The following is a 115,343-nucleotide window of genomic DNA, read 5'->3' on the forward strand; positions in this document are numbered from 1 at the left end:
TTTTGCTTTTCTAGAAGTCTTACTTTGGCTTCTAGTTCCATTATTTTCTGCTCTGGAGATTTTGGCATATTGGATGGTGTTTGATTTTCCCAATCAAAGTTACCAAATTTTCGAAGCCAACCCACAACAGTAGAACGGGATTGAATGCCATACTTACGACAAACTTCATAAGTTGAAACGCTACCTTGCTCTATTTCTTGAACAACTTGTAGTTTAAAAGACATCGTATAGTCTTTTTGTGTGCGCTTTACGTAGCGGATTGCTTCTTGATTTTCCATAAGGATACTTTTTGTGTATCGCTATTTTAGGACGGGACAATCCAATGCAATAAAAAAAACGCTCCATTTTGTAGCGTTTTTTTATTGCATTGGATTAGTTTTCTTTTTTTCTAAAGGACTAGTAGTAGGTCGTACTAAAACTTCACCTTTAATGCTTAACGATACCCTGCCCTCTTCTACATTTACGGCATTAGTTTCTACCGTAATGGTTTTGCGTATTGGTCCTGGGTTCATGTTATACTTAACCTCTATCTTATCTGATTTACCTGGTAAAATTGGATTTGAAGGTTTACTAGGCACAGTACAACCACAAGTAGAACGAACATCTTTTATAATGAGTGGAGCATCTCCTGTATTGGTAAACTCAAAAACTCTTATTCCAGAATCTTCATCTTTATATACATTGCCATAATCTATAGTATTATCTTTGGCTTTAAATTCAATTTTTGGGCTATTTTGAGCAAAAGCAACACCAGATAATAAAATACAAAAAAGAATTATTTTTTTCATTTTGTTAAGTTTTGGTTTCGTAAAAATAATTAGTTTAAAAATATAAACAAAAATTTACTCTTAATTTTTTATAAAAGCACCAATTAAGTACTTTTGCAAATCAATTTACAAAAAATGTACCAAAGATATTTACAACAAAAAATGATTTTTTCTAATTATCTAGCAGATCGAGTCTGTCCTGTATATTCTTTGCTATTTTAACATAAATCTACTTTTGCTTGTAGATTTTACTTTTCAATTTTAAAACTTATATTTTATATGATACCCGCACAATACGATGCCAAATTAGTAGAAAAAAAATGGTATGATTACTGGATGAAAAATAATTATTTTCATTCTACTCCAGACCATAGAACTCCATATACTATTGTAATCCCTCCACCAAATGTTACAGGTGTATTACACATGGGGCATATGCTTAACAATACCATTCAAGATGTATTGATAAGACGTGCTAGACTTAAAGGTTTTAATGCCTGTTGGGTTCCTGGTACCGACCATGCCTCTATTGCTACCGAAGCAAAAGTAGTAGCTAAGCTTAAATCGGAAGGCATAGAAAAATCTGATTTATCGCGAGAAGAATTTTTAAAACACGCTTTTGATTGGACCGAAAAATATGGCGGAACCATACTAGAGCAACTTAAACAATTAGGTTGTTCATGCGATTGGAACAGAACCAAATTTACCATGGACGAAGATATGTCGGCTTCTGTAATTCGCTCTTTTGTAGATTTATACAATAAAGAATATATATACAGAGGTTACCGCATGGTAAATTGGGATCCAGAAGCAAAAACAACACTTTCGGACGAAGAAGTAATTTATGAAGAAAGACAAGGTAAACTTTATTTTTTAAAATATTTTATCGCAGATTTACAAGGTAATGCAACTTCAGAATACGTTGTAGTTGCTACAACACGCCCCGAAACTATTTTTGGAGATACTGCTGTATGTTTTCATCCAGAAGATGAACGTTATGCACATTTGCAAGGAAAAAAATTAATTGTGCCTATTGCAAATAGATTAGTACCCGCAGTATTTGATGATTATATTGATATTGAATTTGGTACAGGTAGTTTAAAAGTTACGCCTGCACACGATATTAATGATAAAAACATTGGCGACAAATTTGACCTAGAAGTAATCGATATTTTTAATGAAGATGCTACTTTAAATAGCTATGGATTACATTATCAAGGTAAAGACCGATTTGTAGTAAGAAAAGAAATAGAAGTTGAGCTTCAAGAAAAAGGACTTTTAGAAAAAGTAGAAAATTACACCAACAATGTAGGTACTTCCGAAAGAACCAAAGCTGTAATAGAACCTAGACTTTCAGACCAATGGTTTTTAAAAATGGATGAGTTGGTAAAACCAGCGATAAAAGCGGTTTTGGAAACCGAAGAAATAAAATTGTACCCATCTCGTTTTAATAATACCTATCGCCATTGGTTGGAAAATATTCGCGATTGGAATATTTCTCGTCAGCTTTGGTGGGGGCAACAAATACCTGCTTATTATTATGGCGATGGAAAAGAAGATTTTGTTGTAGCAGAAACACCCGAACAAGCATTAAAATTAGCCAAACAAAGAACACAAAATGAACAACTTACTATTGAGCATTTAAAGCAAGATCCAGATGCTCTAGATACTTGGTTCTCATCTTGGTTGTGGCCTATATCTGTTTTTGGTGGCATTATGAATCCAGAAAATGAAGAATATAAATACTACTATCCAACCAATGATTTGGTTACAGGGCCAGATATTTTGTTCTTTTGGGTAGCTCGAATGATATTTGCAGGCTATGAATATGCAAATCAAAAACCATTTACCAATGTTTATTTAACAGGTTTGGTACGCGATAAACAAGGTAGAAAAATGTCTAAATCTTTGGGCAATTCTCCAGAACCACTAGGCTTAATAGAAAAATATGGAGCAGATGGAGTGCGTGTTGGTTTGTTGTTAAGCTCTTCGGCCGGAAATGATATATTGTTTGATGAAGAACTATGCAATCAAGGAAAAAGTTTTGCCAATAAAATATGGAATGCTTTCCGTTTGATAAAAGGTTGGGAAGTAGCAAATAGTGCGCAACCCGAATCAGCAAAAGTTGCTATTGAATGGTATGAAGCAAAATTGCAAAAAACATTAGTAGAAATTGAAGATAATTTTAGTAAATATCGCATTTCTGATGCTTTAATGGCTATATACAAATTGGTTTGGGACGATTTCTGTTCATGGTTTTTAGAGATGATAAAACCTGCTTACCAGCAACCTATAGACAAAGCTACCTTTGACAAAGCTATAGAAATGCTCGAAGCGAATTTGAAATTATTGCATCCATTTATGCCTTTTTTAACCGAAGAAATTTGGCACCATATTGCACAACGAACTTCAGAAGACGCTTTAATTATTGCTTCTTGGCCAGAAATTAAAACATTTGATGAATCACTGATAACAGATTTTGATTTTGTAACCGAAATAATTTCTGGTATTCGTACTATTCGTAAAGAAAAAAATATTTCTTTTAAAGAAACTATTACATTAAAAGTAATAAACCACGAAAAAACTTCTACCTATTTTGATAGTGTTCTTATGAAGTTTGGTAACATTGTTGATTTAGAATATGTGTCAGAAAAAGTAAATGGAGCTTTATCTTTTAGAGTAAAATCGAATGAGTATTTCATTCCCATTTCGGGTTCTATCGATCTTGATGCCGAAATAGCAAAACTTACTGAAGAACTAAAGTATACGCAAGGGTTTTTAAAATCTGTACAAAGTAAACTTCAAAATGAAAAGTTTGTAAATGGTGCTCCGCAACAAGTTATTGATAACGAGCGTAAAAAAGAAGCCGATGCTTTGGCAAAAATTACTACACTTGAACAAAGTTTAGCTAGTTTACAATAAAAACGAAAAAATCCCGAGCTTAGCTCGGGATTTTTTAATCTAACAATTTAAATAGAAATTTATTTCGATTATTTTTTCTTTTTACTAGAACCCATCATTAAAAAAATAGCTCCCACAAGACCTAAGCAAACTAGAGAGAAAACTCCAATCATTATAAAAGAACCTTGTTCCCAAGAATAAAGCGGTAAAATAGATAATTGTGTCATAATATTTTGTTTTGATTATCACAAAATTAAGATTTGTTTAATGTACTAAAAATGATAATTATCATTCTAGAAATTTACTTTTTGTATCAGTACTTGGAATCATACATGTTTCTTTTTTACCAAACCATTTGTACCTATTTTTAGCAATACTATTGTAAATACCATTTTTTATAAAAGTAGGAAAAAAACTGCCTAGCCATAACAAATAATAAAAAGAACGTAATTCTTTGGCTATAAATAACACCGCATCGTATTGAATATAGTATGCTTTTTTAGGAATATACAATATTATAGAATCTGTGTTTTTTGAATTTATTCCTAAATATTTTATCAATTCTTGTCCTAAATGAGATTGTTGTGCTACAAAACGAAACACATTTTTTTTATCATTTTTAATAATATACTGTACAGATTTGTCGCATAAATTACAAACACCATCAAAAAGAATTATTTGTTTCGAAGTATCAAAATCTATCATCTGTATATATAAAAATTATCGAGAATAATTTGGAGCTTCTTTTGTAATAGTAACGTTATGCGGATGGCTCTCTCCTATTCCACTTGCTGTAATACGCACAAATTTACTATGGGTTTGTAGAGTGTTAATATCTTTAGCCCCACAATACCCCATACCTGCACGAAGTCCGCCAATAAACTGTTGCATACTTTCGTTAAGTTCTCCTTTATACGGTACACGGCCAACAATACCTTCGGGAACTAGTTTTTTTACGTCGTCTTCAACATCTTGAAAATAACGATCTTTAGAACCTTCTTGCATAGCTTCTACAGACCCCATACCTCTATACGATTTGAATTTTCGTCCTTCAAAAATAATAGTTTCGCCTGGCGATTCTTTTGTACCTGCCAAAAGTGAACCAAGCATAACACAATCGGCACCTGCTGCAATAGCCTTTGGAATATCGCCTGTATAGCGTATACCTCCGTCAGCTATAACAGGAACACCCGTATTTTGCAAAGCCGAAGCCACTTCCAAAACAGCCGAAAATTGTGGAAAACCTACACCCGCAACTACTCTTGTTGTACAAATAGAACCTGGGCCTATACCTACTTTTACTGCATCGGCTCCATTATTAACCAAATAAAGTGCTGCTTCTGGTGTAGCAATATTACCTACTACTACATCAAGTTTTGGAAATTGCGATTTAATATCTTTTAAAACATTAACAACGCCTTGTGTATGCCCATGAGCTGTATCAATAACAATAGCATCTACACCTGCATTTACAAGCGCTTGTGCTCTACTTACTGCATCTGCGGTAACTCCTATTGCGGCAGCTACACGAAGTCTACCATAACTATCTTTATTAGCAATAGGCTTTTGTGTAAGTTTTGTAATATCTCTAAAAGTTATTAATCCTATTAATTCATAATCTGAATTTACAACGGGTAATTTTTCAATTTTGTTTTCTTGAAGTATTCCTTCGGCTTGTTGAAGCGTAGTGCCTTGTGGTGCTGTAATAAGTCCTTCGGAAGTCATTACCTCTACTATATTTCTTGAATTATCTTTTTCGAAACGTAAATCTCTATTGGTTATTATTCCTTTTAATATGTTATTGCTATCTACAACAGGAATACCTCCTATACTAAACTCTTTCATAGCCTGTTTAGCATCACCTACTGTGGCTGTAAGCATAAGTGTTACAGGATCTAGAATCATACCGCTCTCTGCACGTTTTACTTTTCGTACTTCGGCAGCTTGCTTTTCTATAGACATATTTTTATGCAATACTCCTATTCCGCCTTCTTGAGCCATAGCAATTGCCATAGAACTCTCGGTAACAGTATCCATAGCTGCAGAAACTATAGGTACATTTAGTGTAATGTTTCTAGAAAATCGAGATTGAATGTTTACTTCTCTAGGTAAAACTTCAGAATAATTGGGAATTAATAGTACGTCATCGTATGTGAGACCTTCTCCAATAATTTTTGATTGGTGTGCTTTCATGTTGCAATTTAGTTGTAGTTGTTAAATTGCACGCAAATATACTAAAAGTAATTACTAAATTCTAATGCCTTTTTAAAATTAAAAAACATCAATGTTTTAAATTTATTAATGAAACTCGCCAAACAAACGTGATGCTACATTATAGGCACTTTCAAAACTCATTGGGCTAGTATTTGTACTGGCTTTTTGTTGTGTAAAGTACGACAACATTTTTTCGGTAGGCATATTACCTGTTAAATCATCTTTTGCCATAGGGCAGCCTCCAAAACCTTGAATAGCTCCATCAAATCTTCTACATCCTGCTTTGTAGGCAGCGTCTACTTTTTCATGCCATTTATCGGGAGTCGTATGCAAATGAGCTCCAAACTCTACAGTTGGGTATTTCGGAATTAAATGCGAAAATAAATAATCTATTACTTTTGGTGTAGAACTACCTATGGTATCGGAAAGTGAAAGTATTTTTACCCCTTTTTGTGCCAATTTTTCTGTCCATTCGCCTACAATATCTACATTCCAAGGGTCGCCGTAAGGGTTACCAAATCCCATAGAAATATAAGTAACTACTTCTTTATTTGTTTGATAAGCTATTTCTAAAATTTCTTCCAATGTAACCATGCTTTCGGCAATAGTTTTGTGTGTGTTTCTCATTTGAAAATTTTCAGAAATAGAAAAAGGGAAACCTAAATAACGTATTTCATTGTGTGTAGATGCCAATTGTGCTCCTTGTGTATTGGCAATTATAGCTAAAAGTTTGCTTTGCGTTTTGGACAAATCAAGTTTAGATAATACTTCTGCAGTGTCTTGCATTTGTGGTATAGCCTTAGGCGAAACAAAACTTCCAAAATCAATAGTATCAAAACCAACTCTTAGTAAAGCTTGTATATAATCTACCTTGCGCTCTGTAGGTATAAATGCTTTGATACCTTGCATAGCATCTCTCGGACATTCGATAATTTTGACCGTAGTATTCACTAAAAAATGAGTTTGTTTGTGTGGCTAATATACTAAGATTTTTTAAGAATAGCTTTATTTATTTCCTTAATCAATTTTGGGCCTTCGTAAATAAAACCTGTATAAAGTTGTACTAAAGAAGCTCCTGCTTGCAGTTTTTCTAAAGCATCTTGTGGTGAATGTATACCTCCAACACCAATAATTGGAAATGATTTATTACTGTTTTCTACTAAAAATCGAATTACTTCTGTTGAACGTTGTGTTAATGGTTTTCCAGACAATCCGCCTTGTTCTACTTTGTTTTTAGATTGTAAATCGGTTCTAGAAAGTGTTGTATTGGTCGCAATTACGCCTGCAATTTTTGTATCGTTTACAATTTCTATAATATCTAACAATTGTGTATTTGTTAAATCGGGAGCTATTTTAAGCAGTATAGGTTTTGGGCGTTGTTTTTTTATGTTCTCAATTTGCAATTTATTTAAGAGCTTTGTAAGTGGTTCTTTTTCTTGAAGTTCTCTAAGATTTGGAGTATTTGGAGAACTCACATTCACTACAAAATAATCTACTACATCATACAATTTTTCAAAACAGTACAAATAGTCGTGTACGGCATTTTCATTTGTAGTAATTTTATTTTTACCAATGTTACCGCCTATTATTATATTTTTATTTTTTTTTAATCGATTTACAGCTTGTTCAACACCTTCGTTATTAAAACCCATTCTATTTATAATGGCTTTATCTTGTTTTAATCTAAAAAGTCTTTTTTTAGGATTACCTTCTTGAGGTTTTGGCGTTAATGTTCCTATTTCTATAAACCCAAAACCAAAGTGTGAGAGTTCGTTATACAATTTTGCGTCTTTATCAAAACCTGCTGCTAGCCCTACTCTATTGGGAAACTTTATTCCGAAAACTTCTGTTTCGAGTTTTTTGTTTTTTATACCATAAAAAGAGCTAATACTAGTGGCAACGAATGGAATTTTGAAGATTTTTTTTAAAAATGAAAAAGTAAAATGATGCACTTTTTCTGGATCAAACCCAAACAGTAAGGGTCTAATAATAAATTTATACATGAGTTGAGTGTTGTGTTGTGCATACAAAAGTAATAAAATGCGTTTGTTTTGAGAATCATTAAATAAAATAGATTTGTACTTTTGCCTAAAAAATAGCATGAATATCAAACTACTCGCTATAGGAAAAACAGATAATAAATGTTTGCAAGAACTTATAGACGATTATAAAAAACGATTATCGCATTACATAAAATTTGATTTCGAAATTATTGCCGATATTAAAAATGCTAAAAACTTATCAGAGCTACAGCAAAAAGAAAAAGAAGGAGAACTTATTTTATCAAAAATTACAAATACCGATTTCGTAATACTATTAGATGAAAACGGAAAATCGTTTTCAAGCATAGACTTTGCAGATTTTTTACAAAAAAAAATGAATACTGGAATTAAGACTCTTGTATTTGTAATTGGTGGACCTTATGGATTTAGTAAATCGGTTTACGAAAAAGCTCAAGGTAAAATTTCGTTGTCTGCCATGACTTTTTCTCACCAAATGATACGTCTATTTATAACCGAACAAATTTATAGGGCATTCACAATTATAAAAAATGAGCCTTATCATCACCAATAATATATTTTAGAATACAAAAAAATAGTACTTTAGCAACTCAAACAAATTTAGTTAATGAAAAATATTACTTTACATTCTGTACATGAAAAATTAGGAGCAAAAATGGTTCCTTTTGCAGGATACAATATGCCTGTACAATATGAAGGTGTTACAATAGAACATGAAACTGTGCGCAATGGTGTAGGTGTTTTTGATGTTTCTCATATGGGCGAATTTTTACTAACTGGTGATCATGCGCTTGCACTTATACAAAAAGTTACTTCCAATGATGCTTCTACCTTAGAGATCGGAAAAGCACAATATTCGTGTTTACCTAACAACGAAGGCGGTATTGTAGATGATTTAATTGTATACAGAATCAAAGAAAATCAATATTTGTTGGTGGTAAATGCGTCTAATATTGAAAAAGATTGGAATTGGATTTCATCGCATAATGAATTTGGGGTAGAAATGAAAAACCTTTCAGACGATTATTCACTACTTGCTATTCAAGGTCCAAAAGCAATAGAAGCTATGCAAAGTTTAACAACAGTAGACTTAGCTGGCATAAAATATTATCATTTTGTAGTAGGTCCATTTGCAGGTATAGAACACGTTATTATCTCTGCAACTGGTTACACAGGTAGTGGCGGATTTGAAATTTATTGTAAAAACACCGAAGTAGAACAACTTTGGAACAAAGTATTTGAAGCTGGCGCACCTTTTGGTATAAAACCTATTGGTCTTGCTGCTCGTGATACACTACGTTTAGAAATGGGCTTTTGCCTTTATGGTAATGATATAAACGACATCACATCGCCTATTGAAGCAGGTTTAGGCTGGATTACTAAATTTTCTAAAGACTTTATCAATGCTGAAAACCTGAAAAAACAAAAAGAAGAAGGTGTTTCTAGAAAACTAGTAGGATTTGAACTTACCGAAAGAGGAATTCCTAGACACGACTATGAAATTGTAGATGAAAACGGAAACGCTATAGGCATAGTTACATCGGGTACTATGGCGCCATCTTTGGGTAAAGGAATTGGAATGGGGTATGTAAAAACAGAATTTGCAGCAATAGATACTCCTATTTATATCAAAATTAGAAATAATAATGTGGCTGCCAAGGTAGTAAAAATGCCATTTTACAAAAAAGCATAAACTATTGAAAAAATATCTGTTTCTTTTTTGTTTTATAAGTTACTTTTCAAAGGCTCAAAGCCACGTTGAAACCTGCCAACTTTTACAAAAAGTAAATATAATTATTCAAAACAATCATTATAAACCTAAGCCGGTAGACGATAGTTTATCGGTTTATGTTTTTGAAACCTTTTTGGATAAACTAGACGAAGACCATCGTATTTTTTTAAAGCCTGAAATAGACTTTTTAGAAAAATATAAGTTTGAACTAGACAACGCTATTGTAAAACAAGATTGTAACTTTTTGGATTCTTTTTATAATTATTACACAACAGCAATTGCCCGTAAAAAAGAAATTATTACCAACTTAAAGTACGAACAATTTAATTGGAAAGGTACTGATACTATTTATTTTTCAAAAAAATCTTTTCCTTTTTTACAAAGTCAAGATAAACTATACAACGCTACAAAAAAGGTAATTTCGTACGAAATTCTTCAAGAAATTGCCGAAACGAGTACCAATAAAGATTCTATCATACAAAATTTTGAAAGTTTATCTAAAAAAGCAATTGAAAAAATATTTGACGCTTACGAATGCCAATACGCAAATATTAAACTAGATTATTCATCGTTTGAACAACTTTTTGTATCTACGTTTTGTAGTTATTTTGATCCGCATACAGATTTTTTTACACAAACTTCAAAATCTGATTTTTTATCGAGTGTTAGTTCAGACAATCTTTCTTTTGGAATTATAGTATCTATTGATGAAAAAAATGAGATTATAGTAGATGAAGTAATAACAGGTAGTAATGCCTACAATACCAAAAAAATTACATCAGGTGATTTATTGGTAAAAATTAACGTAAAAGATAAAGAATACAATTCAACATGTTCCAACAGAACAATTATTGAAGAAATACTGCTCTCGTTTGAATACAAAAACGCAGATTTTACTTTCAGAAAAAAATCAGGAGAAAGCTATACCGTTACTTTACAAAAAGAAATTTTACGAGATTACAACAATGCTGTATATAGCCTAATTCTACCCTACAATGCTAAAAAGTACGGCTATATAAAAATTCCGAGTTTTTATTCTGCTCAAGAAAACGGAACAACAAATACATCTGATGATGTGTTATCTGAATTAGTAAAACTAGAAAAAGAAAATATTGCAGGGCTCGTTATTGATTTGCAAGACAACGGTGGTGGTGCGATGAATGAAACCCTACATTTGGTAGAAATATTTATAGATAAAGGAGCAATAGCTGCTGTACAAAATAGAAATAAAGATGTTGAAATTGTAAAAGATGAATATCCTGGTATGGGCTATACAGGAAATTTAGTGGTACTTATTAATGGTTTTACGGCTTCTGCTAGCGAATTTTTTGTAAATGCGATACAAGACTATAAACGAGGCATTGTATTAGGGTGTAATTCTTATGGAAAAGCTACTATGCAAAGCATTTTACCTATTGATGAAGAATCTCAAAACTTTGTTAAGATAACAGGAGATGAGTTTTATAGAGTAACCAAAAAAACAAATCAATATACAGGTATTCAACCCGATATAAACCTACCGTATTTATTTGATAGCCAAATACCTCGAGAAAAATCGAATAAAACAGCTATTCTAAATGATGAAATTTCAAAAAAAATAAAATACACGCCATATACCATAAATAATTACAATACTATACTTGAAAAAAGTCAATATAGAATAGCCAACAACCCTGCTATAAAAGAGATTACCGATATTGCTCAACAACTAGAAGCATTGTACAACAACTCATTTCCACCTGTAGCTGTAGAAATAAACAACGTAATGCAACAAACGCATGACACAAATTTACTTTGGAAAAAAATAGAAAATCTAACTAAAAAAGAATACCTAGTTGAAGTTGCTTACACACAAAAAGATAAAACCAAAATCAAGAAAAATCCTTTTTTAAAAAGCGTTTTTGAAGATAACTCAAAAGCAGCAAAACAATCTATTTACTTGCAAGAAGCCCTTGAAGTTTTACAAAGTATGCAAGAATAAAATGAAAATAATTGTCAAAAAAAAATAAAGCATTATTTTTGCCAACTAAAACAACAAATTAACACAAAAACCATATAGAAATGGGAAGAGCGTTTGAATTTAGAAAAGCACGAAAAATGAAGCGTTGGTCTGCTATGGCCAAAACATTTACCCGAATAGGAAAAGATATTGTAATAGCTGTAAAAGAAGGCGGGCCAAGTCCAGAAACAAACGCCCGACTAAGAGCCGTAATACAAAATGCCAAAGCAGCCAATATGCCTAAGGAAAATGTAGAACGTGCCATTAAAAAAGCATCAGACAAAGATACTGCAAATTACAAAGAAGTTCTTTTTGAAGGCTATGCTCCACACGGAATAGCTATTCTTATTGAAACGGCTACAGATAATAATAATAGAACCGTTGCAAACATTCGAAGTTATTTTAATAAGTGTAATGGAACACTAGGTACTCAAGGCTCGGTAGAATTTATGTTCGATCATACTTGTAATTTTAGAATTCCAAACACAGGGCAAGATATAGAAGAACTAGAATTGGAAATGATTGACTTTGGTGTTGAAGAAATTTTTGCAGACGAAGACGGCATTGTAATGTATGCCCCTTTTGAAAGTTTTGGAGCCATTCAAAAACAATTGGAAAACCAAAATATAGAAATTCTTTCGTCTGGCTTTGATAGAATTCCGCAAGTAACCAAAGAGCTTGCTCCAGAACAAGTAGCCGATGTAGAAAAACTATTAGAAAAAATAGAAGAAGATGACGACGTAATGAACGTTTATCATACAATGCAAGAGTAAGTCTACTTTATTTACATTCAAAAATTACTAATCCGTTTTGCAATTCAAAACGGATTTTTTAGTTAAAAAAACCAATATAAAACTTTATTGTATCTTTGTATTTCTCGTAATGAAATTTTAAAAAATGATAAAAACTACCAAATTATTTACCGATTTTTTTGAAAGTGAAAAAGCTGGTGGCATAGTCTTGGTTTTTGTTACCCTATTATCTCTTGTTTTAGCCAATTCATCATTTGGAACAAATTACATTGCTATATGGGATACTTCTATAAATCATCATTCTTTAACCCATTGGATTAATGATGGTTTAATGACAATATTTTTCTTACTAATTGGGTTAGAACTCGAACGTGAAATTTATATAGGCGAACTATCCAACATAAAAAATGCTGCCTTACCAGCCTTTGCTGCCCTTGGAGGAATGATTGTGCCAGCAAGTATATTTTTATTTTTTAATATCGGTACAAATACTCAAAATGGAGCAGGAATACCCATGGCTACCGATATTGCTTTTGCTATAGGCATACTATCGCTATTAGGAAACAAAGTACCAATATCATTAAAAATTTTTCTAACGGCATTAGCTGTTATAGACGATTTGGGAGCTATTTTAATTATTGCCCTATTCTACACCAAAACTATCTCTATACTCCATTTATTTATTGCTTTGGGTATATTTATTTTAATGCTTATCATGAATAGGTTAAAAATTTATAAGCTACTACCCTATTTAATATTAGGATGTTTTATGTGGTACTTTATGCTTTATTCTGGAGTTCATGCAACAATAACAGGCGTTTTAGTAGCATTTGCCATTCCTTTTGAAAACGGAAGTGAAAACTCTATTTCTTATAAGTTACAACACGCATTACACAAACCTGTAGCTTTTGTGATTTTGCCTCTTTTTGCATTGGCAAATACTGCAATTATACTTTCTACTAATATTAGTATGCCATTTGTAAACCATAATAGTTTGGGTATTATTCTAGGTTTGGTACTTGGGAAACCTCTAGGCGTTTTTGTATTTAGTAAATTGGGCGTTTTGTTAAAATTTGCTCAAATTCCCGAAGATATTTGTTGGAAACATATTATATCTGTAGGTTTTTTGGCTGGTATAGGTTTCACCATGTCTATATTTGTAACCTTACTTGCTTTTTCAGAAGAACAATGGATTAACAATTCGAAAATTGCTATTCTATTGGCTAGTGCAATTGCAGGAGTTTTAGGCTATATTTTTTGTACGATATCTTTATCTAAAAAGTAAAAAAACTTTAAAAAAGTTTACCAAACTTGAGCAACCATTTGAATTTTAGTAAAGAAAATTCTCCTTTTACATCTATTCTTTGCCATTCATACTGACTTGTATTTTTCGGAGTTTCATTCAGTCTATTTCCTATTCTAAAAGCAATCTTTATACCTTGTTTTTCGAGTGTTTTAAAAAATATTGATTTGGCATGAGTATCTTTTTTTGGATAATTACCGTAAGGATAAGCCAATGCTGGAAAAATGTTTATATTATGATGTAGAATTACTTTACTAGCATTTTCAAAATCATCATGTATTTCTTGTTCACTCATTTCCGAGTATTTACAATGTTGGTACGAATGATGCGCTAACTGAATAAGATTTGCATCTAGTGATTGTAATTGCTCGGCTGTCATTATTTTTTGATTCTGATAATCTTTACCTTTATTCCATAAATCTGTTGCTCCTAAATAGGCAAATGGAACAAAAAATGTTGCTTTTGCTTGGTATTTTTTCAACAAAGGCAAAGCAATATCCATTTGATTTTGAGTAACATCATCAAAGGTAATTACCACACTTTTTCTACATATTTTTTGGAGTGATTCTAAATCTGAACTCCATAAAAATTGATAGTTGTTTTTTGTTAAATAGTTTAATTGTCGCTCAAATTTTTCGGCAGAAATAGTCAATCCATTACTTTTAGTAACATCTAAAGTAAAGTTGTGATACATTAAAACAGGTAATTTTGCCATTTCTGAAATATTAACAAATAATAAGTGTAAAATTATTATTTTTGCTGATATATATACTAATTAAGACTGCTTATTTTGAGTTTAAAAATTACCGCTCTTGCCATAACTTACAATGAAGAAGCACATGTAAAGCGATATGTTGAAAATTTATCATTTGCAGACGAAATTATATTTGTAGACTCCTATAGCTCTGATAATACTGTGGCTTTGGCAGAATCTTTGGGCGTAAAAGTGTATCAAAATGAGTTTCAAGATTTTTCTTCACAACGTAATTTTGCTATAACTAAAGCTTCAAATGACTGGGTGTTATTCTTTGATTTAGATGAAATTATAAATTCTAATCTTAAAAAAGAAATAGTACAAAGAATTAATGAAACTACAAACAATAAGGCTGCCTTTCTTATTAAAAGACATTATTATTTTATGGGTAAAATAATAAAATTTGGAGGTTGGCAAAGCGATAAAGCGATACGTGTTTTTAATAAAAATTTTTGTCACTATCAAGGGCTTGTACACGAATCTGTGGTAACAACTGGTAGTGTTGGCGAACTAAAAAATGCGTTAGATCATTTTAGTTACAAAAGTTTTGATAATTATAATGATAAATTAAATTTATACAGCAAACTACAAGCAGAGCATTTGTATGAAAAAGGCATAAAGCCCAATTTTTATCATTTTTTTATTAGACCATCTTATCGTTTTTTATGGCAGTATTTTTTTAGATTAGGAATTTTAGATGGCAAAGAAGGTTTTATCTTAGCTTATATACACTCGTTTTCGGTGTTTAAACGCTATTTACAACTTTGGATGCGATATAGAAAAATAGATTAAATATGAGAGTTTTACATATAACGGCCTCAAATGTTTGGAGAGGTCATGAGCAACAAATTGTTTACTACATTAATGAGTTTTCCAAACAAGATAATCCTCAAGTACTACTTTGTGTACCCGATACAAAATTATTTGAAATAGCAAAAACAAATAAAAACTGTTCTGTTTATAGTTTACCCTTTAAATCCGTTTATAGCATTAAATGGTTAAAACTAATTTATACAATTATCAAAAAAGAAAATATCGATATTATTTTAATACACAATAGTAAAGCTCAAACTATGTGTGTATTATCTTCTTTACTGTTTGGATGGAAAACACCTATGGTATACTTTAGAACTTTAATAAAAAAAGTTGATACAAGTTATTTTAGAAAATGGAAATATAATTACAAAGGAATCAAAAAAATTGTATGCGTTTCTCAAGCTGTAATCGATAAACTCCAAAGTGCAATAAATGATAAAAACCGACTGAGTATAGTAGGTAGTGCAACTGATTTGGAAGAGTTTCATAAAAAAGAAAAAACAGGAATATTACATAGAGAATTAAATCTGCCAGAAGACACACTCTTAATAGGTAATATTGCTGCTTTTGTTCCTTTTAAAGACCATAAAACATTAGTAAATGCAGCAGAGCTTATTGTAAAAGAAATTACAAACGTACGATTTATACTTATTGGTATAGGCGAATTGGAAAATGAAATAAAAGCTATGGTAACGAAGAAAAACTTAGATCCCTATTTTATATTTCTTGGTTTTAGAAATGATGTCCCTAACATTTTTCCAGAATTTGATGTTTTTTTATTTCCTTCAAAATTAGAGCCTACAGGAGGTGTGTTACTTGAAGCTTATGCATCTCATGTTCCGGTAGTGGCTTGTCGAGCAGGTGGTGTTCCAGAAGTAATTGTAGAAAATGAAACAGGCTTATTGTGTGAACCCGAAAATTTTAATGAATTTTCAATGAAAACCTTACAACTGTTAAAGGATAAAACATTGCGTGATAAACTAGTAACAAATGGCTACCAACATTTATTACAAAATTTCACAAAGGAAATAATTGCAAATGCCATGTTACATGAACTTGAAGAAGTATTAAACAATTAGACATGAAAATTACAGTTATAAGTTTTGATTATTTTGGATTTGATAATTATATAGTACAAGATCTTCAAAAAAAAGGATTTGAATGTAATCATATTGATTTTTCTAAATATTATTATAAATATTCATCATTTTTTGAAAAAGTTTACAATTTCTTTTTAAAAACAATTACACAAAAAAATTTAAAAAAAATAAAAACTGAACAATATATTCTTAATCAGTTAAAAAATATAGGTAAGCAAGACGCCATTTTAGTAATTAGACCCGATAGAATTAGTAAAAATACTCATTTACATATAAAACAATATACTAATAGATATATTGCCTATTTGTACGATAGTTCAAATAGATTTCCTATCAAAAACTTACTTAATGGGTTATTTGATGATATTTTTACTTTTGATCGAGATGATGCTGCAAAATATAACATCAATTTTTTGAGCAATTATATTTATATGAATAAAAAACCATTTGCTGAAAATATAATTACAAAAAATAAAATATTCATGATAGCTTCTATTGATGAGAGAATAGAACTATGGAATTTAATAGCTGATTATTGTTTTAAAGAGAAAATAGATACAGAATTTATCGGTGTAGGAAATCCTAAAAGTAAAAAAGTTCATCATAAAATTGAGTGTACAAACGAGAATTTATATTTTGATGGAATAATTTCAAAACTAGAAGATGCAAATGTATTTCTAGATCTAATTAGAGATAATCAAAATGGATTAAGTTTCAGAATTTTTGAAGCTATTGCTATGAATAAAAAAGTAATAACTTCCAATAAATCTGTTGTCAAATACCCTTTTTATAATGCTAACAATTTTTTGGTTATTGATAAAAACAATATAAATAGTATCAAATCCTTTCTAGAAAAACCATACATTCCACTAGACGATAAAGTTTACCATGAATTTACTATATCAAATTGGAATAGTAAAGTTTTTAAGCTTTAGAAACTATTTTATAAATTGTATTTGAAGTTGCCTCATAAGAAAAAGGCGACAAAACTTGCTCGGAGTAACTCGTTAAATTATTCCAGAGATTTTCATCTTGATACAATTTTACTATTTTTTCTGAAAAATCTTTTGGATCATTTGCAATACAATTATCATAAAAAACGCCAAAATCGTATCCTTCAGCACCAATATCAGTTGTTACAATCGGAAGTCCGTACTCTAAACTTTGACCTATTTTACCTTTTACTCCTGCACCAAATCTTAAAGGTGCAATAAACAATCTATGAGAATTATAATATTCTGATAAATCTTTTACATAGCCTATTATATTAAATCTATCCGATTGTAAACTTAATATTTCATCTGTAGCATTACTACCAACAATATTTACCTCTAGATTAGGTATTGATTGCCATACTAAAGGCATAATTTCCGATTTTAAAAAAACAACGGCATCTCTATTTGGTAAATGATCAAAACCGCCTACAAATAACAAATTCTTTCGATCTTGAAATTTCAAGTAATTTGTATTTTGGTTAATAAATTGATGGATATTCCCTACGATTTCAATTTTAGAATCATTTGGATAATAGCTTAATAAATTTGACTTGTCTTCTTTTGATATGGCTAAAATTACATCTGCATTCGAACAATTTTCTAATTCTATTTTTAAAAAATTTTGAGCTAATGTATCTAATTTAGAGTCGTTTTTGAGTTGAGCTTCTCGTTTCATTCTCAAATAATGAAAATCTACCATATCATAGATAAGTAAAGCTTTGCTATTAATTTTTCTTATAGTTGAATAATTTTTGTGAAATATTAAAGGTCTATGTAACCAAACTGTTTTGCATTTGGATAATACTACAGACAAAAACATCTCTCTAGTTAATAACTTAGATTGATAAATACTTGGATAATATACTTGAACACCTTTAGACCTGTAATACTCACAATATTCTGTATTGTATTTATATTCTTTTTTGTCTGCCATTAAAAACACCTGAATTCCTTTTTCTAAAAGAATATCAATTATGATGTCTAATCTTCTAGAACCTGAGTCTTTATCGTACTCTGGTAACTTATCGTCTATAATTAATAGACTATTTTCTTGAATATTTTCAAAGGTATAATCTACCTTTCGCTTTTTTAATTTTAGATATAAAAAATAATTTTTTATTTTTTGTTTTATTTTTTTCATGAGCAATCAAATAATAATTTACAATTCTTATTGTAAGATTATTTTTAAGTTATTGTAAACAGTATCTAATGAATAGTTTTTATTGAAAAATTCTATACTCTCTAACTGATATTTTCTATATATATCTTCATTTGTAATCAACTGAGTTATACTTTTTGCAAAAGTATCTGAATCATTTGTAACCAAACATCCATTGTTGGATTTATTTATTAATCCGTCTACTCCTTTTTCTGTACATACAATGGGTAAACCAAAAGATAATGATTCTATAACTTTAATTTTTAAACCTGTTCCAGAAAACATTGGACATATTGTAATTTTTGAGTTTTGATAATATTGAGATAAATCTTCTACTCTTTCAATTTTGGTAATATTGGAAGCTTCTACTTCTAGATGATTTACAATTTTACCGATAACTAAAATTTTTATATTTTGATTAATCTTTGGAAATACATTTGTAAAAAACCAATGCGCACCTTGCACATTATGCGAATTATTACTTGCAACATAAAGAATATCAAAATCACAGTGTTTATTAACGTCTGTATTATGTTGTGCTGGTAATCCATGCGGAACTAATTTTACATTATTCTCTGGAATAAATTGAGAAAACAAGTATTTTTCTTCAACGGAAATGGTTAAAATGTAATCGAAGTATTTTAAGTTTTTTATCTCATTTCTAAAATAATTACCAAGTTCAAAATCTTTATAATTTTGATATTGAGATGTTAAAAAATCATGTGTATCATTAATTAAGATTGTTTGTGAACGATTAATGTATTTATTATCAATTACTAAACTAGCCCAAGATGCATACGAAATTAAAATAATATCGTACTTATTTTTTGAAACTATAGCGTTAAAAAAAGATTGAACTCCAGGTTTTACTTCATTAAGTTTTTCAGGTTTATTAAAAATTTTATTAGGCAAATAATACTTAAAAAAATAACTCAATTGGTTTTTGCTTTTTTTAAATCGAGGGAAAAGATATCCTTTATTTACAAGTCCTTTTTGTATAAGTAATTCAATATCTTTTTGCTGGAAATTTTCTGTGCTTTCTCCAATAAAATCTAAAGAGTAACCTTTATTCTTAAAAAATTTTAATAAACTTAAAGCTCTAGAATTATTACCTTGGTTGTTTCCTAACGGATTTTCAGGGTAAAAGTACAATATCCTTTTCATTGGGTTTGTTTTGGCAGAAAAAACAATAATTTCTACTCTCTTATAATTAGAATTATGTGTAAATCATTTGTTATTATTTATTTTATATCAATCTAATTAATTTTCGCAAACCAACCATTGTATACTGCTTTTAATATATTAAATTGAAATTTTTTAATAGATTTTCTAATAATTTTCCAGTTATACCTAATAAGAAATAGACTGTTTCCATTATATAATCTTGTCATCCATATTTGATTTCTAGTCATATAATACTGATAAAATTTCCCTTTATCACTCATTTCATGATAAGCAACTACATCAGTATTTATAGCTAACTTAAACTGTGATTTAAGTTTTAAACGATAACACCATTCTGATTCTTCATAATACATAAAAAAGTCTTCTCTCATAAATCCATTAAACTGTAATGCAGGTAAAGAAAATAAAATAGCACTTCCATTTACATAATCAATATTGAAATTTATACCAAATGAAGGGATTTCTTCTGTTTTTTTATAGCAATGAACATGATCTCCTTCAAATCCTTTTTCTGGAAATAACAACCCTCCATCGGAATAAATGATATTACTTTCAAACTTATCAAGTATTCTTGGACCAATAACACCTATATTTGGATTATTGCATATTGTTTCTAATAATACAGATATAGTGTACTTTGATATTTCTATATCAGGATTTAAAAGTAAAAAATAACTTTTATTGTCATCTATTGCTTTCTTGATTGCTAAATTATTTCCATTAGCATAACCCCCATTAATTTTATTTTGAATAAAGCAAAAATTATTAGTATTACAAAAGTTAATTAAAATTTTATTATCAATAGATTGATTATCTACAACATAGAAACAATCTTTAGAAACACCTTCGGAAGATAAACTATTTAATTGATTAATTACATAATTACTAGAATTATAATTTAATATAATAATTGCTAATTTACTGTAAAAGCTATCTATTTCCAAAATTTTAGAAGACATAATAAATACTTAAAATAATATTTTGAAGGAAGCTTAGTTTGGTTTAATAGTTTTTCACTGTATTTTTTTTTGTACTTTACTTCAAATTCATCAATTGAGTTACACTCTATAAATTCTAACTTTTCCCATTCTTGAGGATAAACAGGATGAAAATTTTTAAAATTCATATAGTTTGATGAATTAACATTTTTCCAAAAATTAAAAAAAGACTCTGTGTCGAAATCATTCTTATGTCCCCAATTGGAAATTTTAAGAGCAACTTCTGATTCTTCTCTAGCCCATGACTGATGGATAGCATAGAAATTGGTTTGAAACTGTTTTCCATCAATGTTTCTTGCATAATTGTATTCTCGTGCATTATTTACAAAACTAAAACTTTCGTCATTATCAATAAATAAGTAACCATTTTCTAATTTTTTAAATAATGTAACCCATTTACCTCTAATATTAATCTTTTTGTCTGTATATTTAATCAAAAAACTATTCTTTAATAAAAAATCTCTAACGAGAGAAAAATTTATGAAATACTCATCTACATCAATTTGAATACACCAATCAGTATACCCCATTTCTTTTTTTAATAAATTTCTTTGTATGGTATCATTAATGATAGGATTTTCAACATCAATATAAAAATTATCGATATGATATTTAATTTTTTTTAATCTATCATATTCCTTTATTTTACCAAAAAAATCTTCAGGAATTGATATTTTTTTGCCAGACCATGTTAGAAAATTTTTATCATAAGACAAATAAATCTCATCTACATAATCATATATACGAGGAAGAGCATTAAAAATTAAATTGAAGTCATAAGATATTAACAATCCTACCTTGATTTTTGGAATCATATACTTTTAAATTATTTTTTTCAAAAATATAAAAAAGAGCGAATATTATTTAGAATAATATTATGAAATATAACAAATATACTTCTAATATAAATCTTAATTCTACTTATTAAAATAGAAAAAGTAAGTTATAATTATATTTTAAACCAAATCTAAATTTTGTTTTCTAAGTATTTTGCCGTTTTCTGATTCTACAAATTTTTCTATAAAATAAATTTCTTTAGGCTTTTCATATTTATCTAAAAGTTCAAACGTAGTATCGGCTACTTCAAATGGCTCGCCTTCTACAACCAAAATTATTTTTTCGCCCAAATCATGATCTTCTTGAGATGCAATAAAAAACCTTCTGTCTAATTTTCCATCAAGTTTTTTTTCGACCTGCTCTGGCATAATTTTTACGCCGCCACTATTAATAATATTATCCAATCTTCCTAAAAACAAGAAACTGTTTTCATTAACAATTTCAACCAAATCGTTGGTTATTATTTCATTTTCTTGAATAATTTTTGGAGCATGAATAACCAAACAGCCTCTATCATCTTGTTTTATACTAATGTGAGGGAGTATTGTAAAAGCCTTCTCTCCTATTCTTTTTGCGGCGATATGGGTAATGGTTTCGGTCATTCCGTAGGTTTCATAGACTTGTGTAGGAACTTTTAAAAGTTCCAATTCTAAATCTTTGCTTATACGCGCCCCACCTACTATAAGTTTTTTAATTCTTGTCATTTCGACAATAGAATTTTGTGCTTGCAACGGAACCATCGCAACAAAATCGTAGGTTGCATCTGTATGTTGCATGGGGTGTGAACTTGGCTCTACGTAGTCCAAATCCAATCCTAAAATAATAGAACGTATTAACATCATTTTTCCTGCAACATATTTTACAGGTAAACATTGTAAAGCTTTCATTCCAGGTTTTAAATCAAAATAATCTCCTGTAGCTAAAGCCGAATGTACCATGGCTTGTTTATCTACTTTAATAGTTTTGGGCGTACCTGTAGAACCCGAAGTTTGCATCTCGATGTAATCTTTATCGTCAAACCAATCCAATAAAAAATCTCCGATTGGTTTTTCAAAATCTTCTCCTTCTTTAATAAAGCTATAGGCTACACGACATAAATCGTCTTTATTCAAATTAAAACCATTCAATTGAAACTGGTTATGAACATTTTTAAAAGTGGGAATTGTTATCATTATTTAAACTTATTTCTAATTTTCCGAATAATTTTTCTTTCCAATTGTTCCATTTATATACTTTGCTAAATAGTATTAATAATATTGGAAAAATAATAAAAACAGGAATTAATACATCTGTAGATGCCGAAGGAAGTGCTTTGCTTATAAATACCGATTCTGTTTGTAAAGCAGACCAATTTGTTGTAACAAGTAAAGCGCCAACCAAATTATTAGCTGCATGAAAACCAAGCGCCAATTCCAATCCTTCGTCCATGAGTGTTAATATACCTAAAAAAAAGCCTGTTCCTATATAATAAATGAGTACAAAATATCCCATTTCTCCTACTTCTGGGTTGGCAATATGCATCAAACCAAATAATACAGATGATACAACAAAAGGTACCCAACGTGTTTTGCTTAAAATACCTAAACCTTGCATAATTTGTGAGCGAAATAAATATTCTTCAAAACTAGTTTGCATAGGTACTAACACTAATGCTATTAGTGCAAAAGGCAAAAATTTATTCCAACTAAAATTTAATATAAATTCTTTAGGTTCAGAATAATAAGCCAATACAGTAGTTACTATTGTAAAACTACTCCATAAAAAAAACGAAAAAAATATTCGCTTCCAATCTATTTTATCGCGCGAAGTAGTAGCTCGGGTTATACCTAGTTGTTGCAAAAACTGAATGTATACTATCATAAATACAAAACCTACACACAACGGAAACATAAGCATAACAAAAGTAGGCGTTTTACCAAATTGTGTAATATAAGTTTGTATCATTGCATTTGTATCTACTCCTGCCGAAAATACATAATTAATAAGTACAAATACTAAAAATAAAATTGGAAGAATGATGTAGGGTAAAAAATTTGGTTTTTTAAGTCGGGCTTTTTCAATAAACATAGGTATTTTCTTTTCGTCTAAATTAATACTTTTGCTTTAATTAGAAAAATAAAATAGCATGATACAAGTATTTCATAACAATAGATGTGGTAAATCAAGAGATTGTATTGCTTATCTTACAGAACACAATGTTTTATTTGAAACCGTTTATTATTTAGAAAATCCGCCAAGTGTAAATGAATTAAAATCTATACTAAAAAAATTAAACTACAAACCTATTGACTTAGTGCGTGTTAAAGAAAAAGTATGGATTGATAATTATAAAGATAAAGTACTAACAGACGATGAAATCATTGAAGCGATGACACAAAACCCTATACTTATAGAACGACCGATTGTAATTACAAATACTAAAGCTGTAGTAGCCAGACCTTTGGATAAAATAAAGGAATTAAATTTATAAACCTAATTAAAAATTTGAGCCAACAGTTCTTTCAATAAATCTGCTTGGCTTAAATTATTTGCCCCAACCCCTTTACTTTTTACATCGAGTTGTCTTAAAGAAGCTATAATTTGGCTTACCTTTTTCATCGGATAATTTTTTACAGCCAATTCATATTCTTTAACAAAATAGGGATTTATTTTGAGAACTTTAGCCACGTTTGCGCTAGATTTATCTTTAAGTCCATGAAATTGCAATAACTGTGAAAAAAAACTGTACAAAGTAGCTGTGGTTACTACCAATGGATTGTCTTTTGGATTTTGAGCAAAGTGCATTGCAATTTTATAAGCACGAGCTACATTTCGCTCTCCAATAGCTTTTCGAAGTTCAAAATTATTGTAATCTTTGCTAAAACCAATATTAACTTCAATGTCTTTGGGAGTTATAGTGCTTCCTTTGGGTAAAATAATTTGTAATTTTTCTATTTCTTTACTTATTCTTGTTAAATCGTTACCTAAAAATTCTACAAACATAGCAATCGCTTTGGGTTCTATAGTATAACCTTTACCTTGCAATACCCTTTGGAGCCAAGTGCCTACTTGATTTTCATACATTTTTTTGCTTTCAAAAACAACTCCATTTTTTTCTAAAACTTTGGTGATTTTTTTGCGTTTATCTAGGGTTTTGTATTTGTATGCAAATACCAAAACAGTTGTAGGTTGTGGGCTTTCGGCATATAGTTCCAGTTTATCAATAGTACGCGAAAGTTCTTGAGCTTCCTTCACAATTACTACTTGTCTCTCTGCCATCATGGGGAAACGTTTGGCTGCACCTACTACTTCTTCTATTGTAGTATCTCTACCATACATAACCATTTGATTGAAGCCTTTTTCTTCCTCCAAAAGGATATTGTTTTCTATATATTCTGTAAGTTTATCTATATAATAAGGCTCATCTCCCATTAAAAAATAAATAGGTTTAATAATTCCTGCTTTTATATCGTTAATTATTTTTAATACTTCATCCATATCATTAGGCTTTCAAAATATAAATCTTTTATTTTTGTTGTATGCAAAAATTAAATTTTCCCGATTATACTTTCCGCTTCAAAAATAGTGAAAATAAAATCGCTATTTTCGACCTAATACGAAAAAAGTATATTCTATTAACCCCCGAAGAATGGGTTAGACAACATACTATACATTGGCTTACAGAAGATAAAAAAATATCAAAAAATTTAATTAATGTAGAAAAAATCATTAAAATAAACGATTTAATTAAACGTTACGATATTGTTGTTTTTCAAAACAATGGAGGAATAAAATTACTTGTAGAATGCAAAGCTCCTACTGTAAAAATAACCCAAGAAACTTTTCATCAAATAGCTCGATACAATTTACTACTCAAAGCCGATTTTCTAATGGTAACCAACGGTATAAATCATTATTTTTGCAAAATGGATTTTGAGAACCAACAATATATTTTTTTAAACGATTTACCTATTTAAACTTATGAAATTTTATTTCAAACAAAATATTTTTATTTCTGCATTAGTTCTTTTACTAACCTTATTTGTATCATGTAAAAAAGAACATAATGTAGAGGGCAATATTCCCACAACTACTACAGATAGTATTATGATAAGCGAAGCCAAAGTACTTTTGGACACAGCATACAGTAGCACAGCAACCTTAGAAAATTATGTTGAAACTTTACAGTATAATGAAGATGCTAGTAAAGAGACTTGCAAAAATCAGTCTCCAGAAAAAAACAATGAAACGTATGAAAACTATTTTGCGGTTAGAGAAGCATTAATAAAAAACTTAAATCAAACGTACAGCGATGTTCTCGAAAAATATGCTTCTTACTACAATTTTGATACAGGAAAGACAAATTTGCCTACAGAAGTTCAAAATATCGCCAATAGTTTACAAACCGTTGATGTTGAATTTTGGGATGTTGGCGAAGGTTACACCGAAATAAGAAGCAAAGCAAATCATTATTACAACATCTTTAAAAATAAACTTACACCAGATTATGAAGCTTATTTAAAACAAACTTCCAAAGAAAAAGAAGTTTTGTATGCTGCTGATGCAGGTTTGAATGTTTCTTTTGACGAAGTGGGTTCTAGGGCTATTTTTTGGGAGAACTTTATAAAAAAATACCCAAATTCTAAATTGATTGCTCAGGCAGAAGAAGATTTTAATTGGTATTTGAACGATTTTTTATTCGGTCTAGATAATACGCCTACTTTTGAAGACGGAAAGATATACGATGATGTACAAAAAGTATATCAAAATTTTATGAAAAAATATCCAAACAGCACTGTATCAGAAAAAATAAAATTGTTATACCACGAGCTAGAGAGCAATGCGTTTAATGACACAGAAAATATAAGAGAAAATCTTGGTATAGAATACCCTACTTATGACTAATCTCAACAAAATTGCAGTAGTAATACTTAATTGGAATGGTGCCGAATTATTAAAAAAATTTCTACCAAAAGTTATTCAATATTCTGAGCAAGCTACTATATATGTGGCCGACAATGCCTCTACTGATGATTCTATACAGGTAATTACAGAGCTTTTTCCTTCGGTAAAAATTATAATCAACAATCAAAATTATGGTTTTGCAAAAGGATATAATGAAGCATTAAAAGATGTACAAGAACCTTATTATTGCCTTTTAAACTCTGATGTAGAAGTAACCGAAAATTGGCTAAGCCCGATACTAACTATATTTGAGAATGAATCACAAACGAGTATTATTCAACCTAAAATACTCGATTATAAAAATAAATCTTATTTTGAATATGCTGGTGCTGCTGGTGGATTTATAGATAAGTTTGGGTATCCATATTGCAGAGGTCGTATTTTTGATACTGTAGAAAAAGATACAAATCAATACAACGATGAAGCAGAAATATTTTGGGCAAGTGGTGCTTGCTTTTTTATTAGAAAAGAAACTTACCAACAACTTAAAGGTTTTGATGACGACTTTTTTGCGCACCAAGAAGAAATAGATTTGTGTTGGAGAGCCTTTAATAACGAAAAAAAAATAAAATATACTTCAAAATCTATTGTATTTCATGTAGGTGGTGCTACGCTTGATAAAGCAAATCCAAAAAAAACATACTTAAATTTTAGAAATTCATTGTTGATGCTTACCAAAAATTTGCCTACTCATCAATTAATCCCTATCATTTTTACACGATTAATACTAGATGGAATTGCAGGCGTACAATTTATTGCCCAAGGAAAACTGCGTCATTGTTTGGCTATTATTAAAGCTCATTTTGTATTCTATAGTAAACTATTTAGTTTTTTAGAAAAAAGAAGTCGAGTGCAAAATTCAAACTACTACCAATCAAAAAGTATACTTTATCAATATTTTATTAAAAAAGGCAAAGTTTTTGTAAGATAATTAACATATATTAACGTAATCCCGATTCATTTAGTTGCAATCAAATTGTAACTTTGTAACCTATTTTAGAGATTTACTAAACTTATAAAATTTAGAAGAATGAAAAGAGTTGTAGCCATAATAGCAGTATCTGCTTTAGCATTAACCTCTTGCGGTACAAAAAAGAAAATTGCCGATTTAGAAACAAAAAACAAAGAGTGTCAAGATTTATTGAATACCGCCACGATGAAGCTTAATTTATGTCTTTCTGAAAAAGAGAAGATGAATGAGCAAAACGATTATTTAAAGAAAATAAATGAAGATTTAAAGAAAAATAATGCTGACTTGATTAATAATGTAGGAAACATGACTACATTAACCCAACAAGGTGCTGCCAATGTAGAAAAAGCATTAGAAAGCATTAAAGAAAAAGATTTAAAAATTTCTCGTTTGCAAGATGCACTCACCAAAAAAGACTCTGTAACCTTAGCTTTGGTTACTAGCTTAAAAAAATCGGTAGGCTTAGATGACCCAGATATTAATGTAAATGTAGAAAAAGGAGTTGTTTTTATTAATATTTCAGACAAAATGCTTTTTAAAAGCGGTAGCTATGTAGTAACCAACAAAGCTAAAGAAGTATTGGGCAAAGTGGCAAAAGTAATTAATGACAAACCCGATTTTGAATGTATGGTAGAAGGGCATACAGATAATGTACCTTTTACAGGAAATGCTATTTTAATAGACAATTGGGATTTAAGTGTGAAAAGAGCTACTGCCATTACTCGTGTACTTACACAAGAGTTGGGTGTAAACCCTAAACAACTTATTGCCGCTGGTAGAAGCGAATATATACCACTGGTTGAAAATAATTCTGCTGAAAATCGTGCTACAAACAGACGTACTCGCATTGTTATTATGCCAAAAATAGACCAGTTTTATGATATGATTGAAAAAGAAATGAAAAATTTGAGTAAAAAGTAATAGCTAAAACCTATTAGTAAAAAAACGGTCTAATTTAAAAATTAGACCGTTTTTTTATTCTTCATCTACCGTTATGTTTTTAGCATAATTACGCCATTTATCGATACATTCGAGCATATCATTTGGAATATCACACTCAAATTTCAAAAAAGCACCTGTTGTAGGATGCAAAAAGCCCAACGTTCGCGCGTGTAAGGCTTGTCTTGGTAAAATTTTAAAACAGTTTTCAACAAATTGTTTGTACTTGGTGAATGTTGTTCCTTTCAAAATTAAATTTCCTCCATAGCGCTCATCGTTAAATAAAGTATGTCCTATATATTTCATGTGAACCCTTATTTGATGCGTTCTACCTGTTTCTAGTTTGCACGAAACCAAGGTTACATAACCCAATCGTTCTAGCACTTTATAATGGGTTACAGCATGTTTACCTACATCACCATCTGGAAAAACCGCCATTTGCATTCTATCTTTTACATGGCGGGCAATGTTTCCGGTAATAGTACCCGAATCTTCTTTTACATTACCCCAAACTAAAGCAATATACTCTCTTTCTGTTGTTTTTTCTTCAAATTGTTTTGCTAAAAAAGACATGGCATATTCTGTTTTAGCAACAACCAAAAGTCCTGATGTATTTTTATCAATTCTATGCACCAAACCTGGTCGATTAGAACTATTCATTGGTAGGTTTTGAAAATGAAATGCCAATCCATTTACCAAAGTTCCTGTATAATTACCATGCCCTGGATGCACCACCAAACCTGCAGGTTTGTTAAGAACTATAAGTTCATCATCTTCATAAACAATTTCCAATGGAATATTCTCTGGATCTATTCTATTCTCGTAAGGCGGATGTGCTAGTAAAATTTTTACAATATCAAAAGGTTTTACCTTATAGTTTGATTTAACAGGTGTATCATTTACATAAACATCACCATTAGAAGCCGCATTTTGAATTTTGTTTCGAGTAGTATTGGGCAATACCTGCATTAAATATTTATCAATACGCAACATGGCTTGCCCTTTGGGTACCTCAAAACGGTGGTGTTCAAAAAGTTCTTCTTCTAAATCTTGAGTATCAATGAAACTATTCATTGCCAATGGAGTCTAATTCTTTGTCTGAAGGTTGTTGATCTATAATAGAGTCTATTTCTTTTTCGTTAAATACTAAAGATCCGTCACCTAAAACCAAATCTATTTTTGATGACTTTAGTACGCGTTCGCCCGCTTTAATTCTTTTGCCTTTATACCACATTTCTAATACTAAATCTTTGGCAATACTTGGTACATATCGTTTTTCTCCCTCTACTAATCCTACCGCTTTTAAACTAGGTAAAGCTTGTCTGTATGTTTTTTCTATCAAATCGGGCACGGCTACCATTTTGTAAGTATCCGCATTTATTTTAACATATATGGTTCTTCCTCCTTTTACTTTAGATCCTGCTGTAGGTTCTTGCTGTACAATACTCAATTTTGGAAAATCGGGCATATAATCTACTGTATCTACCACAACATAGTCCAAATCAAGTTCATCAAGTTTTGCTTCTGCTTGTTCGGGTGTTAATTTACTCAAATTTGGAACTGTAATTTCATCGCCATGATGTGTAATAAAAGTAATCCAATGAAAAAATAAATAACCCAAAACTGCCACAATAGCCAAAGCAGCAACTACTTGTGCAACAAAAACTTTACTGGTAAGGTATTTTCGTAAACTCATTATAGAAAAAATTTAAGCAAATATATAAAATTCCGTTGCGTAAATGGTTTGAAAAAAGTTGTATTTTTGTTTAAATTTAAAATTATTTCCAAATGAACGTAGCCATAGTAATGGGCGGTTATTCTGAAGAATCGGTTATCTCTTTAAGAAGCGGGCAACTTTTATTAAACCACATCAATAAAAATAAATACACTCCATTTGAAGTTCATATCTTAAAAAATGAATGGTATGTAAAGCAAGAGAATGAAAAATTCTATATTGATAAATCTGACTTTTCGTGTACAATTAACAATCAGAAAATAACTTTTGATGTTATTGTAAATACCATACATGGTACTCCAGGCGAAGACGGCCATATGCAAGCTTATTGGGAATTATTGGAAATTCCGTATACAGGCTGTAATTTTTACCAATCGGCTTTAACATTCAATAAAAGAGATACACTCTCTGTGCTTTCAAAATTTGATATTCCAAAAGCAAAATCAATTTATGTAAGTAAAGGTCAAAATATAGATTTGGAAGTCATTGCAACAACGCTTGAATATCCTTTTTTTGTAAAACCTAATCAATCTGGTAGCTCGTTAGGAGTTTCAAAGGTAAATGAAGCGAATGAATTTGAGAAAGCATTAGCTTTTGCTTTTGCAGAAGATCATGACATTTTAATCGAATCGTTTTTAAAAGGGACAGAAATTTCGGTAGGTGTTTTAAAATATCACGAAAAAACTACAGTTTTAGGCATTACAGAAATTGTTCCTGAAAATGATTTTTTTGATTATGAAGCGAAATATTTAGGTAAATCCAATGAAATAACACCTGCTAGAATATCGAAAGAAGTACAAGAAAAAGTAAATCAAACTGCCAAAAAAATCTATGAATCGTTGGGCATGACAGGGTTTTCTCGTATAGATTTTATTATCATGAACGATATTCCACATTTTATTGAAATAAATACCAACCCAGGATTAAGTCCGCAAAGTATATTTCCGCAACAAGCTGCTTTTTCTAATCTAAATTTTACCGATTTAATAGACAACGAAATTGAAATTGCTCGAAACAGAAAACTAATATGGCAAGGTTTTAAATCATCTTAACATTCATGAAAAAACTTATTCTACTTTTATGCTTATTTATGGTTGGAGTCACTTTTTCTCAGCAAAAGAAAAAAAAGACAATCTATAAGCATAAAACTACAATAACCCTAAAAAAAACAAATCATTCAATACCAAAAGTTACTTTAGAAGAAAAAAAAGAAACCAATATTTCCAAAGATGTAGTTGTTTCAAATAACAGTAATACTTCTACACCTGTTGAATATCCAGATGGCATTGTAAAATTTAGACAGCAATTGTTAAACGATGTCACTTTCCCTGATAATTTAACCACTGCATTAAAAATGCAACTGAAATTTATTGTCGAAAAAGACGGCTCGGTGAGTAACATTTCCTTTATTTATTTTAATGATTTAGCAGAAAAATCGAAACAAAAATTAGAGGCAGAACTTAAATCTGCATTGTTAAAAACAAAAAAATGGAATCCTGCAACAGAAAACGGTTTACCTGTAAAACATTTATTTGTTTTACCTCTAACGTTTTTATTGGAATAAACAAATTTTAAAAAATGAGAAAAGCTATATTTCCTGGTTCTTTCGATCCAATTACCAACGGGCACTACGATATTATTAAAAGAGGCATTTCGCTTTTTGACGAAGTTATTGTTGCTATTGGTATTAATGCAGAAAAAAAATATATGTTTTCGCTAGACGACAGAAAACGATTTATTGAAGAAGCTTTTAAAAACGAACCTAAAGTAAAAGTGATTACCTACGAAGGTCTTACTATAGATTTATGTAGAAAAGAAAATGCCGATTTTATTTTGCGTGGTTTAAGAAATCCAGCCGATTTTGAATTTGAAAAAGCCATTGCGCATACCAATAGAAGACTTTCAAAAATAGAAACTGTATTTTTGCTCACAGCCGCAAAAACCTCGTATATATCTTCAAGTATTGTGCGAGATGTTTTGCGTAATGGTGGCGACTATACAGTGTTGGTTCCAGAATCTGTAAAAATTAAATAGAAAAATAGCGTGAGTAATTTATTAGAAACTATCCTTATCTACACTTGTATTCCTGTAGTTACTTTTATTCTTGGCGGATTAATAACTGCCATAAGAAAACCTTCTCCTGTATTTAGAAGTATCGTATTGCACTTTGCTGCTGGTGTGGTTTTCTCGGTAGTGGCTGTAGAAATTTTACCTGATATAGTAGAACGCAACAAACCTATTTCTGTAATTATTGGTTTTGTTTTGGGAACTTTATTAATGCTTTATATAAAAGACTTTACAGAAGAGAAAGAAAATCAAACCAAAACGATTGATATTATTCCTAAAATACCTGTTTCGTTTTTGGTAGCTATTGGCGTTGATGTTCTTATTGACGGTTTTTTACTAGGCATCGGGTTTGCCTCTGGTAGCAAGGCAGGATTGTTGCTTACCTTGGCTTTGGCATTAGAAATGTTTTCTATGGGAATGGCCGTTTCTATGGAATTAAAAAACGAAAAAATACCGACCAAAAAAGCCATTATTCATGTTGTTTTACTTTCGTCGTTATTTTTTGTGAGTGCAACACTTGGCGGGACTTTACTACAAAATTTATCCGATAATGTAATGGAAATTGTGCTTTCATTTGGTTTGTCTGCATTACTTTTTCTTGTTACAGAAGAACTACTCGTTGAAGCTCATACAGAAGAAGATAAACCCTTATATACAGCAACCTTTTTTGTAGGATTTTTACTCTTTTTAGTACTCGGAATGATTGTCTAAATTGGGTTCAAAAAGTAGTTTTATATTTTCATAAGAGTTTTTTAATGCTTCTTGTATTTCTTGTTTGTCAAGCCAAGCTACTTTTTCTATGCCTTCATTTTCTTGCGGAATAGGTGTGCCTACAAAATTTGTCGTCATTTTATACCAATGTGTTATCTTTAATCGGTATTTACCATTTCTGTAAAATACATGGTAGGTTTTTTGTAGTTTTTCTTTTAACATCAAATTGGTAACACCTGTTTCTTCTTCTACCTCACGCAATGCTGCTGCTTCATTTTCCTCTCCTTTTTCTACACCGCCTTTAGGCAAATCCCATTTTCCGTTTCTAAAAATAAATAAAACTTTCCCTTCTGCGTTGTAAACCAATCCACCGCCTGCTTTTTTAACAGGAATTTTTTCTTTTACCTTTTTTAATATCTCTTTTTCATCTGGATAATATAAAAACGCTTTCTTTATTTTATTGTTAAACATTTTTACAATAAGTTGTTCTATATCAACAGTTTCAAGTAAAAACAACTGAAAATCTGTTTCTTTAGACACTTTATTGGTAAGAAAAAGTGGCTTATCGTTTACAAAAACTTTATACATTTGTAGTATGATTTTGAATAATATAACAGCCGAAAAAACAGCCGAATTGCTTTTACAAATAAATGCAATTAAATTGAATCCGTCAAATCCTTTTACATGGGCTTCGGGTTGGAAATCGCCAATTTATTGCGATAATAGACTAACGCTTTCATTTCCAGCAATTAGAAATTTTTTAAAAGAAGAATTTTGTAAGCAAATAGAAGATCTTTATGGCAAACCCGATGTTATTGCTGGTGTTGCTACAGGTGCCATTGGTATTGGTATTCTAGTTGCAGAAGCTATGGGGCTTCCTTTTGTATATGTAAGGCCCGAACCTAAAAAACACGGCAGAAAAAATCAAGTTGAAGGTTTTCTACAAAAAGGACAATCTGTAGTGGTAATTGAAGATTTAATCAGTACGGGGTCTAGTAGCCTTATGGCTGTTGAAGCGCTTAAAGAAGCTGGAGCAAATGTAAAAGGTATGATTGCTATTTTTTCGTATGGTTTTGATATTGCTTCAGAAAATTTTGAAAAAGCCAATGTTACTTTACATATATTGAGTAATTATGAGTATTTACTGCAATTGGCATTAGAAAAAAATTACATTAATGAAAAAGAATGGCTCACGCTAAAAGAATGGAGAAAAGACCCAGAGCATTGGAATACTTTATAAGAAATTTAAAACTATAATTTATAAAAAAATCATATATGAAACTTGAAAGTCCTGTAGTTACTGTAGACAAATCATCTCAATATTTATTTGAATCACTTACTGATGTGAAAAATTTTGAAAAATTAATGCCCGAAAATATAGCAAAATTTGAAGTTTTAGGTGATGATATATTTAATTTTGGTTTAAAAGGTATGCCTGAAATTAAATTAAGATTGAAAGACAAAACACCTTACGAGCAAGTTATTTTGTCTGCTGCTAGCGATAAACTACCATTTTCATTAATAGCAAACATTAAAGAAAATAATGCGCAATCTAGTACTGTAAAACTAGATTTTGAAGGCGAATTCAATCCTATGATGGCAATGATGATAAAAGGTCCTATTTCTAAATTTTTAGAGTCATTGGCTCAAAATATGCAAAAATTATAAGAATTAACTTTTGCTAAAAGTAAAAAGCACTTGATAGCTTTATCAAGTGCTTTTTACTTTTTTATTAAAACTGATGAATAATTAATTATTCATCATCTTCATCATCAAAATCGTCTGATGCTTCTTCATTATAGTCATCATCTTCATCGTCGTCATCTGCATCATCTTTTTCTTTTAGCAAATCTTCATCGTCGTCGTCACTCGGTAAATCATCATCGTCTAAATCAATACCTTTTACTGGTGCAATAGGCTCGATAACAGCAGCTAGATCATCTTCTTCGTCAAATTTTTCCATTCTAGTAGCCAATTTTTTACTCACTTTAACTAAGTAAATAGTGTCTTCTGTTCGAACTTCAACGGCTTCAATCAATTCGTTTTGAGCATTTTTGAAACGGATAATATCTGTATCATCATATCCGTCTGGAAATTTTTCTACCAAGAGGTTTAGAATATCACTTGTAAGTTTGGCGTAATCTACAATAATTCTTCTCATAAAATTTTAATAATCTAATAAATAAGCAAAAATAAGTGGTGCTACAATGGTAGCATCCGATTCTATAATAAATTTAGGGGTATGTATATCTAGTTTTCCCCAAGTTATTTTCTCATTTGGAACTGCTCCCGAATAAGAACCATAACTTGTGGTTGAATCTGATATTTGACAAAAATAACTCCAAAATGGAACATCGTGCATTTCCATATCTTGATAAAGCATTGGTACTACACATATTGGAAAATCACCTGCAATACCACCTCCTATTTGAAAAAATCCTATTCCTTTTCCTTGTGAGTTGTTGGTATACCAATCGGCAAGCCACATCATGTATTCGATACCGCTTTTCATGGTGGTTGGTTTAAATTCTCCTTTTATACAATACGAAGCAAAAATATTTCCCATTGTACTGTCTTCCCAACCTGGTACTACTATAGGTAGATTTTTTTCGGCAGCAGCTACCATCCAAGAATCTTTTGGGTCTATTTCGTAGTATTGTTTTAATACGCCTGAATTAATCATTTGATACATAAACTCATGAGGGAAATATCTTTCATTATTTTTATCAGCATTATTCCAAATATCGAATAGATGCGATTGTAATCTTCTAAAAGCTTCTTCTTCTGGAATACAAGTATCTGTAACTCTATTGTAATGATTTTCTAGTAAATCCCACTCTTCTTGTGGAGATAAATCTCTATAGTTAGGAACTCTTTTGTACGAATTGTGCGCCACCAAATTCATGATATCTTCTTCTAGGTTAGCTCCTGTACAAGAAATAATGTGTACTTTGTCTTGACGTATCATTTCTGCTAATGATTTTCCTAACTCGGCAGTACTCATAGCGCCTGCCAAAGTAATCATCATTTTTCCATTGTCTAGCAAATGTTCTTCATATCCTTTGGCAGCATCTACTAAAGCAGCGGCATTAAAGTGAAGGTAATTTTTTTCAATAAATTGACTTATAGGTCCTTTACTCATTTTGTTTTGGGTTTGTTTTGAAATTAGTTTCAGTTTTCAAAGAAAAAACTTTTTTGGGGAATTACAAATAGAATTTTATTTTTTGTAACCTAGTATTTTTAACACGTCTTCTGAGGTTTGTTGTTCAGAAAACACTTCGGTTGCCAAGATTCCATTTTCATCTCGATCTATCAAAATATGTTTAGGTTGTGGAATTAAACAATGGTGCAATCCGCCAAAACCACCTATCGTTTCTTGATAAGCTCCTGTATTGAAAAAACCAATATACAAAGGCTTATCTTTATTATACTTTGGTAAATATACGGCGTTCATGTGTTGCTCAGAATTGTAATAATCATCACTATCGCAAGTCATTCCGCCAAGTAAAACTCTTTCATAAGTATCGTTCCATCTGTTTACAGCGAGCATAACAAATCGTTTATTTATAGCCCAAGTATCTGGCAAAGTGGTTATAAATGAAGAGTCTATCATGTTCCAATTTTCTCTATCATTTTGTTTTTTCTGATATAAAACTTGGTAAATTGCTCCTCCACTCTCACCTACAGTAAACGAACCAAATTCTGTAAATATATTAGGAACAGGTACTTCGGCATCGTCGCAAGCTATTTTAATTTGATTTAAAATTTCTTCAACCATATATTGGTAGTCGTAGTCGAATGCTAATGAATTTTTAATTGGAAAACCGCCTCCTATATTTAAACTATCCAAAGTAGGACATTCGCGTTTAAGAGCGATATAAACTTTCATACATTTTAAAAGTTCATTCCAATAATAAGCTGTATCACGGATACCTGTATTGATAAAAAAGTGAAGCATTTTTAGCTCTACTTTTTTATTGTCTTGTATTTGTTTTCGGTAAAACGAAACAATATCTTTATAACCTATTCCTAATCGAGATGTATAGAACTCAAATTTTGGTTCTTCTTCTGCGGCAATACGAATTCCTATTTTAAATTTTCCTTTTATTTCTTCTTGCAAAAGGTCTAACTCTTCATAATTATCAATAACGGGAATTGTATTTTTATGCCCATTATTCATCAGTCGAGCAATGTTGGTTATGTATTCGTCTCTTTTAAAGCCGTTGCATATTACATAAGTACTTTTATTTATTTTTCCGTTTTCAAGAAGATTTTCAACTATATTAATGTCAAAAGCCGATGAAGTTTCTATATGAATATTGTTTTTAAAAGCTTCGTTCATTATAAATTCAAAGTGAGAACTTTTGGTACAATAACAATAATAGTATTTTGCATCGTATTTAAGCTTTTCCATTGATTTTCTAAACCAACCTTTTGCTTTATTAATATTACTAGAAATTTGAGGAAGATAAGTAAATTTTAATGGTGTGCCATATTGCTCTACCAATTTCATTAAATCGATATGATGAAATTCAAGATTATCTTTGTTTAACGTAAATTCTTCTTGAGGAAAATAAAATGTTTGATTAATTAAGTCGTAGTATTTTGTGTTCATTTCTAATATTTAAAGTATTAATTTAATTCACTTATATTTGGTAAGCTACTAAAAATCAAACTCTAAGATTAGCGTATTTGATAGATAAATCAAAAATAGAAAATTGAAAAACAATTCTATTATACAACCCTACCATTGCTTTGCAAATAGCATCTTTTTCAAGAGTTACAAGGGCAAACAGCGGCGTTTGTTGTAAAGATATATCTTTTTTAAAAATCATTGCACAAATTTAAAAAAATAATAGAAGTCAAAAACAAATTTTACAGCAAAAAATTTACGAATTATAATCAAAAAAAGCATCTTGTATCAGTTTGTCATCAACTATTTGATTTATAATACATTCTCCAATATTTTTAAGTAACGAAAATTGTATTTTACCGTATTCATTTTTTTTGTCGTGCTTCAATAAATCTATTATTGCATCAACATCGCTAGTAGAAATGGCTATTTTATCAAAAATAGAAAGCATATATTCTTTAATTTCTAAGTATTCTTCAAGGTTTATATATTCCTTTTTGTACGATAGATAAGCTTCCAAAATCATACCAACAGCAACCGCTTCTCCATGCAGTAATTTGTTTTGAGAACCTAAATAAAAACTTTCTATACCATGCCCTAATGTATGCCCAAAGTTTAAAGATTTTCTGATGCCTTTTTCATGAGGATCTTGCATTACAATAGTATTTTTTATCACGATAGATTCATAAATAAGTTCGTCTAGCATACTGGTATCTAGAGTTTCTAATTTTTTAAACTTATTCCAATAATTTCTATCAAAAATTAAACCATGTTTTAGCATTTCCGCCAGTCCAGATCGCATTTCTCTTGCAGACAATGTTTCTAAATAATGAGTATCTATAAGCAAGGTTGTTGGAGTATTTATGGTGCCAATTTGATTTTTTAGATTGTTTAAATCTATGCCGTTTTTACCTCCAACAGATGCATCAACCATACCAAGTAATGTAGTAGGAATATTTATAAAATCTATTCCTCTTTTAAAAGTTGAAGCTACAAAACCTCCCATATCTGTAACAACACCGCCTCCCAAATTAAGAATACAACTTTTTCTATCTGCACCAAAATCTGAAAGTATAGACCATAACGCTACACATGTATCAATATTTTTCTGCGCCTCGCCTGCTTCAATTTCTATAATTTCAATGGCACAATCTACTGCCAAATAGGGCAATAACCTATGCAAACAAAAAGTATTCGTATTAGAATCGACTATAATATATAATGAAGAATAATTTTTTTCTGCTAGTAACTTATTTACAGCTTCATATCCTTCCAAACCAAAATATATAGGATATCCAGATGCTTGTATTGTTTGCATTTTTATTAAATTTGAGGTCAAAATTACAGTATTTTCTAACAATAAAAAGATTTAGAGTTTCTATATTTGTATAATTTTTATAAAAATGGAAAAAATATTCAATAATACCGAAGTTGCTTTTAGTTTAAAATCTGACACAGAACTAGATAGAGCCTATTTTTTATTTAAAATGATTGCCAGCGAACCTTTGGTAAAAATAGGTACTGCTGTAACCAATTTTGCAATCAAAGCACATTTACCCGTAGAAGGTTTAATAAGAGCTACTGTATTTGATCATTTTTGCGGTGGTACTACCGAAAATGATTGTTTAACTGTAGTAGATAAAATGTTTATAAAAGGAGTTTCATCTGTACTCGATTATTCTGTTGAAGGCAAAGAAGAAGAAGCTCAGTTTGATGCAGCTTTACAAATGACATTAAAAACGATTGACTTTGCCAAAGAACGCCTCGCCATACCTTTTGCTGTATTTAAACCTACTGGAATAGGAAGACTAGACTTGTATGAAAAAGTAGGTGCAAAAAAAGAACTTTCAGAAACTGAAAAAACCGAGTGGGAAAAAGTTTTAGATAGATTTGATAGTATTTGTAAAACGGCTTACGAAAAAGATGTAGCATTGTTAATAGATGCCGAAGAAAGTTGGATGCAAGATGCCGCAGATGCTATTGTAGAAGACATGATGAAAAAATACAATAAGCACAAAGTAATTGTATATAACACGCTACAAATGTATCGTTGGGACAGAATGGATTACCTAAAAAAATTACATGAGCAGTCTCAAAAAGATGATTTTCATATAGGTATGAAACTTGTACGAGGCGCTTATATGGAAAAAGAAAATTTAAGAGCCAAAGAAATGGGCTATCCTACTCCAATTTGTGCATCTAAACAAGCTACCGATGATAATTATAATGCGGCTGTAAGCTACATGCTACAAAACATAGATACAATGGCCATATTTGCAGGTACACACAACGAAGAAAGTTCGTATTTATTAATGCAAATGATGAATGGGAAAATTGCAAAAAATGACGCTCGTATCTTTTTCGGACAATTGTATGGCATGAGCGATAATATAAGTTACAATCTTGCTGCGCATGGTTACAATGTAGCAAAATACTTACCTTTTGGGCCTGTTCGAGATGTAATGCCTTACCTTATTCGTAGAGCAGAAGAAAACACATCGGTTGCAGGGCAAACAAGTAGAGAATTAAACTTATTAAAAACAGAACGCGAACGAAGAAAAACAAATTCATAATGAATGTAAACGAAGAGGTTCACAAAGCTTTTGAAGTTATTTCGCAAGGAGGAATTATTTTATATCCTACAGATACTGTTTGGGGAATAGGTTGCGATGCTACAAATGAAGATGCTATAAAAAAGATTTATCAACTTAAAAAGCGTGTTGAAACAAAAAGCATGATTGTTTTGATGAATGGCGATAGAATGCTCTATAATATATTTAAAGAAATTCCAGAAACGGCTTTTCAAATTTGGGATTTGTCAGACAAACCCACAACAATCATATTAGACAAGCCGCGAAATGTAGCACCCAATCTAATTGCAAATGATAACACACTAGGAGTACGTCTTGTAAAAGAACCATTTTGTTACAAATTACTTGAACGTTTAAAAAAACCATTGGTTTCTACTTCGGCAAATATTTCGGGAACTGAAACGCCAAAGTGTTTTAAAGAAATTAGCCCCGAAATACGAGCAGGCGTTGATTATGTTGTAAATCTGCATCAAGATAAAACAAATTCAAAACCGTCTACAATTATTAAATTATCTTTAGATAATCAAGTAAAAATTATTAGAAAATAACCTTTTTAAGTTTTAACTAATAAGCTTAAAATTTTGCTAACCAATGAATTTTAAACAACATTTAGATAACGATATTTTTAAAATTATAACACAAGCTGCCCAACAACTAAATTTAGAATGTTATGTAATTGGTGGTTTTGTTCGTGATATTTTATTACATCGAAATCAAAAAAAAGACATCGATATTGTGGCTGTTGGTAGCGGTATAGAATTGGCTTTACAAGTATCTCAATTATTGCCCCATAAGCCCAAAGTTCAAGTTTTTAAAAATTACGGCACAGCCATGTTGCGCTATAAAGATATTGATATAGAATTTGTTGGCGCTCGCAAAGAAAGTTATACCGAACAAAGCAGAAACCCTTTAGTAGTCTCTGGCACATTACAAGACGATCAAAACCGTAGAGACTTTACGATAAATGCTTTAGCTTTTTCATTAAATCATGATAATTTGGGCGATTTAATTGACCCTTTCAACGGATTAAAAGATTTAGATGCCAAAATCATTAAAACCCCGCTTAATCCAGATATTACTTACAGCGATGATCCATTACGAATGTTAAGAGCTATACGCTTTGCTGCACAATTAAACTTTGAAATCGAAGAAAATTCGTTTCAAGCTATTACGCATAATGCGCAGCGTATTGCTATTATTTCTGGCGAACGTATTGTAGAAGAACTTCACAAAATTTTGGAGACTCCAAAACCATCTATTGGATTTTTGTTGTTGTACAAATCAGGGCTTTTAGAACTTATTCTACCCGAGCTTACTGCCTTAAATTTTGTAGAAGAAATAGAAGGGCAAACACATAAAAATAATTTTTATCATACACTCGAAGTAGTCGATAATATAAGTAAAAACACCACCGATGTTTGGTTGCGTTGGGCAGCACTACTCCATGATATTGGTAAAGCTCCTACCAAAAAATTTACCAAAAAAAGTGGGTGGACTTTTCACGGACATGAATTTTTGGGCAGTAAAATGGTGAAAAAAATATTTGAACGCTTGCATATGCCTTTAAATCATAAAATGAAGTTTGTACAAAAAATGGTTATGATGAGCTCCCGCCCTATTGTGCTTTCTGAAGATATGGTTACAGATAGCGCTGTGCGAAGATTGGTTTTTGATGCTGGCGAAGATGTAGAAAATTTGATGACGCTTTGTGAGGCAGACATTACTACCAAAAACCCGAAAAAGTTTGAAAAATACCACAAAAACTTCGAGATTGTACGCAAAAAAATTATAGAAGTTGAAGAGCGTGATCATATTCGAAATTTTCAACCACCTATTTCGGGAGAAGAAATAATGGCATTGTTTAATTTAAAACCATCTCGTGAAATTGGCATACTTAAAGAAGCTGTAAAAGAAGCCATTTTGGAAGGAGAGATTACAAATGATTATGAATCGGCTTTAAAATTTGTACTCAACAAAGCTGAAAAAATTGGACTGAAAAAAGTGAGTTGATAAATTCTATAAATTATGAAGAAAATTTTTACTCTTATTGCATTATTAACTGTAACTATATTTTTTGGTCAAGAAATAAAGACTGAAGATTGGACTACTGACTTAAATTTTTTGAAAACAGAATTGCCCAAAAAGCACAAAAATTTGTTTTTTAAGGTTTCTAAACAAGACTTTGAAGCAGAACTAAATAAAATAATATTAAATTTAGATAAAGACTCTGATGTTGAAACCTCCATAAAATTAACCCAATTGATAGCCAAAATTGGAGACACACACACCATGGCAAATATTAGTTCTTTTTTTAAATCAAGATACACTATCCCACTTAACTTGAATTGGTTTAAAGAAGGCTTGTTTGTTACAGGAACTTCAAAAAATAATTATGAAATACTAGACAAAAAAATTGTAGCCATTAATAATTTTAAAGTTGAACAAATTGTAGATAGTTTAAAAACACTTTTTGTAGATGAGAATTTAGGTATGGTAAAAACAAATACTGATAACTTAATTAGAGTTAATGCATTACTAAAATATTTTGGGTTTTCAAAAAATAATGAAAATAGTTATAGTATAGAGGTAGAAGATTTAGAAGGGAAAAAATATTATCATACACTAAATGAAATTGAAACAGATAATGTAAAAAAAGACTTTATATCAACTAAACTAAACACTGAAAAACCATTCTATTTAAACGGAAGTGGAAAATTCTTTAAAGATGAATATTTCGCTCAAGATAAAATCTACTATATTCAATATAACAAGTGTATTAGCAAAGAAACTGTAGAAAAATATGGTGATAAAGATGAAGCTTACAAATACCCTTCTTTTGATGAATTTTCAGAAAAAATAATAAAAACTATAAACGAAAAAGATATAGATAAATTAATTTTTGATATTCGATTTAACAAAGGAGGAAGTTCTTATTTAGCAGAAAATCTTATTAATAAAATAGCAGAAAATAAAAAACTAAACAAAAAAGGAAAGTTATTTTTAGTAGTAGGAAGTGATACTTTTTCTTCAGCAATTTTTAATGCTGTATACTTTAAAGAAAAAACCAACGTAATTACAATAGGAGAAGAAACAAGTGGAAAACCAAATCATTATGGTTTTGTAGGTTCTTTTGTATTACCTTATTCTCAAATAAAAATAAATTATTCTAAAGAATATTGGAAATTAACAGATGATAATGTAAATACTTTACCTATAGATTACAAAATAGAAACTAGCTTTCAAGACTACAAGAATGGTTTGGACAAGGCTTATGAGTTTGTGAAAAATTTTAAAAATTAAAGAGTGGATCAAGATTTAATTGAAAAACAAATCCTTTTACTCAAAAAAAGATTTGAAAATAATAAAATAGTTCGAGAAACTGTTCAATGGAACAATATAGAAGCAAAATTAAAAGCAAACCCAAAAAAATGTAAAGCTTTAAGTGCTATGGAATCCTCAGGAGGTGAGCCTAATGTGGTTTTTTATGATTTAGAAAACGACGAATATTGGTTTTTTGATTGCGCTATAGAAAGTCCGTTGGGAAGAAGAAGCCTTTGTTATGATGATGAAGCTCTTGAAAATAGAAAACAAAACAAACCCCAAAATAGTGCTTTGAATTTGGCAACACAAATGGAAGTAGAAATACTAAACGAAGAGCAATATACTTTTCTTCAAAATCTTGGTAATTTCGACATAAAAACTTCTAGTTGGTTAAAAACAAACGATAGTGTAAGAAAACTTGGTGGTGCAATTTTTGGAGATAAGCGATATAATAGAATGTTTATTTACCATAATGGTGCAGAATCTTATTATGCTTCTAGAGGATTTAGAGCATGCTTAAAAGTTTAAATATATGACAAAAAATAAATCTATTATTTATTGGTTACTTACAGGTTGTATACTTGTATTTATTATGGTGGTTGTAGGCGGTATTACTCGTTTAACAGGTTCTGGGCTTTCTATGACCGATTGGCATTTGGTTACCGATACTTTTCCGCCTATGAGTGAAACTGCTTGGCAACACGCTTTTGAAGAGTATAAAAAATTTCCAGAATACCAACGTATCAATAGCCATTTCACCATAGATGATTATAAATTTATTTATTTTTGGGAATGGTTTCATCGATTTATTGCACGCATTTTAGGTGTAGTATTTATTGTTCCGTTTTTATATTTTTTGTTAAAAAATAAACTAGACAAGAGTACATTAACAAAATGCTTGTTCTTACTTTTTATGGGTGCTTTTCAAGGTTTTTTAGGATGGTTTATGGTAAAAAGTGGTTTGGTAGACTTTAACCGTCCAGATGTAAGCCATTTTCGCCTCTCTATGCATTTAACCTTTGCTTTTTTAACCTTTGCTTACACGCTATGGGTTGCTTTAGACCTTATTTATCCTGAAAAACAATCTGTTAATTTCAACTTACGCAAATGGGCAAGAATAACTTGGTTTGTATTACTTATTCAAATTATATACGGTGGCTTTGTTGCTGGGCTAGATGCTGGTTTTGTACACAACCATTGGCCACTTATGAGTGATGGGCAATTTTTTCACGAAAGTATTAGCCTAGAAAAACCAACATGGTTATTACGTTTTACCGAAGGAAAAAGTGGTGTTCAATTCGTACATAGAACCCTAGCTTATGTAGTTGTATGTTTAATAATAATTTTATTTTATAAAGCAAGTAAACAAAATCCTACTGCAACTCAAAAAAAAGGACTTTATATGTTGCTTTTCATTGTATTTATACAATTTTCATTGGGTGTATTTACACTTTTGTACGCTGTACCGTTATGGTTAGGAGTAACTCATCAAGCAGTCGCATTCTTTTTACTAGCCGCTATGACATTTACCTTACATAGAATGTCGAAATAATACGTTATATTTGAAATTTATTAAAATAAAATGAATAAAATAACATTAATTTTAGGATTATTTCTAGTTTTTATCTCGTGTGAAAAAGACGATATTTGCGACGAAAGTACTACGAAAACGCCTTTGTTGGTTGTTGAATTTTTTCAGTATGGAGTTCCTCTAGACCAAGCGAAAAATGTAACCAATTTAAAAATTAAAGCAAGTACTGCAACTGATTTTTATGTATTTAATTCTACCGCAACAGACAACACAAAATACCTAGCCAATAACACCAATAAAATACAAATTCCATTGCAAGTAGATGCAAATTTTACGCACTATACATTCACACTAAATAGTACCGATACTACCTCAATTACAGACGATATTCAATTTAATTACATCACACAAGATTTATTTGTTTCTAGAGCTTGTGGTTATAAATCGGTATTTAATTTAAACACAACCAATCCTATTACTACCTCAAACAACTGGATTGAATCGGCTGTTGTAAACCAATATTTTATTGAAAATCAAAAAGTTACACATGTTAAAATTTATTTTTAAAATTTATATTTTCCTTTTTACTTTTTTGGTATTTGCTCAAGAAAAACCTAAAGACTCTTTACCTGTTAAAACCGATAAGTACGGATTAAGGTTGGGTGTAGATTTATATAAATTATCACGAAGTTTTTACGATAAAGAATATAAAGGTTTAGAATTGGTAGGCGATTTCCGTTTAACCAAAAAACATTATGTAGCTGCCGAAATTGGTAATGAAAATAAAACAACTTCAGAAACGTATCTTAATTTTACTACCAAAGGAAGTTATATAAAAGCAGGTTTTGACTACAATACTTACGAAAACTGGACAGGAATGAACAATTTAATTCATTTGGGATTCCGCTATGGTTTTAGTAGTTTTAATCAAACGCTAAACTCTTACTCCATTTACAATACCAATCATTATTTTAACACAGTAACCAATTATCCTACTACAAAGTACGATGGGTTAACTGCAAGCTGGATTGAAATAGCATCTGGAATTAAAGTAGAAATTTTTAATAATTTGTTTATAGGAACTAGCGTAAGACTTAATTATTTATTATCGAATAAAAAACCTGAAACTTTCGACAATTTATACATTCCGGGGTACAACAAAACATACAACGGAAAATTTGGTGTAGGTTTTAACTATACCATATCTTATTTTTTGCCAATATTTAAGAAAAAAGTTGTGGCAAAAACACAAAAAAAATAATTACTTAATTTCTTTAATCTCTTTAGAAAAAATTGATTTCATAAACAATTTTTCTCCTTCTTTGGTTTGTGTAGCTTGAAATTTTGGAGCTAAAAATGATGCCGATACAGCAGATACAACTGGTAACCAAAACCCTTGAAGTGATGTAAAATATTGTAATGCTACTCTAAATATAACGAATAGAACTGCAAAAAAAAGGAAGTTATATAAAAATGCTTTATTTTTTTTTGACATACGTTTATGTTTTTTTAATACCAAATTCGGTCCATGTTTTTTGTAATAGTTTTGTTTCTTTTCGAATTTTATAATTTTTCTTAATCATTTCGGGTTTTACATAGCCACGGGCATGATCTAGATGTATACAAACTGTAGAGTACCTTAACTGCTTGGCTTGCACACCATTATTTATCAATCGTTCTCCAAATTCTCTGTCTTCTCCTCCGTATTGCATACGCTCATCAAAACCATTTACTGCCAAAAAATCTCTTTTCCATCCTGAGGCATTATGACCGTTCCAACTTGCATTTGTAGGTGTAATCGTATTGAGTAACCAACTTTTAAAGGTACTATTGGTAAGTTTATTATTTTTGAAAGAACTTTTAATACCGTATTTTTTAAGCCAATGAATATCAAAACATCTACCCGAATAAATATCTTCTTTGGTTATATCTTCAGAAATTTTCATAGGCAATTTATAATACCCTCCCGATAAAAAATATCCCTCTTCGCGGTATTTAATATGGTTTTCTACAAAATCTTCTCTGGGTATACAATCACCATCACTCATTAAAATATAGTCTGTGCTAGTAGCTAGTATGGCTTTGTTTAAAATAATGGTTTTTTGAAAGCCATTATCTTCATGCCAAACATGTTTTATACTGTAAAAAACTTCTGTAGCTATTTCGTCTAAACATTTTTTGGTTCGCTCATCAGATCCATCATCGGCAATAATTACTTCAAAATTTCTATAGGTTTGTGTGTTATACCCATAGAGAACTTTTTTTAACCACTCGGGAGAATTATAAGTGCTAATAATTATGGAAATATCTATTTTCATCGCTTGCAAAGATAATTTTTTTCTATATTTGAATCATCAATTTTAGTGTAAATGTTATCACTCTCGGTTATTATTCCTACATACAACGAAGAAAGTTATTTAGAAGATTGTTTAAAATCTGTTGGCTTTGTTAATCAAATAATAGTTGTTGATTCTTTTAGTACCGATGCGACTATAAGTATTGCAAAAAAATACAATTGTGAAATTATTCAGCGTAAATTTGACAACTTTTCCAATCAAAAAAATGAAGCTATAAAATTAGCCAAACACGATTGGATACTTTTTTTAGATGCAGATGAGCGTATTACTCCAAAATTACAGTACGAAATAGTAAATACAATTTCTAATTCGAATTCAAAAATTGGTGGTTATAAATTACGATTTCCTCATTTTTATATGAATCGATTTCTATACCACACTGAAAACAAAGTGGTTAGACTTGTTAAAAACAAAAATATACATTTTGAAGGAGAAGTTCATGAAAAACTCATTCATGAAGGCGATGTTGGCGTTTTGAAAAATAAAGTTTTGCATTATACCTACAAAGGTTTATTCCATTATATCAAGAAAAAAGATTCTTACGCTTGGTTTCAAGCAAAAATGTCATTAGAAAAAAATAAAAAATCATCTTATTTTTTACTGCTATTTAAACCTTTTTACCGATTTTTTCACACCTATTTTATCAGAAAAGGTTTTTTAGATGGTATACCAGGTCTTGCCGTTGCAACTATAGATGCGTATGGCGTTTTTTCTAGATATGTAAAAATGATACTTTTGGAAAAAGGAATCAAATAAATTTTTAATCAGTATTTTCGATACTCTTGTAGGCATCAATTATTTTTTTCACCAATCTATGGCGTACAATATCTTTATCGTCTAAATATAAAATACCTATTCCTTCTACATCTTTCAACACCAAAAGTGCTTCTCGTAAACCTGAAATGGTCTTTTTGGGTAAATCAACTTGACCAGGATCTCCTGTTATAATAAATTTTGCATTTTTCCCCATACGGGTTAAAAACATTTTCATTTGACTATGTGTGGTATTTTGAGCCTCATCTAAAATTACAAAAGCATTATCCAAAGTTCTACCACGCATAAACGCAAGTGGCGCTATTTGTATGATGCCTTTTAAAATATAATCTTCGAGTTTTTCTGGCGGAATCATATCGCGCAACGCATCATACAAGGGTTGCATATATGGATCGAGTTTTTCTTTCATATCACCAGGAAGAAAACCTAGATTTTCTCCAGCTTCTACAGCAGGTCGTGTTAATATAATGCGTTTTACTTGTTTTTCTTTTAAAGCTCTAACAGCCAAAGCTACACCTGTATATGTTTTGCCTGTACCCGCAGGCCCTACTGCAAACACCATATCATTTTTTGCAACAAATTCTACAAGTTTTTGCTGATTTGGAGTCATGGCTTTTATAAGCTTTCCTCCTAACCCATGCACCAAAATTTTATCTTGCTCGTCTATGCGTTGTTCTTCGGCAGAGGTGCTTTGAATAACCCTATCAATAACATTTGTATCGATGTTATTGTATCGAGTAAAATGAAGCATAAGTCGTTTAAAACGGGTTTCAAACTCATCTAGCTCTTCTTTTTCACCAAAAACTTTTAGTGTGTTTCCTCGTGCAACAATTTTTAATTTTGGATAGTATTTTTTAATAATTTCAAGATGAGCATCTTGTGTACCCCAAAATTCTTTTGGAGCAATATCAACTAGTTCAATAATTCTTTCGTTCAAGCGTATATTTTTTAGTTTAAAATTTACTAATATATTAGTAGCTTTGCATATTTCCAAATTTAGAGAAAATAGGTATTCATTTTACAATAAGTTATAAACAAATTTATGTCAATAATTACATTAACTACCGATTACGGCCACAAAGACTATTTTGTAGGAGCTATAAAAGGTAAGCTAATTGCGGCAGAAAAAAACATAACTGTTGTAGATATTTCTCACGACATCGATCCGTTTAATATTGCCGAAGCTAGTTATATTTTGGGTAGAGCTTATCAAGGTTTTCCTGTAGGTACTATACACATTATAGGTGTTGATGTAGAAAAAAATCATGAAAATCAGCACGTTGCTATTAAATGGAATGACCATTATTTTATAGGAGCAGACAATGGTATACTAAGCATGATGCTACAAGGCAGTACACCTCAAGAAATGGTTACTTTAAATTTAGGCGAATCTGTAAAAGATTTGTCTGATATTGATATTATTTTGTATTCTGCTTTGCATTTGGTACATACAAAAAGTTTAGAAAGTATAGGTACTACAACTACAAGTTTAAAATCTATTTCACAATTACAAGCCTCTATAAGTACTGATGCTAAAATAATTAGTGGTAATATTATTTATATAGACCATTTTGGAAACGCTGTAAGCAATATTACCCGCGAACTATTCTATAAAAATGTAAACGGACGCACTTTTGAAATAAAATTTAAACGAAACAAAATCAGCACAATTTATACTAAATATTCCGATATTGCCGTTGGAACTAATTATCCTATAAAAAATTATGAAGGCTTACAAATGGCTCTTTTTAATGAAGCAGGTTTTTTGGAAATTGCTATTTTTAAAAGTAATCCTAATGTAGGAAGTGCTAAGAGTTTATTGGGTTTAAATTATCACGATGTAATAACCATAGAATTTAATTAAAATGTTTATACGAATTGTAAAAATGACTTTTCACGAAGATAAAATTGAAGATTTTTTAACTAATTTTCATCAGGTGAAAGAAAAAATACGAAACACTACAGGCAATAGTCTTTTAGAATTATACCAAGACAAAAATAATCCTTGCATATTCTTTACTTACAGTTACTGGAATGAGGAGCAAGATTTGGAAAATTACCGCAATTCTGACTTATTTAAAGAAGTGTGGAGCTATACAAAAACGCTTTTCAAAGATAAACCAGAAGCATGGAGTGTAGATAAAAAAGTATCATTAGAATAACCAAAATAAAACAATACAGTACTTACACGATTTTAATACCCATTACAAAATGAAATCAATACTAGTAAAAGAAATTAAATCCTTTTTTGGATCACCAATAGGCTATTTGGTTATAGCTGTATTTTTGTTGATAAACGGTTTGTTTCTTTGGGTTTTTGAAGGCGACTTTAACATTTTAAATAGCGGTTTTGCCGATTTAACGCCGTTTTTTACTTTTTCTCCTTGGGTACTCTTATTTTTAATTCCAGCAGTAACCATGCGTAGTTTTTCTGACGAAAAAAAACAAGGTACAATAGAGCTTTTGTTTACAAAGCCAATTTCTATTTGGCAAATTGTTCTAGGAAAATTTTTAGGTGCATTTATCCTCATTATTTTGGCACTACTACCCACACTTATTTATGTATATACTGTCTATAATTTGGGCTATCCTGTAGGAAATTTAGATTTTGGTAGTACTCTAGGCTCTTATTTTGGATTGCTTTTTCTTATAGCCTCTTATTGTGCTATAGGTATTTACACTTCTACTCTTTCTGAAAATCAAATTGTTGCATTTATTTTGGCAGTTGTTTTGTGTTTTATACTATATTTTGGTTTTGAAGGAATATCAAATTTATTTAAAAACTTTCAAGATGTAATAGCGCGTTTGGGCATGGATTATCATTACCAAAGTATGAGTAAAGGCGTTATAGATACCCGAGATATTTTGTATTTTTCATCTATTACTACTATTTTTTTGGCTGCTACTGTTTATAAACTTAAATCGTTGAAATAATTGACCATGAACAAATCTTTAAAACATATACTCTCAATTATAAGTATTGCTTTGGTAATTAATTTTGCGGGACATTACTTATACAAACGATTTGATTTAACTGCCGATAAGCGTTATACACTATCACCAACAACGGTGTCTATTGTCAATAAAATAGACAAACCTGTGTATGTAGATATTTATTTGGAAGGAAATTTTCCTGGAGAATTTAAAAAATTACAATCTGAAACCTTACAACTACTCGAAGAGTTTAAAGCATACAACAATCAAATTATTGTAAATTTTAAAAATCCTCTAGAAGACCAAACAAATCAAGAAGCACAAAAACTTGTAGCCAAAGGTTTAACGCCAGTGAATATTACTGTAGATGATAAAGGAAAAAAAACAGAAACCATGGTTTTTCCGTGGGCAGAAGTAACCTGTAATAATAAAACGACCAAAGTAGCTTTGCTTAAAAATATGATGGGAGTTTCTGCCGCAGAAAAAGTTGTAAGCTCTGTACAACACTTAGAATACGGATTTGCCAACGCTATCAATACCGTAATTACCGCAAAGCAGAAAAAAATTGCAATGCTTAAAGGTAATGGTGAAACAGATGATATTTTTATTGCTGATTTTATTAAAGCCGTAAAAGAAAATTATTTTATAGGCACTTTTACACTAGATTCTGTAGCCAAAAACCCTACAAAAACCTTAGAATATCTAAAAAAATACGACTTAGCTGTAATAAGTAAACCTACACAAACCTTTACTGATGAGGAAAAACAAGTACTCGATCAATTTATTATACACGGAGGCAAAACATTGTGGATGGTAGATGCAGTAAATATTGAAATGGATAGTTTGTACAATGCTACGGGAGCGGCTATGGCGTTTCCGAGAGATTTAGGGCTAAACGATATGTTTTTTAAATACGGAATTCGCATAAAACCCGATTTGATTAAAGATATTATGGCAACGCCTATTGCACTTGCTACGGGCGAAGAAGGTAGTGGTACACAATACAATCAATATCCTTGGTTTTATTCGCCCATGATTTATCCATTGGAAAACAAAAACAAATCTAAAACCAACCCAATAGTTAGCAATTTAGACGCATTAAAATTTGAATTTACAAACCCAATAGAGTTACTTAAAAACCCAATACATAAAACAGTTTTACTTCAATCGTCGCCTGCTTCCAAAGCTGTAGGAACTCCTGTTGAAATCAATTTAAACATGGCTGCCGAAAGACCAAATCAAGCCGAGTTTAAAGATATGGGTAACATTCCGGTAGCGGTATTGCTTGAAGGTAAATTTAATTCTGTGTATCAAAATAGAGTTTTACCTTTTGAGCAAAGTAATTTTACTCCTCAAGGTTTACAAAATAAGATGATTGTAATTTCTGATGGCGACATCATGAAAAATCAATTAGACAAAAATTACCAACCTATGGAATTAGGTTTTGATAAATGGACTAACCAATTTTATGCTAACAAAGAATTTTTGCTCAATTGTGTAAATTATTTACTCGATGACAAAGGATTAATTAATATACGAAACAAAGAGGTTGCAATACCAATATTAGACACCGAAAAAGTGTACCAAAACTATACAACCTATCAACTTATCACTGTTGGATTACCATTGGTATTGTTATTAATATTTGGCGTGGTATTTACCTACACTCGAAAATTAAAATATCAAAAACGTTAAAACAACCATAAATTAAAGCATTCATTAACACTAACTGCTATAAAATTTAGGCTTAGCTTAGTAAAAATTACTAAATTTTATGTAGGTTTGTAAAAAATAAAGAAAAATGAAATTTATTGTATCTAGTTCCTATTTATTAAAACAATTACAAGTTTTAGGAAGTGTTATAAATAGCAGTAATACGTTACCTATATTAGACAACTTTTTGTTTGAATTAAGCAAAAATACACTTACTGTATCGGCTTCAGATTTAGAAACAACAATGTCTGCAACACTCGAAATAGAGTCTAAAGATAAAGGTAGTGTAGCTGTGCCTGCAAAATTATTATTAGATATATTAAAAACTTTTCCAGAGCAACCCCTTACTTTTACTGTAGAAGAAAACAATACAATAGAAATAAGTTCAAATTCGGGTAAATATGCCATTGCGTATGCCGCTGGAGAAGAGTTTCCAAAATCAGTAGCATTAGAAAATCCTTCTTCTACACTAGTTCCTGCCGAAGTATTATCTACAGCAATAAGCAAAACTATTTTTGCTGCAGGAAATGATGATTTGCGCCCTGTAATGAGTGGTGTATTTTTTCAATTTTCTCCAGAAGGTTTAATATTTGTAGCTACAGATGCTCACAAACTAGTTAAATATCAGCGTACAGACGTAAAAGCTTCGCAAGTAGCCGATTTTATTATGCCAAAAAAACCTTTAACTATTTTAAAAGGTATATTAGCAACATCAAATGCAGAAGTTACAATAGAATACAATGATGCAAATGCTACTTTTTCGTTTGAAAACTATGTATTAACTTGTAGACTTATAGACGGAAAATATCCAAACTACGAGGCAGTAATACCAAAAGAAAATCCAAACAAATTAATTATAGACAGAACTTTGTTTTTGAGTTCAGTGCGTCGTGTAGCAATTTTTTCTAATAAAACTACACATCAAATACGCTTAAAAATTGCTGGTGCAGAATTGAACATTTCTGCCGAAGATATAGATTACTCAAACAAAGCCGAAGAACGTTTAACGTGCGATTACCAAGGCGATGACATACAAATAGGTTTTAATTCTCGTTTTTTATTGGAGATGCTAACCAATTTACAATCTGATGAGATTCAACTTGAAATGTCAATGCCAAATAGAGCAGGTATTTTAACTCCTGTAGATGGATTGGAAGAAGGCGAAACTATAACCATGTTGGTAATGCCAGTAATGCTAAATAACTAAATATTTATATAGTATTGTGCTAAAAAAAGTCGGTAAATTTACCGACTTTTTTTTGTATGCCTACTCTTCGTGTAGGGCTAAAATAGGTATTGCCATATGATTGGCTACTTTTTCTGTAAAACTATTTGAAAACAGAGAAGCAAAAAAACTTCTTTTATAAGTGAGCATCAGTAATAAATCTATCTCTTGATCGGTTACAAAATCATCAATAGTGCTTAAAACATCGTCATCTGGAATAATAAAAAAGGTAACTTTTTCTTTAGAAAATTCTTTTTCCCATTCATTTATTTTAGCGTCAGACACATCATCTTTACTAGTTTTTACATACAAGCATTTTACATGAGCATCTATTTTTTGAGCAATTTCTAAAGTTTTGTACAAGGCTTGTTTGTCTTTATCTCTAAAACGAGTGGTAAAACCAATGGTATCTACTTTGGTATATACCGCATTTTCTGGAACACTCAATACAGGCACAACAAGTGTGGTTATTGCTTCTCCTGTATTTGTTCCCAATAAAGCTTCTTTCCAACCTTCTGCTCCACTAGTTCCCATAATAACCATATCGGCATATTCTTGAGTTACTACATCATTTAGTACAGTAATTAAATCTCCTTGTTTTAAAATATGTTTTATTTTAATAGTACTTCCTCCTTCAATTTCACTTGCGAGTTGTTTCCATTTATGGGTTTCATTCGTAATAAAATCGGTTTGTTCTTTTTGATAAGTTTCGAGTACTAAAGGTAAATTTTCAGGATAAAATTGTAAATCTACAACAGGCGTTTCGTAGGTATGTACTAAAATGATTTCGCTTGAAAACTGAACTGCATAATGCACAGCATGCATAAAAGCATTTGTAGCAATGCTAGAAAAATCGGTAGGAACAACTATTTTTTTCATGATACAATTGGTTAGATTTTATACCTTAAAATTACTCAATATTCTATATAATATGTATGATAATAATCAGTTTTACCAAAATTTAACCTTTGAATAACTTGATTATTAAGAGTATCTTTGTGCAATTTTTAACTAGTTATGTATACTAATTCTACCATTGTTGCTCTAGCTACACCTTCGGGCGCAGGAGCTATAGCTGTAATTCGACTCTCTGGCCCTGAATCTTTATCGATTTGTGATGCCGTTTTTCAAGCTGTACGTTTTAAAAAAATATCCGAACAAAAATCGCATACTATTCATTTAGGAAACATAGTAGATGATGGTAAAATTTTCGATCAAGTATTAGTATCTCTATTTAAAAATCCGCATTCGTATACGGGTGAAGATGTTGTAGAAATTTCATGTCATGGTTCGGTTTATATTCAGCAACAAATAATACAATTGCTATTGCGCAAAGGTGCAACGATGGCAAAACCTGGCGAATTTACGCTACGTGCATTTCTTAACGGAAAATTAGATTTATCGCAAGCAGAAGCGGTAGCCGATTTGATTGCTAGTGATAACGAGTCTTCACATCAAATAGCGATGCAACAAATGCGTGGCGGTTTTAGTAACGAGTTAAAGTTATTACGTATGGAACTTTTAAATTTTGCCTCGCTTATAGAGTTAGAATTGGATTTTTCTGAAGAAGATGTTGAATTTGCAGATAGAACCCAATTTAGCATATTGCTCGATCGGATAGAAATGGTTTTAAAACGATTGATTGATTCTTTTGCGGTTGGTAATGTTATTAAAAACGGAATTCCTGTAGCTATTGTAGGCGAACCTAATGTAGGAAAATCTACTCTTTTGAATGCTTTGCTTAATGAAGAACGTGCCATAGTTTCGGATATTGCGGGCACTACTCGTGATACTATTGAAGATGAGATTGTACTAAACGGAATTGGATTTCGATTTATAGATACAGCAGGCATTCGTGAAACCCAAGATGTGGTAGAAAGCATCGGGATTAAAAAAACCTTTGAAAAAATTGAACAAGCGCAGGTAGTTATTAGCCTCCCCAACCCCTCCAAAGGAGGGACTTATGATACTGATAAAATGGTACTTGAGTTTGAACAACTAAAAAACAAATATCCTCAAAAAACTATTTTAGTCGTTATCAATAAAGTTGATTTATTGAATGATTCGCAAATTGATGTCATCAAACAAGTTATGCCTTGTTCTCTTTTTATTTCTGCCAAGAATAAGATGGGTATTGACGAACTTAAAGAGCAATTGCTTTCGTTTGTAAATACAGGTGTGCTACATAACAACGAAACGATAGTTACCAATACACGCCATTATGATTCGTTGCTTAAAGCTTTGGAAGAAATACAAAAAGTAAAATTTGGTCTCAATTCAGGGCTATCGGCAGACCTTCTGGCGATTGACATTAAACAAGCACTGTACTATTTTGGTGAAATAACTGGCGAAGTTACCAATGATGAATTGTTGGGTAATATTTTTGCTAATTTTTGTATCGGGAAGTAAATTAACGTTTTTTTATTGATACAGAAACCAAACGAGGTTGGCGATCAAAATGCCCCGTTTTTCTCATTAGCTTAATTTGTTTAGTAAGAATGTAATATTTGATGGGTGCTGTATTTATTCTGCTTGGAAAAATAGCTTGAATTGGGTGTTTTTTTGAGGGCTTAACCATTATGTTTATGCGGCTTTGCTGTTTGGTGGAAGACGGAAAGGTTCAAGCTCTTCTAGAGGAATGCCTGTGTATGTTGCATACTCTTTAAATGTGAGTTTGCATCTTTTATCTGTTTTATTAAAGAATACACGCATATCACTCATCTTTTGAGAAGCGGTACGTTGTGAACATTCTTCTATGTTTATAATATCTTTAGTCGTGATACAAATTCGTAAAATAGTTCTTGACATGGCTAATATGCTTTTGTTTTACTGAGTGATTTTGTTGTTTTTCCATAATTTTAAGTTAAAGTTAATTTTTTGAATAGGTAGCCTTTTATTGACTATTTTACTCCTTTTCTTTTTACAAATTTAGCGATAATCTAACACGTTTTTTCTTGAAGTTTTTAACAATATCGATAAGTTTTTAACAAGACTACTTTTTTTAAAAACTGGCTTTTTTGATTGTTTTTAGCCAAAAAAACTCGTTTTTACACTCATTTTTTGTGTTTTTTTGTTGTTTTTTGTTGTTTTTTGAAAAACCCAGTAATCTCTTTTTTATTGTTGGTTGTGTATTTTTTAGTTGGTTTGTTTGCGCTCTTTTTACGCTTATTTATGTACTTTGGGTGTGGGGTATCTCTAGCATAGCTTTACCATACTTTTGGCATACACTAAACATACACTCGGCATACACTTGGTATACACTCGGGGGATTTTTTAGTGTTTTTTCTAACGGTATAAAAAAACCTACAGAAACCCTAACTACAGATAAAGAAACTCGGTTTATTTAAAAAGCCTTTTAGCTCTTTTTAATGCTAGTTTCTTGATTTTTAATACTTTTTGTGCATGTCGAGTTGTTATGTATCATTGTTTTTATTAAAATTTTACTTCGAACACATATTTGTTATGTATTGATTTTTAATGATTTACATTTTTTTTATGTGCAAATATGGCAATTGTTGCTTTGTTTGGCAAGATATACTTGAATTGGGCTAATTTGTGAAAAATAATGCAAGACTATTCTATATTGGCAGTATTTACTACGGCTCTCTTACTACGTGGCTACCTTTGAGCCATTATTAATTATTAATTCATTAGAATATGGCAAAGTTGAAAAGTTTGATTAAATTGGAAGGTACGATTGAGGATCTTACTTTCTACAAAAGTGCCGATGGGTACTTTGTGCGCACCAAAGGTGGTGTGAGTAAAAACCGTATTATGAACGACCCTGCGTTTGCTCGTACCCGAGAGAACGGAGCCGAATTTGGCAGTATTGCGCTTTCGGGAAAATTATTGCGTACGGCATTGGGCCCTATGGTGTTTCGAGCGAAAGACAGTAAATTGACTAGTAGGCTTGTGAAAGTTATGGGACAAATTAAAAATTTGGACAGTGTGAGCGCCCGTGGCGCCCGCAATGTAGCGGAAGGGTTGAACAACTCCTCTTCTACTTCGGTTTTGGAAGGGTTTGATTTTAATGCTAAGGCTACTCTAGGCAGTGTGTTGAACTCGATTGTTACGGTTGATGTAGCCACTGGGGCGGTAAGTATTGCGGCATACAACCCCTTGGAGCAAATGCGTAGTCCTGAAGGGGCAAGCCATTTTAGTTTGCAGGTTGGTTTTTTGAACATTGATTTTGCAACGGGTGCTTATGAACTAACTCAAAGTGCTAAGGAGATTTATACGTTGGAGCATAGTATGATTGCCCCTGTATTAACTCCTGTGGGTACTCCTACTGTGAGTGGTACGGGTATGCATTTTTTGTTGATTGAGTTTTTTCAGGAAATAAATGGTGTGTCGTATATGTTGAATAATGGTGCGTTTAATGTGTTGCATTTGCTGAAAATGAGTTAGTTTTTGATGTTGTGTTCAAATAAACTGATTTAGAGAAACACCCTGCTCGTGGGGTGTTTTTTTTTGTTGTGAGTTGTGGGTTGTGGGTTTCAGGTTTCAGGTTTCAGGTTTGAGGTTTGAGGTTTTAGGTTTCAGGTTTCAGGTTGTGAGGTTTCTGGTTTTAGGTTTCGGGTTTTAAGTTGTGGGTTGTGAAGTTTCAGGTTTGAGGTTTGAGGTTTCAAGTTTGAGGTTTCAGGTTTGAGGTTTGAGGTTTCAGGTTTCAGGTTTCAGGTTTCAGGTTGTGAGGTTTCTGGTTTGAGGTTTCAGGTTTCAGGTTGTGAGGTTTCTGGTTTGAGGTTTCAGGTTTCAGGTTTCAGGTTTCAGGTTTCAGGTTGTGAGGTTGGGGGTTGTGAAGTTTCTGGTTTTAGGTTTCAAGTTTGAGGTTTCAGGTTTTAGGTTGGGGGTTGTGAGGTTGCGGGGTACTTTATAATAAATTCTTTGCTTGTATATGGCTATTACTATGTTTTTTGTTTTGATTTATTATAGCTTGTTTTCTAACCGAATTATGCCATTGCGCAAAACTCTCTTTATTATATCTTTTGTTGATTATGATTATAGTATTTGGTAGGTACATACTCTTATGTTTGGTTGATTTGTACACAATTTTTAATTGATAAACCTCTATTTACTTGCTTTTATTGCAGGTATCGGTTGGAGTTTATTTTGTAGCTGAAAATAAATAATAATTGACCAACTAAATATACAATCTCTTTTATTTAGACTTTTTTTGTGGTTTTGGTTTTGTTACTTTTCTATGTGGGCTGTTTATGATTTTCGTTTTTTTAGATTCAACTTTTTGGTTATACACCTTTTACATTTTATTATTTTGATTTACGGGTTTCCGTAAAATTTATAAAATCTGTTTCTATACTTTAGCTCTCAAGTACATTGTGTGTTTTTATTTGGCTTGAAAAACTGCTGTTTTTACGGCTTGCAAAGGTGTATTTTTTTCGTTATGTTTGGTGTATATTAATGCAATAATTGAAATGGCAAAAACCGATACTACCACTTTTGAACAAAAACTATTTAAATCGGCAGACAAACTGCGTAAAAATATAGATGCTGCCGAATATAAACACGTTGTATTGGGTTTAATATTCTTGAAATACATTTCTGAATCGTTTAGCGAATTGTACGAGAAGTTAAAAGCCGACGAATATTCTGATCCAGAAGATAGAGACGAATATTTGGCAGCTAATACTTTTTTTGTTCCAAAAGAAGCACGTTGGAGCCATATTCATGCCCATGCAAAACTTCCCACTATTGGTAAAACCATAGACGAAGCCATGCAAGCCATAGAAAGCGAAAACAAAGAATTAAAAAATGTTTTGCCACAAGTTTATGGAAAAGCCAATCTTGACAAAACTTCTCTGGGTGAATTGATCGATTTGATTTCGAATACCGAGTTGCAAGTAGAAAACGAAAACTCTAAAGACCTTTTTGGTAGGGTGTATGAATATTTTTTGGGTGAGTTTGCCAATGCCGAAGGTAAAAAAGGAGGTCAATTTTATACCCCAAAAAGTATTGTAAAATTGATGGTAGAAATGATAGAACCCTACAAAGGCCGAGTATATGACCCAGCTAGTGGTAGCGGTGGTATGTTTGTAATGAGTGAAAAGTTTGTAACCGAACACCGAGGTAAAATTAGCGATATTACAGTTTACGGACAAGAAAGTAACCAAACCACTTGGAAACTCTCTAAAATGAACTTAGCCATACGCAACATTAACTCTAAATTTGTGGTGTGGAATACCGAAGGTACTTTTTTGAAAGATGCGCACCCCGACTTGAAAGCCGATTATATACTTGCCAACCCACCGTTTAATCAAAGCGAATGGGGTATTGATATTTTGCAAGAAGACGGGCGTTGGAAATATGGTGTGCCACCAAGTGGCAATGCCAACTATGGTTGGATGCAACACATGTTGTACCACTTAGCACCAAGAGGTGTTATGGCAACTATTTTATCTAACGGTTCGTTGAGTTCTAACACAAGTGGTGAAGGCGAAATACGAAAAAATTTAATTGTTAATGACTTGGTAGAATGTATTGTAGCTTTACCTAAACAATTGTTTTACAATACGGGTATACCTGCCTGTATATGGTTTTTGCGTAGAGAAAAGGCAAATCGTAATAAAGAGGTTTTATTTATAGATGCCAGCGAAATGGGGTATATGAAAGACCGTGTACACCGAGATTTTACCGATGAGGATATTGATAAAATTAGCGATACCTACCACAATTGGCGAGGTTTTACCCCAGCCCTCTCCAAAGGAGAGGGAGTATATAAGGACATCAAAGGTTTTTGCAAAAGTGCCACCCTAGAAGAAATAGAAAAACACGGTTATGTACTCACACCTGGTCGTTATGTAGGCATAGAAGCTGTAGAAGACGATGGCATACCCTTTGAAACTAAAATGGCAACACTTACTGCCACTTTAAAACAGCAAATGGATAAAGAAGCAGCATTAAACGCTGAGATTGAAAAACAGCTTTCTAAAATTGGTTTTACATTAAATTAATTTTTAAAAAGACAACAATGAATTACGACATAAAAATAAAAGGTAATAAAAACGAAAACGGTTCTATTGAGTTTGACCGTTTGAGTGCATTGACCAAAACCACTAAAGAAATAGCCACAAAAGCTTTGATGTTGCAATTGAGAGGATATAGCGATATAAAACCTGAAAAAAACATACAAAAAGCACTTGAAATAAGGCTAGAAAGTTTAAGTGGAAGCAATAATAGTGGTACTTGTATGACCTTAGACTGTGACCATTTTTATGAAACGATTAAAAAAATTCAATTGGATTTTTTTAAACCTAAAGAGCAATTATTAGATGCAACGCCTATGTCGCTTGTAATTCAATCTTTTCATAGTGCTTTGAGTGATAACCAAAATGAAGCCGATATAGACAAACCTTTGCTAAAATCTCTTTTAAACTTTAAAAAGAATTTTAGTAGTGATGATGATATTTTTTATTTGGCAAATAGAGGAACTATTCCTGAACTAAAATTGACCAAAGAAGATTTTAAAAAAATAAGTTTACTTGAAGATAGTATACCAGAACCAACCAAAGAAATTATAAACGGAAAACTTGACGAAATTAAAGTTTCAAAAGGTAAATTAGGCTTGCAAACCGAGCAAGGTATTATTACGATTATTGCAAAAAATGACAACATTTTACATGCCGTTTTAAAATATATTGGCAAAGAAATTACTATTTCGGGTTTGGCTCATTATAAACCTAATGGCCAATTAAGTTTTATGGAAATTTATGAATTTAGCGAACCTACGGAATCTGATACATATTTTTCTAAAAAACCAGTAGCTATAATTGGGGAACAACAGCTACTCTTTCAAATTAAACAAGGTAAAGGCAAGAGCTCTCTAGATGCATTAGAAAACATGATGGGATTAATGAAAGATGATATTACAGAAGAGCAATTTAATGAAATGCTAAAAGATAGTCATTTATGAAGAATATTGTTTTGGACACTTGTGTTATCATTCACATCATTAGACAATCTATTACCGGGCAAAAATGTATGGCATTATTAAGAGAATTTGACGCTAATGTTAATATCATTATTTCTGTAGTAACCAAAGGAGAATTAGAATCTTTTGCAAAGCAACAAGGCTGGAAACAAGCCAAAATAAATGTTTTGACTCATTTTTTAACACAAGTAACCTATATAGATATTGAAAATGCAGACAAGAGGTTACTAGACAGTTATGCGTATATCGATGCTTTTTCGAAAAGAAAAGTACCCGACGCTCATGGAAACTTAAAAAATGGTGCAGCGCACAAAATGGGTAAAAACGATTTGTGGATTGCCGCTGCTGCACATACTATTAATGCACCACTTGTAACTGCTGATGGCGATTTTGATCATTTAAACGGAACCTTTCTTAATGTAATGAAAGTAGCATGAGTGAAGTAAAAAATATACCTGAGGGTTGGGTAGAAACTACTTTAGAAGCTGTTGCTGAAATAAAATATGGTAAAGATCATAAGCATTTGAAAGATGGTGATATACCTTGTTTGGGTTCAGGAGGCTTTATGAGAAATGTCGACCAAATTTTATATGATAAACCATCTGTCTTAATACCTCGAAAAGGTACAATCTCGAATTTATTTTTCATAGAACAACCGTTCTGGACGGTTGACACTTTATTTTATACTAAAATTGACGAAAGTAAAATAATACCAAAATATCTTTATTTTAAACTAAAGACAATTAATTTAGAAAATTTAAATGTTGGTTCTGCTGTCCCAAGTTTAACGACACCCGTTCTAAATCAGTTGACTATTGACATTCCTAAAAATATAACCGAGCAACAATCAATCGCTGCCATACTAACCTCATTTGATGATAAAATAGAACTGCTACAAGCCCAAAACAAAACGCTTGAAGAAATGGCACAAACTATTTTTACCGAATGGTTTGGGAAATATCGAGTTGATGATGAGTTGCCTGAGGGGTGGAGCGTTGGGAAGTTGGGAGAAGTAATTGAAATTTATGATTCTAAAAGAATTCCATTATCAAAACAAGAAAGAGAAGAAAAAAAAGGAGATTATCCATATTATGGTGCAACATCTGTAATGGATTATATAGATGAATATATTTTTGATGGAATTTATCTTTTATTTGCTGAAGACGGTTCTGTAATTGATACGAATGGAAATCCATTTTTACAATATGTTTGGGATAAATTTTGGGTAAATAATCACGCTCACGTTCTACAAGGCAAAAATGGTTTTTCAACAGAAATACTGTATGTTATTTGTAAAAAAATGAAAGTTTCAGAAATGATTACTGGTGCGGTTCAACTAAAAATAAACCAAGGAAATTTGATAAATTTTGAAATAATAATACCTGAAAAAAGTATTCTTGATAAATTCAATTTAATAATTCAACCTATTTTTTCAAAAATAAGAGCAAACACTATTGAAATCCAAACCCTCACCAAAACCCGTGATACATTATTACCAAGATTGATGAGTGGGGAAATGAGAGTAAAAATGTAATTTTGTAAAAATTTAATATTCAATACAATGATTGTAGATTTTAATATAGAAAACGAACAAATAATTAGTTTATCAGTAATTAAGAAAGAAGATACTTTAAATAGGTATCAACTAATTGATGATGATAAATTTATTTGGATGGAGATTGAAATAAACTCTCCAAATATCACAATAATTCTAAAAGATAATAGAATAATTGAAGATGATGATATCATTGAAAACAAATTAGATAGTTTGCTTTATGTAATTACAGAAATAGAAAAATCAGGAGCAGATAGTTTTAATGACGATCAAACTACAGAGTTAAATCCATACAATCCTGATGAAATTAAAGTGAGAACTGATAAGGTTAATATAACATTATTAAGTACTATGATTGATAATAAGGATATTGATTTAAATCCAGATTTTCAAAGAAACTTAGTTTGGAGTAGCTTCCAAAAATCACGTTTAATTGAGTCAATTTTGTTAAGAATACCGTTACCAATGTTTTATTTTGCAGAAGACAATGAAGGTAAATTATCAGTAGTTGATGGATTACAAAGAATTTCGACCATTAAAGACTTTATGGACAATAAATTTCCTTTGAAAAACTTACAATATTTAGGAGAATCATGTGATAGTAAATATTATAAAAGTTCAGGTAAAAAAATTGGTCTTGATGCCAAGTACTTTAGATGGTTTAACTTGACATCAATCACAGCAAACTTTATTGATCCAAGTTCGCCTTATAAAGTTAAATATGATATTTTCAGAAGAATAAACACTGGTGGGCGACCATTAAATAATCAAGAAATTAGAAATTGTTTAACTGGACAAGTATTAAGAGATTGTTTAAAAGAGATGGTTAAATTAAAAGAATTTAAATCTGCTACAGACAATAGTATTAAAAGCACAAGAATGGATGACCAAGAAATTGCTTTAAGATTTATGATGTTTTATAGTTGGTATAAAAAAGATGGAAATATCAATAGTTATAATGGATACATGGATGCTTCGTTAGATGAATTTACAGAATTAAACATAAAAGCAAAAAAAGAAGATTTAGATAAATATACAAGTTTATTTAGTAATGCAATGAAAAATGCAGAACATCTTTTAGGAAGAAAGTATTCTTTTAGAAAAATTCAACCAAAAGACCTAAAACCTGATGCTTACAAGCAACTAATTAACAAAGCATTATTTGTTTGCTTATCAATATTATTGGCAGACTTTAATCCTGATAAAATTAAAGAACTTAACTCTTCAAATATATTAAGAAATATTTTGGCTGAAAAAATACAGAATGATATTAAATTATTAAATTATTTATCTTATGGAACAAATGGTAAAGCCAATCTGATATACACTTTTGAAACTTTAAAAGATTTAATTTCAACTAATATAAAATCTTAAAATGGAAAATCTTATAATTAAAAATTTTAAATGTTTTAGTGAAATAGCTGTACCAATAAATAATTTGACAATTTTTGCGGGTGGTAATGGAAATGGTAAAAGTTCAGCAATACAATCTTTGTTGCTTTTAAGAAGAACCATTGAACATTGTAGTGAATGGAAAACAGATCATTATGAATACAATAAAATTAATGATTTAAATATCGAGTTAAATGATGTTTATTGCTTGGGATTAGGAAATAGTGAAAACATTTTACATATAGAATATGATTATCCGATAATTGAACTCGGTTTGTCTAATAAAGAAAAAAATTTTGAAATCTGCTATAATGTAAATGATGGTCAAGAACTATTCATCACACCAAGCAGTATAAATTCAAGTTCATATAATTATCCTAAAAATCCAATTCTTTTTCAAGAGTTTTACTATTTAAATGCTGAAAGACTTGGACCAAGAATTACTCAAACTTTAAAATTTTATGATTATTTAAATGTAGGATTTCAAGGTGAATTAACTGCTCAAATAATAGCTGATATTGATTCCTTAGAGAAAAAAAGTAATTTTGAAATAGACAAAGATAGAATACTTGAAAATCCTTCATTTTTGAAAGGAAGTAGATTTTATCATCATGTTAATGCATGGTTAAGTTACATTATTGATGGGGTAACTATAGATGCAAAAAAAGACACAGAAACACATACTGCTAGAATTTGGGTAGAAAATAATTTTTCGCAAGGAAAACCAATATCACCAACAAATACAGGTTTTGGTATTAGCTATTCATTACCAATTATTGTTGCTTGTCTTATAGCTAAAAAAGAAAGAATATTAATTATTGAAAATCCAGAGGCACATTTACATCCTTCTGCTCAATCCAAAATGGGCTATTTTTTGGGTGTAATGGCAAATTCAGGTGTGAAAATAATTGTTGAAACCCACAGCGATCATATTATAAATGGTATTCAAATAGCAGTGGCAAAGAAAGTTATCGATAACTCAAAAGTTACAATTAATTACTTTTACAGAGAACTAAAATCTAAAGAAGAATTAGAAGAAGATAAAGTTTTAGGTGTAAAACAACAACCAACAGTAAAATCAATCTCGATAACCGAAAAAGGAGAATTAAGTGAATGGCCAAAAGGTTTTTTTGACCAAACTCAGATTGATTTTATGGAATTAACTAAAACTAGAAGGAATGTTTAACTTTTATCTATCCCCCATTGGTTATATAAATGCTTCTTCGTCTGAAATTGAAGAAAATTTTATTTTGTTAAATGAGTTAATTATTGATGAACCAAAACCAGAAGATGTATTTTTAAAGAATGAAGATATATGGTTTTTTGAAACTAAAATGGGTATTTTAAGTGATGTTATATTTACTCATTTTGAGGATATCCAATTTGCATGTACAGTAGTACCAAAACTAATAGAATCACTAAAGTCAATAAATGTTATTTATCACTGTACTAATGATTTTGATAATTCAATATTTAAAATATATAATTCGTTTTATGGTGCATCATTTGAAGATGCAATAAATGAAAAGCATATAAATTCTAAATTTAAATATGAAGCTTTTAAATCTAAATATCTTTGGGAATTAACACCTGAAACCTTCTGGGAGAGAAGAGAAATGCTTTTTTCTAACATAGTATTATGCCCTGGTATTGAATACGATTTAAAAAAAATAGGTGGCACTTATTTAACATTAATAAAAGATAAATTAGTTGAATTAGATAGATATGTATCAGAAAATTGGAGTGAAGGTAATTTTAATTACAATGAAGCAAATCAAAAATCATCTCTAGATATTTCTCCTGAATCAAAAAAAACTATGGAACAAAGGAAATATTTTAATCAGAGAATATTTTCTATGCCTGATGGAAGAAGACTCTGTTTTGAACTTCATATCAAAACAAGTGGGAATCTTAGATTTCATTTTTATCCTGAAAACAATAAAATTTACATTGGATATATCGGTAAACATTTAGATACAGATAAATATAATTAATGGCAAATATTTCCGAAAACCACATAGAACAATCGCTCATTGCACAATTGCAAGGACAAGGATACACCTATTATTATGGGCCAGACATTGCACCTTATAGTGATAATGCCCAACGTTTGACTTTTGCTTCGGTTATTTTTGAAAATCATTTTGCAGCCTGTTTAAAAAATCTTAACCCTACTCTACCCGAATCGGCACGTGTAGAAGCGTTTCAAAAAATACTCCACTTGGGTACCGATGATATTATGGAAAACAACGAACGTTTTCATAACTATCTTACCAATGGTGTAACGGTAGAATATACCAAAGGAGAAAATAGCATTGGTATTCCGGTTACTTTACTAGATACGGAGCATATTGAAAACAATAGTTTTTGGGTAGTAAACCAATTAGTTGTTCAAGAAAACAACAACGAAAAACGTTTTGATGTAGTGATTTACATTAATGGTTTGCCATTGGTTTTTATAGAGTTGAAAAATGCTACCGATGAAAAAGCAACTATTTTGAAAGCTTTTCAGCAAATACAAACTTATAAAAGCACCGTTCCAAGTATTTTTTATTACAATGCACTTTGTGTAATTTCTGATGGGATTGATGCCAAAGCATCGAGTATTTCTGCACCTTTTTCGAGATACTTGCCTTGGAAATCTCCAAAAAATAATGATAATGACGTTAAAACCGAGTTGCAAATTCTAACGGAATACATGTTAGATAAAAAAACATTGGTAGAACTGATACGTTACTGTACTGTTTTTGAATCGGAAGAAAAGAAAGACCCAAAAACAGGCTTGATTTTTCAAACCAAAGTTAAAAAAGTAGCCGCATATCATCAATATTATGCGGTTCAAAAAGCAGTTGCACAAACCATACGAGCCACGCACAGCACCGATGGAGATAGAAAAGCAGGTGTGGTTTGGCATACACAAGGAAGCGGAAAATCGTTAACTATGGTTTTTTATAGCGGACAAATTATTACGCATCTGTTAATGGAAAACCCAACCCTTGTAATCTTAACCGACCGTAATGATTTGGACGACCAATTATTTGGGACATTTGGTAATTGCGTTGGTTTGTTACGGCAAAAACCAATACAAGCTGAAAGTAAAGAACATATTAAAGAATTATTAAAAGTTTCTGGTGGTGGTGTAATTTTTACCACTATTCAAAAATTTTCTCCAGAAACAGGCAATGTTTATGAAACGTTGTCGGAAAGAGCCAATATAGTAGTAATTGCCGATGAAGCCCACCGAAGCCAATATGGTTTTGCAGGTAAAGAAGTAGAAACCGAAAACGGAATGGAAACACGCTATGGTAATGCAAAATACTTACGTGATGCGCTGCCAAATGCCTCATACATAGGATTTACTGGAACACCCATAGAAAAAGAAGACAAATCTACACCAGCCGTTTTTGGAGATTATATAGACGTTTACGATATAAAACAAGCCGTTGATGATGGTGCAACCGTACCTATAAGTTATGAATCGCGTTTGATAAAAATAAAATTGGACGATGCTACCACAGCTACAATTGATGCTGAAATTAATGCTATTGCAGATGCTACCGAAGAACAATTGGAAAAAGCCAAACAAAACGTAGCGACTATTGATGCCGTTGTAGGGCATACTGACCGATTGAAAGATATTGCGAGAGATATTGTTACCCATTTTGAAAAACGTCAAGAAGTATTTGAGGGCAAGGCAATGATTGTTTGCATGACCCGAACAATCTGCGCAAAACTATATGATGAAATTGTAGCATTAAAACCAGAATGGCATCATTGTGATATTGACAAAGGGCAACTAAAAGTTGTAATGACTAGCTCGTCTGATGATATTGCTTTGTTACAACCGCATCATACTACAAAAAACGAACGGAAATATTTAGCAACAAGAATGAAAGACCCTAATGATGAATTAAAGTTAGTTCTTGTTAGAGATATGTGGCTTACTGGTTTTGATGCACCAAGTTTAAACACGATGTACGTTGATAAAAAAATGCAAGGTGCAAATTTGATGCAAGCTATTGCAAGAGTAAACCGAGTGTATAAAGACAAACCAGGCGGATTAATTGTTGATTATATAGGAATTGGTCAGGATTTGAGAAACGCAATGGCAATCTATTTACAAAGTGGCGGTGAGGGAACTCCCATATTTGATATAAAAGAGGCTATTGCGGGAATGAAAGAAAAGTTTGAGGTGATAGAGCAAATGTTTAACGGCTATAATTTTAAAGCTTATTTTGTTTCGGAAACAGCTGAGAGGTTACAAATATTACTAGGTGCTCAAAACTTTATATTATCTAGTGATGCTTTAAAAGACCGTTTTTTAAAAGAAGTTACTCTGTTATCGAGATTATTTGCTATGTCTATTCCGAGTGCAGAAGCCGATAGAATAAAAGATGGTGTAGCTTTTTTTCAAGCCGTAAAGTCAAGAATAAATAAGTTTAGTAGTACTGGCATAAAATCAGATTACGAAGTAGAAACTGCTATAAAGCAAATTGTAGATGAAGTACTATCTAGTGATGGTGTGATAGATATTTTTGAAGCAGCAGGAATAAAAGCTCCATCGGTTGGCATATTATCGGACGAGTTTTTATTGGAAGTAAAAAATATGCAACAAAAGAATCTTGCATTTGAATTACTAAAAAAATTATTGAGTGACGAAGTTAAAGTCAGAAAAACAAAAAATCTAGTTCAAGGTAAAAAGTTTTCCGAAATGTTAGAAACGGTTGTGAAGCGTTATCATAATAATCAAATAGATTCTGCACAAGTATTGCATGAGCTATCGGAGATTGCAAAAGAAATGCAATTGGAAGATAAAAAATCTCAAGACTTAGGGCTAACACCTGAAGAATATGCATTTTATAGCGTTTTAAAAGATAACGATTCTACATCTTTTTTGGATGATGATAAAATGAAAGATTTGATACATACGATAGTTGATGTAATACGAAAAAATGCAACTGTAGATTGGAGTAAACGTGATGATGTACGAGCGCAACTGCGCTTAACCGTAAAAAAAATATTAATGCGCTACGGCTATCCACCAGACGTTGCCAAAATGGAAGCTGATAGAGTTATTGCTCAAAGTGAAAGTTTGGCAGATATTTTTAGTAGAGAATAAAAAATATATTAGATATCGTTTTAGAAATTTAGTTGAAGTACCATCTGCTTTTAAAAATTAATTAAACCGTTTTCAAATTACTATTGATTATTTAGATTTAAATTTTGAAATGAAAGTAAAAGGAATTCATTATTTGTACAAATTTATTTATGATTATGTAATTGGATTGAAAAAAATGGAAAATATACCGACTTAATAAACTTTGAAAATATAAAATCTAGTTTACTATTTGTTGTATGTTATTACATAAAAAATTAATAGCAATTTTAATACGAAGTAAAATTCATGTTTTTTATACATTTATAATACTATCAAATGATACTATCATACATGAAATCTTGTAAACTCGATTGTATCTTACAGTATAATAAAAATAGTAATAACGGACTAGTAAAATACCTTTTTGAGTATTTTAAAAAAATTGTGTTATTCACATTGTACGTTTTAGCATATTAGATGGTATAAAAAAAGAGGCTGTTGTATTTGAACATGCCCCCTTTTTTTGTTGGTTCTAATCTTTATACTGCTTTATTTTTTAGCCTTTAAAGCTTTGTATTTATCTGTCATTTCTAAGAAATTGTAAACAGACATCAAATTGCTTTTTACAACCTCATCATCGGGTTTAAGTTCGTAGGCTTTTTCTAGTAATGGCAATGCTTCGTTGAATATTTTTTGTCTGTCGGCTTTTAGTACTTCGTATCTTTTCATATCTTTATCAGATGTACCTAGAGCGTTCATTTCTTTTACAATTTTTGCATCTGGTTTTAATTTTAAATCTGAAAGGTTTAAGTAAGCGTTGTAATAATCAGGTTTTAATTGTATTACTTTGTTGTAATATTTTTCGGCATCTGCATAATTACCCGCTTCTGCAGAAACTACCCCAAGATTGTAAATTAATTCATGATCATTTGGATTTTTTGCTAAAGCTTCGTTTACCAATTCTTGGTATTTTTTCATGTCTTTTAATCGGTAGTACATATTACTTTCTTCGATAATAAGTCCTACATCGTTTGGATTTTCTTTTCTAGCTTCCAAAAATGCAGCTTTAGCCTCATCTGTTCTACCTTTTTCTACCAATATTAACGCGATATTTTTGACAATTTCTCCTTTTTTTGAAGGGATTTTTTCATCACGTGGTTTTTCGTGTGTTCCAGATTGTACAAATAAGTTACGCTCTTCTTTTGTGTTGAACAAATCTTCTTTTTTTGTTTCTTTGTTCGTAGCATAATATGCTGTTCCTTCGCCTGTATATCCTTCTTTTTTCAATGTTTGAAAACATTCTAACGCTTTATCATTTTCTTTTGCTTGGATATAGTAGTTTGCAGCATAGTATAATTTTTCTTTCTCTTTTTTGTCTAATGTATAAGTAGCGTACAACACATCGGCGGTTTCTTTATGCTTTTTCATACCATCGTAGGCAACAACCATTTGCCAAAGCGCAGGTTTAATTCCAGCAACAGTTTCATTAATATCATCTGTATACACTTTTTTACCTGTTTTGGCTTCGTATTCTAAGGTAGCATTCAATCCGGTAGCAAAGTTTGTAATGGCTGTAGGATTTAATAATTTCATTAATTCGGCAGGGTTTGGATTTGGCCCTAAATTGTTCATTTCTATAAAAGGTAACATGGTTTTATAGAAATTTGTATAAACTTTGTCTCCTTCTTCTGTAGCCAAAGTTTCCAATTTTGAAATTGTAGCTTTGTAGGTTGCTAAGTCTTCTCCTTTTATAAAATCTTTTGCGTAAAGTTTTTTTAATGTCTTAAGCTCATCTTTTTGAGCAAAAGTTGCAACTGATAGCATAATAGTACCAGCGACAATTAAATTTTTAATTTTCATAATCTATTACATTTTGTTTTATTGTTTAGTACAATTTTAGAATTGCTCCTAACTTGCAGTAAACTTTTAAATTAAAATTATTCTTCGTTGTTTGATGCTTCAATTTCAGAATTTTCAGATTGATCTTCAGCACTTTCTTCGTCTTCTTTCATTACTTTGGTTACCGCAGCAATAGAATCGTTTCCTTTTATGTTGATAAGTCGAACCCCTTGAGTGGCTCTACCTACTACTCTTAAATCTGACACTTCCATTCGTATAGTTATACCCGATTTATTTATAATCATTAAATCATCTGCATCGGTAACGCTATTTATAGAAACTAAAGCTCCTGTTTTTTCGGTAATATTTAATGTTTTTACACCCTTACCTCCACGGTTTGTAATACGATAGTCTTCTAGTGAAGAACGTTTACCATAGCCTTTTTCAGAAACTACCAATATTTCACTATTCATGTCGTTTACAGAAACCATGCCAATTACTTCGTCTTGATCGTTTGCAAGTGTTATACCTCTTACACCCGATGCTGTTCTACCCATTGGACGTGTTTTGCCTTCTTCAAATCGAACGAGTTTACCGCTACGAACTGCAATAAGTACTTGGCTCTCGCCATTGGTAAGTTTTGCTTCTAATAGTTCGTCGTCTTCTCGAATTGTTATGGCGTTTATACCATTTTGTCTTGGACGTGAGTATTGCTCCAAAGGTGTTTTTTTAACAATTCCTTTTTTGGTAGCCATAATTACATAGTGACTATTTGTGTATTCTTCGTCTTTTAAGTCTTGTGTACAAATAAACGCTTTTACTTTATCGTCTGACTCGATATTTATTAAGTTTTGAATAGCACGCCCTTTACTTGCTTTTGAACCTTCTGGTATTTCGTACACTCTCATCCAAAAACACTTACCTTTTTGGGTAAAGAACAATAAGTATTGGTGATTTGTAGCTACAAATAAATGCTCTAAAAAGTCTTGATCTCTTGTGGCTACTCCTTTTTGACCTACACCACCCCTATTTTGTGTTTTATATTCAGATAATGAAGTTCTCTTAATGTATCCTGCGTGAGATATGGTAATTACTACATTTTCATCGGCAATTAAATCTTCGATACTTACATCGCCTCCAGAATATTCAATTTGAGAACGTCTTTCGTCACCATATTTTTCTTTTACTTCGAGGAGTTCTTCTTTAATTAAATTCATTCTTAAATCTTTGTTGTCTAACAAATCTTTTAAGTGCTGAATTAATTTCATGATTTCCTCATATTCTGCACGCAATTTATCTTGTTCAAGACCTGTAAGTTGTCTTAAACGCATTTCTACAATAGCACGAGCTTGAATTTCAGATAAATTAAATCGCTCTATAAGTTTGGCTCTTGCTTCGTCGCCATCTTTTGAAGCTCTTATTAATGCAATAACCTCGTCAATATTATCGGAAGCAATAATTAAACCTTCTAATATATGTGCACGTTCTTCGGCTTTTCTTAATTCATATTTGGTACGTCTTACAACAACATCGTGACGGTGTTCTACAAAATAGTGAATTAAATCTTTTAAATTCAACATTTGCGGTCTACCGTTTACCAAAGCAATATTGTTCACGCTAAATGAAGATTGGAGTTGGGTATATTTAAAAAGCATATTGAGTACTACATTGGGTACTGCATCTCTTTTTAATTCGTAAACAACACGCATTCCGCTTCTATCCGACTCGTCGCGAATGTTTGATATTCCTTCAATTCGTTTATCATTGATAAGATCGGCGGTTTTTTTAATCATTTCCGCTTTATTTACCTGATAAGGTATTTCGGTAACAATTATCGCTTCTCTTCCGTTTACTTCTTCAAAACCTACTTTGGCTCTTAGCACAATGCGTCCTCTACCCGTTTTAAATGCTTCGCGAACGCCATCATAGCCATATATTACACCTCCTGTAGGAAAATCGGGAGCTTTGATGTGTTGCATTAACTCATCAATTTCAATTTCTGTATTGTCAATATACGCTAAAGTTCCATCTACTACCTCAGATAAATTATGTGGAGGCATATTGGTAGCCATACCTACAGCAATACCCGATGCTCCGTTGATAAGCAGGTTTGGAATACGAGTAGGCATTACGGTAGGCTCTTGTAATGTATCGTCAAAATTAAGTTGAAAATCTACCGTTTCTTTATCAATATCTGCCATTATGTCTTCTGACATTTTTTTCATACGCGCTTCTGTATAACGCATAGCAGCAGGGCTATCACCATCTATAGATCCAAAGTTACCTTGCCCATCTACCAATAAGTAGCGTAAACTCCATTCTTGAGCCATACGCACCATAGCATCGTATACAGAAGAATCTCCGTGTGGGTGGTATTTACCTAGAACTTCTCCAACAATTCTAGCCGATTTTTTATGTGCTCTATTTGAAAAAACGCCCAAGTCATACATTCCGTACAAAACTCTTCGGTGTACTGGTTTTAAACCATCTCTCACATCTGGTAAGGCTCTGGAAACAATTACTGACATCGAATAATCGATGTAGGCAGATTTCATTTCGTCTTCTATGTTAATAGGAATCAGCTTTTCTCCGTCTGACATATTCTTATATTTAAAATTTAATAATTAAAATTCAAACGTGCAATATACAGCTTTTTTTATTTTTTTAACGTGTTTTTTTGTAGTATTTTACGGTTTTTATCAACAAAAAATATCTTTGTATTGGTTGATAAAAAAGTAAAGATTGTCTTTTTTATGTTTTGTTATTTTTGTCTATTAGCTGACACAAAATAGTATTGCACGGTTTTTGTTTAGAATTTAAAACAATAATTATTATTTTTACAAAAAAACTATATTGATTTCTATTATGGATGATAATTTTTCTCCAAGGGTAAAAGATGTAATAGCATACAGTAAAGAAGAGGCATTAAGGCTTGGTCATGATTATATTGGCACAGAACACCTTATGCTTGGCATTTTGCGCGACGGTAATGGTAAAGCTATTTCAATCTTAAATAATTTGAATGTAGACTTAGATTTATTAAGACATAAAGTAGAGGTGCTAAGCCCTGCCAATACTACGCCAGATATTAACATCGAGAAAAAGAATTTACACCTTACACGTCAGGCAGAAAGAGCTTTGAAAACAACTATTTTGGAGGCCAAAGTGTTCCAAAGTTCTTCTATAAGTACAGCTCATTTACTTTTATGTATTTTAAGAAATGAAAATGACCCTACAACCAAATTGCTTAATAAATTAAAAATTGATTACGAATCAGCTAAAGAACAATATGTAAATATGACACCACAAGAAGAAGATTTTTCAGATAATTTGCCAAGAAACGAATCGTACCATGAAGATTCAGGAAATGATGAGGGTATGAAAGAAGGAAGTTTTAATAGTCCGAGTGGTAAAACCAATAAAAAGTCTAAAACTCCTGTATTGGACAACTTTGGGCGAGATTTAACAGAACTTGCCGAAGAAGGTAAACTCGACCCTGTAGTAGGTAGAGAAAAAGAAATTGAACGAGTTTCTCAAATACTTAGCCGAAGAAAAAAGAACAATCCATTACTTATTGGAGAACCTGGAGTTGGTAAATCGGCCATAGCCGAAGGCTTAGCGCTTCGAATTATACAAAAAAAAGTATCTCGCATTTTATTTAACAAACGTGTTGTTACGCTAGACTTGGCTTCGCTTGTAGCAGGCACAAAATATAGAGGGCAGTTTGAAGAACGTATGAAAGCCGTGATGAACGAGCTTGAAAAAAATGACGATATTATTTTATTTATAGATGAAATTCACACAATTGTAGGTGCTGGAGGAGCAACAGGTTCTCTCGATGCTTCGAATATGTTTAAACCTGCTTTAGCTCGTGGCGAAATACAATGTATTGGTGCTACAACCCTAGACGAGTATAGACAATATATTGAAAAAGATGGCGCTTTAGAAAGAAGATTTCAAAAAGTAATAGTAGAACCTACATCGGTACCTGAAACCATTACTATTCTTAACAATATTAAAGCTAAATATGAAGATCATCACAATGTAATTTACACGCCAGAAGCTATAGAAGCTTGTGTAAAACTTACAGATCGGTATATGTCTGAACGCTTTTTGCCAGATAAAGCAATTGACGCTCTAGATGAAGCAGGTTCTCGTGTTCATATTACGAATATTGATGTACCAAAACAAATACTCGATTTGGAAAGACAACTTGAAGAAGTGCGTGAACAAAAAAATTCGGTTGTTAAAAAACAAAAATATGAAGAGGCTGCCAAATTGCGTGATGATGAGAAAAAAATAGAAAAAGATTTGGCTATTGCCCAAGAAAAATGGGAAGAAGACTCTAAAAATAATAAAATAGAAGTTACCGAAGACAATGTTGCTGATGTAGTTTCTATGATGACCGGAATTCCTGTAAATAGAATTGCACAAACAGAAAGTAATAAACTTGCTAATTTGCCCGATTTAATAAAAGGTAAAGTTATAGGTCAAGACGAAGCCGTGTTGAAAATTGCTCGTTCAATACAAAGAAATCGTGCTGGCTTAAAAGATCCAAATAGACCTATTGGTTCGTTTATATTTTTAGGGCAAACAGGCGTTGGAAAAACACAGTTGGCCAAAGTAATAGCCAAAGAACTATTCGATTCTGAAGACGCACTTGTTCGTATCGATATGAGTGAGTATATGGAAAAGTTTGCTATATCTAGATTGGTAGGTGCGCCTCCAGGATATGTTGGCTATGAAGAAGGCGGACAATTAACAGAAAAGGTAAGAAGAAAGCCTTACTGTGTTGTTTTACTCGATGAAATAGAAAAAGCACATCCAGATGTATTTAACATGATGCTTCAGGTTTTAGACGATGGCTATTTAACCGATAGTTTGGGCAGAAAAATCGATTTTAAAAATACCATTATCATTATGACTTCGAATGTTGGTGCACGCCAACTTAAAGATTTTGGACAAGGTGTTGGTTTTGGAACTTCTGCCAAAGTAGCGCAAGCAGATGAACATTCAAAAAGTGTGATTGAAAATGCTTTAAAGAAAACTTTTGCTCCAGAATTTTTAAATAGAATAGATGATGTTATTGTATTTAATGCTTTGGAAAAACATGATATTGACAAAATTATCGAAATTGAGCTTAAAAAACTATATGCTCGTATTGCAGATTTAGGCTATAAATTGATTTTGACCGATAGTGCTAAAGCGTTTATTGCCGAAAAAGGCTACGATAAGCAATTTGGAGCTAGACCTTTGAAAAGAGCTATTCAAAAATATGTAGAAGATACTTTGGCCGAAGAAATTATTACATCAAAAATTATGGCAGGCGATGAAATTATCATGGACAAAGAAGAAGGAATAGAAGAGCTTAGTGTACAAGTAAATAAGGCTGAAAGTGAAGCTTAAAAATACTTTTTTATACAAAAAACAGGTTTAAAATTTCAAGAAACCTTCTCCAAATAAAAAAAGCATCGATATTTTTCGATGCTTTTTTTATTTGATTTTGTAAAAACACTAAATTTGTGAACTTTTTACACATCATGAGTACACACAATCATAGCGACCTTCATAGTAAACTTAGTTTAGGAGGTCTATTAGTTACCCTTGGCATTATCTATGGAGATATCGGTACTTCTCCACTTTATGTAATGAAAGCCATTCTTGGAAATTATGCAATTACTTCAGATATAGTTTTGGGCGGAATTTCTTGTATATTTTGGACACTTACATTGCAGACTACATTAAAATATGTAATTATTACCTTAAGTGCCGATAATCATGGTGAGGGTGGAATTTTTGCATTATATGCCTTAGTAAAGCGAACCAAAATAAAATGGCTCATCGTGCCTGCAATTATTGGAGGTAGTGCACTACTTGCAGACGGTATTATTACCCCTCCAATCTCGGTTTCATCTGCTGTAGAAGGTATAAATAACTTTTTGCCTATGGAAACCTCAACCATACAAGCCATTGTTATTGGTATTTTAATTGTGCTATTTACCATTCAGCAATTTGGAACTAAATTGGTGGGTAAATTCTTTGCTCCTATGATGCTTGTTTGGTTTAGTATGTTGGGAATTCTTGGCATGATACATATTTTTGATGATTTATCTGTACTCAAAGCGATAAACCCTTATTACGCATACCATTTACTTCAAGCACACCCAGAAGGTTATTTTGTGTTGGGCTCTGTGTTTTTATGTACTACAGGAGCCGAAGCTTTATATTCTGATATGGGGCATTGTGGAAGAAAAAATATTAGAATAAGTTGGATATTTGTAAAGCTAATGTTGTTACTTAATTATTTTGGACAAGGTGCTTACTTAATTACTCATGAAGGTAAAACTTTAAAACAATTAGGTGGCGAAGCTGGAAATCCATTTTATTTAATTATGAGTGATTGGTTTCAACCTATTGGGGTTGTAATTGCTACACTAGCTGCTGTAATTGCTTCGCAAGCCTTAATTAGTGGTTCATTTACTTTAATAAATGAAGCTATGCGACTTAATTTTTGGCCCAAAGTTAAAATTAATTATCCTACCGAATTAAAAGGACAACTGTATATACCATCTATAAATTGGCTATTATTACTTGGTTGTATTGGTATTGTTTTGTACTTTAAAGAATCTGGAAATATGGAGCATGCCTATGGCTTAGCTATTGTGCTTTGTATGATTATGACTACCATATTACTTACTTTCTATTTAATATTGAAGCGTGTAAATATGTCTTTTATTATTCCTCTTATCGCTATATATTCTATCATAGAATTTAGCTTTTTGGGAGCAATTTTGCCGAAATTTACACACGGAGGTTTTGTTACTTTAATTATAGCTTCGTTACTCATTGCAATTATGGGAACTTGGTTTATGGCAAAACGCATTAGTAAGAATTATACTAAAATTGTAAAAATTGAAACCTACAAAAAAGTATTGGCCGAGTTGAGTTTGGATCTATCTATTCCGAAATATGCTACACATTTGGTATATATGACCAATTCGAATAGAATAGATGAAATTGAAGAAAAAGTAATGTATTCTATTTTACAAAAAAGACCTAAAAGAGCCGATATTTATTGGTTTATACATGTTAATATTTTGGGGGAGCCATATAGAAAAGAATACCGAGTTTCAGAAATTATTAAAGACGATATTTATAGAATTGATTTTTATTTAGGATTTAGAGAACCTACAAAAATTAATTTGATGTTTAAGGAAGTAATTAAAGATATGGTAAAAAATGGCGAAGTAGACATTACAAGTCGTTACGAATCTTTAAATAAAAATAATATTATAGGAGACTTTAAATTTGTACTATCAGAAAAATTCTTATCTAATGATAGTGACTTAACTTTCTTTGAAAACATTGTTATGAACTCTTATTTCTTCCTTAAAAAATTCAGTTTATCTGAAGAAAAAGGTTTTGGATTGGATAGTAGTTCTGTAAAAATAGAGCAATTCCCTCTTGTTTTACACGCACCAGAAATTATTGGAATGAAACGTGTCGAGAATTTTCATTCACATAATTAAAAATAATATTCTACAATAAAAAAGGTTTAATGAAATTGAACATGCCCCAAAAAGTTAGACACTATTTGGGGCATTTTTTATACCTATTAATATTTTAGAAATCAAGATAAGGCTTTATATTCTATTAAGGCTGCCTTTAATATTTCACACGATTTTACCAAGTCTTCCTTCTTTAACACATACGCAATACGAACTTCAGATAAACCTATATTTGGCGTAGAATAAAAACCAGCAGCAGGCGCTACCATAACAGTTTCGTTGTTAAGTTCAAAAGATTCTAATAACCATTGAGCAAAATCGTCGGCATTGTTTACTGGCAATTTAGCTATACAATAAAAGGCTCCCTTGGGTACAGCTACAGTAACACCTTCTATTTTATGTAACTCTCGTACCAATACATCGCGACGTTCTTTGTATTCTTCAATCACTTCATCAAAATAACTTTTTGGCGTATCTAGAGCTGCTTCACTTGCTATTTGTTCATACGTTGGAGGACTTAACCTAGCTTGGGCAAATTTTAAAGCTGCCGTCATCACTTCTTTGTTTTTAGAAACTATACAACCTATTCTGGCGCCACACATACTGTAACGTTTAGAAACAGAATCTATCATAATTGCATGGTTTTCGATACCTGCAATATTCATAATAGAATAATGTTGCTCATTATCGTACACAAATTCGCGATACACTTCATCAGCTATTAAAAACAAATCATGTTTTTGTACCAAACTTGCCAATTGTTGTATTTCTTCTTTAGAATATAAATACCCCGTAGGATTACCTGGATTGCAAATAAGTATCGCTTTGGTTTTATTGGTAATTAGTTTTTCAAAATCGGATATTGGAGGCAATGCAAAACCATTTTCAATTCCCGAAACTACAGGCACTACTTTTACTCCAGATGATACTGCAAAACCATTATAATTTGCATAAAATGGTTCTGGAATTATAATTTCGTCTCCTGCATCCATAGTACTACCTAGCGCAAATAACAAAGCTTCAGATCCTCCTGTAGTTACAATAATATCTTCTGTAGCTATTGGTAAACCTATTTTTTGATAACTCGCCGCAAGTTTATTTCTATAACTTTCAAAACCAGCCGAGTGACTGTATTCAAGTATTGTAATATTGGTATTTTTTATAGCATCGAGTGCTACTTGTGGTGTTTTTATATCGGGTTGTCCTATATTTAAATGGTACACTTTTCGTCCTTTTTTCTTAGCAGCTTCTGCATAAGGTACTAATTTGCGTATGGGAGATTGAGGCATCTCCATTCCTTTTCTAGAAATATTTGGCATGATTTTTTATTTTTGAAATGCAAATTTGCAATTTTTTTGTTTAAAATCTATGTTTTAACTGTAAATATCATACCTTTTTAATAACTTTATAAAAATATAGTTTTATGCTCAAATACAAGCTACTATTTTTATTGTTGCTATACTCTACCATATCTACTGCACAAAGTGGATTTCATTGTAATACTACCAAAGATAAAATTGTAATACAAGCTCAATTTATTAACAATCTTGTTATTATTCCTCTAGAAATAAATGGGGTTAAACTAAATTTTCTGTTGGACACAGGAGTAAAAGAAACGGTTTTATTTAGCTTAGAAGATTCTAATACCGTTAATTTTTCAAATATAGAAAGTATAGAGATAACAGGTTTTGGTAAAAAAGATCCGTTTTTGGGTTATCGTTCTGTAGATAATAAAGTTTCTATTAATGGATATACCGATGAAAATCATACCTTATATTTAGTACTCGATGAAGATATAAATATTTCTTCTCAACTTGGTGTTACTGTAAATGGTATTATTGGGTATTATTTTTTTGAAAATTATCCAATACAAATTGACTATCAAAAGCATCAAGTAATAGTATATAATACTGTATCTAAAAAATGGAAAAAGAAATTAGAAACAAAGTATACTTCTATACCTCTTACTTTTGACAAAGGCAAACCTTACATTGCTATTGAAAAAATTAACGATGTGGTGCTTGATAAAAGTAAAAATAATTTTTTGGTAGATACAGGCAATGGAGATGCCTTTTGGGTATTTCATCATGCAGAAATTAAAATTCCCGAAAAAACAATTTCTGATTATTTAGGTAAAGGAGCTAGTGGTGAGGTGTATGGACTTAGAGGTAGATTGAAAGAGGTTAAGTTTGGAACTTACAACATAAAAGAACCTATTGTTGCTTTTCCGGATTCTTTATATATACAAAATATTAATTCATTGAGTAGCCGAAAAGGCTCTGTAGGTGGCGAGTTATTGAGTCGTTTTAATCTCGTTTTTGATTATCAAAAGGAAAAGTTATATGTAAAACCTAATAAAAAATATCAAGATCCATTTCAATACAATATGTCTGGTATAGAAATAGGACATCAAGGACTTGAATGGGTTCAAGAAAAAATTCAAAGCAATTTATCTAATTCTAAAGGAGAAAAAGTAATACAAGATTTTAGCTACAAGTTTGATTTAAAACCAATATTTGTAATTACTGCCATTAGACCAAACTCTCCTGCAGAAAAAGCAGGCATACAAAAAGACGATATTATAAAATCTATAAATGGAACTCGTTGCTATAATTATTCGCTTCAAAAAATAAATGAAATGTTAAAAGAAGAAGAGGGAAAAACAATTCGGTTGGAAATTACTCGAAAAAATATAGAATTAGAAATCAATTTTAAGTTGGAAAAGATATTATAAAATTAATCAACAATCACTCTTTCTTAAGAAACCAGCTCGATACCTTGTGGAGTAATACGAATTTTGTGCGCTTTGTATAACGAACCTATAGCTTTTTTAAACGATTTTTTACTCATTTTTAAAACTGTTTTTATTTCTTCTGGGTGTGAATCATCGTTTAATGCTAAAAAACCTTTATTTGCTCTAAGTTCTTCCAAAATTTGCTGAGCTGCAGGTTCAATATTGTCTACACCTATTGGATGAAACACAACATCTATTTTGCCATCGGGTCTGATATTTTGTATGTAGGCTTTTCGCTTTTTACCTAGTTTTAAATCGTTTTCATAAACTTGATTGGCATATACCAAACCTTTATATTTATTTTCGATAATTACATTAATTCCTGCATCTGAAAAATGAGAAATCATAACCTCAACTTCTTGCTTGGGTTCTAATTCTATATTTTTAGTTTCAAAAAACTGATTGGTTTTACTAGAAGCTACCAATCTGTTGGTTTGATCGTCTAGATAGACATATATTAAGTATCGTTTGTCTTTTTCCATAGGGTTTGCTTGCTCTTTAAACGGAACAAACAAATCTTTTTCCAATCCCCAGTCTAGAAAAGCACCAAATTTGTTGATGTAATTTACTTTTAAATGCGCAAATTCATGAAGTTGTACATAAGGCTTTAATGTAGTAGCCACCAAACGCTCTTCGTGATCCAAATAAATAAAAACGGATATCTCCTCGCCTATTTCATAACCCTTGGGTACATATTTTTGAGGTAATAAAACGTCTTGATTGCCATCGGTTAAAAACAAACCTACTTTGGTAGCTCTATCTATAGTTAATGTATTGAATTTTCCTATTTGCATAAATACTTTTTGTAAAATTAGCGCATTGCTTCAAAAAAATGGAGCAAAACTTCATCATTAATGGTTGTTGGTGTAATTATTTCTAAAATTTTTGGGGCATCATTATTTTCAAAGAAATAAGGCAACGTTTGCTGTAAGTCCTCTAGATTTTGTGCCGAAAAATAATCTAGCCCATACATTTTTGCCAAATACTCTGCTGTAAGCGTATGTTGGGTTTCAAAATATGTATTGAATACTTCATTTTCGGTATGCCCAGGTAGAATTCTAAAAATACCTCCTCCTCTATTATTAATTAGTATTAATTTAAAATTATGAGGAATATAATTGTTCCATAAGGCATTACTATCGTAAAAGAAACCTATATCGCCTGTAATAAAAACCGTAGGTTTGCTGGTAGTTACAGCAGCTCCAATAGCTGTAGAGGTACAACCATCTATACCGCTTGTGCCTCTATTGCAAAACACTTCTATACTTGAATCTATTTCAAATAATTGTGCATATCGTATGGGTGAACTATTGCTAATATGCAATTGTATAGTATGAGGTAAATGTTTTAGTAATACTTCGAAAACTTTTAAATCAGAAAACGGAATGCGTTCTAAATATTGTACAGCATTTATTTTTCTAGAGGCATTTATTTTTAAAAACTCATGCTGATAATTACTACTGTTTGGTGGAGTATTTTGATAGACTATTTTCAAAAATTGATTGGCATCTATTTTAAAATGTTGCGATAGCACTCCAAAAGTATCGTAAGCTCTTAAAGTATCTACATGCCAATGCGCTTTGGGTTTATATTTTCTAAAAAAAGCTTTAATACGTTTAGAAACAATCATTCCTCCAAATGTAAGCAAGATTTCAGGTTTAAAATTTTCAAAATCTTCTTCGCTAAAAGTGGTAATGAGGGTATCTATATGATTGATAAAATTGTTGTGATGTACATTTGAAGTTACTTCTGTTAGTACAAGTACCGAAGTGTCATTTCCTAAAGCTTCTATGTATTGTTTTTCAACAACATTAGGATACATACCGCCTATTAAAACTATTTTTTTACGAGCTGTATTCCATGTGTATAAAAACTCCGAAAAATCTATAGGCTCATTCGGCTCTTTTTCAAGAGTAGTAATATTTACAGAAACTTGTAACTCATTTACTGTTTGATACAAAGGCTCTTCAAAAGGAACATTTATATGCACGGGGCCGCATTTATCTATTGCTATATCTATAGCATTACAAATTAAGGCATCGTTATCTTTTGAAGCATTTTCTGCTAAATTGGCATTGTATAAACTGTGATTCTCAAACACGTTTTCTTGACGTATCGTTTGCCCATCTCCAATATCTATTTTATCTTTTGGACGATCGGCTGATACTACAATAAAAGGTATTTGACTGTAAAATGCTTCTGCCAAAGCAGGGTAATAGTTTAAAAGTGCCGAACCCGAAGTACATACTACGACTACAGGTTTTTGAAGTTGTTGTGCCATACCCAAAGCAAAAAATGCAGCGCTGCGTTCATCTGGAATGCTATAGGTTTGAAAATCTTGATTGCTCGTAAAACCAATGGTTAAAGGAGCATTTCGAGAACCTGGTGAAATTACAATATGTTGAACACCTTTGGCTTTAAAAATCTCAATTACAGATTGTGCCAACGGAATTTTAGGGTAAATCATTTTTAATGCTAGTATAAGTTGCAAAATTACACTAATAAAAGAATTTTTACTTTTTAAACCGTAAATTTCTTTCACATTATTACTTACATTTGAAACAATAAAGTTTTAGCTATGTCTATCGTTATACAAACATATCAACCCCATGACTTGGTTTCTATAATAGAAATTATCAATTACAACATTCAAAACACCACATCATTGTACGATTACAACTTGCGTACAATAGAACACCAAGAACAAATTTTTCAAGATAAATTAGATAAAGGCTTTCCTATTATAACAGCCAAAATAGATGAAAAAATTGTAGGATTTGGCTACTACAGCGAGTTTAGAACCCGAGATGCTTACCAATATACTGTAGAACACTCTGTTTATGTAGATCATCATTTTCATCATAAAGGCATTGGTAGTGCTCTGTTGGACAAACTTATCGAGCTTGCTCAAGTTCAAAACAAACATGTAATGATAGGGGTTATTGATTCTAAAAATAAAAACAGTATCGATTTTCATGTAAAAAAAGGATTTGAAATTGTAGGTGAAATGAAACAAATAGGATTTAAATTTAACCATTGGCTCGACACGACTTTTGTTCAGAAAATAATCAATAAATAAGGCTAATTTTTAATAATATTTTAAAAATTAATGCCAATCAAGTATTTTAAGTAGTAATAATTTAACAACCAATTACACAACATATTAGCAATTGTGGTTTATAAAACGTACATTTGTAACCAATTTAAAATACTTTATGAATAAATTTGAACAATTAGGTCTGAATGAATCGCTACTGCTGGCGATAAAAGATCTAGGATTTGAAAATCCGTCAGAAGTCCAAGAAAAGGCGATTCCAGTACTATTGGAACAAAACACAGATCTTGTAGCCCTTGCGCAAACAGGAACAGGGAAAACAGCGGCATTTGGTTTTCCGCTAATACAAAAAATCGATGCAGAAGATAGAAGCACTCAAGCTTTAATACTCTCTCCTACACGAGAATTATGCTTACAAATTACCAACGAGATTAAACAATACTCAAAATATGTAAAAGGTTTACATACAGTGGCAGTTTATGGAGGTGCAAGCATAACCGAACAAGCCAAAGATGTAAAACGAGGCGCTCAAATTATTGTTGCAACACCAGGTCGTATGCAAGATATGATAAATAGAGGCTTTGTAAACATTAAGAATATTAATTATTGTATTCTTGATGAAGCAGACGAAATGCTCAATATGGGCTTTTACGACGATATTGTTTCTATATTGTCTGACACTCCAGATGAGAAAAATACATGGTTATTCTCGGCTACAATGCCTGCAGAAGTTGCTAGAATTGCCAAAAAATTCATGGTTTCGCCCGAAGAAATTACTGTTGGTGCAAAAAATTCTGGATCATCTACAGTTTCGCACGAATTTTATGTAGTAAATGCTCGTGATAGATATGAAGCATTAAAACGATTGGCAGATGCAAACCCTGATATTTTTTCGGTTGTTTTTTGTAGAACAAAAAGAGATACTCAAGCTATAGCCGAAAAACTTATTGAAGATGGTTACAATGCTGCTGCTTTGCATGGAGATTTATCGCAAGCGCAACGCGATGGGGTAATGAAATCGTTTCGCGGTAGACAAATACAAATGTTGGTTGCTACCGATGTAGCAGCTCGTGGTATAGATGTAGATAATATTACACACGTAGTAAACTACCAATTACCCGATGAAATAGAAACCTACAACCACCGCTCTGGAAGAACAGGTCGTGCAGGAAAACTTGGTACCTCTATTGTAATTGTTACCAAAAGTGAATTGAGAAAAATTCATGCAATAGAAAAAATAATCAAACAAAAGTTTGAAGAAAAACCTATTCCATCTGGTATTGAAATTTGCGAAATTCAATTGTTGCATTTAGCCAACAAAATCAAAGATACCGAAGTAGATCATGAAATAGATAGCTATTTACCTGCTATAAACGATGTTTTACAAGATTTATCGAAAGAAGAATTAATTAAAAAAATGGTTTCTGTAGAATTTAATCGTTTTCTTAATTATTATAAAAAGAAAAAAGATTTATCTAATGAAACGCGTGGCGAACGCAATAGCGAAGCTAGAACTTTTGAAGCTGGAGATGCAGTAAGATACTTTATCAATATTGGATCAAGAGATAATTTTAACTGGATGGATTTAAAAGATTTCTTAAAAGAAACTCTAGATTTAGGCAGAGATGATGTATTTAAAGTAGATGTTAAAGAAGGTTTCTCTTTCTTTAATACAGATGCAGAACATGTAGACAAAGTAATGGATACTTTGAATGGTTTTGTACTAGAAGGAAGACGCATTAATGTTGAAATTTCTAAAAACGACGGAGGTTCACGCAATAGCGGACGTAGAGATCATAATGGTCGAAAATCATCTGGAAGTAGCGACAAGAGAGAACGTAGAGATCGAAGCGGAACAGGTTTTAAACCAAGAAACTTTGAAAATAATTCTGAGAGAGGTTTTTCATCTAGACGAGAGCGTACTTCTACTTCAGATAAACCAGCTAGACGTTCAGAAAACAAAAGCAATACGCGCTCATTTGAACAAGCTAAAAGCAGAAGAAGCCGAAACGCATAACTGTTAATTAATTGATAATAATTACAAAAAAACTGTAATTTATCGCATAGAGTTATTACTTTTAAACTTTCATAAAAGTACTATGAGATATATTACAGTTTTTTTATTGGTTTTTATTCCACTTACACTTTCTGCTCAAAATTTTCAACGCCAGAAAGTTTCTGCAACCATACACAATAGCCAAAATTTAATGCCTTTGATTAATGTTAATATTATTAATATTGATAAGGCAAAAGGCGCTTCAACTAATGAATTTGGCTATTTTGAAATTGAGGCCGAAGCCAATGACACCTTACATATATCTATGATTGGATTTCAATCTATTCGAGTAAGAGTAACCAACGACTGGATAAAAAAAGGTTCTACAAAAATTTATCTTACAGAAAAAGCAATTGCGCTAGAAGAAGTAAAAGTAAGAAAATACAACCTTACGGGTTATTTAGAAATAGACACAAAGTATATTCCAGAAAAAACAGTAAGTTACCGCTACAGTATTTCGGGACTTCCAAATGCCTATGAAGCAGGCGAAAATTCACCAAAAGCATTCTCTAGAGTTATGAATTCTATATTCAATCCAGCAGATATGCTCTATAATTTCTTTGCTAAAAAACCTAAAGAATTACGGAAACTTAAAGACATGAAAAAAGATGATAAGGTTCGTAATTTACTCGAAACAAAATTTGACCGAGAAACCATAGCCGTACTTTTAGGAATTGATAAAAAAGAAATTGCCGAAATTCTTACCAATTGTAACTATTCTGAGACTTTTATAGAAACTGCCAATGATTTGCAAATACTTGACGCAATAAGTCAATGTTATGAAGAATACAAGGTATTAAAGAAAAATTAAATCAGTATGGAACTAAATTGTGTAAGGCATTTTAATACCGATGTTTCGAGTATTGCATTGCCCCAAAAATTTACATTCCCTTTTTATTACACACCACATACGTTAGCTAAAATTGCTGCCGAAGAACTTCAAGAATATCTCGTAAAACAACAAGATTTTGAACACAATTTTGGGTTACAACCTCACCAAAACGGTTTAATTATCGGCAAAATGTTTGGTGTGTTGGTTGTAGAACTGCCCAATAAATCTCTTGCATACTTAGCTGCATTTTCTGGCAAACTAGCCGAAAGTAATTATATTTCATTTTTTGTGCCTCCTGTTTTTGATACACTTCAAAAAAATGGTTTTTATAAAAAAGGAGAAGAATTACTCAATCAATACAACAAAGAAATTGAGGCATTTGAAAATAATGTAGATTATATAAAAGAAAAATCTCTTTTAGCCGAAATAAAACAAAAAGCAACAACCGATTTATCGTATTTAAAAGAGAAAAATAAATCAAACAAACTACTTCGCGATACAATGCGTAAAAAAGCATTAGAATCTCATAATGAAGATGTAGAACAATTACTGTATCAACTTAACGAAGCGAGTAAAAATGATAGCATACTGCTAAAAAAAGCTACTAAATATTGGAATTATTGTATAGAAAATCAAGAAAAAATAGTTCAAATATTTGATGAACAATTAGCTACATTAAAAGAAAAACGAAAACAAAAATCGGCTAGCCTACAACAACAATTGTTTGAAAATTATTCGTTTTTAAATCAATATCAAGAATCTAAAAGTTTGGGCGAAATATTTCAGCAAAATCCTCCTGCAGGCGCTGGAGAATGTGCTGCTCCAAAACTTTTGCATTATGCATTTACTCATCAGCTAAAACCTATTGCATTGGCAGAATTTTGGTGGGGACAATCTCCAAAATCTGAAATTAAAAAACATAAGCAATACTACCCTGCTTGTATAGGAAAATGCAAACCTATTTTATCGCATATGCTTCAAGGTATTAAAACCGACAAAAATATGTTGGCAATCAATCCTGCCGAAGGAAAAGAGTTAAAAATTATATATGAAGACGATTACTTGGCAGTAATTTGCAAACCCGAAGAATTTTTATCGGTTCCCGGTAAAGAAATAATCGACTCTGTACAAACTAGAGTACAACAAATGTTTCCAAAAGCCACTGGACCATTGGTGGTACATAGACTAGATATGTCTACCTCTGGACTCATGCTTATTGCAAAAACAATTGATATTTATACTGCCTTGCAAAGTCAATTTATTCAGAGAAAAATAAAGAAAACTTATATTGCTCTGTTAGACGGAGTGATATCAACACCAAAAGGAAGAATAGACTTGCCGTTGCGGGTAGATTTAGACAATAGACCCTATCAAATGGTTTGTTATGAATATGGTAAACCTGCCACAACAGATTATGAAGTGATTGCTACACAAAACGGAAAAACTTTAATTCATTTTTACCCTATTACTGGTAGAACGCATCAATTAAGAGTTCATGCCTCGCATCATTTGGGTTTACACACTCCCATTGTTGGAGATGATTTGTATGGCACAAAAAACAAAAGACTTTGCTTACACGCTAGCCAATTAGTTTTTACGCATCCTATAACACAAGAACTTTTAACCATAGAAAACCCTATAGATTTTAATTCGTCTTATGAATAATCATTTAATTTTATAATAAAAAAACTACTGATTAAAAAATAAATACATGAAAATTAAAACTTTACTATACATTTTTGGCATATTACTTAGCCAAGTAACAACTCTTGCTCAAGAACAAAAACCTACAAGAAAAGATACATTACAAGGAGGTTTACGACCAGAGCGAACAAATTATGATGTTTTAAAATATCACTTAAACTTAAAAGTTATACCCGAAAAAAAATACATTGAAGGTTTTAATGAAATTACGTTTAAAACAATTCGTCCGTTACAAAAAATGCAAATAGACCTATTTGACAATATGACCATAGATTCTATTGTATTTAAAAATAAAAAAATGAATTATCAACGTGAATTTCATGCTGTATTTATTGATTTTAGTGCCGAAAATAATCTAGAAAACACCACTCAAAACATCACTATATATTATAAAGGAAATCCTATTGAAGCAAAAAATGCACCTTGGGACGGTGGATTTGTGTACAAAAAAGATGCACAAGGAAAACCTTGGATAGGCGTTGCTGTACAAGGAAAAGGCGCTAGCATTTGGTATCCGTGTAAAGACTCTCAAACCGATGAGCCTGATTATGGTGCATTGGTAGAAATAGCTGTTCCAAATGGGTTGATGAATGTTTCAAATGGGAAATTGATACGCACTACACCTCAAAAAGACAATTATACATTATGGTCTTGGGAAGTTAAAAACCCTATAAACAATTATGATATTACCTTAAATATTGCCGATTACGCTCATTTTGAAGATGTATATAAAAATCTTTCTTTAGATTATTATGTATTGAAAGAAAATCTCGAAAAAGCAAAAATTCAATTTGAAGAAGTAAAACCAATGCTTGATTGTTTTCAAAGTAAATTTGGACCTTATCCCTTTGAAAATGATGGGTACAAACTTGTAGAAACACCTTATCTAGGTATGGAGCATCAAAGTGCTGTAGCTTATGGTAATAAATATAGAAAAGGATATTTGGGTATGGATTTGTCGGGTACTGGAGTTGGTTTGAAATTTGATTTCATTATTATTCATGAATCTGGACATGAATGGTTTGGCAACAGTATTACATCGGCAGATATTGCCGATATGTGGATACACGAAGGTTTTACACAATATGCAGAAATTGTGTATGTAGAATGTACTCAAGGCTATGATGCTGCTTTAAAATATGCCAAAGGATTACAAAAAAATGTAAAAAATGATGTACCTATTATTGGAATTTATGGCGTAAATAGAGAAGGTAGCGGCGATATGTATCCAAAAGGCGCTATGCTATTACAAACATTACGTCATTGTATTGATAATGATGAACTTTGGTGGAAATTATTGTATGATTATAGTACAACTTTTAAACATAAAATTATCGATACAAAAACTGTAATAGATTACTTTAATCAATATATACAGCGTGACTATACTGCAATATTTAATCAGTATTTACGTTACACTACAATACCTAAGCTAGAAATAAGCAAACAGAAAAAGTTTTTGGAATATCGATGGGTAACAACCGAACCCAATTTTTCTATGCCAATTGTACTTGAAATTGATGGCAAAGAATATAAAATTAAGGCAACCAATAGCTGGCAAAAGCTCGATTTAAAAAGTAAAAAAGCAAAACAAATAAAAGTAGACATCAGCAAATATTATATAAACTTGGATGTAAATTAAAAATTATGAAAAACTACCGTTTATTTTTACCAATCCTATTTTTTATTCTGTCAATTTACACCAGCACAGCTCAAACAGACACTTTGAAAGTAATAGAGCATTTTACTAAAATTACAAAAAACAAACCTTATAGAAACTATAAAAATATTGAAGCTCTCAATACTGTAGCGGAATATATTTATAACGAATTTTCAAAATACTCTCAAAAAACACATTATCAAGAATATACTGTTGATGTTAAATTTTACAAAAATGTAATTTGCAATTTCGGAAAATCCAAAAGTTAGCAGTCATTATAAAAAAACGATACAGCTAAAATATCAAACTAAAATGACAATAAGTAAAGCCAAACTTCCTGATAAATCACTTCTAAAAATTGACGAAAAATCTTATGATTATATTGACAGTTTTCAAGGAAATTTTATTGACAAAAATGGAAATATTGACATTACTAAAATCGGAAAATTGTTCTTTTCAAGCGGACCAAAATGGATTGACAATTTATTTGTGTTGCGAAATAAATTAGTTAGACTATTAGGATTAAAAACTTCTGGCAGAATAACAGACAGACAAAAAATGCTTGACAATTTTAAATGTGAAAAAGGCGAACAACTTGGACTATTTAAAGTATTCGACAAAACGGAAAACGAAGTTATTTTGGGCGAAGACGATAAGCATTTGAATTTTAGGGTTTCTTTGTTAATAGACAAGCAAACTGAAAACAAAACGGATAAAAATTTAATTATTTCAACAACTGTAAAATTTAACAACTGGTTTGGTAGACTTTATTTTCTACCTGTTAGACCATTTCATAAATTAATAGTTCCAAAAATTTTAAAGGGTATAATTAATAATATAGATGACTCAAAAAACAAATGATGCAAACTTTTAGAAATGCAAAGCAAATAAATTTTAATACAATAATATATGTCCTTATATTTTCATTGTTAATGAGTTTTTTTGGCTATTTATATGAGCAAATAGATTTTATACCAAATTATTTATTAGCTAATAATCCAAAAGAAATTTCTGTTTATTGGAGTAAATTTCATTATATAGTTAATCCTGCTCATTATCATATATTACCTGCAACACTCACTGTATTTTGTTTGTTATATATCTGGATAAATAGAAAACGCTTAAATAAATTACAATACAAATCTCTAATTTTAGTAACCACATTGATAATTATTGTAAATATTTTAACCGTAATTGCTGTTTTTCAAATTAATGACAAGTTGTATTTTAGTAAAGAAGTCAATAATCAAATTAATTTGAAATGGCTTGCAATAGTTTGGAGTTTTATTAACATAATTCGTTTACTTATACTCTTTATTTGCAGTCTAGAAATCTATAATAAATTCAAAACAAATTGACAAAAACCTAAATGAAATTAAAAACAATGAACCGCCAACAAGGTATTGTCAAAAACGGGGATGAAGTGCTAAATCGAACATTTGAACATTTTATGTACCTTTGTGCTATTAAAACCCAAACTTCGGCAATACCCAAAACGGTAAAATGTTTAGTATAAGACCGCCATTTTGATATGTTTGGTATTTTGGTTGAATACAACATTTTACAGAAATATAAATTACCATCAAAAACTGATCAAATGAGCACGCTAGATATTAAAAGAATGATCGATGTAATTGATACTATATTTTACAGCGTGATTCATTTAAAAGTAGAGTAGATTTTTAATATGATATAAAAAAAAACGGAATTCTAATAGAACTCCGTTTTTTTATTATACAGTAAGAATTTTATTTATCCTAAAACTTCTTTTACTTTTTTACCTATTTCTGCAGGTGAATCTACAACATGTATTCCGCATTCTCTCATGATACGTTTTTTAGCTTCAGCAGTATCGTCAGAACCTCCAACAATAGCTCCTGCATGTCCCATAGTTCTACCTTTTGGAGCCGTTTCACCTGCTATAAAGCCTACTACAGGTTTACGATTTCCGTCTGCTTTAATCCATTTTGCAGCATCGGCTTCAAGTTGTCCTCCAATTTCGCCAATCATGATGATACATTCTGTTTCTGGATCGTTCATAAGCAATTCTACAGCTTCTTTTGTAGTTGTTCCAATTATTGGGTCTCCACCTATACCTATAGCTGTTGTAACACCAAAACCTTGTCTTACTACTTGGTCAGCTGCTTCGTAAGTAAGTGTACCCGATTTTGATACGATTCCTACTTTACCTTTTTTGAAAACAAAACCTGGCATAATACCTACTTTTGCTTCTTCTGGAGTGATAACTCCTGGGCAGTTTGGCCCTATTAGTCTACAATTTCTATCTTTTACATAGTCGTATGCTTTAATCATATCGGCTACAGGAATACCTTCGGTAATACAAATGATTACTTTGATACCTGCATTGGCAGCTTCCATAATAGCATCAGCAGCAAAAGCTGGCGGAACAAAAATAATAGATGTATCTGCACCTGCTTCGTTTACAGCATCTTGAACCGTATTAAAAACTGGTCTTCCTAAATGTGTACTTCCCCCTTTTCCTGGAGTTACTCCTCCTACTACATTGGTTCCATATTCAATCATTTGTTCTGCATGAAATGTACCTTCACTTCCTGTAAAACCTTGTACTATTATTTTAGAATTTTTATTTACTAAAACGCTCATAATATTGTGTGTTTGATTTATTGAATTTGTGTAGCAAAAATACTAATTACTAATTAGTATCTTGCTATTTAGTATTAGTTTTTTAATGAAATTTGCTAATTTTCTATATATCATTTTAAGAAAACTGACTCATTTGATAGCCTCTGTAAAGTTTACCGTCTTTAAGTTCCCAAAAAACACAAAAGTTTGCCAATAGCATCTCTTCGTTTGGGTTTTCTATAGTTTTAACAAAATGAGAGTAACGCAATGCTACTTTATTTTCTTCTGCTACAAAATGACTTATTCGTATGATAGATTTTATATAAGCTTTTTTTAAATCTTTTGATAATTCTAAAATATCGTGTTTGTGCATCGCCACAAAGCCTTTGGTACTATTCCATTCCAACAAAACATCTTCGTGCAAAAATGTACTTACCGCCTCAACATCAAGTAAAACATCGGGCATATAAAATTCAGATACAATTGTTCTAGCTTTACTCATTTTTAAGTCTGGAAAGATACTGTGGAAGTCTTTTTAAATTGGCCAATTGTTTTAGTTTCTCTCTAGAATCTTCTACAGGTGTACCAAAATATACTTTGCCTCCTTCTATAGATTTTGTTACTCCGGTTTGTCCCAATACCACAGCTTTTGTTCCAATAGTAATTCCGCTTGTAGTACCAACTTGCCCCCAAAGTGTAACTTCATCTTCAACAACTACACAGCCTGCAATACCTGTTTGAGCTGCAATTAAACATTTTTTACCTATTTGTGTGTCGTGACCCACATGGACTTGATTGTCTATTTTTGTACCAAAACCTATAGTTGTATCTCCAGTAACACCTTTGTCTATAGTACAAGCAGCACCAATGCCTACATGATCTTCTATAATAACTCTCCCACAAGAAAGTAACTGGTCAAACCCTTCTGGGCGTTTTTTATAATAAAAAGCATCAGCTCCAATAATACTTCCAGAATGTATAATTACATGGTCTCCAATAACACAATTGTCGTAGATTGTTACGTTTGCATGAATGATACAATTGCTACCAATAGTTACATTATTACCTATAAAACAATTGGGTTGTATTATGGTATTATTACCTATTGTAGCACTAGAGGCTATAGAGGTAGAACTACTTACAAAAGGTTTAAAATGTTGGCTTAATTTATTAAAATCTCTAAAAGGATCGTCTGATATTAATAACGCTTTACCTTCTGGACAAGCTACTTCTTTGTTAATGAGTACTATTGTAGCTGCAGATTGTAGTGCTTTATCGTAATACTTGGGGTGGTCTACAAAAACAATATCACCTGATTCTACTACATGAATTTCATTCATACCCAATACAGGAAAATCATCACTACCAATGTATTGGCAGTTGATGATTTTTGCAATTTCTTGTAACGAATGTGGTTTTGGAAACTTCATTTGCTAAATTTGAAAATTTGAAAATAAATCAATTTGAAAATTCTCAAATTTTCAAATTTTATAAGATAATAACTCTCGTTATACTCTTTCTATATATTTTCCTGTTGCAGTATCAATTTTTATTTTGTCTCCTTCATTAATAAATAAAGGTACGTTTACCGAAGCACCTGTTTCTACAGTAGCTGGTTTGGTAGCATTGGTAGCGGTATTACCTTTTACACCGGGCTCTGCATAGGTTACTTCCAATACTATAGAAGCAGGCATATCTACAGACAATGGCATATCGGTTTCTGTATTTACCTGAATCATTACGTTTGTACCTTCTTTTAATAAATCTGGAGCATCAAGTACATCTCTGTTTAATGTAATTTGTTCGTATGATTCGGTATTCATAAAATGAAAATCTACTCCCTCGTTATATAAATATTGATAGGTGTGTGTTTCTACACGAACAACATCTATTTTATGTCCTGCTGAAAAAGTGTTGTCTAATACTTTTCCTGTTGTTAATGATTTTAATTTGGTTCTTACAAATGCTGGACCTTTACCTGGTTTTACATGAAGAAATTCAATAATTTTATAAATATCATGATTAAACTTGATACAAAGTCCGTTTCTAATATCTGCCGTAGATGCCATTTTAATTTATTATTTGTTAATTGTTATTGATGTTTATTTGTTTAATATCCTCCTGAGTATCCTTTCATAATTCCTCTCGATGAATTTCTAATAAAAAGGATAATCTCATCTCTTTCTGGTGTAGCTTCCATTTCGGCTTCTATAATACCTAGAGCTTGAGAAGTATTGTAATTTTTTTGATATAAAATGCGGTATATTTCTTGTATTTCTCTAATTTTCTCTGTAGAAAAACCTCTTCTTCTTAATCCTACAGAGTTAATCCCAACATAAGATAAAGGTTCTTTTGCTGCTTTGGTAAAAGGAGGTACATCTTTTCGCAATAAAGATCCACCAGAAATCATAGCATGATCACCTATACTAATAAATTGATGTACAGCCGAAAGTCCGCCAATAATAGCATAATTTCCTACCGTAACATGACCTCCTAAGAGTACACCATTTACTAAAATAGCGTTATCTCCAATATGGCAATCATGCGCTATATGTGCTGCGGCCATAATTAAACAGTTTTTACCAACAACGGTTTGCCCCGAAGCTATAGTACCTCTATTTATGGTAACACACTCTCTTACAGTGGTATTGTCTCCAATAATAGCGAGAGAGTCTTCTCCGCCAAATTTTAAATCTTGTGGTACTGCAGAAATTACAGCTCCAGGAAAAATGTTACAATTTTTTCCAATACGAGCTCCTTCCATAATGGTTACATTTGAACCAATCCAAGTGCCCTCTCCTATTTCTACATTATTGTGTATTGTTGTAAAGGGTTCAATTACAACATTTTTTGCAATTTTAGCCCCTGGATGTACATATGCTAATGGTTGATTCATAATACTAATTTTGTTGTTTCACAATTTGAGCCATCAATTCGGCCTCTGCTACCAATCTGCCATTAGCATAAGCATTTGCCTGCATGTGACATATTCCTCGTCGCATTGGAGAAATTAAATCGCATTTAAAAATAAGTGTATCACCTGGTAATACTTTATGTTTAAATTTTACATTATCTATTTTCATAAAGTAAGTAAGGTAATTTTCTGGATCTGGTACAGTACTTAATACCAATATCCCGCCCGATTGAGCCATAGCTTCTACGATTAATACACCTGGCATAACGGGTGCTCCTGGAAAATGTCCTACAAAGAAATTTTCATTCATAGTTACATTTTTCATACCTACTACATGAGTTTCAGACATTTCTATGATGCGGTCTATGAGTAAAAATGGTGGTCTATGTGGTAGGATATTCATAATTTGATGAATATCCATAAGCGGAGGTTGGTTTAAATCGTAAACAGGAACTTGATTTTTTTGTTCTAGTTTAATTATTTTAGATAGTTTTTTTGCAAACTGTGTATTTACAAAATGTCCTGGTTTATTGGCTATTACTTTACCTTTTATTCTAATGCCAACCAATGCTAAATCGCCTATTACATCTAATAATTTATGGCGAGCAGCTTCATTGGGGTAATGTAGTGTTAAATTATCTAAAATACCATTTGGAGTTACCGAAATATGTTCTTTATTGAACGCTATTTTTAGGTTTTCCATGGTTTCTGGAGAAATTTCTTTGTCTACATAGACTATCGCATTATTTAAATCTCCTCCTTTTATTAGTCCGTTGTTTAATAGTGTTTCCAACTCGTGCAAGAAACTAAATGTTCTCGAATCTGCTATTTCTGTTTTAAAATCGTGTAACGATTTTAAAGTTGCATTTTGCGTACCTAAAACCTTTGTGCCAAAATCTACCATGGTTGTTACACAATAATCATCGTTTGGAATTATAGTAATTTCACTACCTGTAGCTTCATCTGTATATGAAATAACTTCTTTTACAACATAGTATTTTCTTTCGGCATCTTGCTCTACAATTCCAGCTTTTTCTATAGCTTCAACAAAATATTTTGAAGAACCATCCATAATAGGAGGCTCCGACTCGTTTAGTTCTATAATTACGTTATCCAAATCACACCCCATTAAAGCGGCTAATACATGCTCTGAGGTTTGAATTTTAACACCTAACTTTTCTAAATTGGTTCCTCGTTGTGTGTTTACTACGTAGTTTGCGTCTGCTTCTATAATAGGTGTGCCTTCCAAATCAACTCTAACAAAAGTAAAACCATTATTTACAGGGGCTGGTTTAAATGTTAAAGTAACATCTTTACCTGTATGAAGCCCTACTCCTGTTAATGAAATTTGATTTTGAATGGTTTTTTGTTTAACCATGATAAAATTATTTAGTATCTAATTGTTTTTTTATTGTTTCTATTTCTGTGACAATTTTAGGTAAATTTTTAAAATGCACAAAAGATTTATTAAAATCGCCATAATTTAATGCCGGAGAACCTTGTACTACTTCATCGTCTTTTAGGCTTTTTGCAATACCAGATTGGGCTTGAATGCGAACTCTATCGCCAATTACTATGTGTCCTACAATACCTACTTGCCCACCAATCATACAGTTTTTACCAATTTTGGTTGAGCCTGCCACACCTGTTTGCGATGCTATAACTGTATTCTCGCCAATTTCTACGTTGTGAGCGATTTGAATTTGATTGTCGAGCTTTACGCCTTTTCTAATTATTGTAGAACCCAATGTAGCTCTATCTATAGTAGTACATGAGCCTATTTCTACATTGTCTTCTATAATTACGTTTCCAATTTGTGGAACTTTTGAGTATGTGCCATCTTCTTGTGGAGCAAAACCAAATCCGTCAGAGCCAATTATGGTTCCCGAGTGAATGGTACAATTAGTACCTATTTCGGTTTCAGAATAGACTTTTACACCTGCAAATAAAATACAGTTATCTCCTATTACTACATTATCTCCTATAAATGTATTTGGGTAGATTTTAACATTATGTCCTATGGTTACATTTTTGCCAATGTATGAAAAGCATCCCAAATATATATTATCTCCATATACTACATTTTCAGAAATAAAAGACGGTTGCTCAATTCCCGATTTCATGAGTTTTACTTGATTGTAATACTCTAATAATTTGGAAAATGATTTATATGCATCTTCTACTTTAATGAGTGTAGTAGTAAGTCCTTGTTCTGGAACAAAAGTTTTATTAACAATAGTAATAGTAGCTTTTGTAGTATAAATATAGTTTGAATATTTTGGATTGGCTAAAAATGTAAGAGAACCCTCTGTACCTTCTTCAATTTTTGAAAGTTTATAGACTTGGGCTTCTGGATTTCCTATAATATCTCCTTCTAATATACCCGCTATTTGTTCTGCTGTAAACTTCATTGTATAACTGTTAAGATTTAGTTGAAAGCGTGCCTCATTTTATATAGATGCAACAAATTCAATCGGACAAAAATATAAAATTAAATTAAATTGTTAAGCTATAGTTAATACTTTTGGATAGCATATAAAGTATTTTGTTACAGGTTTTGATAAAGCTTTAAGGTTTAACTGGTCTGAAGCTTCAACAACATCTTCAATAGTTTTGTCTTTTTTAAGTATTCTAATGGGCTCACTAGCCTTATTATACGCTTGATTTTTGAGCTTTCCTTTAAAAATAAAGTACTCCAATTCTTTTTCGGTTAATTGCACTTGGTTGTTGAATTGTGCTTTGAGTGATGTGATAGTTTCTTGACTAGGTTTTTCTTCGGTAATAACAATTTTGAGTAAATCTCTATTAATAATCATACTACACAATGATTTGAGCACAAAATCGTCAGAAAATTGCCACTCTTTTATAGCGCTCATTACATCGTAATCGTCTAATAGTGCAAATTTTTTAAGTAAATCTGTAGTAAACATTTCCTTTTCTACTCTATTATCAATAAAATATTTTAAGGGTTTGCTACATTCTAAAAACACACCTTTTAAACTGAGTTCTTTGGCTCTTTTTAATATTTTTGTAAGAATAAGTTCGGCTACAACACTCGTTTTGTGTAAATAACATTGCCAATACATTAATCGGCGTGCCACTATAAATTTTTCTACAGAATAAATTCCTTTTTCTTCAATAACCAAAACATCATCTTGAACGGTCATCATTTGAATAAGTCTTTCGCTATTAATATTACCTTCTGCTACATCACTGTAAAAGCTATCTCTTTTTAAATAATCCATTCTATCCATATCCAACTGACTCGAAATGAGTTGGTACATAAATTTTCGATGGTATTCACCTTTAAATATTTTAATTGCCAAAGTTAGTTTTCCTGAAAACTGTCTATTCAATTCTTCCATAAACAGCAACGAAATGGCTTCGTGAGAAATATTTTCTACAATACTATGTTCCATAGCGTGAGAATAAGGTCCATGACCAATATCGTGCAAAAGTATCGCAATAAGCAATGCGTTTTCTTCTTCTTCCGAAATAGTAATCCCTTTAAATTTAAGGGTATGAATTGCACTTTGCATGATGTGCATACAACCTAAGGCATGATGAAATCGAGTGTGATTGGCTCCAGGATATACCAAAGAGGATAACCCCATTTGTGATATTCGTCGTAATCTTTGAAAAAAAGGATGTTGAATTAAATCGTAAATTAAACTATTAGGAATTGTAATAAATCCATAAATTGGATCGTTGAATATTTTAAGTTTATTAGTAGCAATCAAATTAATATGGTTTTATAAATACAAAGGTAATTTAATTTTTTTAATACGTTTTCTTAGAAATTACATGATACCGCTATTTTACACGTAACAAAAAGATAAAAACTAAGCTTCTCATAACCAATTTATTGAAAAATATTATGCAAAAATCTATAAAAAAGGTTTGCATTCGTAAAAAGTGTTTCTATATTTGCACCTCAATTAAGGCTTAGGGGAGATACTCAAGCGGCCAACGAGGGCAGACTGTAAATCTGCTGACTATGTCTTCGCAGGTTCGAATCCTGCTCTCCCCACAAAACCTTATTTCTTTCCTAAAATTTCAATCAAAGCTTTATCAATTGTTTTAAAAGTAAATCGAAACTCAGTGTTTTTGAGTTTTTGACACGTTACTTTTTCACTTTTTAAAATAAGTTCACTCATTTGGCCTAACATAAGTTTTAATATAAAAGCAGGAATAGCGGGTAAAATAAGTGGCTTTTTAACTAGATTTGCAATACATTGAGTTAATTTTTTATTGGTAACAGGCTCTTCTGCAACTCCATTTACCACACCTTCTAAGGCATTTTCTATACTATAATAGTAAACATTAACTAAATCTTGAACATGTATCCAAGACATATATTGATTTCCTGAGCCCAAATAACTACCGAAACCCCATGCAATAGGTTTTAGTATAGGTTGCAAAGCGCCACCTTTGCTTGATAAAACAACACCTGTTCTCACTTTTGTAACTTTCCCGAATATTGAAAATTTATCGGCGGTTGCCTCCCACTGTTTTACAACATCGGCTAGAAAACTAGATGCTGTATCTACATTGTTCTCGGAATATAGTGTAGAATAACTTTCGGGGTAAATAGCTGTTCCTGAAGCAGAAATAAAATGTTTTATTTTTGTATTACTTCGAGATAAGGCATCAAATAATAAATTTGAGCTATCAATTCTACTCGAAATAATTTCTTCTCGGTACTTTTTTGTCCATCGTTTTGCAATTGAAGCTCCTGCCAAATGGACTATAACATCTACGCCTTCCAAACAAGCGGTATCGATTTCTTTACAGGCAATATTCCAATAAAAACCTTTGTAGTGAGGCTCGTTTACACATTTTTGTTTTGAGGTGGTTAAATAATGTATTGTATGCCCACTTTGTACTAGTTGTTGTGATAATTCGGTGCCTATTAATCCTGTAGCTCCAGTTATTAATATTGTCATGCCCTTATTGTTTTAATTTTATGGTCCATTCAAAATCAAATACGGCTACTTGTTGCCCTTGTTCATTAACACCAATAGATTGCATCCAAAATGTTTGCCCTTCACCTGTTTGTAAAGTTTTTTGTATAGCGTTGTCTATGTTACTTCCATCGAAACAAGAAAATGTTATTTTACCTGTAGCTTTTTTTGTAAAAACCGACTTGTTTTGAGCCACAAGCATCGATATTGGTTTTTTACTTTCTTTTATTTTCATGATAACCAAAGCTCCCGTAGAAAGTTCGGCGGCCATAGCTTGTACTGCAAAATACATCGATTTGAAAGGGTTTTGATTTATCCACGAATGCTTTACTCTAACAGTACATGCAGTAGATGTAATCGATTGAACACGAACACCACACCAAAACGCAGATGGTAATTTATAGAATAAAAATAAGTTGAGTTTTCTTTCCATTTTTTTCATAACACACAATTTGTTGTAAAGATACAAATATTGTAAAGGCAAGTAAAACATTATCAATTGTTAATATTTTGTTAATTTTAAGTACTTTGTTTTGCATAATACCTGCTTTTAGAATTATCTTTGTATAAGAAATTAATAGTTTAAAGAAAGTATTATAGAACTTAAAATAAAACAATCATGACTTCCAACGAAAAAAACACCGCTACCTTTATACACTTAAGTATGCTTACCCAATATTTTATTCCATTTGGAAATTATATTTTTCCTGCTATTATTTGGGCATCAAAAAAAGAAAGTTCAAATTATATAAATCATCATGGCAAGCAAGCCTTAAATTTTCAATTAAGTATTTTTTTGTATAGCATTTTATTATTATTAGTATCTATTCCTACTCTATTGTATACTTTTTTCAAAAACAGTAACTTTTTTGAGTTAATATATAAACACAATAACTATTCTGAACGATTTAATCTTGAAAACATTTCAGGAGTTGTTGTACTAGCTTGTATTGCCTTACTCATATTTGCATTATTAAAAATTTTTGAATTTGTTTTAATACTTATAGGCGCTCTAAAAGCTTCTGAAGGAATAGAATATAAATACCCTATGACTATTAATTTCTTTAAATAAAATCATCAACAAGCAATCATCAATCATCAATCAAAAAACGAACAGTTTAATTAAATTTAAAAAACCATGAACATTGAAAATACCAAAGCGCAAATGCGAAAAGGAGTTCTTGAGTTTTGCATTCTATCGGTTCTAAAAGAAAAAGAAGCTTATACCTCTGAAATTTTAGATACGCTAAAAGCAGCCAAACTCCTTGTAGTAGAAGGTACTGTTTACCCTTTACTAACCCGATTAAAAAACGACGGGCTACTTACCTACAGATGGGAAGAATCTACCTCTGGGCCACCCAGAAAATACTACGGTCTTACCGAACTAGGCAAAACATTTTTAACAGAACTAAATGGTACTTGGAGAGAACTTTCTGATGCCGTAAACATAATAACCAACAACAAAAACTAATTATCATGAACAAAACAGTAAACATAAATATAGGTGGAATATTTTTCCATATCGATGAAGATGCTTACCAAAAGTTATCTAGATATTTTGATTCTATTAGAAAATCGCTTACCAACTCTGGTGGTAAAGACGAGATCATGAAAGATATAGAAATGCGTGTAGCAGAATTATTTACAGAAAAACAAAAGTCTGATAAACATGTAATTAACAACAAAGATGTTGATGAAGTAGTAGCCGTTATGGGGCAACCAGAAGATTATAGACTTGAAGAAGAAAACGAATCTAACGGAAGTTATACATCGTCTGCAAAAACTAAAAAACTATATCGCGACAAAGACAAAGCTACTATTGGTGGTGTTTGTACTGGTTTAGGTCATTATTTTGCAATAGATCCTATTTGGATAAAAATACTTTTAATCATTATTACTCTTGCTGGATTTGGATTTGGCATTATAGCATACATCGTTTTATGGGTAGTGATTCCTGAGGCAAAAACTACTTCAGAAAAACTAGAAATGACTGGCGAACCTGTAAATATTTCTTCTATTGAAAAAAAAGTAAAAGAAGAATTTGAAGCTGTTTCCGAAAAAATTAAAAATGTAGACTACGACAAAATTGGTAACCAATTAAAATCTACAACAACCAATGCAGGTGGTAAATTGGGCGATATTATCATTAAAATATTCAACATATTTGCCAAAATTATTGGTGCATTTATTACCATGATTGCTGGTTCATCGCTTATTGCCATATTTTTTGGTGCTGTATTTTTTATGTTCTCGTCTAGCTTACCAGAATCTATTATTATGAATCATATAGAAACGCCTATTAGCCTAGACACACCTTTATGGTTACAAGGTATATTATTCTTGCTTGTATGTGGTATTCCTGTATTTTTCTTACTTATTTTAGGTTTAAAACTTATGATAAACAACCTAAAATCTATTGGAACCGTCGCCAAACTAACTTTGCTAGCTACTTGGATTATTGCTACTTCATTTACAGTATACTTGGGTGTAAAAGAATCTATGATTATGAATTATTCTGGTAAAAACATCAAAAAAGAAATGCTTACCATAAAACCAAACGATACTTTGTTTGTAAAATTTAAAACCAACGATTTTTATTCTAAAGATGTTACTGAAAAAACAAGTTATGATTTTACACAAGATGAAACCAAAAAAAATGTAATCTATTCAAACAATGTATCACTCGAAGTACTTTCAACAGACGAAAAAACAGCCTATTTACAAATAGAAAAATATGCTGTAGGCACAACATCTTCTTTGGCAAACAATAGAGCCGAAAGCATGAAGTACAAGTTTAATTTTGATGGAAAAAAATTAATACTCGACAACTATTTTATATCAGAAATGATACACAAATCTAGAAATCAAGAAATAAAATTATATCTTTATTTACCTAAAGGAACCTTGGTTAAATTTGACAAAAGTGTTCAAGAATATGACGAATCTGATAATAATTATTTCAACCTCCATTTTAGTTCAGACAATTATATCTACAAAGCCGAAGAATCAAAACTTATATGCCTAAATTGCCCTGCAGATGAAAACGAGTACAATGATGTTGATGTAGAATATGGTATAGATGCAGACAGTTTAGACATCAATAGCGATAACCTAGACAATGCAGAAATAAAACTAAATAAAGACGGTATACTTGTAAAGGTAAACGAAACCAAAAACAGTACTAAAAATCAAGATAACCAAGAAACAAAATCAATCAAAATAGATAAAAACGGAGTTTCAATCAAATCTAAATAAACTAAGTTATGGCACGCACAATTTTTCATTTCACAAAGTATATAGTAGTAGTGTGGTTATTATTGATAATGACTTCATGTAAGTACACAATTGGCAATCAAATAGAAGGAAACGGTAAAGTAAAAACCGAAAATAGAGAAATAAATGATCCGTTTAGCAAAATAAAAGTAAGCCAAGGTATTCACGTAATTGTAGAACAAGCCAACAACACTTCTGTAACAATAAATGCCGATGAAAACTTACTACAGTATATTTCTACTCGAGTAGAACATGGTGTGCTTATAATTTCTACAAATAAAAGCTATGAAACTCAAAACGATATAGAAGTAAATGTAAAAATGCCTATTATAGATGGATTTGATACTTCTAGCGCTTCAAGTATTACCAATTTAGGCAAACTTAAAGGCAATAAACTTGAATTAAATAGTAGTAGCGGTAGCGAAATAACACTGGAATCTATAGAATTTGCACAAGTAAATGCCGATGCGTCTAGTGGAAGTGAAATTACACTAAAGGGTAAAACGTTCAACTACAGTGTAGATGCCTCTAGCGGAAGCTCTATAAACTCCGAAAACCTTTTAGCCAATACCATTATAGCAAAAGCTTCTAGCGGCAGTAGCCTAGATGTTCACCCATTGGTATCACTTACTGCCAAAGCCTCTAGCGGAAGTAGTATAAATTATGATGGATCGCCAAAAAATGTAACACAAGACTCCAGCTCGGGAGCCTCGATACAAAGCACAAGAAATTAAGTTTTTGTTTTTGTTTTAGTTGAAAACATCTCGGTTTTTCGAGATGTTTTTTTTAATTTTGCACAAAATTGCATAAAAATGAAAAAAATTATAAGCGTACTTTTTATACTACTTGTCAGTCTAAGTTTTGCTCAAAAAAAGGAGAAGATAAAAGGCTCTAAAATAGTTACTGTACAAAAAAAACAAATTGAAAACTTTGAATCTATAGAAGTATACGACAATCTAGAAATTTTTCTAGTAAAAGGCAACGAATGTGGTGTTGAAATAGAAGCCGATGATAATCTACATGAAGCTATTCAATTTACAATAAGTGGTACCAACCTGCGTATTTCTACATTAAAAGATATTACTGGAGCAAAAAAATTAAGTTTGCGCATTACTTACACAGATAATTTTAAAATGGTAACGGCTCGAAATGAAACGGTAATTTCTGCTTTGCAAGATGTAGAACTTGATACTATTATTTTTAGAGGTTTTGATAAAACTAAACTTTACATCAATGCCAAATCAAAAAATTTTGATGTAGAACTCGACGATAAATCGTCGGCAGAATTAAACTTAAAAGCTGATAATTCTAAAATTAGCCTTCAAAAATCTTCCAATTTAAAAGCCTTAATTGCTGCAAATAATTTAATTGTCGATTTATATCAAAAATCTGATGCAACTATAGAAGGCGATGTAGATGCACTGAAAGTTCGTTTGGATAATAATTCTAACTATGTTGGTAAAAATCTAGTTTCAAAAAATGCTTCAATCACAGCCGAAGGCTATACCACAGCAATAATAAACTGTAAATTAGCACTTACATTATACGCAACAGGAAAATCTCAAATTCAAATATATGGCGACCCTACTTTTGATTTAAAACAATTTTCAGACAGCGCTATTTTGCTAAAAAAACCGAGCAGATAATACTATTGTATAAAAATTTACAGTAAAAGAGGTTTTATAAAAGTTTATAAAACCTCTTTTCTATTTATATTGCAACAAAAATTAATCAATTAAAATGGTATGATAACACTCAATTTTAATCCGTTTCCTGTTCTTGAAAGCGAAAGATTACATTACCGCCGTTTAAATGAAAACGATTTGGACATTATTTTAAAACTGAGAGGTAATCCAGAATCTATGAAATATATTCCGAGACCGTTGTGCAAAAACCTAGAAGACGCAAAAGCACATTTAGACATGATAAACCAAAAAATCAATGCCAATGAAGCTATTAACTGGGCTGTAGTATTAAAAACAACACAAGAAGTAATTGGTTTTGTAGGGCATTATAGAATACAAATAGAAAATGCTCGATCGGAAATTGGCTACATGATTACGCCAGAACATTACAACATGGGGTATACTACAGAAATAGTAAATACCTTACTCGATTACGGATTTAATACTCTTGATTTACACAGCATTGAAGCTGTAATTGACCCAGAAAATACAGCTTCTGAACGAGTGCTACAAAAAAATAATTTTGTAAAAGAAGCACACCTTATTGAGAATGAATTTTTTGACGGAAAATATTTAGACACTGTAATCTATTCTTTACTAAAACGAAACTATACCAAATAAAAAAAGCCGATTTACACTGCTGTAAATCGGACTTTTTCAACCGATAAAATCGGTACTAACCAATAACTCTATCGTGATTGTTTTCTAAAGAATTAGAATACAAATTTAAATCCAAATGATAATGGAGTTGTTAATGTAGGATTAGATCCTCCCAAAGCTCCATTGTAACCAGACTCTACACTTGCAACGTGAGCAACTGAAAAATCAGTAACTGTAGTTTTATCTCCTGCTTTTGGAGTTAAAGTAGTTTGACTAAAATTAGCTAAATTGTAAGAAAACTCTACAGAGAAGTTTTTAGTAACAAAGAAATCTAAACCACCAGACATAGAAAGTCCGTATTGGCTTACTTTCAAATCACTTTCTTTTTCTTTACCAGTGATAATTGGAGCTGCTAATTGTCCGAAGAAATAAAAATTATTAGCTACACCCCAATATTTTCTTACTAAAGGTTGAACTACAATTAAGTTAGTGTTTGCATTAGTTCCAACTTTGTCTTCATTTTTAATTCCTATAGAACCAAAACCAAGACCTACAGCTGTAGTAGGAGCCACAAATGTTCCAACAATTGGTAAAATTGTTGTATTGGTTGCTTTAGCATCACCTTGTTTAGTTTGTGAATAACCTATTTGTGCTGTAGCAAACCAAGCACCTTGTAAACCTGCTTTTTTTTCTTGAGCGTTTGCAGTTAAAGATAATAATGCAATACCTGCTAATACGAATAATTTTTTCATTTTGTTTTTATGTTTAAAATTATAAGGCAAATTTATAGGCATCAATGCTCATAAAAACTGACTTTTGTCATAGTTTGAAATTTTTTTTGCGTGTATAATTAGCCCTTTGTTTTTACAGTTATTGTAGTACATTTGTGTTATGATTCAAAAAGCCATAAACATAGTAAATAAAAGAGCAAAATTTGATTATGAAATTATCGATAAGTACGACGCAGGTATTGTACTTACTGGTACAGAGATAAAATCGATACGTTTGGGTAAGGCCTCTATTGCAGAAAGCTTCTGCGAATTTCATAACAATGAATTATTTGTTATTAATTCTAATGTAGAAGAGTATTTGTATGGTACGCATTACAATCATAGGGCAAAAAGCGAAAGAAAACTCTTACTCAATAAAAAAGAATTGCGAAAACTTGAAAAAGATTCACAAAATAAAGGTTTAACTATAGTACCTCTGCGGTTGTATACCAACGAAAAAGGATTGGCAAAAATAGAAATTGCTTTGTGTAGAGGTAAGAAAAACTACGATAAACGTGAAACTATGAAAGAACGCGATACGCAAAGAGATTTAGACCGAATTAAAAAATCATATTAATATGAATGCTTTGCTTAAAAAAGCACGGTTAGAAAAAGGTTACACCACCAGAGCGTTGAGTGCTGTAACGCATATCGATAATGCTTTGTTATGCAAATATGAAAACGGAAAAAGAAATCCTACAAAAGAACAACTCAAAATTCTTGCTTCCACATTAGACCTAAACTACAATGAGTTATTACTATTATGGATAAAAAATAAAATTATAGAACAATTTGGTCTTGACTCTATAACCTTAAAAGCCATGCAAGAAATTCTAAAAGAGCATTCGCAAGAAGATACTAAAATTGATAGTATTTTATTGGAAATTGAAACCTTAAAAAACAAATTGCAGCAATTGAAATAATGTTTTCAATTACTGCAATGAATATCAAAATACTACAGTAATTTATGTAAATAAGATACCACATTACTTTCTATCCTATCTTCAATAGAAGTGGTATTCTGTGGTTTTTCAAATTTCTCTCCTATAATTTTTTCATAAAGTTCAATATATCTTTCAGATACAGAAAAAATATAGTCGTCGGTCATGTTTGGTATTTGTTGTCCTTCTTTTCCTTGAAAACCATTTTCAATAAGCCATTTTCGTACAAACTCTTTTGAAAGTTGTTTTTGTTCTTCTCCACGATCTTGTCTTTGTTGGTATCCATCGGCATAAAAATACCTTGAAGAATCTGGAGTATGAATTTCATCAATAAGAACTATTGTTCCGTCTTGTGTTTTTCCAAACTCATATTTTGTATCTACCAAAATTAAACCTCTTTGTTGAGCAATTTGTGTTCCTCTTTCAAACAATTTATAGGTATAATCTTCTAAAATTTTATAATCGTCTTCGCTAACAATATTTTTCGAAATTATTTCATTTCTCGAAATATCAGCATCATGAGCACCAAAATCTTCTTTGGTGGTTGGTGTTATTATAGGAAAAGGAAGTTTGTCGTTTTCTTTAAGACCTTCGGGTAACGATACCCCACACAGTTGTCTTTTTCCCAAAGCATATTCTCTATAAGCATGCCCCGATAAATAGCCACGTATTACCATTTCTACTTTAAAAGGAGTACACAATTTACCAATAGCTACATTTGGGTCTGGAGTTGCCAACAACCAATTGGGCACAATATCTGCTGTGAGTTGCATAAATTGGGTTGCAATTTGGTTTAATATTTGGCCTTTGTAAGGAATCCCTTTAGGTAATACTACATCAAATGCAGATAGCCTGTCGCTTGCAATCATAACAAGCCATTGGTTGTTTATATTATAAACATCGCGTACTTTTCCTTTGTAAACAGAAACTTGCTTAGGAAAATGAAAATTAGTTTGGGTAATTGTATTCATAAAGGTTGTTGTGTTGTTGTAGCAAAAGTAAGTTTCTTATGAGATATTTAAAAAGATAAATCATTTTAATTTTAAAATTTTTAATCACTTTTTAACTTAAATTTTATGGCTTTATTCTTACTTTTGAAAAAAATAGTTCATGAAAAAAATAGCTTTTATTTTAATAGGCTTGTATACACTAGCTACTACAAGTTGCAAATCGGGTTCAAATAGTAACAATAGCTTGACTATAAATCTTGAGCCCAAAAGTAATTCTACCGTACAAGGCACAGCTACTTTTATAGAAAAAAATGGCAAAGTATTGATGACTGCAAAACTTACAGGTTTAAAACCAGGAGTTCATGCTATACATTTACATGAAAAAGCCGATTGTTCATCGGCAGATGCAACTTCATCGGGCGGGCATTGGAATCCTACTTTTAAAAAACATGGAAAATGGGGCGATGCAGAACATCATAAAGGCGATATTGGAAATTTTACCGCAGATAGTAATGGTAAAGCTACCCTAACTTTTGAAACAAATGAATGGTGTTTGGGTTGTAATGATGCTACCAAAAATATTATTGAAAAAGCTGTTATTGTACACGATAAAGCAGACGATTTTACAACTCAGCCTACTGGAAATGCGGGAGCTAGAGTAGCATGTTCGGCAATAATTCGATAATATTTTATGATAAATCCTTCTGCTCATAGCTGGATACAAAAGTATTTGGCTTTAAGTTCGGAAAATTTAGATGTACCACAAAGTATAAAAGATTTTTATGTTACTTTACGAAAAAGCGGGTTTATTTATGGTCACATTCATGAACTCGCATTTTTAAAAAGTATTCAACTAACTGGTTGGAAACCAAATGAAATATCAAAAATAGCATTGCTTGATGCTCTTTTTGGGTTATATACTATACAAAGTATACAAAAATCAAAGGTTAATTTTGTTACTAGTTTACAGCAATTTTATTGTACAATAAGTTTGCAAAAAGGCAATTGGACAGAAGCTGATTTACATGCAAAATATTCTAAAATAAATCTTGAAACTGTTTTAAACGAGCGAGTAAAGACGAATGAAAATACTATAAGTCAAAAATTCTCTCACATTCTCACCAATGCACTACTGTTTGTAGATGTATTAGCGTATTACAAATTTTTAAATCAAAAAGAAATATCGCATAAGTATATTGTATCGCTTGAAGAATTGATTATGTCGGTGGTTACTTTGGCTCTTCAATCTAAAATCAATAAATCGCAATACGACGAACTATTGTATAAACTTTTTGAAACTTCTTTACGTTTTGGCAAACATGCAAAAGTAAATTTGCAAAACACTACCGACCTAAATATTGATTTATTAACCCATAAACTTGAAAAGTACTACTTATATGATTTGGCTGTAATGACGCTTTGGGCAGATCAAAAAATGGATGTTGAAGAACTACAATTTTTAGAAAACCTAGCTCAAGTTTTGCAACTTAAACCACGTTTTACCCAGCAAAGTATTTTATTTTCTAATGAGTTTATTGAAACATATAAAAATGATATTCAATACTTTAAATTCACCAATCCAGTAAAACATTTTTATGAACAAGCGAGTCAAAATGTAGCTATATTAATCAATAGAAATCAAAAAAGACTTACAAAAGAACTCTTAGAAAGTAAAGAATTATTACAATTACTAGCCAAAAGCACCACAAAAGAGTTAGATGCTAAAGAAAAAAAGAAAGTAAAAAAACAGTTGCTCGATATTTGTAAAACTATACCTTCGCTTACTATTTTTTTACTTCCTGGTGGCGGATTTCTTCTACCACTATTGGTAAAATATATTCCGCAATTACTACCTTCTGCATTTAATGAAAATACAGAGGATACAAATTCTTAAAAATCTAGATGAAACACATCGTGTAAATCTTTATTGGAGCTTATATTCACGTCCAAATCGGTTACATACCCAGAGTTTAAACCATAAACCCAACCATGCAAACTTACCTCTTGCCCATTTTTCCATGCGTTTTGTACAATAGAGGTTTTTCCTAAATCGTGTACTTGTTCTATTACATTGAGTTCTACTAATCTGTTAAACTTCTTTTCATTATCTTCAATAGAATTAAGTTCTTCTAGATGAAGTCGGTATAAATCTTTTATATGTCTAATCCAATTATCGATTATACCAATAGATTTGTTTTCCATTGCAGCTTTTACACCTCCGCAACCATAATGCCCGCAAACAATTACATGTTTAATTTTTAATGCATTTACAGCATAGTCCAATACACTTAGCATATTCATATCTGAATGTATTACCAAATTGGCTATATTTCTATGTACAAAAACATCGCCTGGTTTACCGCCTACTATCTCATTGGCAGGCACTCTACTATCTGAACAACCAATCCATAGAATTTTTGGTTTTTGTTCTTTTGCTAAGTCATTAAAATAATTTGGGTCTATGGCGACTTGCTCTTCTACCCACTTTTTGTTGTTTTCTAAAAGTTGTTTGTATAAATCTGTCATTTATTCTTTTTTATACTAAGGCTATTTGTTGAGCTAATTTAGAATAAAAAAACCATCAAAAATAATTTCGATGGTTTTTTCGTTCAATTAATGTCTTAATTCGGCAACTGTAAATTTCGGATTTTGATCGTCTTTTATGTATTCTACATCTTGATAAAATGTAACTTCACCTGTTTCTATATTGTGCATAGCGCCAACAATACCTATTTCGCCTTTTTCTACCATTTGTTCTAAAATAAAACTGCGCTCGATTATGCTTTTTACACTGCGTTTTACATTGATTGTAGATACATTTTCTACAAAATCGCTATTCGAAGAATTTCGATTCTCTTTTATTGTTTTTTCTTGATAAACAGCAGGCTGCAGTTTTGACAGTAATTCTGTTAAATTTCCCATTTCTACATGATCACATGCTCCTTTTACAGCTCCACATTTACTGTGCCCTAATACAACTATAAGTTTAGATCCTGCTACTTTACACGCAAATTCCATACTCCCAATAATATCTGTATTGACAATATTTCCTGCTATTCGAACAGAAAATACATCACCCAAACCTTGATCAAAAATAAGTTCTGCCGAGGTTCTACTGTCTATACAACTTAAAATTATTGCAAATGGCCATTGTCCATCTCGTGTTTCATTTACTTGCTCTAGCAAATTTCTATGCGCTTTTAAATTGTTTACAAATCTATTATTACCTTCTTTTAATATTTCTAATGCTTTTCTGGGTGTAATAGATGCTTGTAATTCTTTATTTAATGTTTTCATATTACTCTATTTTTATTAGATATTGGTTGTAAATACGTGTTTTTCTTCTTCGCCAGTGTTTTCAAGATCGTATGCTTTTTTAAAGCCAACCAAAGTTACTTCTATATTTTCGTCTACTGATTTTATTTCTTTAAATTCTCTAATTAAATCCAATACATCGTGAGCTATATAAACTGTATCTGATGCATTGATTATTACTTTTGAATTTTCGGGTATTTGAGCAAGTGTTTCTTTTATTGCTGCTTTATTTAAAAACGAAACCTCTTGTGCTAAATCTATATGGATAATATCACCTTCGTGGTAATCTTGTTTTTTAAATTGATACGCTCGTTTCATATTTCCTTTTAATACAAAAATTACACTTATAAACATTCCTAGGGCTACTCCTTTTAGTAAATCTAAAAATACCACACCAATAAGGGTTGCAATAAATGGAATAAATTGGTATTTACCTTGTTCGTAAAAGTGTTTGATTGTTTTTGGGTTTGCCAATTTGTAGCCTACTAAGAGTAATACTGCAGCCAAAGTTGCCAAAGGAATTTTATTTAGTATTGTAGGTATTAACAATACACTTATAAGCAATAATACTCCATGAATTATAGATGACATTTTAGTTTTTGCTCCTGCAGCATTGTTAGCTGAAGTTCTTACAACGACAGATGTCATGGGTAAACCGCCCAAAATTGCGCTTACTATGTTGCCTATGCCTTGAGCTTTAAGTTCTACATTAGTATTGGTATATCTTTTTTGTGCGTCCATTCTATCTGCTGCTTCTACACACAAAAGAGTTTCTATAGAGGCTACTACTGCAATGGTTAAAGCTACAATCCAAACTTTAGTATTTAAAATTGAAGAAAAATCTGGTAGGGTAAGTATCTCTCCAAAATTTGATATTGAATTTAAAACAGGTAAGTTTACCAAATGCTCACTTTGTATAGCAAAAGGGTTTTTTGAAACTAAAAATACTTCATTTAAAAGTACGCTTAAAATAACAGCAATTAGAGCTGCGGGTATAAATTTTATTTTTTGTAAAGAAGGTATTTTATTCCAACTTATTAAAATTATGAGAGAAACTGTAGTTATTACTATAGGCCCTAAACTCCAAACCGACGGGAGTGCAATAACTTGTGTAATAATATTATCTTCTGTTGAAAAAAATAAAGATAAGTCGCCAAAATAATCTTTATCAATACCAAAAACATGAGGTATTTGCTTTAAAAAAATAATTACGCCTATACCAGCTAACATACCTTCGATTACATTATTTGGAAAATAATTTGATATCGTTCCTGCTTTTAAAAAACCTAATATCAACTGAATAACTCCTGCTAATAAAACGGCTAGAAGAAAAGTTTCAAAATTACCCAAATCTGATATGGCTGTAAGAACAATTGCCGTAAGACCCGCAGCTGGGCCCGATACGCTTAAATGCGATTGACTTAAAAAACCTACAACTATTCCTCCTACTATACCCGAAATAATACCAGAAAATAATGGAGCTCCACTTGCCAATGCAATACCCAAACACAAAGGTAATGCCACTAAAAATACCACCAAACCTGAGGCAAAATCAGACTTGAGGTGACCAAAAATATTTATCTTTTTTGTCATTTTAAAATAAAAGTTTGTTATACAAAATATGTGTTCGCTTTAAGAGCCAACATTTTAAATTATAAGTATTAACAAACTTCTGGAGGTGGTAAAAAGATATCTTGAGAATACAAGTTTTTTGTGCTTGTATTGCGGTCTATAAAAATTGTATTGATATTATTTATAGATGGTGTTGCATCAAAATATTCAAACACTATAATATGTGCTTTGACTACTTTTATATGCGAATGGCTTTCTTCTTCTTCGGTAAGGCTATAAGCGTTCGAAATATCAGAATCTTTATTGATTACCATAACTATTGTGGGTAAAGCAATAAAA

At 31.3% G+C, this 115,343-nt stretch carries 113 protein-coding genes and 1 tRNA gene (1 of these 114 running past the window's edge); 66 read left to right on the forward strand and 48 right to left on the reverse strand.

Annotated features, from left to right (window positions below):
- Positions 1-278 (reverse strand): transposase (locus Q361_RS05495; protein WP_146046981.1); only part of this gene is annotated, 278 nt, incomplete at its 3' end.
- An 81-nt stretch (positions 279-359) separates the two neighbouring features.
- Positions 360-788, reverse strand: coding sequence for a DUF1573 domain-containing protein (locus Q361_RS05500; protein WP_103725720.1), 429 nt, complete (start codon positions 786-788; stop codon positions 360-362).
- Between the two features lie 258 nt (positions 789-1,046).
- Between Q361_RS05500 and Q361_RS05505 the strand changes: the two genes are divergently transcribed.
- On the forward strand, positions 1,047-3,689 hold the full coding sequence (locus tag Q361_RS05505) for a valine--tRNA ligase (RefSeq protein ID WP_169929274.1): 2,643 nt from the start codon (positions 1,047-1,049) through the stop codon (positions 3,687-3,689).
- Between the two features lie 68 nt (positions 3,690-3,757).
- Here the strand turns inward: Q361_RS05505 and Q361_RS13725 are convergent, their stop codons facing one another.
- From Q361_RS13725 to Q361_RS05525, 5 genes are all read right to left on the reverse strand, one after another.
- Positions 3,758-3,895 carry a hypothetical protein gene (locus tag Q361_RS13725; protein WP_169929275.1) on the reverse strand — a complete coding sequence of 46 codons (138 nt, stop codon included), beginning with the start codon at positions 3,893-3,895 and terminating at the stop codon, positions 3,758-3,760.
- 61 nt (positions 3,896-3,956) lie between these two features.
- A complete protein-coding gene (locus Q361_RS05510) occupies positions 3,957-4,373 on the reverse strand; it encodes a thiol-disulfide oxidoreductase DCC family protein (RefSeq protein ID WP_103725721.1) in 417 nt (138 codons plus the stop codon).
- A 15-nt stretch (positions 4,374-4,388) separates the two neighbouring features.
- A complete protein-coding gene (guaB, locus tag Q361_RS05515; protein ID WP_103725722.1) occupies positions 4,389-5,861 on the reverse strand; it encodes an IMP dehydrogenase in 1,473 nt (490 codons plus the stop codon).
- A gap of 105 nt (positions 5,862-5,966) precedes the next feature.
- Positions 5,967-6,833 (reverse strand): hydroxymethylglutaryl-CoA lyase, encoded by an 867-nt coding sequence (locus Q361_RS05520; protein WP_103725723.1) that lies wholly within the window; start codon positions 6,831-6,833, stop codon positions 5,967-5,969.
- A 32-nt stretch (positions 6,834-6,865) separates the two neighbouring features.
- On the reverse strand, positions 6,866-7,885 hold the full coding sequence (locus tag Q361_RS05525) for a quinone-dependent dihydroorotate dehydrogenase (RefSeq protein WP_103725878.1): 1,020 nt from the start codon (positions 7,883-7,885) through the stop codon (positions 6,866-6,868).
- 97 nt (positions 7,886-7,982) lie between these two features.
- Between Q361_RS05525 and rlmH the strand changes: the two genes are divergently transcribed.
- The 5 genes from rlmH (at position 7,983) to nhaA (ending at position 13,671) form a co-directional block, all read left to right on the forward strand.
- The gene (rlmH, locus tag Q361_RS05530) at positions 7,983-8,456 is read left to right on the forward strand and encodes a 23S rRNA (pseudouridine(1915)-N(3))-methyltransferase RlmH (protein ID WP_103725724.1); all 474 of its coding nucleotides are present in this window, start codon (positions 7,983-7,985) and stop codon (positions 8,454-8,456) included.
- Between the two features lie 54 nt (positions 8,457-8,510).
- Positions 8,511-9,596: a glycine cleavage system aminomethyltransferase GcvT gene (gene gcvT, locus Q361_RS05535; RefSeq protein ID WP_103725725.1), complete on the forward strand. Its 1,086-nt coding sequence runs from the start codon at positions 8,511-8,513 to the stop codon at positions 9,594-9,596.
- Between the two features lie 4 nt (positions 9,597-9,600).
- Entirely contained in the window at positions 9,601-11,616 is a 2,016-nt protein-coding gene (locus Q361_RS05540; RefSeq protein ID WP_103725726.1) for a S41 family peptidase, read from the forward strand.
- 80 nt (positions 11,617-11,696) lie between these two features.
- Entirely contained in the window at positions 11,697-12,407 is a 711-nt protein-coding gene (locus Q361_RS05545) for a YebC/PmpR family DNA-binding transcriptional regulator (protein ID WP_103725727.1), read from the forward strand.
- 127 nt (positions 12,408-12,534) lie between these two features.
- Positions 12,535-13,671 carry a Na+/H+ antiporter NhaA gene (gene nhaA, locus Q361_RS05550; RefSeq protein WP_103725879.1) on the forward strand — a complete coding sequence of 379 codons (1,137 nt, stop codon included), beginning with the start codon at positions 12,535-12,537 and terminating at the stop codon, positions 13,669-13,671.
- A gap of 7 nt (positions 13,672-13,678) precedes the next feature.
- Here the strand turns inward: nhaA and Q361_RS05555 are convergent, their stop codons facing one another.
- On the reverse strand, positions 13,679-14,404 hold the full coding sequence (locus Q361_RS05555; RefSeq protein ID WP_103725728.1) for a polysaccharide deacetylase family protein: 726 nt from the start codon (positions 14,402-14,404) through the stop codon (positions 13,679-13,681).
- Positions 14,405-14,479: 75 nt separating this feature from the next.
- Between Q361_RS05555 and Q361_RS05560 the strand changes: the two genes are divergently transcribed.
- The 3 genes from Q361_RS05560 to Q361_RS05570 are packed head-to-tail and all read left to right on the forward strand — an operon-like array spanning position 14,480 to position 17,294.
- Positions 14,480-15,235: a glycosyltransferase family 2 protein gene (locus Q361_RS05560; RefSeq protein ID WP_103725729.1), complete on the forward strand. Its 756-nt coding sequence runs from the start codon at positions 14,480-14,482 to the stop codon at positions 15,233-15,235.
- Between the two features lie 2 nt (positions 15,236-15,237).
- Entirely contained in the window at positions 15,238-16,338 is a 1,101-nt protein-coding gene (locus Q361_RS05565; protein WP_103725730.1) for a glycosyltransferase, read from the forward strand.
- A 2-nt stretch (positions 16,339-16,340) separates the two neighbouring features.
- On the forward strand, positions 16,341-17,294 hold the full coding sequence (locus Q361_RS05570; RefSeq protein ID WP_103725731.1) for a hypothetical protein: 954 nt from the start codon (positions 16,341-16,343) through the stop codon (positions 17,292-17,294).
- On the opposite strand, the gene Q361_RS05575 is transcribed toward Q361_RS05570, so the two are convergent.
- The 6 genes from Q361_RS05575 to Q361_RS05600 all read right to left on the reverse strand — a co-directional run bounded on the left by Q361_RS05575 (position 17,284) and on the right by Q361_RS05600 (position 23,600).
- Complete coding sequence (locus Q361_RS05575; RefSeq protein WP_103725732.1) at positions 17,284-18,495, reverse strand: glycosyltransferase; 1,212 nt, start codon at positions 18,493-18,495, stop codon at positions 17,284-17,286. The genes Q361_RS05570 and Q361_RS05575 overlap by 11 nt on opposite strands.
- Positions 18,496-18,522: 27 nt before the next feature.
- A complete protein-coding gene (locus Q361_RS05580; RefSeq protein ID WP_103725733.1) occupies positions 18,523-19,677 on the reverse strand; it encodes a glycosyltransferase in 1,155 nt (384 codons plus the stop codon).
- Between the two features lie 92 nt (positions 19,678-19,769).
- Complete coding sequence (locus Q361_RS05585) at positions 19,770-20,657, reverse strand: glycosyltransferase (RefSeq protein WP_103725734.1); 888 nt, start codon at positions 20,655-20,657, stop codon at positions 19,770-19,772.
- Positions 20,633-21,511 (reverse strand): hypothetical protein, encoded by an 879-nt coding sequence (locus Q361_RS05590; protein ID WP_103725735.1) that lies wholly within the window; start codon positions 21,509-21,511, stop codon positions 20,633-20,635. The genes Q361_RS05585 and Q361_RS05590 overlap by 25 nt, the downstream gene beginning before the upstream one ends.
- A 141-nt stretch (positions 21,512-21,652) precedes the next feature.
- A complete protein-coding gene (locus tag Q361_RS05595) occupies positions 21,653-22,705 on the reverse strand; it encodes an AMP-binding protein (protein WP_103725736.1) in 1,053 nt (350 codons plus the stop codon).
- A complete protein-coding gene (locus Q361_RS05600) occupies positions 22,683-23,600 on the reverse strand; it encodes a CPBP family intramembrane glutamic endopeptidase (protein WP_103725737.1) in 918 nt (305 codons plus the stop codon). The genes Q361_RS05595 and Q361_RS05600 overlap by 23 nt, the downstream gene beginning before the upstream one ends.
- A gap of 58 nt (positions 23,601-23,658) precedes the next feature.
- On the opposite strand from Q361_RS05600, the gene Q361_RS05605 reads away from it, so the two are divergent.
- Positions 23,659-24,003 (forward strand): arsenate reductase family protein, encoded by a 345-nt coding sequence (locus tag Q361_RS05605; protein WP_103725738.1) that lies wholly within the window; start codon positions 23,659-23,661, stop codon positions 24,001-24,003.
- A gap of 2 nt (positions 24,004-24,005) precedes the next feature.
- Here the strand turns inward: Q361_RS05605 and holA are convergent, their stop codons facing one another.
- The gene (holA, locus tag Q361_RS05610) at positions 24,006-25,010 is read right to left on the reverse strand and encodes a DNA polymerase III subunit delta (RefSeq protein ID WP_103725739.1); all 1,005 of its coding nucleotides are present in this window, start codon (positions 25,008-25,010) and stop codon (positions 24,006-24,008) included.
- A gap of 41 nt (positions 25,011-25,051) precedes the next feature.
- Here holA and Q361_RS05615 point away from each other — a divergent pair, with 41 nt between their 5' ends.
- The 4 genes from Q361_RS05615 (at position 25,052) to Q361_RS05630 (ending at position 28,368) form a co-directional block, all read left to right on the forward strand.
- Positions 25,052-25,489 carry a type I restriction enzyme HsdR N-terminal domain-containing protein gene (locus Q361_RS05615; protein WP_103725740.1) on the forward strand — a complete coding sequence of 146 codons (438 nt, stop codon included), beginning with the start codon at positions 25,052-25,054 and terminating at the stop codon, positions 25,487-25,489.
- A 4-nt stretch (positions 25,490-25,493) separates the two neighbouring features.
- Positions 25,494-26,417 (forward strand): hypothetical protein, encoded by a 924-nt coding sequence (locus tag Q361_RS05620; protein WP_103725741.1) that lies wholly within the window; start codon positions 25,494-25,496, stop codon positions 26,415-26,417.
- A complete protein-coding gene (locus tag Q361_RS05625; RefSeq protein WP_103725742.1) occupies positions 26,410-27,408 on the forward strand; it encodes a glycosyltransferase family 2 protein in 999 nt (332 codons plus the stop codon). The genes Q361_RS05620 and Q361_RS05625 overlap by 8 nt, the downstream gene beginning before the upstream one ends.
- A gap of 99 nt (positions 27,409-27,507) precedes the next feature.
- The gene (locus tag Q361_RS05630; protein ID WP_103725743.1) at positions 27,508-28,368 is read left to right on the forward strand and encodes an OmpA/MotB family protein; all 861 of its coding nucleotides are present in this window, start codon (positions 27,508-27,510) and stop codon (positions 28,366-28,368) included.
- Positions 28,369-28,422: 54 nt separating this feature from the next.
- Here the strand turns inward: Q361_RS05630 and Q361_RS05635 are convergent, their stop codons facing one another.
- Together Q361_RS05635 and Q361_RS05640 are read right to left on the reverse strand one after the other, a co-directional pair.
- A complete protein-coding gene (locus tag Q361_RS05635) occupies positions 28,423-29,460 on the reverse strand; it encodes an RluA family pseudouridine synthase (protein ID WP_103725744.1) in 1,038 nt (345 codons plus the stop codon).
- Positions 29,453-30,082 carry a PASTA domain-containing protein gene (locus Q361_RS05640; protein ID WP_103725745.1) on the reverse strand — a complete coding sequence of 210 codons (630 nt, stop codon included), beginning with the start codon at positions 30,080-30,082 and terminating at the stop codon, positions 29,453-29,455. Before Q361_RS05640 ends, Q361_RS05635 begins: the two co-directional genes overlap by 8 nt.
- Before the next feature lie 92 nt (positions 30,083-30,174).
- On the opposite strand from Q361_RS05640, the gene Q361_RS05645 reads away from it, so the two are divergent.
- The 4 genes from Q361_RS05645 to Q361_RS05660 are packed head-to-tail and all read left to right on the forward strand — an operon-like array spanning position 30,175 to position 32,899.
- On the forward strand, positions 30,175-31,173 hold the full coding sequence (locus Q361_RS05645; RefSeq protein ID WP_103725746.1) for a D-alanine--D-alanine ligase: 999 nt from the start codon (positions 30,175-30,177) through the stop codon (positions 31,171-31,173).
- A gap of 5 nt (positions 31,174-31,178) precedes the next feature.
- Positions 31,179-31,685 carry an energy transducer TonB gene (locus Q361_RS05650; protein WP_103725747.1) on the forward strand — a complete coding sequence of 169 codons (507 nt, stop codon included), beginning with the start codon at positions 31,179-31,181 and terminating at the stop codon, positions 31,683-31,685.
- A 14-nt stretch (positions 31,686-31,699) separates the two neighbouring features.
- Positions 31,700-32,155, forward strand: a complete 456-nt coding sequence (coaD, locus tag Q361_RS05655) for a pantetheine-phosphate adenylyltransferase (protein ID WP_103725748.1) — start codon at positions 31,700-31,702, stop codon at positions 32,153-32,155.
- 9 nt (positions 32,156-32,164) lie between these two features.
- Positions 32,165-32,899, forward strand: a complete 735-nt coding sequence (locus tag Q361_RS05660) for a ZIP family metal transporter (RefSeq protein ID WP_103725749.1) — start codon at positions 32,165-32,167, stop codon at positions 32,897-32,899.
- Here Q361_RS05660 and Q361_RS05665 read toward each other — a convergent pair.
- Positions 32,876-33,487 (reverse strand): NUDIX hydrolase, encoded by a 612-nt coding sequence (locus Q361_RS05665; protein WP_103725750.1) that lies wholly within the window; start codon positions 33,485-33,487, stop codon positions 32,876-32,878. The genes Q361_RS05660 and Q361_RS05665 overlap by 24 nt on opposite strands.
- A 7-nt stretch (positions 33,488-33,494) precedes the next feature.
- Between Q361_RS05665 and pyrE the strand changes: the two genes are divergently transcribed.
- Together pyrE and Q361_RS05675 are read left to right on the forward strand one after the other, a co-directional pair.
- A complete protein-coding gene (gene pyrE / locus Q361_RS05670; protein ID WP_103725751.1) occupies positions 33,495-34,139 on the forward strand; it encodes an orotate phosphoribosyltransferase in 645 nt (214 codons plus the stop codon).
- Positions 34,140-34,174: 35 nt separating this feature from the next.
- A complete protein-coding gene (locus Q361_RS05675; RefSeq protein WP_103725752.1) occupies positions 34,175-34,567 on the forward strand; it encodes an orotate phosphoribosyltransferase in 393 nt (130 codons plus the stop codon).
- Positions 34,568-34,652: 85 nt separating this feature from the next.
- On the opposite strand, the gene Q361_RS05680 is transcribed toward Q361_RS05675, so the two are convergent.
- The 4 genes from Q361_RS05680 to aroB all read right to left on the reverse strand — a co-directional run bounded on the left by Q361_RS05680 (position 34,653) and on the right by aroB (position 38,850).
- Positions 34,653-35,060 (reverse strand): DNA primase, encoded by a 408-nt coding sequence (locus Q361_RS05680; RefSeq protein WP_103725753.1) that lies wholly within the window; start codon positions 35,058-35,060, stop codon positions 34,653-34,655.
- A 6-nt stretch (positions 35,061-35,066) separates the two neighbouring features.
- Positions 35,067-36,041 carry a deoxyhypusine synthase family protein gene (locus tag Q361_RS05685; RefSeq protein WP_103725754.1) on the reverse strand — a complete coding sequence of 325 codons (975 nt, stop codon included), beginning with the start codon at positions 36,039-36,041 and terminating at the stop codon, positions 35,067-35,069.
- Between the two features lie 75 nt (positions 36,042-36,116).
- Entirely contained in the window at positions 36,117-37,514 is a 1,398-nt protein-coding gene (locus Q361_RS05690) for an arginine decarboxylase (RefSeq protein ID WP_103725755.1), read from the reverse strand.
- Positions 37,515-37,788: 274 nt separating this feature from the next.
- Positions 37,789-38,850 carry a 3-dehydroquinate synthase gene (gene aroB, locus Q361_RS05695; protein WP_103725756.1) on the reverse strand — a complete coding sequence of 354 codons (1,062 nt, stop codon included), beginning with the start codon at positions 38,848-38,850 and terminating at the stop codon, positions 37,789-37,791.
- Between the two features lie 85 nt (positions 38,851-38,935).
- Here aroB and Q361_RS05700 point away from each other — a divergent pair, with 85 nt between their 5' ends.
- From Q361_RS05700 to Q361_RS05735, 8 genes are read left to right on the forward strand one after another with little or no spacing between them, the layout of a single operon-like run.
- Complete coding sequence (locus tag Q361_RS05700; protein WP_103725757.1) at positions 38,936-40,105, forward strand: proline dehydrogenase family protein; 1,170 nt, start codon at positions 38,936-38,938, stop codon at positions 40,103-40,105.
- Positions 40,105-40,671 carry an L-threonylcarbamoyladenylate synthase gene (locus tag Q361_RS05705; protein ID WP_103725758.1) on the forward strand — a complete coding sequence of 189 codons (567 nt, stop codon included), beginning with the start codon at positions 40,105-40,107 and terminating at the stop codon, positions 40,669-40,671. The genes Q361_RS05700 and Q361_RS05705 overlap by 1 nt, the downstream gene beginning before the upstream one ends.
- Positions 40,672-40,714: 43 nt before the next feature.
- Positions 40,715-42,133, forward strand: coding sequence for a CCA tRNA nucleotidyltransferase (locus tag Q361_RS05710; RefSeq protein ID WP_103725759.1), 1,419 nt, complete (start codon positions 40,715-40,717; stop codon positions 42,131-42,133).
- Positions 42,134-42,148: 15 nt separating this feature from the next.
- Positions 42,149-43,423, forward strand: a complete 1,275-nt coding sequence (locus Q361_RS05715; protein WP_103725760.1) for a S41 family peptidase — start codon at positions 42,149-42,151, stop codon at positions 43,421-43,423.
- A 3-nt stretch (positions 43,424-43,426) separates the two neighbouring features.
- Positions 43,427-43,972 carry a DUF4256 domain-containing protein gene (locus Q361_RS05720; RefSeq protein ID WP_103725761.1) on the forward strand — a complete coding sequence of 182 codons (546 nt, stop codon included), beginning with the start codon at positions 43,427-43,429 and terminating at the stop codon, positions 43,970-43,972.
- A gap of 4 nt (positions 43,973-43,976) precedes the next feature.
- Positions 43,977-44,996, forward strand: a complete 1,020-nt coding sequence (locus tag Q361_RS05725) for a COX15/CtaA family protein (RefSeq protein ID WP_103725762.1) — start codon at positions 43,977-43,979, stop codon at positions 44,994-44,996.
- Positions 44,997-45,026: 30 nt separating this feature from the next.
- Entirely contained in the window at positions 45,027-45,542 is a 516-nt protein-coding gene (locus Q361_RS05730; protein WP_103725763.1) for a DUF6452 family protein, read from the forward strand.
- A complete protein-coding gene (locus Q361_RS05735; RefSeq protein ID WP_103725764.1) occupies positions 45,523-46,236 on the forward strand; it encodes a DUF6048 family protein in 714 nt (237 codons plus the stop codon). Before Q361_RS05730 ends, Q361_RS05735 begins: the two co-directional genes overlap by 20 nt.
- Here the strand turns inward: Q361_RS05735 and Q361_RS05740 are convergent, their stop codons facing one another.
- Positions 46,237-46,470, reverse strand: a complete 234-nt coding sequence (locus Q361_RS05740) for a hypothetical protein (RefSeq protein ID WP_103725880.1) — start codon at positions 46,468-46,470, stop codon at positions 46,237-46,239.
- 4 nt (positions 46,471-46,474) lie between these two features.
- On the reverse strand, positions 46,475-47,293 hold the full coding sequence (locus tag Q361_RS05745; RefSeq protein WP_103725765.1) for a glycosyltransferase family 2 protein: 819 nt from the start codon (positions 47,291-47,293) through the stop codon (positions 46,475-46,477).
- A gap of 51 nt (positions 47,294-47,344) precedes the next feature.
- On the opposite strand from Q361_RS05745, the gene Q361_RS05750 reads away from it, so the two are divergent.
- Positions 47,345-48,088, forward strand: a complete 744-nt coding sequence (locus tag Q361_RS05750) for a glycosyltransferase family 2 protein (RefSeq protein ID WP_103725766.1) — start codon at positions 47,345-47,347, stop codon at positions 48,086-48,088.
- A 4-nt stretch (positions 48,089-48,092) separates the two neighbouring features.
- Here the strand turns inward: Q361_RS05750 and Q361_RS05755 are convergent, their stop codons facing one another.
- Positions 48,093-49,043: a PhoH family protein gene (locus tag Q361_RS05755; RefSeq protein ID WP_103725881.1), complete on the reverse strand. Its 951-nt coding sequence runs from the start codon at positions 49,041-49,043 to the stop codon at positions 48,093-48,095.
- 105 nt (positions 49,044-49,148) lie between these two features.
- On the opposite strand from Q361_RS05755, the gene Q361_RS05760 reads away from it, so the two are divergent.
- The 5 genes from Q361_RS05760 (at position 49,149) to dnaN (ending at position 53,960) form a co-directional block, all read left to right on the forward strand.
- Positions 49,149-49,970: an SAM hydrolase/SAM-dependent halogenase family protein gene (locus Q361_RS05760; RefSeq protein WP_103725767.1), complete on the forward strand. Its 822-nt coding sequence runs from the start codon at positions 49,149-49,151 to the stop codon at positions 49,968-49,970.
- A gap of 1 nt (position 49,971) precedes the next feature.
- Positions 49,972-50,268 (forward strand): putative quinol monooxygenase, encoded by a 297-nt coding sequence (locus Q361_RS05765; protein ID WP_103725768.1) that lies wholly within the window; start codon positions 49,972-49,974, stop codon positions 50,266-50,268.
- A 49-nt stretch (positions 50,269-50,317) separates the two neighbouring features.
- Complete coding sequence (gldF, locus tag Q361_RS05770; protein ID WP_103725769.1) at positions 50,318-51,040, forward strand: gliding motility-associated ABC transporter permease subunit GldF; 723 nt, start codon at positions 50,318-50,320, stop codon at positions 51,038-51,040.
- Positions 51,041-51,046: 6 nt separating this feature from the next.
- On the forward strand, positions 51,047-52,735 hold the full coding sequence (gene gldG / locus Q361_RS05775; protein ID WP_103725770.1) for a gliding motility-associated ABC transporter substrate-binding protein GldG: 1,689 nt from the start codon (positions 51,047-51,049) through the stop codon (positions 52,733-52,735).
- 106 nt (positions 52,736-52,841) lie between these two features.
- Positions 52,842-53,960 (forward strand): DNA polymerase III subunit beta, encoded by a 1,119-nt coding sequence (dnaN, locus tag Q361_RS05780; protein ID WP_103725771.1) that lies wholly within the window; start codon positions 52,842-52,844, stop codon positions 53,958-53,960.
- Between the two features lie 60 nt (positions 53,961-54,020).
- Here dnaN and Q361_RS05785 read toward each other — a convergent pair whose 3' ends face one another.
- A complete protein-coding gene (locus Q361_RS05785; RefSeq protein WP_103725772.1) occupies positions 54,021-54,857 on the reverse strand; it encodes a universal stress protein in 837 nt (278 codons plus the stop codon).
- Between the two features lie 138 nt (positions 54,858-54,995).
- Here Q361_RS05785 and mnmE point away from each other — a divergent pair, with 138 nt between their 5' ends.
- Positions 54,996-56,387, forward strand: a complete 1,392-nt coding sequence (gene mnmE / locus Q361_RS05790) for a tRNA uridine-5-carboxymethylaminomethyl(34) synthesis GTPase MnmE (RefSeq protein WP_103725773.1) — start codon at positions 54,996-54,998, stop codon at positions 56,385-56,387.
- A 174-nt stretch (positions 56,388-56,561) separates the two neighbouring features.
- On the opposite strand, the gene Q361_RS13640 is transcribed toward mnmE, so the two are convergent.
- Positions 56,562-56,786, reverse strand: a complete 225-nt coding sequence (locus Q361_RS13640) for a hypothetical protein (protein WP_146046982.1) — start codon at positions 56,784-56,786, stop codon at positions 56,562-56,564.
- A gap of 849 nt (positions 56,787-57,635) precedes the next feature.
- Between Q361_RS13640 and Q361_RS05800 the strand changes: the two genes are divergently transcribed.
- From Q361_RS05800 to Q361_RS05840, 9 genes are all read left to right on the forward strand, one after another.
- Entirely contained in the window at positions 57,636-58,385 is a 750-nt protein-coding gene (locus tag Q361_RS05800) for a hypothetical protein (RefSeq protein WP_103725775.1), read from the forward strand.
- A gap of 1,025 nt (positions 58,386-59,410) precedes the next feature.
- Entirely contained in the window at positions 59,411-60,946 is a 1,536-nt protein-coding gene (locus Q361_RS05805) for a class I SAM-dependent DNA methyltransferase (protein ID WP_103725776.1), read from the forward strand.
- Positions 60,947-60,963: 17 nt separating this feature from the next.
- Positions 60,964-61,905 (forward strand): hypothetical protein, encoded by a 942-nt coding sequence (locus Q361_RS05810; protein WP_103725777.1) that lies wholly within the window; start codon positions 60,964-60,966, stop codon positions 61,903-61,905.
- Complete coding sequence (locus Q361_RS05815; RefSeq protein WP_103725778.1) at positions 61,902-62,360, forward strand: type II toxin-antitoxin system VapC family toxin; 459 nt, start codon at positions 61,902-61,904, stop codon at positions 62,358-62,360. The genes Q361_RS05810 and Q361_RS05815 overlap by 4 nt, the downstream gene beginning before the upstream one ends.
- Positions 62,357-63,457 (forward strand): restriction endonuclease subunit S, encoded by a 1,101-nt coding sequence (locus tag Q361_RS05820; RefSeq protein WP_103725779.1) that lies wholly within the window; start codon positions 62,357-62,359, stop codon positions 63,455-63,457. Before Q361_RS05815 ends, Q361_RS05820 begins: the two co-directional genes overlap by 4 nt.
- Before the next feature lie 27 nt (positions 63,458-63,484).
- Entirely contained in the window at positions 63,485-64,852 is a 1,368-nt protein-coding gene (locus tag Q361_RS05825) for a DUF262 domain-containing protein (protein WP_103725780.1), read from the forward strand.
- Position 64,853: 1 nt separating this feature from the next.
- Positions 64,854-66,056: an AAA family ATPase gene (locus tag Q361_RS05830; RefSeq protein ID WP_103725781.1), complete on the forward strand. Its 1,203-nt coding sequence runs from the start codon at positions 64,854-64,856 to the stop codon at positions 66,054-66,056.
- Positions 66,049-66,864 (forward strand): hypothetical protein, encoded by an 816-nt coding sequence (locus Q361_RS05835; RefSeq protein WP_103725782.1) that lies wholly within the window; start codon positions 66,049-66,051, stop codon positions 66,862-66,864. The genes Q361_RS05830 and Q361_RS05835 overlap by 8 nt, the downstream gene beginning before the upstream one ends.
- Positions 66,864-69,989 (forward strand): type I restriction endonuclease subunit R, encoded by a 3,126-nt coding sequence (locus Q361_RS05840; protein ID WP_103725783.1) that lies wholly within the window; start codon positions 66,864-66,866, stop codon positions 69,987-69,989. Before Q361_RS05835 ends, Q361_RS05840 begins: the two co-directional genes overlap by 1 nt.
- Before the next feature lie 528 nt (positions 69,990-70,517).
- Here Q361_RS05840 and Q361_RS05845 read toward each other — a convergent pair.
- Both Q361_RS05845 and gyrA read right to left on the reverse strand, forming a co-directional pair.
- The gene (locus Q361_RS05845) at positions 70,518-71,828 is read right to left on the reverse strand and encodes a tetratricopeptide repeat protein (protein ID WP_103725784.1); all 1,311 of its coding nucleotides are present in this window, start codon (positions 71,826-71,828) and stop codon (positions 70,518-70,520) included.
- Positions 71,829-71,905: 77 nt separating this feature from the next.
- A complete protein-coding gene (gene gyrA / locus Q361_RS05850) occupies positions 71,906-74,407 on the reverse strand; it encodes a DNA gyrase subunit A (protein ID WP_103725785.1) in 2,502 nt (833 codons plus the stop codon).
- A gap of 265 nt (positions 74,408-74,672) precedes the next feature.
- Between gyrA and Q361_RS05855 the strand changes: the two genes are divergently transcribed.
- Both Q361_RS05855 and Q361_RS05860 read left to right on the forward strand, forming a co-directional pair.
- The gene (locus Q361_RS05855) at positions 74,673-77,213 is read left to right on the forward strand and encodes an ATP-dependent Clp protease ATP-binding subunit (RefSeq protein WP_103725786.1); all 2,541 of its coding nucleotides are present in this window, start codon (positions 74,673-74,675) and stop codon (positions 77,211-77,213) included.
- 134 nt (positions 77,214-77,347) lie between these two features.
- A complete protein-coding gene (locus tag Q361_RS05860) occupies positions 77,348-79,336 on the forward strand; it encodes a KUP/HAK/KT family potassium transporter (protein ID WP_103725787.1) in 1,989 nt (662 codons plus the stop codon).
- 101 nt (positions 79,337-79,437) lie between these two features.
- Here the strand turns inward: Q361_RS05860 and Q361_RS05865 are convergent, their stop codons facing one another.
- Positions 79,438-80,634, reverse strand: coding sequence for a pyridoxal phosphate-dependent aminotransferase (locus Q361_RS05865; RefSeq protein ID WP_103725788.1), 1,197 nt, complete (start codon positions 80,632-80,634; stop codon positions 79,438-79,440).
- 104 nt (positions 80,635-80,738) lie between these two features.
- Here Q361_RS05865 and Q361_RS05870 point away from each other — a divergent pair, with 104 nt between their 5' ends.
- Positions 80,739-82,049, forward strand: a complete 1,311-nt coding sequence (locus tag Q361_RS05870; RefSeq protein WP_103725789.1) for a PDZ domain-containing protein — start codon at positions 80,739-80,741, stop codon at positions 82,047-82,049.
- Positions 82,050-82,072: 23 nt separating this feature from the next.
- On the opposite strand, the gene Q361_RS05875 is transcribed toward Q361_RS05870, so the two are convergent.
- Both Q361_RS05875 and menD read right to left on the reverse strand, forming a co-directional pair.
- Positions 82,073-82,903 carry a CvfB family protein gene (locus tag Q361_RS05875; RefSeq protein WP_103725790.1) on the reverse strand — a complete coding sequence of 277 codons (831 nt, stop codon included), beginning with the start codon at positions 82,901-82,903 and terminating at the stop codon, positions 82,073-82,075.
- Between the two features lie 17 nt (positions 82,904-82,920).
- Positions 82,921-84,576 (reverse strand): 2-succinyl-5-enolpyruvyl-6-hydroxy-3-cyclohexene-1-carboxylic-acid synthase, encoded by a 1,656-nt coding sequence (gene menD / locus Q361_RS05880; RefSeq protein WP_103725882.1) that lies wholly within the window; start codon positions 84,574-84,576, stop codon positions 82,921-82,923.
- A gap of 111 nt (positions 84,577-84,687) precedes the next feature.
- Between menD and Q361_RS05885 the strand changes: the two genes are divergently transcribed.
- From Q361_RS05885 to Q361_RS05920, 8 genes are all read left to right on the forward strand, one after another.
- Positions 84,688-85,188 carry a GNAT family N-acetyltransferase gene (locus Q361_RS05885; RefSeq protein WP_103725791.1) on the forward strand — a complete coding sequence of 167 codons (501 nt, stop codon included), beginning with the start codon at positions 84,688-84,690 and terminating at the stop codon, positions 85,186-85,188.
- A 136-nt stretch (positions 85,189-85,324) separates the two neighbouring features.
- Positions 85,325-87,181 carry a DEAD/DEAH box helicase gene (locus tag Q361_RS05890; RefSeq protein WP_103725792.1) on the forward strand — a complete coding sequence of 619 codons (1,857 nt, stop codon included), beginning with the start codon at positions 85,325-85,327 and terminating at the stop codon, positions 87,179-87,181.
- Between the two features lie 82 nt (positions 87,182-87,263).
- Complete coding sequence (locus tag Q361_RS05895) at positions 87,264-88,031, forward strand: carboxypeptidase-like regulatory domain-containing protein (RefSeq protein WP_103725793.1); 768 nt, start codon at positions 87,264-87,266, stop codon at positions 88,029-88,031.
- Between the two features lie 6 nt (positions 88,032-88,037).
- Complete coding sequence (locus tag Q361_RS05900; RefSeq protein ID WP_103725794.1) at positions 88,038-89,717, forward strand: RluA family pseudouridine synthase; 1,680 nt, start codon at positions 88,038-88,040, stop codon at positions 89,715-89,717.
- Positions 89,718-89,763: 46 nt separating this feature from the next.
- A complete protein-coding gene (locus tag Q361_RS05905) occupies positions 89,764-91,398 on the forward strand; it encodes a M1 family metallopeptidase (protein WP_103725795.1) in 1,635 nt (544 codons plus the stop codon).
- Between the two features lie 5 nt (positions 91,399-91,403).
- Positions 91,404-91,685: a hypothetical protein gene (locus tag Q361_RS05910; protein WP_103725796.1), complete on the forward strand. Its 282-nt coding sequence runs from the start codon at positions 91,404-91,406 to the stop codon at positions 91,683-91,685.
- Positions 91,686-91,728: 43 nt separating this feature from the next.
- Positions 91,729-92,277: a DUF2867 domain-containing protein gene (locus Q361_RS05915; RefSeq protein WP_103725797.1), complete on the forward strand. Its 549-nt coding sequence runs from the start codon at positions 91,729-91,731 to the stop codon at positions 92,275-92,277.
- Complete coding sequence (locus Q361_RS05920; protein WP_103725798.1) at positions 92,274-92,774, forward strand: hypothetical protein; 501 nt, start codon at positions 92,274-92,276, stop codon at positions 92,772-92,774. Before Q361_RS05915 ends, Q361_RS05920 begins: the two co-directional genes overlap by 4 nt.
- 394 nt (positions 92,775-93,168) lie before the next feature.
- On the opposite strand, the gene sucD is transcribed toward Q361_RS05920, so the two are convergent.
- From sucD to Q361_RS05960, 8 genes are all read right to left on the reverse strand, one after another.
- On the reverse strand, positions 93,169-94,041 hold the full coding sequence (gene sucD / locus Q361_RS05925) for a succinate--CoA ligase subunit alpha (RefSeq protein WP_103725799.1): 873 nt from the start codon (positions 94,039-94,041) through the stop codon (positions 93,169-93,171).
- 115 nt (positions 94,042-94,156) lie between these two features.
- Positions 94,157-94,522 carry a nuclear transport factor 2-like protein gene (locus Q361_RS05930; protein WP_103725800.1) on the reverse strand — a complete coding sequence of 122 codons (366 nt, stop codon included), beginning with the start codon at positions 94,520-94,522 and terminating at the stop codon, positions 94,157-94,159.
- Positions 94,515-95,450: a UDP-3-O-(3-hydroxymyristoyl)glucosamine N-acyltransferase gene (locus Q361_RS05935; RefSeq protein ID WP_103725801.1), complete on the reverse strand. Its 936-nt coding sequence runs from the start codon at positions 95,448-95,450 to the stop codon at positions 94,515-94,517. The genes Q361_RS05930 and Q361_RS05935 overlap by 8 nt, the downstream gene beginning before the upstream one ends.
- A gap of 78 nt (positions 95,451-95,528) precedes the next feature.
- Positions 95,529-96,089, reverse strand: a complete 561-nt coding sequence (efp, locus tag Q361_RS05940) for an elongation factor P (protein WP_103725802.1) — start codon at positions 96,087-96,089, stop codon at positions 95,529-95,531.
- 41 nt (positions 96,090-96,130) lie between these two features.
- The gene (lpxA, locus tag Q361_RS05945; RefSeq protein ID WP_103725803.1) at positions 96,131-96,916 is read right to left on the reverse strand and encodes an acyl-ACP--UDP-N-acetylglucosamine O-acyltransferase; all 786 of its coding nucleotides are present in this window, start codon (positions 96,914-96,916) and stop codon (positions 96,131-96,133) included.
- Between the two features lie 4 nt (positions 96,917-96,920).
- Positions 96,921-98,312, reverse strand: a complete 1,392-nt coding sequence (locus tag Q361_RS05950) for a bifunctional UDP-3-O-[3-hydroxymyristoyl] N-acetylglucosamine deacetylase/3-hydroxyacyl-ACP dehydratase (protein WP_103725804.1) — start codon at positions 98,310-98,312, stop codon at positions 96,921-96,923.
- Between the two features lie 7 nt (positions 98,313-98,319).
- The gene (gene lpxD, locus Q361_RS05955; protein ID WP_103725805.1) at positions 98,320-99,345 is read right to left on the reverse strand and encodes a UDP-3-O-(3-hydroxymyristoyl)glucosamine N-acyltransferase; all 1,026 of its coding nucleotides are present in this window, start codon (positions 99,343-99,345) and stop codon (positions 98,320-98,322) included.
- A 93-nt stretch (positions 99,346-99,438) separates the two neighbouring features.
- Complete coding sequence (locus Q361_RS05960) at positions 99,439-100,674, reverse strand: HD domain-containing protein (RefSeq protein ID WP_103725806.1); 1,236 nt, start codon at positions 100,672-100,674, stop codon at positions 99,439-99,441.
- A gap of 208 nt (positions 100,675-100,882) precedes the next feature.
- Between Q361_RS05960 and Q361_RS05965 the strand changes: the two genes are divergently transcribed.
- Positions 100,883-100,964 (forward strand) — tRNA-Tyr (locus tag Q361_RS05965).
- 7 nt (positions 100,965-100,971) lie between these two features.
- Here the strand turns inward: Q361_RS05965 and Q361_RS05970 are convergent.
- Positions 100,972-101,880: a TIGR01777 family oxidoreductase gene (locus tag Q361_RS05970; RefSeq protein WP_103725807.1), complete on the reverse strand. Its 909-nt coding sequence runs from the start codon at positions 101,878-101,880 to the stop codon at positions 100,972-100,974.
- Positions 101,881-101,884: 4 nt separating this feature from the next.
- Entirely contained in the window at positions 101,885-102,340 is a 456-nt protein-coding gene (locus Q361_RS05975) for a DUF4442 domain-containing protein (protein ID WP_103725808.1), read from the reverse strand.
- 177 nt (positions 102,341-102,517) lie between these two features.
- Here Q361_RS05975 and Q361_RS05985 point away from each other — a divergent pair, with 177 nt between their 5' ends.
- The 6 genes from Q361_RS05985 (at position 102,518) to Q361_RS06010 (ending at position 107,477) form a co-directional block, all read left to right on the forward strand.
- Complete coding sequence (locus Q361_RS05985) at positions 102,518-102,970, forward strand: DUF4870 domain-containing protein (protein ID WP_103725810.1); 453 nt, start codon at positions 102,518-102,520, stop codon at positions 102,968-102,970.
- Positions 102,971-103,036: 66 nt separating this feature from the next.
- Positions 103,037-103,369, forward strand: a complete 333-nt coding sequence (locus Q361_RS05990) for a PadR family transcriptional regulator (RefSeq protein ID WP_103725811.1) — start codon at positions 103,037-103,039, stop codon at positions 103,367-103,369.
- A 5-nt stretch (positions 103,370-103,374) separates the two neighbouring features.
- The gene (locus tag Q361_RS05995; protein ID WP_103725812.1) at positions 103,375-105,153 is read left to right on the forward strand and encodes a PspC domain-containing protein; all 1,779 of its coding nucleotides are present in this window, start codon (positions 103,375-103,377) and stop codon (positions 105,151-105,153) included.
- An 8-nt stretch (positions 105,154-105,161) separates the two neighbouring features.
- Positions 105,162-105,905, forward strand: coding sequence for a head GIN domain-containing protein (locus Q361_RS06000; protein WP_103725813.1), 744 nt, complete (start codon positions 105,162-105,164; stop codon positions 105,903-105,905).
- Between the two features lie 78 nt (positions 105,906-105,983).
- The gene (locus Q361_RS06005; protein ID WP_103725814.1) at positions 105,984-106,817 is read left to right on the forward strand and encodes a GIN domain-containing protein; all 834 of its coding nucleotides are present in this window, start codon (positions 105,984-105,986) and stop codon (positions 106,815-106,817) included.
- Positions 106,818-106,916: 99 nt separating this feature from the next.
- Positions 106,917-107,477: a GNAT family N-acetyltransferase gene (locus Q361_RS06010; protein ID WP_103725815.1), complete on the forward strand. Its 561-nt coding sequence runs from the start codon at positions 106,917-106,919 to the stop codon at positions 107,475-107,477.
- A gap of 92 nt (positions 107,478-107,569) precedes the next feature.
- Here the strand turns inward: Q361_RS06010 and Q361_RS06015 are convergent, their stop codons facing one another.
- Positions 107,570-108,208: an outer membrane beta-barrel protein gene (locus Q361_RS06015; protein ID WP_103725883.1), complete on the reverse strand. Its 639-nt coding sequence runs from the start codon at positions 108,206-108,208 to the stop codon at positions 107,570-107,572.
- A 142-nt stretch (positions 108,209-108,350) separates the two neighbouring features.
- On the opposite strand from Q361_RS06015, the gene smpB reads away from it, so the two are divergent.
- Entirely contained in the window at positions 108,351-108,803 is a 453-nt protein-coding gene (gene smpB, locus Q361_RS06020) for an SsrA-binding protein SmpB (protein WP_103725884.1), read from the forward strand.
- Position 108,804: 1 nt separating this feature from the next.
- The gene (locus tag Q361_RS06025) at positions 108,805-109,149 is read left to right on the forward strand and encodes a helix-turn-helix domain-containing protein (RefSeq protein ID WP_103725816.1); all 345 of its coding nucleotides are present in this window, start codon (positions 108,805-108,807) and stop codon (positions 109,147-109,149) included.
- 32 nt (positions 109,150-109,181) lie between these two features.
- Here the strand turns inward: Q361_RS06025 and Q361_RS06030 are convergent, their stop codons facing one another.
- The gene (locus tag Q361_RS06030; protein WP_103725817.1) at positions 109,182-110,138 is read right to left on the reverse strand and encodes a phosphoribosylaminoimidazolesuccinocarboxamide synthase; all 957 of its coding nucleotides are present in this window, start codon (positions 110,136-110,138) and stop codon (positions 109,182-109,184) included.
- 139 nt (positions 110,139-110,277) lie between these two features.
- Here Q361_RS06030 and Q361_RS06035 point away from each other — a divergent pair, with 139 nt between their 5' ends.
- Positions 110,278-110,802 carry a superoxide dismutase family protein gene (locus Q361_RS06035; RefSeq protein WP_103725818.1) on the forward strand — a complete coding sequence of 175 codons (525 nt, stop codon included), beginning with the start codon at positions 110,278-110,280 and terminating at the stop codon, positions 110,800-110,802.
- A 6-nt stretch (positions 110,803-110,808) separates the two neighbouring features.
- The gene (locus Q361_RS06040) at positions 110,809-112,011 is read left to right on the forward strand and encodes an LETM1-related biofilm-associated protein (RefSeq protein WP_103725819.1); all 1,203 of its coding nucleotides are present in this window, start codon (positions 110,809-110,811) and stop codon (positions 112,009-112,011) included.
- On the opposite strand, the gene can is transcribed toward Q361_RS06040, so the two are convergent.
- The 4 genes from can to Q361_RS06060 all read right to left on the reverse strand — a co-directional run.
- Positions 112,008-112,643 (reverse strand): carbonate dehydratase, encoded by a 636-nt coding sequence (gene can / locus Q361_RS06045; RefSeq protein WP_103725820.1) that lies wholly within the window; start codon positions 112,641-112,643, stop codon positions 112,008-112,010. The genes Q361_RS06040 and can overlap by 4 nt on opposite strands.
- Positions 112,644-112,730: 87 nt before the next feature.
- Positions 112,731-113,414, reverse strand: a complete 684-nt coding sequence (locus tag Q361_RS06050) for a carbonic anhydrase family protein (RefSeq protein WP_103725821.1) — start codon at positions 113,412-113,414, stop codon at positions 112,731-112,733.
- Positions 113,415-113,429: 15 nt separating this feature from the next.
- Positions 113,430-115,025 carry a SulP family inorganic anion transporter gene (locus Q361_RS06055; protein WP_103725822.1) on the reverse strand — a complete coding sequence of 532 codons (1,596 nt, stop codon included), beginning with the start codon at positions 115,023-115,025 and terminating at the stop codon, positions 113,430-113,432.
- A gap of 68 nt (positions 115,026-115,093) precedes the next feature.
- A protein-coding gene (locus Q361_RS06060; RefSeq protein ID WP_103725823.1) for a hypothetical protein crosses the window boundary here: on the reverse strand, positions 115,094-115,343 show its 3' portion. 41 nt of this gene lie beyond the right edge of the window; the window shows 250 of its 291 coding nt (coding positions 42-291); its start codon lies beyond the right edge, outside the window; the stop codon is at positions 115,094-115,096.

The organism is Flavobacterium croceum DSM 17960 (assembly GCF_002917885.1).
GTDB lineage: Bacteria > Bacteroidota > Bacteroidia > Flavobacteriales > Flavobacteriaceae > Flavobacterium > Flavobacterium croceum.

What these genes read in the sequence shown, in the direction of transcription:
- Q361_RS05500 (WP_103725720.1), bottom strand. Translation starts at nt 788, where the DNA reads ATGAAAAAAATAATTCTTTTTTGTATTTTATTATCTGGTGTTGCTTTT.
- Q361_RS05505 (WP_169929274.1), top strand. Translation starts at nt 1,047, where the DNA reads ATGATACCCGCACAATACGATGCCAAATTAGTAGAAAAAAAATGGTAT.
- Q361_RS13725 (WP_169929275.1), bottom strand. Translation starts at nt 3,895, where the DNA reads ATGACACAATTATCTATTTTACCGCTTTATTCTTGGGAACAAGGTTCT.
- Q361_RS05510 (WP_103725721.1), bottom strand. Translation starts at nt 4,373, where the DNA reads ATGATAGATTTTGATACTTCGAAACAAATAATTCTTTTTGATGGTGTT.
- guaB (WP_103725722.1), bottom strand. Translation starts at nt 5,861, where the DNA reads ATGAAAGCACACCAATCAAAAATTATTGGAGAAGGTCTCACATACGAT.
- Q361_RS05525 (WP_103725878.1), bottom strand. Translation starts at nt 7,885, where the DNA reads ATGTATAAATTTATTATTAGACCCTTACTGTTTGGGTTTGATCCAGAA.
- rlmH (WP_103725724.1), top strand. Translation starts at nt 7,983, where the DNA reads ATGAATATCAAACTACTCGCTATAGGAAAAACAGATAATAAATGTTTG.
- gcvT (WP_103725725.1), top strand. Translation starts at nt 8,511, where the DNA reads ATGAAAAATATTACTTTACATTCTGTACATGAAAAATTAGGAGCAAAA.
- Q361_RS05545 (WP_103725727.1), top strand. Translation starts at nt 11,697, where the DNA reads ATGGGAAGAGCGTTTGAATTTAGAAAAGCACGAAAAATGAAGCGTTGG.
- Q361_RS05555 (WP_103725728.1), bottom strand. Translation starts at nt 14,404, where the DNA reads ATGGCAAAATTACCTGTTTTAATGTATCACAACTTTACTTTAGATGTT.
- Q361_RS05565 (WP_103725730.1), top strand. Translation starts at nt 15,238, where the DNA reads ATGAGAGTTTTACATATAACGGCCTCAAATGTTTGGAGAGGTCATGAG.
- Q361_RS05570 (WP_103725731.1), top strand. Translation starts at nt 16,341, where the DNA reads ATGAAAATTACAGTTATAAGTTTTGATTATTTTGGATTTGATAATTAT.
- Q361_RS05575 (WP_103725732.1), bottom strand. Translation starts at nt 18,495, where the DNA reads ATGAAAAAAATAAAACAAAAAATAAAAAATTATTTTTTATATCTAAAA.
- Q361_RS05580 (WP_103725733.1), bottom strand. Translation starts at nt 19,677, where the DNA reads ATGAAAAGGATATTGTACTTTTACCCTGAAAATCCGTTAGGAAACAAC.
- Q361_RS05585 (WP_103725734.1), bottom strand. Translation starts at nt 20,657, where the DNA reads ATGTCTTCTAAAATTTTGGAAATAGATAGCTTTTACAGTAAATTAGCA.
- Q361_RS05590 (WP_103725735.1), bottom strand. Translation starts at nt 21,511, where the DNA reads ATGATTCCAAAAATCAAGGTAGGATTGTTAATATCTTATGACTTCAAT.
- Q361_RS05595 (WP_103725736.1), bottom strand. Translation starts at nt 22,705, where the DNA reads ATGATAACAATTCCCACTTTTAAAAATGTTCATAACCAGTTTCAATTG.
- Q361_RS05600 (WP_103725737.1), bottom strand. Translation starts at nt 23,600, where the DNA reads ATGTTTATTGAAAAAGCCCGACTTAAAAAACCAAATTTTTTACCCTAC.
- Q361_RS05605 (WP_103725738.1), top strand. Translation starts at nt 23,659, where the DNA reads ATGATACAAGTATTTCATAACAATAGATGTGGTAAATCAAGAGATTGT.
- holA (WP_103725739.1), bottom strand. Translation starts at nt 25,010, where the DNA reads ATGGATGAAGTATTAAAAATAATTAACGATATAAAAGCAGGAATTATT.
- Q361_RS05615 (WP_103725740.1), top strand. Translation starts at nt 25,052, where the DNA reads ATGCAAAAATTAAATTTTCCCGATTATACTTTCCGCTTCAAAAATAGT.
- Q361_RS05620 (WP_103725741.1), top strand. Translation starts at nt 25,494, where the DNA reads ATGAAATTTTATTTCAAACAAAATATTTTTATTTCTGCATTAGTTCTT.
- Q361_RS05625 (WP_103725742.1), top strand. Translation starts at nt 26,410, where the DNA reads ATGACTAATCTCAACAAAATTGCAGTAGTAATACTTAATTGGAATGGT.
- Q361_RS05630 (WP_103725743.1), top strand. Translation starts at nt 27,508, where the DNA reads ATGAAAAGAGTTGTAGCCATAATAGCAGTATCTGCTTTAGCATTAACC.
- Q361_RS05635 (WP_103725744.1), bottom strand. Translation starts at nt 29,460, where the DNA reads ATGAATAGTTTCATTGATACTCAAGATTTAGAAGAAGAACTTTTTGAA.
- Q361_RS05640 (WP_103725745.1), bottom strand. Translation starts at nt 30,082, where the DNA reads ATGAGTTTACGAAAATACCTTACCAGTAAAGTTTTTGTTGCACAAGTA.
- Q361_RS05645 (WP_103725746.1), top strand. Translation starts at nt 30,175, where the DNA reads ATGAACGTAGCCATAGTAATGGGCGGTTATTCTGAAGAATCGGTTATC.
- Q361_RS05650 (WP_103725747.1), top strand. Translation starts at nt 31,179, where the DNA reads ATGAAAAAACTTATTCTACTTTTATGCTTATTTATGGTTGGAGTCACT.
- coaD (WP_103725748.1), top strand. Translation starts at nt 31,700, where the DNA reads ATGAGAAAAGCTATATTTCCTGGTTCTTTCGATCCAATTACCAACGGG.
- Q361_RS05665 (WP_103725750.1), bottom strand. Translation starts at nt 33,487, where the DNA reads ATGTATAAAGTTTTTGTAAACGATAAGCCACTTTTTCTTACCAATAAA.
- pyrE (WP_103725751.1), top strand. Translation starts at nt 33,495, where the DNA reads ATGATTTTGAATAATATAACAGCCGAAAAAACAGCCGAATTGCTTTTA.
- Q361_RS05675 (WP_103725752.1), top strand. Translation starts at nt 34,175, where the DNA reads ATGAAACTTGAAAGTCCTGTAGTTACTGTAGACAAATCATCTCAATAT.
- Q361_RS05680 (WP_103725753.1), bottom strand. Translation starts at nt 35,060, where the DNA reads ATGAGAAGAATTATTGTAGATTACGCCAAACTTACAAGTGATATTCTA.
- Q361_RS05685 (WP_103725754.1), bottom strand. Translation starts at nt 36,041, where the DNA reads ATGAGTAAAGGACCTATAAGTCAATTTATTGAAAAAAATTACCTTCAC.
- Q361_RS05690 (WP_103725755.1), bottom strand. Translation starts at nt 37,514, where the DNA reads ATGAACACAAAATACTACGACTTAATTAATCAAACATTTTATTTTCCT.
- aroB (WP_103725756.1), bottom strand. Translation starts at nt 38,850, where the DNA reads ATGCAAACAATACAAGCATCTGGATATCCTATATATTTTGGTTTGGAA.
- Q361_RS05700 (WP_103725757.1), top strand. Translation starts at nt 38,936, where the DNA reads ATGGAAAAAATATTCAATAATACCGAAGTTGCTTTTAGTTTAAAATCT.
- Q361_RS05705 (WP_103725758.1), top strand. Translation starts at nt 40,105, where the DNA reads ATGAATGTAAACGAAGAGGTTCACAAAGCTTTTGAAGTTATTTCGCAA.
- Q361_RS05710 (WP_103725759.1), top strand. Translation starts at nt 40,715, where the DNA reads ATGAATTTTAAACAACATTTAGATAACGATATTTTTAAAATTATAACA.
- Q361_RS05715 (WP_103725760.1), top strand. Translation starts at nt 42,149, where the DNA reads ATGAAGAAAATTTTTACTCTTATTGCATTATTAACTGTAACTATATTT.
- Q361_RS05725 (WP_103725762.1), top strand. Translation starts at nt 43,977, where the DNA reads ATGACAAAAAATAAATCTATTATTTATTGGTTACTTACAGGTTGTATA.
- Q361_RS05730 (WP_103725763.1), top strand. Translation starts at nt 45,027, where the DNA reads ATGAATAAAATAACATTAATTTTAGGATTATTTCTAGTTTTTATCTCG.
- Q361_RS05735 (WP_103725764.1), top strand. Translation starts at nt 45,523, where the DNA reads ATGTTAAAATTTATTTTTAAAATTTATATTTTCCTTTTTACTTTTTTG.
- Q361_RS05740 (WP_103725880.1), bottom strand. Translation starts at nt 46,470, where the DNA reads ATGTCAAAAAAAAATAAAGCATTTTTATATAACTTCCTTTTTTTTGCA.
- Q361_RS05745 (WP_103725765.1), bottom strand. Translation starts at nt 47,293, where the DNA reads ATGAAAATAGATATTTCCATAATTATTAGCACTTATAATTCTCCCGAG.
- Q361_RS05750 (WP_103725766.1), top strand. Translation starts at nt 47,345, where the DNA reads ATGTTATCACTCTCGGTTATTATTCCTACATACAACGAAGAAAGTTAT.
- Q361_RS05760 (WP_103725767.1), top strand. Translation starts at nt 49,149, where the DNA reads ATGTCAATAATTACATTAACTACCGATTACGGCCACAAAGACTATTTT.
- Q361_RS05765 (WP_103725768.1), top strand. Translation starts at nt 49,972, where the DNA reads ATGTTTATACGAATTGTAAAAATGACTTTTCACGAAGATAAAATTGAA.
- gldF (WP_103725769.1), top strand. Translation starts at nt 50,318, where the DNA reads ATGAAATCAATACTAGTAAAAGAAATTAAATCCTTTTTTGGATCACCA.
- gldG (WP_103725770.1), top strand. Translation starts at nt 51,047, where the DNA reads ATGAACAAATCTTTAAAACATATACTCTCAATTATAAGTATTGCTTTG.
- dnaN (WP_103725771.1), top strand. Translation starts at nt 52,842, where the DNA reads ATGAAATTTATTGTATCTAGTTCCTATTTATTAAAACAATTACAAGTT.
- Q361_RS05785 (WP_103725772.1), bottom strand. Translation starts at nt 54,857, where the DNA reads ATGAAAAAAATAGTTGTTCCTACCGATTTTTCTAGCATTGCTACAAAT.
- mnmE (WP_103725773.1), top strand. Translation starts at nt 54,996, where the DNA reads ATGTATACTAATTCTACCATTGTTGCTCTAGCTACACCTTCGGGCGCA.
- Q361_RS13640 (WP_146046982.1), bottom strand. Translation starts at nt 56,786, where the DNA reads ATGTCAAGAACTATTTTACGAATTTGTATCACGACTAAAGATATTATA.
- Q361_RS05800 (WP_103725775.1), top strand. Translation starts at nt 57,636, where the DNA reads ATGGCAAAGTTGAAAAGTTTGATTAAATTGGAAGGTACGATTGAGGAT.
- Q361_RS05805 (WP_103725776.1), top strand. Translation starts at nt 59,411, where the DNA reads ATGGCAAAAACCGATACTACCACTTTTGAACAAAAACTATTTAAATCG.
- Q361_RS05810 (WP_103725777.1), top strand. Translation starts at nt 60,964, where the DNA reads ATGAATTACGACATAAAAATAAAAGGTAATAAAAACGAAAACGGTTCT.
- Q361_RS05815 (WP_103725778.1), top strand. Translation starts at nt 61,902, where the DNA reads ATGAAGAATATTGTTTTGGACACTTGTGTTATCATTCACATCATTAGA.
- Q361_RS05820 (WP_103725779.1), top strand. Translation starts at nt 62,357, where the DNA reads ATGAGTGAAGTAAAAAATATACCTGAGGGTTGGGTAGAAACTACTTTA.
- Q361_RS05825 (WP_103725780.1), top strand. Translation starts at nt 63,485, where the DNA reads ATGATTGTAGATTTTAATATAGAAAACGAACAAATAATTAGTTTATCA.
- Q361_RS05830 (WP_103725781.1), top strand. Translation starts at nt 64,854, where the DNA reads ATGGAAAATCTTATAATTAAAAATTTTAAATGTTTTAGTGAAATAGCT.
- Q361_RS05835 (WP_103725782.1), top strand. Translation starts at nt 66,049, where the DNA reads ATGTTTAACTTTTATCTATCCCCCATTGGTTATATAAATGCTTCTTCG.
- Q361_RS05840 (WP_103725783.1), top strand. Translation starts at nt 66,864, where the DNA reads ATGGCAAATATTTCCGAAAACCACATAGAACAATCGCTCATTGCACAA.
- Q361_RS05845 (WP_103725784.1), bottom strand. Translation starts at nt 71,828, where the DNA reads ATGAAAATTAAAAATTTAATTGTCGCTGGTACTATTATGCTATCAGTT.
- gyrA (WP_103725785.1), bottom strand. Translation starts at nt 74,407, where the DNA reads ATGTCAGACGGAGAAAAGCTGATTCCTATTAACATAGAAGACGAAATG.
- Q361_RS05855 (WP_103725786.1), top strand. Translation starts at nt 74,673, where the DNA reads ATGGATGATAATTTTTCTCCAAGGGTAAAAGATGTAATAGCATACAGT.
- Q361_RS05860 (WP_103725787.1), top strand. Translation starts at nt 77,348, where the DNA reads ATGAGTACACACAATCATAGCGACCTTCATAGTAAACTTAGTTTAGGA.
- Q361_RS05865 (WP_103725788.1), bottom strand. Translation starts at nt 80,634, where the DNA reads ATGCCAAATATTTCTAGAAAAGGAATGGAGATGCCTCAATCTCCCATA.
- Q361_RS05870 (WP_103725789.1), top strand. Translation starts at nt 80,739, where the DNA reads ATGCTCAAATACAAGCTACTATTTTTATTGTTGCTATACTCTACCATA.
- Q361_RS05875 (WP_103725790.1), bottom strand. Translation starts at nt 82,903, where the DNA reads ATGCAAATAGGAAAATTCAATACATTAACTATAGATAGAGCTACCAAA.
- menD (WP_103725882.1), bottom strand. Translation starts at nt 84,576, where the DNA reads ATGATTTACCCTAAAATTCCGTTGGCACAATCTGTAATTGAGATTTTT.
- Q361_RS05885 (WP_103725791.1), top strand. Translation starts at nt 84,688, where the DNA reads ATGTCTATCGTTATACAAACATATCAACCCCATGACTTGGTTTCTATA.
- Q361_RS05890 (WP_103725792.1), top strand. Translation starts at nt 85,325, where the DNA reads ATGAATAAATTTGAACAATTAGGTCTGAATGAATCGCTACTGCTGGCG.
- Q361_RS05895 (WP_103725793.1), top strand. Translation starts at nt 87,264, where the DNA reads ATGAGATATATTACAGTTTTTTTATTGGTTTTTATTCCACTTACACTT.
- Q361_RS05900 (WP_103725794.1), top strand. Translation starts at nt 88,038, where the DNA reads ATGGAACTAAATTGTGTAAGGCATTTTAATACCGATGTTTCGAGTATT.
- Q361_RS05905 (WP_103725795.1), top strand. Translation starts at nt 89,764, where the DNA reads ATGAAAATTAAAACTTTACTATACATTTTTGGCATATTACTTAGCCAA.
- Q361_RS05910 (WP_103725796.1), top strand. Translation starts at nt 91,404, where the DNA reads ATGAAAAACTACCGTTTATTTTTACCAATCCTATTTTTTATTCTGTCA.
- Q361_RS05915 (WP_103725797.1), top strand. Translation starts at nt 91,729, where the DNA reads ATGACAATAAGTAAAGCCAAACTTCCTGATAAATCACTTCTAAAAATT.
- Q361_RS05920 (WP_103725798.1), top strand. Translation starts at nt 92,274, where the DNA reads ATGATGCAAACTTTTAGAAATGCAAAGCAAATAAATTTTAATACAATA.
- sucD (WP_103725799.1), bottom strand. Translation starts at nt 94,041, where the DNA reads ATGAGCGTTTTAGTAAATAAAAATTCTAAAATAATAGTACAAGGTTTT.
- Q361_RS05930 (WP_103725800.1), bottom strand. Translation starts at nt 94,522, where the DNA reads ATGAGTAAAGCTAGAACAATTGTATCTGAATTTTATATGCCCGATGTT.
- Q361_RS05935 (WP_103725801.1), bottom strand. Translation starts at nt 95,450, where the DNA reads ATGAAGTTTCCAAAACCACATTCGTTACAAGAAATTGCAAAAATCATC.
- efp (WP_103725802.1), bottom strand. Translation starts at nt 96,089, where the DNA reads ATGGCATCTACGGCAGATATTAGAAACGGACTTTGTATCAAGTTTAAT.
- lpxA (WP_103725803.1), bottom strand. Translation starts at nt 96,916, where the DNA reads ATGAATCAACCATTAGCATATGTACATCCAGGGGCTAAAATTGCAAAA.
- Q361_RS05950 (WP_103725804.1), bottom strand. Translation starts at nt 98,312, where the DNA reads ATGGTTAAACAAAAAACCATTCAAAATCAAATTTCATTAACAGGAGTA.
- lpxD (WP_103725805.1), bottom strand. Translation starts at nt 99,345, where the DNA reads ATGAAGTTTACAGCAGAACAAATAGCGGGTATATTAGAAGGAGATATT.
- Q361_RS05970 (WP_103725807.1), bottom strand. Translation starts at nt 101,880, where the DNA reads ATGACAATATTAATAACTGGAGCTACAGGATTAATAGGCACCGAATTA.
- Q361_RS05975 (WP_103725808.1), bottom strand. Translation starts at nt 102,340, where the DNA reads ATGAAAAAAATGGAAAGAAAACTCAACTTATTTTTATTCTATAAATTA.
- Q361_RS05985 (WP_103725810.1), top strand. Translation starts at nt 102,518, where the DNA reads ATGACTTCCAACGAAAAAAACACCGCTACCTTTATACACTTAAGTATG.
- Q361_RS05990 (WP_103725811.1), top strand. Translation starts at nt 103,037, where the DNA reads ATGAACATTGAAAATACCAAAGCGCAAATGCGAAAAGGAGTTCTTGAG.
- Q361_RS05995 (WP_103725812.1), top strand. Translation starts at nt 103,375, where the DNA reads ATGAACAAAACAGTAAACATAAATATAGGTGGAATATTTTTCCATATC.
- Q361_RS06000 (WP_103725813.1), top strand. Translation starts at nt 105,162, where the DNA reads ATGGCACGCACAATTTTTCATTTCACAAAGTATATAGTAGTAGTGTGG.
- Q361_RS06005 (WP_103725814.1), top strand. Translation starts at nt 105,984, where the DNA reads ATGAAAAAAATTATAAGCGTACTTTTTATACTACTTGTCAGTCTAAGT.
- Q361_RS06010 (WP_103725815.1), top strand. Translation starts at nt 106,917, where the DNA reads ATGATAACACTCAATTTTAATCCGTTTCCTGTTCTTGAAAGCGAAAGA.
- Q361_RS06015 (WP_103725883.1), bottom strand. Translation starts at nt 108,208, where the DNA reads ATGAAAAAATTATTCGTATTAGCAGGTATTGCATTATTATCTTTAACT.
- Q361_RS06025 (WP_103725816.1), top strand. Translation starts at nt 108,805, where the DNA reads ATGAATGCTTTGCTTAAAAAAGCACGGTTAGAAAAAGGTTACACCACC.
- Q361_RS06030 (WP_103725817.1), bottom strand. Translation starts at nt 110,138, where the DNA reads ATGAATACAATTACCCAAACTAATTTTCATTTTCCTAAGCAAGTTTCT.
- Q361_RS06035 (WP_103725818.1), top strand. Translation starts at nt 110,278, where the DNA reads ATGAAAAAAATAGCTTTTATTTTAATAGGCTTGTATACACTAGCTACT.
- Q361_RS06040 (WP_103725819.1), top strand. Translation starts at nt 110,809, where the DNA reads ATGATAAATCCTTCTGCTCATAGCTGGATACAAAAGTATTTGGCTTTA.
- can (WP_103725820.1), bottom strand. Translation starts at nt 112,643, where the DNA reads ATGACAGATTTATACAAACAACTTTTAGAAAACAACAAAAAGTGGGTA.
- Q361_RS06050 (WP_103725821.1), bottom strand. Translation starts at nt 113,414, where the DNA reads ATGAAAACATTAAATAAAGAATTACAAGCATCTATTACACCCAGAAAA.
- Q361_RS06055 (WP_103725822.1), bottom strand. Translation starts at nt 115,025, where the DNA reads ATGACAAAAAAGATAAATATTTTTGGTCACCTCAAGTCTGATTTTGCC.